Raw genomic sequence first — 82,213 nt, 5'->3', positions numbered from 1 at the left:
TTGGTGTTTTTCTTTTTGTTTTCTGGGGGGGGGGGGGGGGGGGGGTGGGGGGGGGGGCCGGGGGGGGGGGGGGGGGGGGGGGGCGGCCCCCCCCCCCCCCCACGGCAATTCGTCGTCAGGACTGGCTGACTCGCGCGCTCAGCTCCGCCCGCAGCGACCGGCGGCTGATCTTGCCGACGCCGGTCTCGGGGAAGCTGTCGACCACCTCGAGCAGATCGGGGATCTTCCAGGTCGCCACGCCGCGTTCCCTGACGAACTTGCGGATCTGTCCGAGCGCGGGCGGGGTGGTCGGATCGGCGGCGAGCACGAACACGCAGCTGCGTTCGCCGAGATGCTCGTCCGGCACCGCGACCACGATCGCGTCCCGAATCAACGGATGGTCCAACAGATGTGCCTCGATCTCCTCGGCCGAGATCTTCTCGCCGCCGCGGTTGACGCGATCACCGAGCCTGCCCTTGACCACCAGGTTGCCGTCCGGGCGCAGCGCGACGACGTCGCCGGTGCGATACCACCCGTCCTCGGTGAACGATGACGCGTTCGCCTCGGGATTGCGGTAGTAGCCGCGAATCGTATACGGCCCCTTGGTGATCAGCAGGCCGTCGACACCGGGCGGCACCGGATCGCCGTTCTCGTCGACCACCGCGATCCGGTCGTGCGGTGACATCGGGCGGCCCTGGGTGGCCAGGATCACGTCGTCGGGATCGTCGAGCCTGGTGTAGCAGACCAGACCCTCGGCCATGCCGAAGACCTGCTGGAGTTGCACCCCGAGCGCGGGTCCGATGCGCCTGGCCAGCTCGTCCGGGCAGCGGGCGCCGCCGACGAGCAGCACCCGCAGGCTCGAAAGGTCGTACGCCTTGCTGTTTTCCGCGCGTTCGACCCAGAGCCTGGCCAGCGGCGGCACCAACCCGGTGATGGTGACCTTGAACTGCTGGATGGCGGTGAAGGCGGTGGTCGGTGATGGATCGATGGCCAGCGCCACCGTGCCGCCCGCCCACAGCGCGCCGAGAATGCCGGGCGAGCTCATCGGGAAGTTGTGTGCCACTGGCAAAGCCGCGAGATAGACGCTGCTGCTGTCCAGCCCGCAGAGCTCGGCGCTGCGGCGCACGCTGTACAGGTAGTCGTCGTGGGTGCGCGGGATGAGCTTCGGCGTCCCGGTGCTGCCGCCGGACAGCTGCAGGAACGCGACATCGGCGGCGGCGACCGCAGGCAGTTCCTTCGGCACCCGCCGCAGTGCGTCGAGTGCATGCGTGCCGCCGGGCAGTCCCGGCTTCCCCCGGTCCGGCACGATGATCAAGTGCCGCAGGTCCGGTGCGTGATCGCGGAGGATCGCGGCGAGGGTGGCGTGGTTGAACGTCTGGTGGTGATGGCAGGTCACCATGGCGACCGCGCCGCTCGCCTTGGCGATCGGGATCAGCTCGGACTGCCGATGCGCAGGCAGGCAGAAGACCGGAAGCGCGCCTGCGTAGAAGAGGCCGAAGATCACCTCGACGAACTCGGCGATATTGGGCAGTTGCACCAAAACCCGGTCACCAGGGCCGATTCCGAGGTCGATGAACCCGGCGGCGAGTGAGCGCGCGCGGGCGTCGAGCTCGGCGTAGGTCCAGCGGTGCCGGTCGTCCAGCACTGCGATGGCATCCGGCGAGATCGTCGCGCGGGCGGTCAGCATGTCGCCGAAGGTCTCGCCGGACCAGTACCCGAGCGCGCGGTATTCCGTGGCTTCGGTTGCAGGCCAAGGGGTTAGGTCTGATTGAGACGGCACTGTCGAGCTCCTCTGCTTGGCATGAGAGTTTTACTTTCGCGCAGAATTAAGGTTAGGCTAAGCATATGCTTAGTTACCCTGAAGGGGGAGGGGCCGTCATCGTGACGGGCGCCGCAGGGGGCATCGGCCGGGCGGCCGCAGAGATCTTCGCGGCCAGGTCGACAGCTCCGGTGGTGCTGTGGGATCACGATCCGGCGGTGCACCGCACCGCCGCCGACATCCGGGCGACCGCGGCAGGATGCACAACGCACGCGGACGTGGTCGACGTCACCGATGCCGACTCGGTGGATCGTGCGTTCGCCGCGGTGACCGAGCGGTTCGGTCGCATCGAGGCCGTCGTGCATGCGGCGGGTGTGCTGGAAACCGGCGAGGTATCGGAATTGACCGGGGCCCAATGGGATCGGTGCCTCGCGGTGAACGCGACGGGAACGATGCACGTGACCCGCAGGGCCGCCGCGGTGCTCGCCGCGGCAGGCGGCGGATCGATCGTGGTCGTCACCTCCAATGCGGCAACAACGCCGCGGGTCGGCATGGCCGCCTACGGCGCGTCCAAAGCGGCGGCAACGGCATTCGCCATGGCGCTCGGACTCGAAGTGGCCGCGGCGGGCGTCCGGGTGAACGTGGTGTCGCCCGGCTCCACCGACACTCCCATGCTGCGCGGCATGTTCGCCGAGGGCGGGGTCGAACTCCCCGAGGCCGCTCGTGATCGGGTTCTTGCCGGTGATCTCGGCAGCTTCCGCCTCGGCATTCCGCTGCGCCGAGTCGGGCAGCCCGAGGACGTCGCCGAATCCATCTACTTCCTGACATCCGACCGTGCGCGGCACATCACCATGCACAACCTGCGCGTCGACGGGGGCGCCACTTTCGATGCCTGACTCGACCGCCGTTTCGTCTGCCAGAACAGGAGATCACCGTTGGCCATCCCGCCGATAGCCCCGTATTCGCTACCGACGCGCTCGGACATCGCGTCGAATCAGGTGGCGTGGTCACTGGATCCGTCGCGCGCCGCGCTGCTCATTCACGACATGCAGCGATACTTCATCGACACCTACGAGTCCGATCGCGACCCGATCCTGACCGCGACCGCGAACATCCAGCGCCTGCGTAAGCAGTGCGCGGACGCGGGCATCCCGGTGATCTACACCATGCAGCCCGGTGACCAGCACCCCTCTCGGCGCGGCATTCTCGCCGATTTCTGGGGCAGCGGACTCGCCAACGGACCCGCCACCGAGGTCATCGCCCAGCTGACGCCCGGCCCCGGCGACATCCAGGTCACCAAGTGGCGCTACTCCGCGTTCCAGCGGACCGACCTGCGCGAGCTGCTGAACCACTACAACCGTGATCAGCTCGTCATCACCGGCGTGTACGCCCACATGGGCTGCATGCTCAGTGCCGCGGACGCGTTCATGAACGACATCAAGCCGTTCGTCGTGCTGGACGCGACCGCGGATTTCGGCCGCGACGAGCACGTGATGGCGATGAACTATGTTGCCCGCCGCTGTGGCGCGGTGACCACGACCGACGCGCTCGAAAACGCGCTGCAGCACTCGAATGCGGCCTGAGATGACCGAGGTCGCGTCCGAGGAGATCGTCGACATCGCCGGGATCGGTTTCGGGCCGTCGAATCTGGCCTTGGCCATCGCGCTGGAGGAGCACAATCAGAGCCTCCCGCCCGCGCAGCGGCTGACCGCACGGTTCGTCGAGGCCAAGGAGCGCTTCGCCTGGCATCCCGGGATGCTGCTGCCCGGCGCGACGATGCAGATCTCGTTCCTCAAAGATCTTGTTACGCAGCGCAATGCGCGCAGCCGGTACAGCTTCCTGAACTATCTGCAGGAACACGAGCGGCTGACCGACTTCATCAACCTGCAGACCTTCCGCCCGACCCGCCTCGAGTTCCAGGACTATCTGCGGTGGGCGGCGCGGACGGTGTCCGCCGCGGTCGACTACGGCACCACGGCCGTCGAAGTGACCGCGGCCGGTGAGTGTTTCGAGATCCGGCTCGACGGCCGCGCCGGCGGAGTCTTACGAGCGCGGAATATCGTGGTGGCCGTGGGTCTTTCGGCTCGGCTGCCGGAGGGTGTGACGGCGTCGGCGCGGATTTTCCACAGCCACCGGCTGTTGCCGCAGCTCGAGGCACTTCCACCCTTGCGGCACAACAGGTTTGTGGTGATCGGGGCAGGGCAGAGCGCCGCGGAGGTGGTCGGGCACTTGCACCAGGGTTATCAAGATGCCTGTGTCCATGCGGTTTTCGGCAAGTACGGGCTCAGTCCGGCGACCGACAGTCCGTACGCGAACCGGATCTTCGACCCCGCCGCGGTCGACGACTTCTACGCCGCGTCGCCGGAGTTGCGGCGGCAGTTGATGAGTTACCACCGCGGCACCAACTATTCGGCGGTGGAACCGGGGCTGATCGATCAGCTGTACGCGCACGAGTACGCCGAGCGGGTTGCGGGCAACCGGCGCCTGTTCATGCACGGCGCCTCGATCGTCGCCATGGTTGCGGAGTCGAACGGCGAGGTGCGCGTCGATGTGACGCACGGGCCGACCGGCCTCACCGAGACACTGCTCTGTGATGCTGTGGTGTGCGCCACCGGATTTCGGCCCGGCGATATCCGTGCCGTGCTCGGCGGGCTCGCCGCCTCGGTGGCCTTCGAGGCCGAAGGCGCACAGGTGACACGGGACTACCGGCTGGTGCCGACGGCGCCGTTGCCGGGTGATATCTATCTGCAGGGCGGTGTCGAGCACACTCACGGGTTGTCGTCGTCGCTGCTGTCCAACATTGCCGTGCGTACCGGGGAAATCGTGCGGTCGGTCGCCCGTTCGGCGGCCGCCGCCCGCGTCGATCGCTCCGGTGATCGGGCAGGGAGGTAGCGCCGCGCCCGAAGCACGCGCCGCCGACTGGCGCCACTGCCGACACCTCGTTGCCGAGCCGGGCATCCGAGGCGATGACGCACGTCACAGTCGGTTCGACCGGCGAAAACGACGGTGTTGAAAGTTTAGGACTGCCTACCCTAAGCTCGCCGCGTCCCGACCACACCAAAAAAGGATTTACAGAATGTCGATGAGGAACCTAGCCGCGACAGCCATCACGCTGATCGCCGCGCTCGGTGTTGCCGCGGGCACCGCGGGCGCTGACCCGGCCGCCGACCCGGCCGCCGTCAACTTCACCGCTGAGGCCGTCGACGCGACGTCGGTCATCAAGACCGATTCGGGCTCGATGGTCGTCGAGGACGGCGTCTTCAAGATCAAGGCCGTCAATGGCGCCACCATCGCGGGCAGTGAGCTGAAGTTCCGGGTCGATGACTTCGAATTTCCGATCGCCGCGAACATCGCGGGCCGCACGGCGACGCTGACCCCGCAGCTCGACATGGACCACGCGGTGTACAAGCCGGTGGCACTGCCCTTCGAGGACAGCGCACCGTGGAAGACCCCGTACGACCGTGAGCAGGCCGCCTGGTCCCGGATGACCGGCACCATCAGCCTCGGCGCAGCCATGGGCACGCTGATCGGCGGTCTCGGTGGCGCGGCCGTCGGTTGTGTCTTCGGCGGTCTCGCCTTCGCCGTCATCGTCGCGGGCACCATCGCGGGGATGTTCGGTCCGTTCATCCCGGCCGCCGCGGTCGGCTGCCTCATCGGCGTCGCCGCCGTCGGTGCCCTCGGCACGGTCGCCGGCCAGATCCTGATCACGGCTCCGGTCGCGATCGGCGCGGCGATCCAGTACTTCACCACGATCAACCAGCCGTTCAACCCGCCGGCGGCCCCGGCCAAGTAAAACCGGTGTGCCGCTGCATGTTCAGTAGGTAGCACCCAGAAACTGCCTCGAGGCAGGCATACGGTTCGGCGGGGTCTCGCGTTCGGAGGCACGACCCCGCCGAATCGTCTTTTTAGTCGATAGTGGTGAGGCCCTTGTCGATTCAGCTGTTCGGTGGGGTGGTCGTGCAGGTGGGGCGCTGAGTAGTGGTCGGGTCGAGCGTATTGAGCACGAGCTGAGCGACCACCCTGTCGTACGGCAGCAGCAAGTGGTCGGTCAGGTCGTTGGGGCAGTACTCCTGGATGAGATGGTTGGTGACCTTCGGCGCCTGCAGGAAGCCGCTCGAGTACGGGACGATGTAGTCGTCGTGGCGGGTGATGATGTTGGTGTAGTTGACGCCGGGCACGGCGGCGCTGCCCTCGTTGAGCTTGCGCAGGAAATCCGAGCCTGCCTGAATCTGCCCGCAGGAGGCGCACACCGGCTCGACGACGGACCGCGGTGGCGGGGTCAGACCCAAGCGGCCGACGAACGCGGTGAACAAGGACGCGAACGCGGGTGAGGTGGTGCCGTTCCAGCCGGGGCCGATCGAGACGAGCCTGGCGACCTTGTCCGCGCCGCCGAGAACCTTGGTGTAGTAGGCCGAGACCAAGCTGCCTTGCGAGTGCGCGACGAGGTCGACCTCTTGCGCGCCGGTCGTGGTCCGCACCCGGTCGACGAACTCCCGCAGTTGCTGGGCGCTCTGCTCGATCGGGGTCAACCCGCCGAGTTCGCCGAGGGGGCCGGGCATGTCGGGGAGGGTGCCGTAGGTGGGCGCGAACACGCAGTAGCCGTTGTTCGCCAGCAGCGGGGCCATGGCCCCCCAGTCCAGCCGCACCGTCTCCGGCCCACCGTGCACGAGCACCACCGGATTGGGATGCTGCGGCGATGGCGCACACGACCAGTCGTTGGCGCCGGGCGGCGGCGAGCCGGGGTGATCGTTCTCGAAGGCCACCGCATCGCTGAACATGTAGGAGACTGGAAGCGGAGTCCGCGATCCGCCCGGATCGCCCGCCGCGGCAGGCGATGTCAGCACTCCGACGATGATCGCGGCAACGGTTACGCAGACCCTGGGGGTTAGGCGCATATGGACCCCTTTCTGGTCCAGAGTCCAGACCACGGACGTTGCCGGACCATGGCCGCAGAAAAACAGACCGGTTGCTATCTTGTTGATTTCGCGTCGGCCGAGCATCAGGTGGTTTCGTGTGTATCAGCACGTACGCTGTCGCGGCTTCGAGTTAACAAGGGCTACACGATGTTCGAGGTGGGACGAAGGGTGCGCCAGTGAGTGAACGGGAAGAGCAACTCGCCAGGCTGGCCCGCGGCTGGGACGAGGCGGTCACCGGATACGAGTCCTACTACGTGCCCCGGTTCGCGCCATGGGTGCGCGACGGGGTCGACGCGGTGATCGCAACGGCGCTGCCAGAAGGGCCGGTGCTCGTCCCGTGCTGCGGCACCTTCCCTGAGCTGGACGCGCTGGTCGCGCAGTTCCCCGACCGGGAGATCGTCGGCATCGACCTGTCCGCGGGCATGGTCCGGCGGGCCAGGGAACGCGCGGCGGACCACCCGAGGGTGCGTGTCGTCGAAGGTGATGCCTCCACCCTCGATCCCCGCTGGACGGGCCGGTGCGCCGCGGTGGTGTCGATCTTCGGCCTGCAGCAGCTGCCCGAGCCGGATGTGGCGTTGCGCTCGTGGACGGCGGCACTGCGGCCGGGCGGCAGGCTGTCCGTTGTCTTCTGGCCGAGCAACACCGAATCCGACGGCCCGTTCGCGCTGCTGTCCGAGGTGCTGCGCGCGCGGATACCGGCGGGCGACCGGTCATGGGAGCATCGGCTGGTCGACGCGATGACGGCCGCGGGCGCCGCCACCGCACGAGACGAACTGCGCACCCACCCGATGACCCACCCCGACGCCGCCACCTGTTTCCACGCGCACACCAGCTCGGGTCCGTTGCGCGCACTGGCCGACGCACGCGGATCCCTCTTCATCGATCAGCTGCGCAATGACTTCCTCCGCCGTGCCCCTGCGGGGCCGTGGACTCACCATCCGCGCGCCCGCCACCTCGTCGCCGACGCCGTGGACGGGGTCCGGCCGGAAACGCTATAGGGCAGAACGGGTTCGGAAGCCACGGCGCAGCAGCGTGCCGCCGACCACTCAGTTCGCGGCGAGCGGCCCGTTCGTGCCGAAGGCGATGTCAGCGAACCGCGCACCGATGCGGTGGTGCGCGGCGGTGTCCGGGTGCAGCTCGTCGGGCAGCGGCAGCTCGGCGTAGTCCGGTTCTCCGTACAGCGTGCGGCCGTCCAGGTAGTGCAGGTTCGCGTCCTCGGCCGCACGCTGTTCGACGATGCGGGCGAGCTCGTCGCGAATGACGTTGAGCGTCAGCTTTCCGGCCGCGCGCTCGGCCGGGTCGCCGGTGGCGCGGAATCGCACCCGGGTGCCGTCGAATTCGAGGGCGCCGGGACCGGGGGTGTCCTCGTGGATCGGGCAGAGCACGGGGGAGACGATCAGCAGCGGCGTGCTCGGGTGACCGTCGCGGATGGTGTCGAGGTAGCCGTGCACCGCAGGGGTGAAGGCGCGCAACCGCAGCACGTCGGTGTTGGTCAGGTTGATGCCGATCTTCAGGCTGATCCGATCCGCGGGGGTGTCGCGGATGGTGCGGGCGACGAACGGGTCGAGCAGGCTGTTGCCGCGCAGGCTCAGGTTGATCAGTTCGACGCCGCCGCGGGCCGCGGCGACGGCGGGCCAGCTCGCAGTCGGGCGATCGGCGTTGGAGCCGTGGCTGATCGAGCTGCCGTGGTGCAGCCAGACCAGGCGTCCCCGGTCCGACGCCTGCTCGACGGCCGCGTCGGTGCGCAAGGCGACCAACTCGGTGATCTCCGTGTGCGGCAACCAGATCTCGACATCCTTCGGTGCGGCGGACAGGCCGGCGAACCGGATGGTGCCGACCGAGCCCGGCTCGGTGACCGTCGACTGGGTGGCCATGTCGACGAGGTGACGGATGCCGCCCGGCACGTGGCCGTGGCCACTCGGCTGTCCGTCCACGAGCAGTTCGTACACGCCTGCCGCAGGCTCGGGGGCGCCGCAGTAGCCGGTCCGCGTCGGCAAGGCGTCCAGCTCGATGACGGTCGCCGCGGTCCGGAACGCCAGTCGCACGCCGGTGGGCTGTGCCTCGACCATCCTCAGATAGTCGTCGGGGAACTGCTGGCGGGCCCAGGTGGGCAGCCGGTGCGGCAGGACGCCGGTGGCGGTGTGTTCTACATCGATGGCGCCACGCAGGAGCGCGGAAGTAATAGGGGTGGTGATCAATTCGGTCATGTCAGGTCCTTCCATGGTGGCGCGCAAGCGGACTCACGGCGCGTGGTTCATGGCGTCAGTCGATAGGTGCGGCAGGCGGTTCCGGCGAACATCGCGGCGAGTTCGGTGTCCGAACCGCCGGTGGCGAGCCGCTTGAACGCGTTCCACAGCGTCAGGTAGCCGGTGCCGATCTTGTCGACGGGGAAGTTGCTTTCGAACAGGCAGCGGTCGGGGCCGAAGGCGTCGATGCAGGTCTCGAACCATGGACGCCACAGTGCGGCAAGCTGTTCCGAGGTCGGTGGTGCGGCGGCGGTCCGGTAGTCGAAGGCGGCGGCGCTGGCGACGATGCCGCCGAGTTTGCACACGACGTTCGGTCGTCGCGCTACCTCCCTGATGCCGCGGGCCCAGGTGTCGAAGTGCTCGGCCCGATTGTCGGCGTACGGTCCGAAGCCGAGCGGCGCACCGCAGTGATTGAGCACCAGCCGGAGTTCGGGGAGCGCGTCGGCCAGCCCGGCGGCGTCGGCGAGCTGCGGGAACAGCAGCCACAGGTCGAGTGTCATGTCCCGCTCGACGAGCAGGCGTGCGCAGTCGAGGACCACCGGCTCGGCGAGCAGGTGCGGCCGCGCGCCGGGATGGCTGAGCTGGATCTTGTCGCTCGCATCCCAGCTGGCTGAGTAGCGCAGGCCGCGGAACCGGCCTCGGCCCGCGGCGAGGTGATGCTCGATGACGTTGTCGACGATGTCCGCGCCCAGTGCGAAGTCGGCACGCCCGATGATCCCGGCCGCCACCTTGGTCGGGCTGCCTGCGGCGTCGCTGGCGGTGGCCAAGGCGGCGATGGTTTCGGTTTCGCCGACCGGCCGCAGTTCGGTCGGACCGGTGGTGCGGTAGGCCGACATGCACTCGGCGTGCACCGTGGCGACCACGCGGTGGCCGCTGCCGGTGTCGGCCGCGAACTCCTCGCGGAGATAGCGGAACCCGGGCTGGTACCAGAGGTGATGGTGCGCGTCGACGATCGGCAGCGTCGGCAGCAGGATCTCTTCGTGCTGCTGGCGCGCGAGCCAGGCCGCGTCCGGCGGATAGATCCGGCCGAACTCGGTCGGGCGGGTGGTCTGGGAAACCCGCGTGGTCATGGTGGAGGGCTCCCCTTCATCCGTGTTCGCTCGCTGTTTTTACGAGTGCATACGCTAAACTACCTAGAGTTACTAGGCAAATAGATTAGAGATGTCGGCAAATGAGGAGAAGGTATGGCACGGGCACGGATGAGCGGCGAGAGCTTGATCGAGGCCGCGGCTGAGCTGGCCGACGAGGTCGGTTTCGACAACGTGACCGTCTCCGCGCTGGCCCGCCGTCTCGGCGTCAAGGACGCGAGCCTCTACTCCCGCCTCGACAACGCGCGCGATCTGCGGGCGAAGGTCGCGGTGCTCGCACTGGCCGAACTGGCCGACAACGTCGCCGACGCGCTGGCGGGCCGCGCAGGCAAGGACGCGCTGGTGGCCTTCGCGAACGCCTACCGCGACTACGCGAAGCACCATCCGGGGCGCTACGCCGCGACGCAGTTCCCCCTCGACCCGGAGACGGCGGCCGCCAGCGCTGCCCGCTGCCACGCGGAGATGACCAGGGCGATCCTGCGCGGGTACGACCTGGCCGAGCCCGACCAGACCGATGCGATCCGCCTGCTGCACGGCACCTTTCACGGGTACGTCAGCCTGGAGCGGACCGGCCGCTACGACAGTCATCCCCGCAGTGTGGAGGATTCCTGGCGGCGCGCGTTGGATGCGCTCGACTCGGTGCTCAGGAACTGGCCGCCGGCCTGATCCCTGTGGGTCTGGTCAGCAACCGTGATCAGACAGACCCTGATCTACCTGCGGCGCAGCAGGACTCCGCGGAGGAAGGCCGCCTGGCCCGCATGCTGGATGTCGTCGTCGACGACGCTGATCAGTCGGACGCCAAGGGTGACAGGGGGATTCCAGCGGGTGTCGACGATGCGGGGGAGGTCGGCGTCGGTGAGGCCCGCGACGTAGCCGAGTGTCTGCGCGTGCACTGCGTCGTAGTAGCCGAGCAGCAGCTCCGCCGACACCGCGTCGAGGTGGGCGATGTCGGCCGGTTCGTCGCCGTAGCCGGTGGCCGCGTCGTCGAACGGCAAGTCGAAACGCGCGGCCCAGCCTGCCGAGGTCCAGACCTGTTCGAGGCCTGCGACATCCGCGATGTGGTCGTCCTGCACCCTGGTGAGGTGCCAGGCCAGCCAGGCGATGGAGTTCGCGCCAGGATCGAGGCGGGCGGACAGCTCGTCGCGGGTGAGTCCGGCGACCGCCGCGTGCACGTTGTCCTTGATGCGGCCGAAGGCGTCGGCGAGCAGGTCGGCACTAGTCATGGTGGAGTCCAATCGTGCAGGGGCGGCGGTTATTCCACCTCGGGTGACGCGATCCACAGTAATGGGGGTGTGGCTATCAATGGGCAACGCCTGGCGGCCCCGGGTCCTGGGGAAATGCACAATGATCCTGGTCTGTCGGCCAATTCGAGGTGTGCCCGCGATTGCTCGATGCGGTGAATTTCGACGGAGCCCGCCGTGATCGGCGCGTTAACAACGGGAGTCGTACGGCGTAGCAATGGACCGTTTGGGCCGTCGCTATTACTCTGACCGAGCGACACCGTCGGTCACGACAAAACTCGGGAGTGTGCCAGACTCGGATATCACCGGTATTCACAGGAAAACTCTGACGGAAACAGACAATTCGACGCCTGCCACGCGATCAGCGGCCGGGCGGATCGATAGGTGCCGAGGCCGAGGTTGGCATAGTGCCACACCGAAAGTGCCTGGCCTGAGGCTTGTTCGGCTCGACAGACAGTCCGGGATGGGGGAGCTGGCCATCCTGGACCCCGCGCCATGCGGACCAATGCAATTCATATAAACATGCAGATGTCGACGGCGCTGTCGAACCGGCTCGGCCATTTCTAATTACGAGTTAAGTTCCGCTTAACGGCCGCGCGTTTGAAATGTAGACACCATAGAATTCCCGCGATGCAGTGGAGGTAGGACACCAGTGGGCAGAAGACTTTTCCGGCAGGCGAGCAGTGGCAGGAAATTCCCGTCGCTGCGCGCCGCGTTGGGCGTGCTGACGATGGGCGCGGTCATGGTCTCCGCGGGCACGGTGACCGCGAGCGCACAGCCGGTCTGGCCGAATCCGGACCCAGACCCGTTCTACGCGGCGCCCGCCGACATCGGCAGCAAATCCAACGGTGATGTGCTCGGCGTCCGTCCGATGCCGGGCCTGTGGTTCTTCCCCGGCGCCAAGGTCACCCTGGTCAAGTTCCGCTCGACCAACTCGGCGGGCAAGCCGATCGCCGCGACCACCACGGTGCTGACGCCGCTGCTGCACCGCGCCGACGCGCCGCTGCTGAGCTTCCAGCACATCATCAACGGGCTCGGCACCCAGTGCGCGATCTCGCACGGCCTCTACGCCAACGACCCGAACTTCATCGTTCCCTTCGCGCCTGCGTTGAACGTTGCGCTGCAGCGTGGTTGGAGCGTCGCGCTGCCCGATCACCTCGGCCCCAACAGCGCCTACGGCGCGGCGAAGCTGGGCGGCAAGATCACCCTCGACGGCATCCGTGCCGCACAGCGACTGCCGGAACTCAGCCTCGGCAAGAGCCCGGTGGCGCTGTCCGGCTACTCCGGTGGCGGCATGGCGACCGCATGGGCGGCCGCCCTCGCGCCGAAGTACGCGCCGGAACTGAACATCGTCGGTTCCGCCCAGGGTGGTGTCCCGATGAACCTGACCACGATGGGTTGGGCCATCGGCCACAACAAGCACCCGGCGTTCGGTCTCGGCATGGCAGCCGTGGTCGGCCTGGAGCGTGAATACCCCGATCGGTTGCCGATGAGCAGCGCGTTGAACGATCGTGGCATCGCCGCGGTCAACGCCATCGCCAACTCCTGCACCAATGACCTGCTCGCGAAGGGCGTCGGCCACGACCTCGACGAGTACGCGAAAGACTTTGTGCTCGCCAACGACCCGAAGGCATGGGCGGTCGCGGACGAGAACAGCGTCGAGCTCTACGACGGTGTTCCGGAGACGCCGATCTTCGAATGGCATTCGCCGCAGGACAACGTCATCCCGCTCGACGCGATCATCAAGACGAACCGTCGGTACTGCAACGCCGGGGTGAAGGTGCAGGCGGAGCTGTACCCGACGCCCGACCACCTGACCGCCGCCGAGCTCGGCATTCCGTCGATGCTCAACTGGCTCGACGGACGGTTCCGCGGGGTGCCCGCGCCCAGCAACTGCTGACAACCGCTCGGCTCTGATTCCGGCGCGGCCGGTCGACGCTCTCGTTGCGTCGGCCGGCCGCGTTGCGTTGCGCGGTCGAACAGTCCAGTCGCGCAAGCGGATCCGACTATCGAGTGGCGAGTGCGATGACTTCCGCAGCATCGACCAACAGGGCGTCGGGAGCCTGCTTACCGGTTTTCGCGAGATAGGAGTCGACCAGCCGGTTGCCGACGGCGTAGCCCGCGCCGGTCGGCAGGCCGACCGGGGTGCCGCCGAACTTGGTGGCGATCGCGTCACCGAGCACGTACGAGGCGAAATTCTCCATTCCCCGGATATCAAGGCCGGCAACGACTTTGTCGTACACCGCATCGTCGTGCAGCGACGACGTGCCGATCCTGGCGTAACCGAGATCGCCGTGCAGATGCCGGGCGAACGCGTCCGCGAGCCCCTCGCTGACGACGTGCTCGCCGACCGTCACCGTCGCCGGATCCCACCGCACGTTGCTGTAGCGCAGGTTGTGGTTCAGCTCGTGCGCGGCCGTCGCCTCCAGCCGTTCCAGGTTCTCCGCGCTCGGCCAGAACGCGAACCACAGATATCCCGACATGCCGCCACTCGCGGTCATGCCGAGCGCCACATCCATGAAATGCGCATCGGAGTTGTCCCCCAACACGATCAGCGCCGTGATGTCGGGAACCACGATGCCCGGCGTCGCCGCCAACTGCACCGCGAGCGCGCTGTTCAGCGCCCCCTCGATCCGCTCCCAAGCTCCTGCTTCGTGCAGCGTCGCCAGCCCGGCCAGCGCGCCATCGACTTCCCGATCGACCCGGAACCCACTGCTCATGTGATGCACCTGCACCAAATCCTGCGCACCAGGCATGTACTTGTACATGTCCGCCATCGGCTCGAGCATCGCCTGCAGTAGCGCCGGGCGATCAGCGAGCGGCGCCGTCAGGATGGCGCGCATGGAGCTATAGCTGTCCAACACCGTGATCGTCACGCCCGAAACGCTAAACCCTGACGCACCGTCGAGGTCAACCCATTTAGCGCGGGTCACCCAAGATCGACGGGCGCCTGCGGCGAGGAGTGCGGCGGTGACCGGGATTCTTCTCGCTCGGCATCGAAAAGTCACCGCTCAGCGATGCGGTCCGTTCTCTAGAAATAGGCGAGACAGGATGTTACTGTAAACGTGTGTCACATTAACCTCGAACTGGATATGAGGTAGACGTCATGGCAACTCAGTCGGCAACGGCGCCGTCGAGCACCGCGAAACAGGGCACCTACGCGGCCATCTTGACGACGCTGTCGGAAGGGTCGGTGAACAAGCACTTCGACCCGTTTATCGACATTGATTGGGAGTCGCCCGAGTGGGCGATCATCCCGAACGATCCGCGATGGATCCTGCCCGCCTCCGCCGATCCGCTCGGCGCGCATCCGTGGTACCTGGCGCTGTCCGAGGACCGCAAGATCGAGATCGGGATGTGGCGGCAGGCCAACATCGCGAAGGTGGGGCTGCAGTTCGAGCAGCTGCTCATCGGTGGGGTGATGAACTACCTGTTCGCCAAGGTGCCCAACGGATCTCGCGAATTCCGCTACCTCAACCACGAGGTCGCCGAAGAGATCAACCACACCCAGATGTTCCAGGAGATGGTGAACCGCATCGGCGCGGACGTGCCGGGGATGGGCCAGGTGATGCGGCTGCTCGGCTCGCTGGTGCCGCTGCTCGGCCGCTACTTCCCGACGACCTTCTTCGTCGCCGTCCTCGCGGGCGAGGAGCCGATCGACCACGTGCAGAAGTCGATGATCCGAAGCGGTGAGACCGTGCACCCGATCATGCGTGACGTGATGCGTATCCACATCGCCGAGGAAGCACGCCACATCTCCTTCGCGCACGAATACCTGCGCCACCGGGTCCCCGAACTGGGCTTCGTCCAGCGCAGCACGCTGTCGCTGGCCTATCCCATCATCATGTTCATCGCCTGCGACCTGATCGTGAAGCCGCCGCGCTCCCTGTTCAGCGAGTTCGACATTCCGCGTCACATCCGCCGAGAGTTGTTCTGGCGCAGCCCGGAAGCCCGCGCTCGTCGCCGCGACTACTTCGGCGAGGCCCGCATGCTCGCCACCGACATCGGCCTGATGAACCCCGTCGCCAAACTCCTCTGGCGCACCCTCCGCATCGACGGCAACCTCGCCCGCTACCGCGGCGAACCCATCCGCACCGCCGCCTGACCCACCCCACACCCTGAGCACGGCCGCACCCCTCGGCGGCCGTGCTCAGTTGTCTGCACTCCACACCATGTCCCGCCGAATCGTGCGGGTGTTTCGGCCTGGGCCGAATGTTGGTGCGTCAGTCGACTCCTCGTTCATAGGCTGGCTGAGTAGCAACGATGAGGAGTGCGGACATGATGAAAGATGTCGCGGCGCCAGGCCAAGGGGGCCTTGCGGTGGCGGTGGCCTGGATGGCCGATCGGGTCGGGGCGGAATGGACGGCGGGGCTGAAGCGGTTGGCATCGACATGGTCCCGGCGCGGTGAACCGGAGCTGATGGACGCGCGGGTTCGGCCGGATGCCAAGGATTTGTTGGTTCAGGTGGATCCGCTCGTCGCGGTTCGGTGGCGCGGTTCGTGGTGAGCACGCGTACGTTGGGACGGTATCGGTGCGGATGATGCGGGGCGATAGATGAAGCGAATCATTATGACGCCAGAGGATTTGCTGCGCATCCGGATCGGTGCGCCGCTCGGTGCCCTCGGCGAGACGATGCTGGCCAGCCGGGTCGTGCAGCGCAATAACGTGGCCGGGTTTTCTGGTTGGCGTAGTCAGGTGCGCGCGTCGATCCCCGCCGACTTCGGTGTGCTCGCGGACATTCTGCCCGTCGACGACGGGTTCCTCGATCTGATCACGCCCACCCGTGGTGCGCGTTCGATGTCCGCGGGAATCGAGGCGCTGCACCTGGCCTCCCGAGTCGAGTTGCGCAACGAGGTGGAGAGCGTCGTCCGGCACCGGGCGGAGTTCGGGCACAAGCCGCTGCCCGGCTGGATCGAGCAATTGTCCGGTCGTGACGGCACAGCGCGGCAGCATGTCGCGGCCGCCGTAGAGTCGTTCCATTCGGTGGCCTTCGGCGGCCGGTGGGCACACATTCAGGCGTATCTCGAAGCGGCGGCGGACCGGATGGCTCGCACCATGGCCACCGAAGGGGTGGAGCAAATGCTCGCCGGGCTGCACCCGCATGTGCGGTGGCGAGCGCCGGTCCTCGAAGTGCATCGGCATATCGAATGCTGCAACGAAAACCCCGAGGGCAGTGGGCTGATCATCATCCCGTCGCTGTTCGCGTGGCCCGAGCCGATCACGCTGCACTCGACCGTCGACGACGAAATGCCACTGACCCTGATCGTTCCCGTGTTGCGTGATATCGGCGATTTCGCGGCGGTCTGGGGTCCGCGCCCGACCAACGAGGCGTTGACCGCACTGCTCGGCCGGACAAGGGCGGCCGCTCTGCAGGTGATCGCGGAAGGGTGCAGCACGACCGAACTCGCACGGCGACTGGGTGTTTCACCAGCGACGGCCAGCGAGCACGCGTCGATCCTGCGCGAGGCCGGACTCGTCGACAGCTGGCGGCACCGCAATGCGATGCGGCACGAGGTGACGATGCTCGGCTCCGCATTGCTCGACGGTGATCTCGGCAGCAGCGCGCGGATCGCGTGAGTCTCGTCCGACAAGTGCGTTCGGGTGGGGCTCCAACCTCCTCCACGGCGGCCTCGGCACATGCGCGGATCGCCTGCTGCGTCGTCCGAAAACCGCGTGAGTTCTGGGTGGCGATGATCTAGCGTTCGGACAATGGATCGAGTTGTCGGGGCCGGTGACCGGAAGGCCCTTGCGGCTGCTGCCATCACCGTGGTGCTGTGGGCGTCCGCCTTCGTGTTCATTCGCGCTGCGGGAGAAGACTTTTCGCCGGGAGCGCTGGCGTTCGGTCGACTGCTGACCGCGTCGGTCGCGTTGGTGGCGATCCTGATCGTCACCGGGGAGGGGATGCCTGCGCGTGGTGCGTGGCGCGGCATTCTCATTTCGGGCGTGCTCTGGTTCGGGGTGTACATGGTGGCGTTGAACTGGGGTGAGCGCTACCTGGACGCGGGCACCGCGGCGATGGTGATCAACATCGGGCCGGTGCTGATCGCACTGCTCGGCGGACTCGTGCTCGGCGAAGGGTTTCCGGCGCGACTGATGGCGGGCATTGCCGTGTCCTTCGGCGGCGCGATCGTGGTCGGGCTGTCGAACTCCGGTGGCGGCAGCGCGGCGATCCTGGGTGTCGTGCTCTGTCTCACCGCCGCCGCGGCGTGGGCGGTCGCGGTGGTTGCCCAAAAGCCAACGCTCGCCCACGCTTCGGCGCTGCAGGTAACCACCGGCGGTTGCGTAGTCGGCACCATCGCGTGCGTCCCGTTTGCAGGCCAACTGGTCAGCGAAGCCGCCTCGGCTCCGCTCTCTTCGACGCTGAGCGTCCTCTACCTGGGCGTATTCCCCACCGCCCTGGCGTTCACCACCTGGGCCTACGCCCTAGCCCGCACCACCGCAGGCAAAATGGGCGTCACGACGTACGTGGTCCCCGCCCTCGTAGTCCTGATGTCCTGGATCGCCCTCCGCGAGGTCCCCACTCCGCTGGCTGTCGTCGGCGGCCTGCTGTGCCTGGCAGGCGTGGCCATCACCCGCTCCCGCCCCACCAAACCCGAAGACGCCCCACCTGAGGACGCCCCACCTCCACGCATCCCCAACCGCACCTGAATCGCCGTCCGTACGGCCGGTTCCCGGCGTTGTCGCGTCCGCGCCTGCGATCTGCGGCGAGTCAGCGATGAATTCCACGGCCCGCCGTCGTCTGATCGGGTAGGAAGGTCACTCGAAACCTGCGAAAGAGTTAACTATGTCTGTATCAGTGCTGGATATGTCGATGTCGCTCGACGGGTATATCGCGGATTCCGATGACTTCCTCGGGGGCGAGGACGGTGAGCGATTGCACCGGTGGGCGGAGGAGACCGACGCCGCCGGGCCGCACGCCCAGTTCCAGGAGGAGTGGAACGCCGCGGGTGCGGTGTTGTCGGGCCGACGGACCGCGGAGCTGATGGACCACTGGGGTGGCGATCACAACGGCCAACCGATCTTCGTACCAAGCCATCGCCCGCCTGCACCCGCCGCTCGCTGGGGTTATCCGCTGGTGACCTATGTGCAAGACGGCATCGAAAGCGCGATGGCACAGGCGAAAGCTGCTGCTGGGGAGCGAAATGTGCAGATACGCGGCGGCGCGTACACGGTGCGCGAGGCGTTGGCAGCCGGGGTGCTGGACGAACTGCAGATCCACGTGATTCCGGTGTTGCTCGGTCGCGGCCGTCGCTTGTTCGACGTATTGCCATCAGAGATCGAACTCGACATCGTCGAGGTGATCAACACGCCCGCGGCAACCCACATTCGCTACCGCGTCCGACGCTGAATCCAACCCACGCCCCGAGTGGCACATGGCTGCGGCAAAGTGCGAGAAGAGCTCTCCATGGTGTGCCACTCGTGGGCAGCGAGGCTGGGGAGATGGGTCGCCTACCATGGGCGCTGATGAGGAGGACAGTGGTTCGGGTGGGTATGCGGCGGAGTTGGGTGCGCGGGATGCTGAAGCTGGGAGCCATTGCGGTGGGCGGCCTCGTGGTGATCGTGGTGGGGGCGAATGTCCGGCTGTGGATGGTGTCGAACGGGCACCGGTTCGAGGTCGCTGCTGCGCCGACGGTCCCGGTGGTGATCGTGCCCGGCGCGAAGGTGGGGCCGGATGGTTGGCCGATGGCGTACCTGCGCGGGCGGCTCGACGTGGCGATCGAGCTGCTGCGGGCCGGGAAGGCACGCGAGATCCTGGTCTCCGGTGATGCGGCGGGCACGTCGGGTGATGAAATCGCCTCGATGACAAAGTATCTCGCGGATCATGGCGTCGACCCCGCGCTGGTTCGCACCGACGGCGCCGGGCTGTCAACCCGTGCGACCTGCGAGCGGGCCAAGGAACTGTTCGGCATCGAACGCGCGATCATCGTCACCCAGCACCGGCACGTGCCGCGCGCCGTCGCGCTGTGCCGCGCCGCGGGCATCGATGCCGACGGAGTCACCGCCTACTGCGAATGCCGCTGGACAACACTGGTACGCAACAACATTCGCGAATGGCTGGCCGCCCCCAAGGCCATCGTCGCACTACTCCGCGACTAACTCGCGATCGGAGTTGGTCAGCTGATCACGGGGCACTGGTGGCGGCATCGCCCGAGAGACCGCTGCCACCAGTGCCCCCTCGGCACGCAACCACCGTGTCGCACACGCAATGCGACACCCAGGCCCGCAGGCATGGGTGTCGCATTGCGTGGTCGAGTTAGCGCTTCCTCAGTTGTCGGGCGGGAAGTCGCCGTTCGCCTGGACCTTCGTTCCGGTCAGGGTGAAGGAGACGGTGTTCGGCCCGCCGGACGGGCAGCACAGCGCATCTTCGGGCTTCACCCAGCGATACTGCACTCGCACAGTGTCTTTGGCGATCTTCGCGAGCATCGTGGTGTAGCCGTAGGGCTTCGAGGTCGCGGTGCCGAGGTACTTGCCGTCGGCGAAGAACAGGACGTGGTAGGCCGGGTGGCTACCCTTCCAGTCCACCAGCATCCAGGACAAGACGCCGTCGCAGCCCGAGTCGATCGGATCGGTGCTCGCCGTCTCGATGACCCAGGGGTAGCCCTCCCTGTTCGGCGCGAGGCGGGCGAGCGCGGAAGTGGCGAGCTCGGAGTTCAAGTCGAAGCACACGCCGTGGCCGCTCCCGTAGGGCCCCTTGCTCGGCGCCGGACCGGGAGCAGGCGCGGGACCGGGAGCAGGCGCTGGTTCGTTCTTGGTGACCGGAGCGCTCGCGGGCGGCGGTCCGGACTGGTCCGGATTGGGTTGTGCCTGTGGCGGATCAGTGGGCTGGTCGGTGGCGTTGCCCGGCACAGGAGCGGCCGAAGGGATCGACGTCCTGGTCGCCTGTGACGTGCTGGTGGTGCTCGAACCGCACCCGCTGGCGCCGATGACGACGCTCGCGGCCAGCGCGGCGAACGCCCATGGCTTGATGTTCATAGAACCCCCGATATCGATGTGGGTGGTTACCGGCTCCGAACGACCATGTCCTCCCACACGGTCCGCGAAGCCGGCGCGGACAACTGGAGATCGGACGAATTATTTGGCGTGTTACACAATCCCGCCCAACCGATGGTGCGCCGAAATGGCTGCCCCTAGCGCCAGGGGCAGCCGTATGCACGGGAAACACCATAGGCCTCGCCACATGGACGGCAGCGCTGCCCGGCTCCTCGAACCCACCTCGAACAGGATTCATCGGCTCTCTGTCCGGGTGTCGGGTTGATTCGATGTGCTCGGCTGACAAAAATGCTGATCGCCGAGCATGACCGGCGACCAGAGTTCGTCTAGCGAGATCGTGTAGCGAGGGATGGACGTCCATGCGGTTGGTCTGTGCGTATCGAAGGGGCCCGGCGCGGCGGCGACGGTTCCCGGTGCTGCTGTCCACGATGCTGGTCGCCGCCTCGGTGGTCGCGGTCCTGGCCTACGAGCACGATGCCGAGGGCGCGGGCGGCACGCCCGCCGAGCCGGCCATGCCGGTCCCGGGATCGCCGATGCCGGATCCGCCAGGCTTCGACGCCGCCTTCCGAACGCGCATCGCGCAGGCCGACGCGTACGCGAGCAGCCGACCCGGGTTCACCGGAATAGTGGTGCGGGACCGCAGGACGGGCGCGGTGTGGCGCAACGCCCATGCGGCGGTGCCGATTTCGGCCTGCTCGACGCCGAAACTGGCGATGGCGGTCGATCTGCTGCTGCGCGACGACACCGGCGTGCTCACCTTGACCGCCGAGGACCGCGACCTGATGCACCGGATGCTGCATTCCAGCGACAACGACGCCGCAACCACGCTGTGGGAGCGGTACGGCGGCGAACGATCCTACGCGCCGCGGTTCCGCTCGTTCGGGATGGCGAACATGTACTTCTCCGCAGGTCATCCGGACGCGTGGGGCTGGATGATGGTGACGGCCACCGATCTCGAACAGCTGATGAACTTCGCGTTGGAGAAGCTGCCCGCACGGCATCGGCAGTATCTGGTCTCGGAGATGCGTTCGGTCGACGGGGACGCCTCGCTCGACCACGACCAGCGTTGGGGAGTGTGGGGCGCGGGCCCGGAGGCGTTGCCCGGCAACAAGAACGGCTGGGCCGACGACAACGACGACGGATCGTGGCTGATGAACTCCGTCGGCTTCGTCGGCCCGCGCGAGCAGTACACGGTCGCCATCATGAACAACACCCAGGTGATCGACGACGGCTACCAGGTCGGCAAGAAGACCGTCACCAGGATCAGCGAAATCCTGTTCAAGGGTTTCTTCGCATGAGCTCCGCCGATCACCTCGCTGCTGCGGATGTCACGGCCGGTACGGCGGTGCGACGCCCCAACCCCAGTGCGGCATAGGCGCTTCCAGCGGCGGCTTGGCGTCGGGTTGGGAGTTGGCGTGCGCCAGCCGGGTGCCCCATTCGATGTAGGAGGCGAAGGCGGCGCGGAATTCGGGATCGTCGGGCAGGCCGACCTCGTCGGCGGCGTCCATGAGCAGATTGACCCACCGGCGGCGCTGCGGCTCGGTGATCGCCTTGCCGAGATGCTGGCGCACCATGTGTGCGTAGCCGCCGCGCTCGGTGCTGTAGGCGGCAGGCCCGCCGAAGACCTCGGCCAGCCACATCGCGACGTACTTCGGGTGTCCCGGGTCCATGCCACGGAACAGGGGGCCGACGACGTCGTCTTTGCGCACCTCCCGATAGAACGCTTCAGTGAGTGCCTCGAAAGCCTCAGTGCCACCGGCCCATTCGTACAGCGTGGGGGTGGCGTCGGCGCCGACAGTTGCCTCCGTCATTTCAAACTCCGATCCAAACGGCATGGCAGTATTCGATCTTGTGCCAGCATAATCACGCCCGCCGGGTGGGTCGCGTCGATTTCCGGAGGGCCCCGCTCGATGCTGCGCTGAGGGGGCTCAATTCCAGGAGTAGTAACTCAGTTCCACTGTGATTGGCTGCGTGCCCGCAGCTCGGATCCGGTGTTCGCCATGACCTCGAGCTCGTCGAGGAACTTCTCCACGGCGTCGGACTTGACCTGCGGCGAGTTGACCTGCTCGCGCACGTTCTCGGCGGTGTGGCTCAGCACCGAGGCGGAGAAGTCGGCCTTGAGGTCTCGGATCAGTTGCCTGCGCATCAGCTCGATCTGGTCGCGGCCTTGCTTGCGTACCCGATCGACCTCGGCGTTGGCGGCCTCACGCATCTGCACGACGATGTTCTCGGCGTCTGCCTTGGCATCGTCGAGCAGTTGCGCGAGTTCGGTTTTCGCGTCGGCCAGCCCGTTCTCGTACACCTCTTTGGCCTTGGCCAGCCGCTCCGCGGCCTGGTTGTTGTCCTCCATCTGCTTCTGGATGTCGCCTTGGGCCTTGGCCATCCCTCGTTTGAGGAACGGCCGACCGTATTTGACGAAGAGCCAGATGATGACCGCAAAGGCGAAGAGCTGGCTGAAGAACACCTCCGGCTCGAACTTGATCTGGTAGATGCCCTCGGCAAGGATCTCGGTGCTAGCAATCATGACGATGCCCGTCCTGTCTGATGGCCAGGGCTGGTGCCTGCCCGCCGATCATCGATGCCGACCACGCGGTTGGACAGCGACTGCGCGATCGGTTCGACGGTTTCGCGCAGCTCGGCGGCGACCTGGTCGGCCTGTGCCCGCAGCTGCGCCTCGGCTTCCGCGACGATGGCGTCGGCCTCGCGCTGTGCCTCTCCGCGCATTTGCTCGAGAATCTCGCGTCCCTCGGCCCGTGCCTGGTTCCGGATGGCAGCGGCCTCGGCCCGCGTCTTCTCGATCGCTGCCCGATGCTTGGCTTCGGCTTCGGCGAAAAGTTGTCGTGCCTCTTTGGTGTTCGACAACGTTTCGGCGGCCCGCTCTTCGCGTTCCGCCAAAACCTTGCGAATCGGCGGAACAACGAAGAACCAGATGACACCGAGCACGATCAGGAAGAGCAACAGCTCGACGAGGAAGGTGCCGTTGGGGATGAGAAAGTTCCCCTCGGCCACCACATCTGTTCTCGCTGACATGCCCGGATTACTTGCCGGGAGTCGCGAATACGAACAGCGCCATGAACGCTAGATTGATGAAGTACGCCGCCTCGACCAGACCGACGGTCAGGAAGAAGCTGGTGCGCAACCGCGGCTCCAACTCCGGCTGGCGAGCGGTGGCATTGATCAATGCGGCACCCGCGAGGCCGTCACCGATGCCAGCGCCGATTGCGCCGCCTGCCATGATGATGCCGCCGCCGATCAGTGCGCCTTGAACGATAGCGGCGGTTGTTGGGTCAGCCATTTTCACTTCCTGTTCTTGTAAGTGGTGTGTTCCCGACCGGCAGCGCCGCTCAGTGGTTTTCGTGCTCCAGCGACATCGACTGGCTGAAGTACAGGACGGTCAGCAGCGAGAAGATGAATGCCTGAATGAGGCCGACGAACAAGTCGAACATCTTCCAGATGGCATTCGGGCCCCAGCTGACCCAGAAGGGGAACAGCGTGATCACGGAGAGCATCACGCCGCCTGCGAACATGTTTCCGAACAATCGCAGCGACAGCGACAGCGGTTTGGCGACTTCCTCGATGACGTTGATCAACACCATCGGACCCCACCCGGTGTGGCCCTTCAGCAGCTGCTTCACGTGTCCGAATGGTCCGCGGCGGTAGATGCCAGCAGCCTGATAAGCGATGAACACGAACAATGCGAGCGCATAGGTGAAGTTGACGTCCGACGCGGGCGGGAAGATCAATTCACCCTCGCCGAGCTGAACCGGCAATACCGACAGCCAGTTCGACAGCAGGATGAAGACGAAGAGGGTGACGCCCAGCGGGAGTGCGAAGGGCGCGACCTTCATGCCGATCGCGCTTTCCACCTGGTCGCGCATCTGCTTCGTCACGAACTCGAAGAACAGCTGGACGCCGTTCGGTACCCCGGAGGTGAGCTTGATCCGCAGGTAGAAGGCCAACGCGAGGACGATCAGCGCGGCAACGACCGTGGAGACGATCGTGTCGACGTTGAAGTCCATGCCGAAGACGTGGGCGACCGCGTGGTGGCCGACCTTGATCTTCGGTTCCTCGGTGGCTGGGGCTTCTTGTGCGAGCAAGGTCAACTGGGCAAACGAAATGGCAGAGATCGTCATGGCGTTTGGCGAAGCCCTTTCAATTCAGGCACAACAGTATTGAAGACCAAGGCAACTTGAAAAAGGGCCAAGCCGAAGAAGATCCCGACCCCGTTGGGTCGTGCCAGGAACGCGATCAGGATCGCGAACGCGGTAATGCAGGCCAGCCGCGCCAGCGACGAACCGACCAGGCGCTGCTTGCTCGGCGTTTCCGTGTCGGCGATTTTGGTGATGGCCCACAACGTGATCTGCGCATTGAGCCAGCCGACCACGAGTCCGGCAAAGATGAACGTGCCGAGCAAGAGTCGATCGATCATGCCGGTTACCGCCAACGCCAGCACACCCAGAGCGATCGCCGCAATAGCTGCGCGACGTATCTGGAGTCTGTTCACGTCCACACCGACACCACCCTCGCCTATTGTCCCCACCTCGTAGTGGGGTGCGTGATTGATCGATAGCATACACACCTGGACCACCTTGCGTAGCAAGGTTTTTGATCTTCGTTCACTTGATCTTGATAGGGTTACTGGACATCATCTAGTTACCAAAACTTCCGGTTCTCGGCTGACATCCAGAGCATGTTCGGCGCTATTTCCCGCGACGAGTTGGCCTTTCAACAAATGGTCTGACGTGGGCGAAGTCCGTGCGCATGGAAACAACTCGCCCGCGCTCGATGAAGCTGCCGACGGGAGCACTAGGGTAGCGCCTCGCGGCCGGAACGCAAGGGCAACACAGCGGCATTCAACGATGACTTCGGAGATGACATGTCAGCCCCAGTTCCGACTTGTCATTAATGTCCGATTTGTCCTAATTATTGTGGCTGAGTATTTGCTCGTCCGATTGGGATCCTGCCCTATCGCCCTCGGCGTGGATATGTGAGCCCTCCCAGAACTCGCCCAACGCCCATGCCAGGGCGCATAGCTTTGCGCTTCTTGGGCATTCGCGCTTACAGAGAATCCGAGTTACAGAGAGAGCGTGTCGCGATGACCCCTGTATTCGCACGCGGATCGGAAGGCGGCGGCGCCGCGTTGGATCAAGTCGTCGGGTTGACCGGCTCGGCGCTGCTGGTCGCCGCGGTGTTGTTCTGGGTGGCCTACCTGCACCGCACCCGCCGCATCACCTGGCTGAAGACCGCGGCCGACCGGCTCGGGCAGTTCGGCAATCGACCAGGCTGGGTCGCCCTGCCGCTGACGCTGTTCATCACCACGATCCTGACCGCGCTGCTCGGCTTCATCTGGGACGTGAGCCTGCACATCGGCAACGGCCGTGACCAAGGCCCGCTGGCGAACCCGGCACACTACTTCATCCTGATCGGCCTGTTCTTCCTGTTCATCGCGGGCATGCTTGCCGTCGTCCTGCCGCTGGACGAGAAGCCGGGCCCGGCCGCCATCCGCATCACCCGCACCTGGTACGCCCCGGTCGGCGGGGTGCTGATGGCCGCGGTCGGGCTGTACGCCCTCATCGGCTTCCCGCTCGACGACCTCTGGCACCGGATGTTCGGCCAGGACGTCACCCTGTGGGGCCCAACGCATCTGATGCTGATCGGCGGCGCGGGGCTTTCGCTGGTCGCGGTGCTGCTGCTCGAATTCGAGGGCCGCCTCGACCGGCCGGATCCGGACCGCACCGACGGCCCGTGGCTGTGGTTCGGGCGGGTCTGCGCATTTGGTGGTCTGCTGATCGGATTGTCGGTGTACGGCGTCGAATTCGACTTCGGTGTCCCGCAGTTCCGCCTGGTCTTCCAGCCGATGCTGATCACCGCGGCCGCCACGATCGCGTTGATCGCCGCCCGCTATACGCTCGGGCGCGGCAGTGCACTGGTGGCCGTCGTGTTCGCGTTCGTGGTCCGTGGCGTGGTCGCGGTGCTGGTCGGCCCGGTGCTCGGGGCGCCGCACAATGTCTTTCCGCTGTACCTCGGCGCCGCGGTGGTCGTGGAGCTGATGGCGGTGCTGCCCATGATCAGCAAGCCTGTCTGGTGGGGTGCGCTCACCGGGCTGGTTGCCGCGACCCTCGGTCTGTGGCTCGAATCGCTCTGGGTCGGACGGATGTTCGTCGACCCGTGGCCGACGAGCATGTGGCCGGAACTACTCGCCATGGCGGTGCCGATCGGCGTGGCGGGCGGCGTGCTCGGCGCGCTGTTCGGCATGGTCCTGCGTGGCGAACAGCTGCCAGGGGCCGCGCTGCGGCGGGGCGCCGTCATCGTCGCCGTGCTGATCGCGGCCGCGGCCACCGCGAACGGCCTGCGGATCCACGTCCCCGAGCACGCCTCGGCGACGGTCCGACTCGAGGACGCCGCACCCGCGCCCGCCGGCCGGATGGTGACCGCCGATGTCACCGTGACACCCGCCGGCCTGGTGAGCGACGACCCCGAATGGCTACAGATTCTCGCCTGGCAGGGCGGTATCGGCTCCGAGGGCCTCGCCGGGCTGGTCGGTGACAGCCCCGACAGTCCGGGGCGCGGTCTGGTGGTCGACCACCTGAGCCGGGTGGCGGACGGCCACTACGTGAGCACGAAACCGGTTCCGGCGTACGGCAACTGGAAGACCGTGCTCCGGGTGCACGACGGCCGTTTCCTCGCCGGCCTGCCGATATACATGCCCGACGACCGCGGTATCGATGCCGCCGGGGTGCCTGCGCTGGACGAGTTCACCCGCCCGTTCGTCTCCGAAGTCACTGTGTTGCAACGGGAACGCTCGTTCGACCACCCGGTGTGGCTGCAGGCCGCCGCCGCGACGGTCGTGCTGATCTGCTCACTGCTCGTCATCGGCGCACTGTCTTGGGGCGCGGCGCGGATCAACCTGGCCTATCGCAGCGATGCCCGCGCGGAACGGGCGCAGGCGGCCCGCCGGTGAGGTATGAACAGGGCGTGGACGTGCTCGCCAGTCACTCCGCATTGCTGGCGATCCCGGCGTTCGTGCCCGCGCTCGCGGTGGTCGGCGTCGTCCTCGCGATCGCGATCCGCGATCGCCGCGCCGAGCGCAGGGAGGCCGAGCAGGCCGCCGATCCCGAATCGCAGGACCGTAAGGAGATGTGATGATCCGCGCAGGTCGATTCAGCGTGTTGGTGGCGAGCATCGCCGCATCGGCGACCCTGGCCGGGTGTGCCCCCGCGACGACGGATCCGCCTGCGGGCCCGGCGGATCCGTCCTACCCGGCGCTGTCCGCCGACGCCTCGCCCGATGTGGTGGTCGCGGTGCGGATTGCCGGTGGCGTGGTTACGCCGACGAACAGCAGCGCAGAGGCGGAGGTCGGGCAGCCGATCGTCCTGCGCGTCGACAGTGACGCCGCCGACGAGCTGCACGTGCACGCCGATCCGGCCAGAACCTTCCCGGTCGAACCCGAGAACGGGCAGGAGTTCCGCTTCGTCGTCAGCACGCCGGGACGCGTCGATGTCGAACTGCATCATGCCGGGAAAACGGTGGTGACGGTGCTGATCCGCCCGTGATCATGCCGCTGGCGCACGGACTCAACGGCGCTGCCGATCTGCCGATCCCGTTGACCTACGCCCTGATCGGCGCCGCGTGGGCGTTGACGTTCTCGTTCGCGATCCTGCTCGTGGCGTGGCGGCGGCCACGACTGGCGCGGGAAACCCCCGGGTTGGCGCTGCCGTCGATTGTTCGCCGGGTGATCGATGCGCGCGCGGTCCGGTTCGTGCTCGCGGTGGTCGGGGTCGCCGCCGCCACGCTGGTTGGGCTGGTTGCGGTGCTCGGTTCGCCGTCGCCGCAGGACAATCCGGTGCCAGGGGTGCTCTATATCTACCTGTGGGTCGGCGTGCCGCTCGCGTCGCTGCTGCTCGGCCCGGTCTGGCGGGTGCTCTCGCCGGTACGGGCGCCGCATCGATGCGTCTGCGCCCTCGTGGGCCGCAGGGCCGACGCCGGTCTTCGCGCCTACCCGGAGTCGTGGGGGTATCGGCCCGCGGTGCTCGGGTTGTTCGCCTTCGTATGGCTGGAACTGGCGTCCCCGAATCCGGGTTCCGTTGCCGCCGTTGGCTGCTGGCTGCTCGGATATGTCGTGATCACCCTGCTCGGACTGGTGCTCTTCGGCACCGCATGGGCGGAGCACGCCGATCCGTTCGAGGTGTACAGCAGTCTGCTGGCGCGGCTCAGCCCGTTCGGCCGTCGGCAACCGTCGGGAGAGCTGGTGCTGCGCGCGCCACTGCGTCACCTGGCCGGGACGCCGGTGCGGGCAGGGTCGGTCGCGCTCGCGGCGACCTTGCTCGGCTCGACCGCCTTCGACAGCCTCTCGGCCATGCCCGGCTGGCGCAACCTGGTCGATTCCCTCAGCGGCGGTTCGAGTTTCGGCGCAACGCTGGTCCGCACCGGTGGTCTGCTCGCGGTCATCGTGCTCGTCGGCACGGTGTTCACTGTCGCGGCCCGCGCGACCGGCGGTCTCGCCCGATCCGAACGTGCCAGGCTCCCAGGGTTGTTGGCGCACAGCATCACGCCGATCATCGCCGGATACGTCGTCGCTCACTACCTGACGTTCCTGGTCGAGAAGGGCCAGGCGACCGCGTTGCTGTTCGCGGACCCCTTCCAGCGTGGTTGGGACATCGGCGGTCTCGCGCATCGCGAGGTCGGCTATGTGCTCTCCGGTCACCCGACCCTGCTCGCCACCACGAAGGTGCTCGCGGTTCTCACCGGCCATGTCCTCGGCGTCACCGCTGCACACGACCGCTGCCTGCGACTGCTCCCGCCCGGACACCGCGCCACCGGTCAGCTCGCACTCATGCTGGTCATGGTCGGGTACACCTTCACCGGCCTGTACCTGTTGTTCGGCGGGTAGTTACGCAGGAACGTACGGTTCCCCGTCGGCCTTGGGCGGCCGCACCTGCCCCACCGCCCCCGCCACCGCGATCACGGTCAGCAGGTACGGCGTCATCTGCAGCACCTCGGTCGGAATCGGCGTCGCCAGCACCTGCAGCTGACCCTGCAGTGCCTTGGTGAAGCCGAAAAACAGTGCGGCACAGGCCGCGCCGAGCGGATGCCAGCGGCCCATGATCACCGCGGCCAGCGCGATGAACCCGTTGCCCGCCGTCATCTCCTTGGTGAAGCCGCCGGTGGAGCCGATGGTGAAGTAGGCGCCACCGAGCCCGGCCACCGCACCGGCGATCAACACGGCCTGATAGCGCACCCGCAGCACCTTGATGCCGACGGTGGCTGCGGCGCGGGGATGTTCGCCGATCGCCCGCACCCGCAATCCCCAGCGCGTCCGATACAGCACGAAGCCGATCAGCGCGACCGCGACGACCATCGCGTACACCAGCGCGGTCTGATCGAACACGGTCGGACCGATCACCGGAATCGACGAAAGCACCGGAATCGCGATGGGCTGCAACGTGCCAGGATTGTTGAACCGGGCAGGCCCGTTCGACAGGCCTGCGAGCTGGTCGAACAGGAAGCCGGTGATGCCGGTCGCGAACACGACGAGCACGACCCCGAGCACGATCTGGTTGACCAGATAGCGGATCGAGAACACCGCGAGCAGCCAGGCGACGAACACCCCCGCGACGACCGCGGCCACCGCCCCGACGACGAAGCTTCCGCTCACCGTCGCGAGGATGGCGGCCGCGAACGCGCCTGCCAGCAATTGCCCCTCGATGGCGATATTGATGACACCAGCCCGCTCACACAGCACACCGGCCAGCGCGCCGAGGATCAGCGGTGTCGACAGCGCCAGCGTGCCCTGAATCTGGTTGGTGAGCGGGAAGATCTTGCCCGAGGCCGCCCAGCAGACGAAGGTCACCACGAACGCGAAGCCGAACACGGTGAACAGCAGCCAGGCCCACCGCCCGGACAGTCCGCGCCACAGCTGCGCGACCGCGATCGCCACCGCGATCGCCGAAAGCAGCAGTGCGGCAGGCTTGGCAGGCACGTAGATATCGGAGGGGCCGGTGGCCTCCGGTGCGGCCAGGCGGAAATCGACGGTGCCCGACTTGGTGTAGATCGCCAGGAACACCGCGCCGATCGCGAGGACGAGCAGCAGGATCCCGAGACGGAGCCGCCTGCTGCGCTTCTCCGGTGATTCGAGGTCGCGGGCGGCGACCGAGGACGGTGTCGCCATTCAGTTCCACCCTTTCGCGAGCACAGCGTCCGCGCGTTCGGCTTTGATCCGGAACACGGTGCGCACCACGGCAGGCGCCGCGACCAGCACGACGATGACCGCCTGCAGCACGGTCACCAGGGTGAGCGGCGTTCCGGTCGCGGCCTGCATCTCGTTGCCGCCCGCGTTCAACGCGCCGAAGAGCAGCGCCGCGTACACGGTGCCGATCGGGCTGCCGCGACCGAGCAGCGCGACGGTGATGCCGTCGAAGCCGAACGAGCCTGCGATGCCGTTGGTCAACGGCAGCGCGGTGCCGAGAACCTGTTGGGCGCCCGCCAATCCGGCGAGTCCGCCTGCGAGGAGCATCGCCAGCGCGTACGCCTTGCCGACGCTCATGCCCGCGGTGCGGGCCGCGTCGTGGTTGGCGCCGACCGCACGCAGCTGGAAGCCGAGCGTCGAGCGGGACAGCAACCACCACACGAGCACGGCCGCGCCGACCGCGACAAGCAGCCCGAGATGCAGGCGGGTGTCGCCGAAGCGGGGGAGCTGTGCGGTCTCGTCGACCACCGGGCTGATCGGCTCGTTGCGGCCGGGGCGCTGCAGCGTCGAGGTGGTGAGCAGCCAGGTGAGCGCGTACAACGCGATGTAGTTGCCCATGATGGTGGTGATGACCTCGTGGGCGCCGGTGCGCGCCTTCAACAATCCGGCGATCCCGCCCCACACCGCGCCGCCCGCGACGCCTGCCAGCAGGGCGACCAGCACGTGCAGCACCGGTGGCAGATGCACCGCGAAGCCGACCCAGCCTGCGAACAGCGCTCCGGCGATGAGCTGGCCTTGCGCGCCGATGTTGAACAGGCCGGTCCGGAACGCGAGGGTGACGGCAAGCCCGGTGCAGATCAGTGGCGTTGCGGCGACCAGGGTTTCGGCGATCTGCTGGGTGCCGCCGAACGCGCCGAGGAAGAGTGCCTTGTACGCGTCGCCGACGGCGGTGCCAGCCGTCGATACCGTATCCATCGGCCGCGCGAAGAAATAGCCCAGCGCCGCAGTGACATTCGGGTCGCTCACGATGATGAGCACCGCGCCGACCACCAGCGCGAGCAGCACCGCGAGCGCGCTGACCGTCACCTCGCGCACCCAAGCCCGATCGAGCCAACGCGCCGCCCGGCCACCGCCCTTCGCAGGCTCGCTCCGCGATGCGTCAGTCATCGATCCCTCTCCGGGGTAGCGCCCGCCATCATCAGGCCGAGTTGGTCGCGTGGCGTGTCCGGACCGACGATCCCGACGATCCGGCCTCGGTACATGACGATGATGCGGTCCGACAGCGCGTAGATCTCGTCGAGCTCGGTGGAGACGATCAGCACCGCGGTCCCCTGATCACGTTCGCGGACAATGCGTTTGTGCACGAACTCGATCGACCCGACGTCGAGCCCTCTGGTCGGCTGCCCGGCGATCAGCACCTCGAGCGGCCGGGACAGCTGCCTGGCGAGCACCACCTTCTGCTGATTGCCGCCGGACAGCGTGCGCACCGGATCGGTGATCGAGCGGGTGCGGATGTCGAACTCCTCGATCCGCTGTTCGGCATTGCGTTTCACCGCGGCTGGGGACAGCACGCCGTGCCTGGAGAACTCCGGGCGATCGATCAGATCCAGGACCAGGTTCTCGGCGACGCTGAAGGTATCGATGACGCCGTCGTGCGAACGATCTTCGGGCACATACCCGATGCCGGCGTGCAGGTGCTGGCGCGGTGTCCGCCCGACCACCTCCCAGCCGCCGACCGTGATGGTGCCTGCCACCGGGGTGCGCAAGCCGAGCAGCGCGTTGACCAGTTCCGACTGTCCGTTGCCGACCACGCCTGCGATGCCGACGATTTCGCCGCCGTCGACCCGGAACGACACGCTGTCCACGACCACCGTGCCCGCCGCGTCGACCACGGTGAGATCGGAGACGACGAGGGTGGGTCCGGTCGGCTGCGCCGGCGTCTTGGCGACGACGAGCTCGACCGATCGACCGACCATCAGCTCGGCGAGCTCGGCCTCCGGGGTGGTCGGCGCGACGGTGCCGACCACCTTGCCGCGCCGGATGACGGTGATCCGATCGGCGATCCTGGTGACTTCCTTGAGTTTGTGGGTGATGAAGATGATCGACGTGCCGTTCGCGGCGATCGCGCGCAGCACCTCGATCAGCTCATCGATCTCCTGCGGGGTGAGCACGGCGGTCGGCTCGTCCATGATCAGCACTTCGACGTTGTTGGCCAGCGCCTTCAGGATCTCCACCCGCTGCTGTTCACCGACCGAGAGGTCGGCGACCAGCGCGTCCGGCTGCACCGGAAACCCGTACCGCTCGGACAGTTCGCGCACCCGCTTGCGCGCGGCGCCGCGATCGAGCACGGCGAAACCCTTGGTCGGTTCCCGGCCGAGGATGATGTTCTCTGCCACCGTGAACACCGGAACCAGCATGAAATGCTGATGCACCATGCCGATCCCCGCGTTGATCGCGTCGCTGGGTGACAAGCAGGTGACCGCCTTGTCGTCCAGCAGGATCTCACCGTCGTCCGGCTGCAGCAGGCCGTAGAGCATGTTCATCAACGTGCTCTTGCCCGCACCGTTTTCGCCGAGCAGGCAATGGATCTCGCCGGGTTCGACGACGAGGTCGATGTGATCGTTGGCCAGTAAGGTGCCGAATCGCTTGGTGAGACCGCGTAATTCGAGCCGCATATCGCTCCCGTGGTTGACGGCCGCGGCTACTTGGCTGCGGGCTGGGCCTTCGATGCCAGCGTGATCTTTCCGCTCGCGATATCGGCGGTCAACGCGGTGATCTCGGCCTTCAGCTCGGCCGGGATGGCGGCGTCGAACTCGTGGTACGGCGCAAGCCCGACGCCGTCGTTCGCCAGCGTGCCCACATAGGCCTCGTTGCTGAACTGCTTGTGGAAGGCATCGGTCACCGCCTTCTGCACCGCGACGTCCATCGCCTTCTCGACGCTGGTGAGCAGCGACGAGCAGTACTCCGCCGCGCTGACACAGCCGTCGGTGTCGACCCAGATCGCGGTGACCTTGCCGCCGGAGGAGCGTGCCGCCTCCAGCGCGCCGAGCCCGGCCGGACCGGCCACCGGAAGCACGATGTCGGCGCCCTGGCTGATCAGATCGTTGGCCTTGGTCTTGCCGATGTTCTTGTCCTGGAAGTCATTGGTGATCACGCCCTGCTGGGTGGCTTCGTCCCAGCCGAGCAGCTGCACCTGCTTGTTCTTGGCCTTGTTGTAGTAGGCGATGCCCTCGGCGAAGCCGTCCATGAAGATCGCGACGGTGGGGATGTTGATCCCGCCGAAGGTGCCGACCTTGCCCGTCTTCGACTGTGCCGCGGCCAGATAGCCTGCCAGGAACGCGGGTTGGGCGGCGTTGAAGGTCAGGCCCTGCAGGTTCTCGAGCGGCGGGTTCTTCGCGGTGTCGGTGTAGGCGTAGTCGACGATCGCGAAGTTGATGTCCGGGTTGGCTTTCGCGGCGGCGTAGGTCGCGTCGCCCTGCTTGAACCCGATGGTGACGATGATGTTGCACTTCTGCCGGACCATCGTGTTGATGTTGGTCGGATAGTCGTTGTCGGACTTGGATTCCAGCTGCGCCTTCGAGATGCCCAGCGCCGCGACCGCATCGGTGATGCCCTTGAACGAGGTCTGGTTGAACGACTTGTCGTCGAACTTGCCGGAGTCCGACACCATGCAGGCCTTGAAGTCCTTGGCGCCGGGTTCGCCGTTCTTGCCCTGCTCGGACGGCGGACTGCCGCACGCGCCGACGGCAAGCACGAGAACTCCTGCTGCGGTGAGGGTGCGCAGCGACCTGCCCATTTTTGCCTCCTGAAACGCGATATCCCGCAACCCGACTCACCGACCTGCCGAGAGACTGCGGCGGTGGGAGGAGTTTAGGACGCGGGCGCGATCTTGGCGCGGTTTCCGGGCGAAACGGGCATCCGATGCCGGTCCGTCGGTCGGCTATCCGACCTCGGGGCGCAGCACGAGGACGGTGATCTCGCTCGGCGCGAAGACGCGCAGTTGCGGACCCCAGAACCCGGTGCCACGGCTGGTGTAGAGCTTGGTGTGCGCGCCGTGTGCGCTCAGTCCGGCGACCACCGGCTGGTCGAGGCGGACCAGGTAGTGGAACGGCCAGATCTGGCCGCCGTGCGTGTGGCCGGAGATCTGCAGTGCCACACCGGCGGCCGCCGCGCCGGTGATCTGCTTGGGCTGATGGGCCAGCAGCACCACCGGGGCCTGCGGGTCGGCGCCTGCCAGCGCGGTGGGCAGGTCGGGGCCGTGGCCGGGCAGGCCGACACCGGTCGGATCGTCGATGCCCGCGATCACCAGCCGGTCGCCGCCGCGGGTCAGCGTCTCGTGCTGGTTGTGCAGCGGCTGCCAGCCGATCGAGGCCATGTGGTCGATCCAGCCCTGCGCGTCGCCGAAGTACTCGTGGTTGCCGGTGATGTAGAACCGGCCGAGCGGCGCTTCGACCTTGCCGAGCGGGTCGACCTGCGGGTGCCGTTTCGCCACCGAGCCGTCCGCGAGATCGCCCGCGTGACAGGCGATATCGGGCCGTTGCGCGTTGACGACCGCCACCACCCGCTCCGACCAGCGCAGCCGGTTCAGCGCGGCGAAATGGGTGTCGGTGACGACCACCAGGCGCAGGCCGTCGAAGGCGGCGCCGAGGCCGCGGATCGGCACCTCCACTGTGCGTACTCGTGGCACCCGCCGCGCCTCGACCACACCCCAGACCACCAGGACCGACGCGATCGCCAGCACCCCGACGGCCACGATGCGCGAGCGTGCCGGATCGTCCACGCCGCCGACAGCGAGACCGAGCGAGGCAATGGTGCCGAGCACCGACCAACTGAAGAAGACCCACAGCACGCCGAGGAGCGTGTCGCCGACGATGGCCGCGGCATCGGACTGTGCTGGCCCGTGCCCGAGGAACATCGACGCGGGCAACGCCACGAATCCGGCCAGGAACAGCGCGGTCCCGAGCCAGAACAGTGGCCCGGTCCCCGTCGTGGGCGCGCCGACCAGCGTCCACCACGGCAGCGCGAACAGGATCGCGGGAATCGCCAGGAACAGGGCGGAACGGACAACGTATTTCAAAGGACCATCCTCGTAGGCGCGGGAGTTGCGGCGCACGGTCCCTCCGCCCGGCGCGGGCTCCTTCGACGGTACTCGCGCCGCCGCGACCACTCGTGGAGGTACCCGCCTGATCCGCCGAGTCGGGCCGGATCGAGCCGTGCTCGTTGAGGTGGTCGATCGCTTTCGGTGGGCTGAGCGCTGGCGCGTTCGGTCCCGGGAGGCGCGAAATGCCCTAGGGTGCTACCTTCGGTAACAGTTACTGTGCAGCAATTGGCACGTGTTCCATTGGCGTTGTGCACAACCGTCTGGAGGCAAGGTGCCGCCGTCGGTGTCGACATGAGGCGGTGGCTCCATGACGGATATGCGATCGACGTTTCAGTCCTGGTGGCGTGACCGGGTCGACTACGGCTGGTTGATCCAGACCTTCGAATCCCGCTCGGCGCTCGTGCCGATGAAGATCATGGTCGGCTCCGGCGGGATTGTGATGGTGTCCATCGTGCTGCTTGCGCTGGTGTCGAACTCGGGACAGTCCGGGACGCTCGGCGTGACACAGGCGATCGCCACGGCGGCGCTGGCGGCGGTGTGGGGGTTGCGCTGGTGGATCGGCCCGTGGCCGGGCGAGCGCGAATCGCTGGTGTGGATTGCCGTGGTGGACGTCGCCGTCCTCGCCAACAACATCATGGTGACCGATCGACTGCTCGGCGCGCTCGGGATCGTGCTGCTGGTGAGCACCGGCGGGTACGTGGCTATCTTCCACGGTCCGCGGATACTCGCGCTGCACGTCGGCTTCTCGGTCTTCTCGATCGTGCTGGTCGCCGCCCTGATGGTGATCGGGTGGCCGGGACACAACCCGCACGCGACCGGCGATATCGCGCTCGGCGCCGGGGTGGTGATGGCCAACATCGTCGTGGCCGGTGTCGTGCTGCCTGCCGTGCAGTTCTCGCACTGGCTGATGCGCCTGGACTCGCTGTCGGATCCGCTGACCATGCTGCTGAATCGGCGCGGCCTCGAATCGCACCTGTCCCACTATTCGAGCGCGGACGCCGAGGGCGAACTCTTCGTCGTGCTCGTCGACCTGGACCAGTTCAAAACCGTCAACGACACCATCGGCCATTCGGTCGGCGACGACGTGCTGGTGCGGACGGCCGATTGCCTGCGGGCCACCGCCCCCGCGAGCACGGTCATCGCCCGTACCGGCGGCGACGAGTTCGTGGTCTTCGGCTGCCTGCGCGGCGAGAAGGTCGGCGTGGTGGCCGAGCAGCTGCGTGCCGCCGTCGAGTCGATCCCCGATATGCCCGCCGTCATCACCGCCAGTGTCGGCGCCGCGGTCTTCGATCCGGCGCGCGATCTCGCGCCGGACGCCGGATCGACCTTCTGTCATGTGTTCCGGCGCGCGGACCGGGCGATGTATCGGGCCAAGCAACTGGGTGGCAACGCCGTCGTCGTCGCGTGGGCAACCATGCGTGACGAATCGGTGGCCGCCAACCGTTGCGCCACCGTCGTTCGCGAAGTCGGGTTCCCGCGCTATCCCGCAACGCAAGGTGTCACAAACACCGAGGTGCGGTGATCAGCGCCCGAATCGGCGCGGTCGAACGCCGGTCACGGGCGGGTCAGGCGGGCGCCCCACTGGGCGGTCACACTGCCGCCCGGGGTCAACCGGATCAGGTGGTCGCCGGATCGGAAAGCGTTGGGCGGACAGGTCATCGGTTCGGCGGCCAGGCCGGTTCTGCGGTGCTCGGGCGCGAGGGTGTCGCCGGTGAAGAGCTGGAGAACCGGGTAGGAGTCGTCGAGCCAGAGTTCGGCCGTCGCTTCGTCGGCGCCGCGCAGCCGGACCCAGGCGCGGCCGTCGGTGTCTCGGGACAGGTCGGTGAAGGGGTGATCGATGGTCAGTTCGCCGAGTCGACGCGGGGTGCCGAAGTCGAAGGCGGACCCGGCAACCGGTTCGGTGCCGATCGGGAGTTGACGGTCGGGGTCGGTCACGATCAGGGTGGCAGCGTCGAACTGGAGCGTCGCCGCATCGATCGGGCCGTCGCCGGGGGACAGGTAGGGATGGTGGCCGCAGCCGTACGGCGCGGCGGTGTCGCCGAGGTTGGTGGCGGTCGTGGTGACGGTCAGTCCCGCGTCGGACAGCGCATAGCGGATGGCGATATCGAGATAGAAGGGGAAGCCCTTGCGCGGGTGCAGCGTGGTGCGCATCGTGACCTCGTCCTGCCGCAGGTCGGTCGCGCGCCACGGCCGCCAGCGCAGCAGGCCGTGGATGGCGGTGTGCTGCGCCGGTTCGGTGACCGGCAGCTGGTGCTCGACCCCGTCGAAGCGATAGGTGCCGTCCGCCAGGCGGTTCGGCCACGGGATCAGCGCGGCGCCGCGGCCGCCGTCCGACATCGCGCCGACGGCGTAGGGCTCCAGCACATCTCGCTCACCGACCCGGAACTCGCGGATCCCGCCGCCGACCTCGACGACCACGGCACGCAATGCCCCGTGCGCGATCGAGAACTGCTGTCCGGACGGCGGGAGAGACATATGTGCGCCTTTCTGCGGGGAATGCCGCCCAAGTACATCGCATGGGTCGAGCGGCGGCATCAGGGGATGCGCGCCACCGCGCCGAGCATGGCGACCGCCTCGGCCCTCGGATGCGCCCGCCACTCGCCGGGCCGCCACGCGGTCACCGAGCCGATGCCCGGCGAGACGAGGTCGAAGCCGTCGAAGAAGCGCGCGAATTCCGCGGTGCTGCGCAGCCGGAACGGCACGCCGCTGCGCTTGTTCGCCGCGTTGGTCTCGGCGAGCTCGTCCGCGGACATGTAGTCGCTGGTGGCGTGGGTCATCACCAGGTAGCTGCCGGAGGGGAGCGCGTCGCACAGGGTGCGCACCAACTCGTAGGGCTCGTCCTCGTCGACGAGGAAGTGCAGGACGGCGACGAGCATCAATGCCACCGGTTTGCCGAGATCGAGCACCCTGGCCAGTTCCGGGTTGGCGAGGATGCGGCCCGGGTCGCGAATGTCCGCGTCGAGATACGCCGTCGCGCCCTCGGGCGAGCTGTTCAACAGCTCGTTGGCGTGCGCGAGCACGATCGGGTCGTTGTCCACGTAGACAATGCGCGACTCGGGCGCGATGCTTTGTGCGATCTCGTGCACATTGCCCGCGGTGGGCAGGCCCGCGCCGATATCGAGGAACTGCCGCACGCCCTCATCGGCCAGGTAGGCCACCGCGCGGCGCAGGAAATTGCGGTTTTCCAGCGCGGCGAGCCGGATGGTCGGAAATGCCTCGGCCACCACCTCGGCCGATTCCCGATCGGCCGGGAAGTTGTCCTTGCCGCCGAGCCAGTAATCGTACCGGCGCGCCGGGTGCGGTTTCGACACATCGATCCGCGCGACTGGATCCGAGTCCACAACGCCCTCAATTCATTTCGACTATTGTCATCATGTCAGTCCGAGTTGTGAACCGGTAACGATGGTCCCGTTGCAGCGGCAGGAAGGCCTCCCATGCAATTGCAGTACAGCCCATACGATTTCGATGTTCACAACGATCCGTACCCGTATTACGCGCGGCTGCGAGCGGAGGCGCCGGTCTTCCGTAACGATACCGACGACTTCTGGGCACTGTCGCGTCATGCCGATATCCACGCCGCGTTGAGCGACGCCGACCGGTTCTCGAGCGCGAACGGCGCCATCCGGATGGAGCCCGCATTCTGGGGGCCACAGGCCGAGCAGATGTTCTCTTTCGTGGCGATGGACGCGCCGCGGCACACTAGGATGCGCAAGCTGGTGGTGCGCGCGTTCACCCAGCGCCGAGTGCAGGCGCTGGAACCGCGGCTACGGGAGATCGCGAGAGGGTTGCTCGCGCCGTTGCTCGAGCGCGGCAGCTTCGACCTGATGACCGAATTCGCGGGTCCGTACCCGACCGAGGTGATCGCCGAGTTGGTCGGCGTCCCCGCGGCCGACCGCGACATGCTGCGCAAACTCGGCATGGAAATCATGTACAACGACGAGCAGTCCACCGACCTGCGGCCCGAGGCGATCCAGGCGATCGGCGCGATGATCGGGTACTACACCGAACTGACCATCGCGCGCAGCAAGGACCGCACCGACGACCTGCTGTCCGGCCTGCTCGACGCGGCGGACGGGGACGACCGGCTCACGCCGGAGGAAATCGTCAGCGTGCTGATCCTGTTGGTCGGCGCGGGCATCGAGACCACCATGCTGACCCTCGGCAACCTGTGGCACACCGCGTGGCGGCATCCCGATCAGCGCCGCAAGGCGTTCGACGGGCAGATCGACGCGTGGATCGCCGAGGGCATGCGCTACGAACCGTCGACGCAGAGCATGCTGCGCACGGCCACCGAGGAATTCGCGTTGCACGGCGTGACGGTGCCTGCGGGCGCGCGGATGCTGCTGCTCGTCGGCTCCGCGAACCGCGACCCCGAAGTCTTCGCCGACCCCGACACCTTCGACCTGAGCCGGGACACCCGCCGCTCCCTCAGCTTCGGCCACGGTCCGCACCACTGCCTCGGCATCAACCTCGGGCAGCTGGAGTTACGCGTCGCGTTGCAGGAGATCGTCGCGCAGGTCGCCGACTACGAGATCGATCCCGCCGGCGTGCGCCGCCTGCACTCGTCCAACAACCGGGGCTTCCTCGCGCTGCCCACGACGGTGACGGCCCGCTGAGCGGACCGAACACACACGCCTTCAGCCCTCCTCCCGATACAAAGGTCGACAAGGGAGGGCACTATGACTCGTTATTGGCCCATGACTCGGGACACTTGCGCCATCGGCTCGCCGTTCGGCCCGCGCGAGGGCGGATTCCATACGGGGCAGGACTTTCCGGCGCCGGACGGCACGCCGATCTACGCCTGCGCCGGCGGCACCGTGCTCTACCTCGGTGCCGCCGCGGGCTACGGACAGTGGATTGTCATCGATCATCCGAGCGCCGACGGCGGCGGCGTCAGCGAATACGGGCACATGTGGGACGCGGGCGCGACCGGACTGTCGGTCGGTGACCGGGTCGAGGCCGGGCAGCTGATCGCCTACGTCGGCAACAACGGCGGCTCCACCGGCCCGCACCTGCATCTCAGCGTCATGCCGCACGGCTACGACCCGGGCAACAAGATCGACCCGCTGTTCTGGCTGCGCGGCGCCGCCTATCCCGGCGACTTCCTGTGGGCGCTCGGCGAGGGCGAACAGCGCGAACTGCTGGACCGCACCAGGGAGATCTGGACGCAACTGCAGGGACCGAACGGCCTCGGCTGGCCGCAGCTCGGCCGGAACGCGCAGGGGCGCAACCGTTCCTTCGTCGATGCCCTTGCCGAGATACAGCACTCGGAACACCTGGGTTGACCGTGCTGCCCACGGCGGGCATGGTTGGCCGATGGGCAGTGAAGAGGTCCGCGCCGGGGTGTCGTTGACCAATCTCGACAAGCCACTGTTCGACGGCGCCGAGGCGACCAAGCGCGATCTGGTCGACTATCTCGAGGCTGTCGGCGAGCGGATGGTGCGGCAGCTGCGGGATCGTCCGCTCTCGGTGGTGCGGGTGCGGCCTGGGCAGGAACCGTTCATGCAGAAGAACCTGCCCAAGTACACCCCGGACTGGCTGCACCGGGTGACTGTGTGGGCCGAGAGTTCGCGCCGCGAAGTGACGTACGCGCTGTGCGACGACGTGCGCACGCTGCTCTGGTTCGGCAATCAACGCGCCATCGAATACCACACGACGCTGCTGCTCGCCGACCACAGCACGGGGCCGACGCATCTCGTCCTGGATCTCGATCCGCCTGCCGAGCAGCCGTTCCGGCAGGCGGTGCTCGCCGCGCAGCTGATCCGCACGGCACTGCACAACGACGGGCTCGACGGTGCGGTGAAAACCAGTGGGGCCAAAGGGGTGCACGTCTTCGTGCCGCTGCGCCCCGGCGCCGCGATCGAGGACGTGGCGGCCGCGACCCGCGCGATCGCCGCCAGGGCCGAGCGCATCGACCCCGACCTCGCCACCACCGCGTTCATCCGAGATGACCGCGCGGGCAAGGTCTTTCTCGATTCCACCAGGGCGGGCGGCGGGACCGTCGTCGCGACCTACAGTCCGCGGATTCGCCCCGGCACCCCGGTGTCGTTCCCGGTGGCATGGTCCGATCTCGACTCTGTCGGTCCCCGCGATTTCACCGTGCGCACCGCGGCAGCCCTGCTCGGTGACCGTGACCCGTGGGCTGACGAGATGCCCGACCCGTACGTGCTGCCCGCCGACCTCGTCGCGGAGGGACACACCATTCCCATTGCCCGCGTGCAGGCGATGCACGAGGGCAAACGCCGGGCTCGTGCGCGTCGGGCGAGCGCCGAATCCGAGTAGCGGGCTTCAGATCGTCAGCGGGAGCATCGGGATCGAGTCCTCGTCGAAGTCGACCGGCGGGGCAGGCATGAGCTGCATGTCGCGCTCCTCGGTCCACGCGTAGTGGCGCAGGGTGTTGAACTGGGCGACGAAGTGATCGCGCCAGGTCGGCGCGCCGAAGTTCATCGCGGTGTTGACCTGCAGCCAGCCGGAGGTGCTGAAGTTGACCGAGCCCTCCCAGCACTGCGGGCCGCTCGGGGTGTCAACGACCAGGCCCTTGGTGTGACAGATGTATTTGCGGCCGCTGGTGCTGGTGCCGATGGTGACCTCGACGCCTGCGTCGACGAGCCGGGTCACCACGGGCTTCTGGGTCTTGCCCGAGGATTGGGTGTGATCGAGGTAGAGGTGCAGCGGCACGCCGCGCCGGTGCGCGGCGATCAACGTGTCGGCGGCATCGGTCAGCGTGAAACCGTAGGCGATGAGCCAGGTTTCGCCGGGTCCGGCGACCAGCTCCAGGAATCGGCGCTCGGCTTCCGCGTGGTCGTCCGGCATCAGGTAGCACGTCATCGGACCATCGATCACGAAGGGCATGCCTGCACCGTACCGGCGCGAGCTGCGACAACGAGGCAGGCCGCGCGGCTACTCGCGGACCGCGGCGCGGACGAATCCGTCGGCATCGTCGAGCAGCCTGCGCGCCTCGACCGCATCCACCCCGGCCAGCTGCATGACGATCGCGGTCTTCGCGTTCCCCTCGGCGGCCGCCAGCAGCGTTGCCGCGGTGGCGGGGTCGACACCGGTGGCGTCGGCGATGATGCGGCAGGCGCGGTCGACCAGTTTGGCGTTGGTCGGCTTCATGTCCACCATGCGGTTGCCGTACACCTTGCCCGACCGCACCATGGTCGCGGTCGAGAGCATGTTGCAGACCATCTTCTGCGCCGTGCCCGCCTTCAGGCGGGTCGAGCCGGTCACTACCTCTGGGCCCGTTTCGATTTCGATGCCGACATCGGCGTGCGTGCTCAGCTCGGCGTGCCGATTGCAGGAGACTCCGATGGTGGTGGCGCCGACGGAGCGTCCGTGTCGCAGTGCGCCGATGGCGTAGGGCGTCCGTCCGCTCGCGGCCAAGGCGACGACGACATCGGTGGCGTTGCAGCCGATGGCGTGCAGGTCTTTTGCCGCAAGCGCCGGGTCGTCCTCGGCCCCCTCGACTGCATGGGCGAACGCATCATCGCCGCCCGCGATCAGGCCGATCACCTCGCCGGGGTCGGTGCCGAAGGTCGGCGGGCATTCCACCGCGTCGAGCACCCCGAGCCGGCCGCTGGTGCCCGCGCCGACATAGATCAGCCGACCGCCGCGCTGCCTGGCGGCCACGATCAGCTCCACCGCGCGGGCGATCTCCGGAACCGCCTGCGCCACCGCCGAAGCCACGCCCGCATCCGCGGCGTTCATGGCGCGCAAGATCTCCTCGACCGGCATGGCGTCCAGCGCGGCGGTCCGTGGGTCGGCTTCCTCGGTGCCGAGTGCCCCGATCTCCGTCATGCTCGCCTCCTGTGTCCCTGCGTGCTACGTAGGCCGAACAAGCGATCCGCTCACAGCGCCCGGCGTACCGGGCGGGAGATCCTGCGATCCGCCACCGCGTCATAGGTGCGGCGCAGCGCGGCCGCCGCGGAGGGCCTGCGCTGCAGGACTCCGACATAGAGTGCGTCGACGATGAGCAGCTGGCTCATCCGGCTCGCCATCGCCGCGGAGCGGAAGCCGTCTTCGCGTCCGGCCACCAGCACCGTGTGCGTCGCGGCCCGCGCCAACCTGGACTGCGCGCCCGCCGTCACGGCGACCGTGGTCGCCCGCCTGCCTGCCGCGTGCTCGACGGCGTCGACGACACCGGCGGTCTCGCCGGAATGCGAGAAGGCGATGACCACGTCCCCGGCCTCGAGCAGGCTGCCGCGGACGATCGCGTCGTCCTCGGAAGTGCAGGCGCCGCACCACATTCCGATGCGCGTCAGCTTCTGCGCCATGTCCATCGCGACCAGTCCGGAGGCGCCGATCCCGATGAGCTCGACGCGGCGCGCGTGCGCGAGCGCCTCCACGACCGCGGCCATGGTCGACGGGTCGGCGAGGTCAGCGGTCGCCACCATGCCCTCGGTTTCGAACGCGGTGAGCTTGTACAACACCTTGGCCAGCGGGTCGTCGGCGTTGATATCGGTCGCGAACACGGGGGACCCGTCGTGTTTGCTGGTGGCGGCCAGCGCCAGCCGCAGTTGCGGATAACCTTCGTAGCCAAGCGCTTTGGCCAGCCGGACGACCGCGGACGTGCTGGTCGATGCGCGCTCGGCGAGCTCGTTCACGGTCAACTGGGCCGCGCCGGTCGGGTCGTCGCGGATTACGTGCGCCACGCGCAGCCCCGTCGGGGTGAGCCGCGGGATCGCGGCGAGCAGGCGCGTGCGAACGTCGTCAACCTCGGTCATGGTGCACCACCCTGAGTTGTCGTAGTGGTGCGCTCGGCACGGGCGGAAGCTCGAGCCGGGACGCACCAGGTGTGATCGAACCGAGCACCGTCGCCCGTGTCGCGCCGGTGCACGCGAGGTGACTGCCCGGAATCCCGTGCGCCGTCAGGAAGCCGAGCACGGCGAACGCCGCGGCCTCCTTGGCGGCCGAGGGCAAGCCGAGCTGGTCGGAGGTGCGCACCGGCACTGGACCGCAGTGATCGCGCAGCATCCCCAGCAGGGTGGGATTGCGGGTACCGCCGCCGGACGCGATGACTTCGGTGGGTTCGAAGGGCGCGAGCGCGTCGGCGATGGTTCGGGCGGTCAGGGCGGTCACAGTTGTGACGATATCGCCGGTCGGCGTGGGTGTGTTCTTGAACATGGGCTCGAGGTATTCCCAGTTGAACAGCTCTTTGCCGGTCGTTTTCGGCGGCACGGCTCGGTAGTACGGTTCGGCGAGCAGGGTTTTCAGCAGCGCTTCGTCGATCTTTCCGCGGGCCGCGCGCCTGCCGTCCCTGTCGAAATGCTCCGCGCCGTTGGTGACGAAGGCGACGGTCGCATCGATCAGGGCATTGCCTGGGCCGGTGTCGAAGGCGACCGGGGCGGGACCGGTGATGGTCGCGTTGGCGATGCCGCCGATGTTGAGGGCGACCGGGCGTCCGGGGCGACCGGCCAGCCACAGCAGGTCGAACAGCGCAACCAGGGGCGCGCCCTGCCCGCCCGCCGCGATGTCGCGTGCGCGGAAGTCGCTGACGACCGGCAACCCGGTCAGCTCCGCGATCCAGGCGGGCTGGCCGAGTTGCAGTGTGCCGTACGCCTTTCCGTCGGCCACCCAGTGGAACACGGTCTGGCCGTGCGAGGCGACGAGATCCGCTGTGCCGCTGAAGAACTCGCGCACCGCCGCCTGAGCCGCCGCGGCGAACTCCTGTCCGATCGCGGTGTCGAGCTTGCACACCGCGGCCATGTCGACCGTGCCCGGCGGCATGGCGGCGATGAGCTCGGCGCGCAGCCGGTCCGGGTACGGACGGCTCAGCAGCCCGAGGATGTCGACATGCAGTGTCGTGTCCCGCAGGGCAATGTCCGCTGCGACCGCATCGATCGCGTCGTGCGACGTCCCCGACATCAACCCGACGACGCGCATCAGTGTCTCGTCACTGGGCTACCGCCCCGACCGGCTCGGGCGGGGTCGGTTCCGGCGCCGGATGGAACCGGCTGGTGACTCCGCCGACCACGAGGGTGACGAGCACTCCGATCGGCACGAGCCACTGTGCGGCGATGCCCTTTTTGACCACATTGCCCGCGACGGTGACGTCGATCTTGACCACGCGCACCACGACCGTCATCACGAGCACCGTCACCACGAACGCGACGATCGCGTCGAACTGGTTCGCGCGCTTGACAAGTCGCCCGAGCAGGAACGCGCCGAGCAGCGCGCCGTAGGTGTATCCGGCGATGGTGAGCGCGGTCAGGTAGACATTCCCGGTGGTGGCACTGAATCCCATGGCGCACAACGCCATCAGCACCGCCCACACCAGTGTCATATAACGCGCAAGCTTCAGCAGTGCGGCGTCCGAGATGTCGCGGCGCGAGAAGCTCCGAATGATGTCCGCGACAGTCGAATTCGACATCGAGTTGAGCGCCGAGGACAGCGAGCCCATCGCGGCGCCGAGGATGCCTGCCACCAGCAGCCCGGAAATCACCACCGGCAACCCGTGCAGGATGAAGTTCGGGTACAGATTGTCGGTGGTGGACAGGCCGAGCTCCTTCGGGCTCTTGCCGCCGTTGTAGGACCACAGCAGCGCGCCGACCAGCGAGAAGGCGGCGAACTGGATGGCGACGAAGATGCCGGAGCCGATCATCGCCTTCTGGCTGTCCCGCAGCGACCTGGTCGCCAGGATGCGTTGCACGATCAGCTGATCGGAGCCGTGCGAGGCCATCGCGAAGATCGCGCCGCCGATGATCGCGGTCGGCAGCGCGAAGGTGTTGGTGAGAATATGTGCCAGGCCGAAGTCGGTGTCGAAGATCCGGAACTTGCCGTTCGCCAAGGCATCCGACCAGCCTGCGGCGCCGACGTGGCCGGTGAGGACGCAGATCGCGATGATCGCGCCGGACAGATACAGGCCCATCTGGATGGCATCGGTCCAGATCACCGCCTTGATGCCGCCGAGATAGGTGTACACGACGGTCACCAGCGTGAGCGCGATGATGATGACGTCGTAGCCGAGACTGATGCCGAACTCGCTGAGCAGCAACTTGATCGGGATGGCGGAGGCGAACAGCCGCACGCCCTCGGCGAGCAGCCGGGTGAAAACAAATGTCACCGACGCAACGCCCTGCAGGTAGCGGCCGAACCGCAGGTCGAGGTACTGATAGGCGCTGACGAACCCGCCGCGCTTGTAGAGCGGGATCAGCGCGGTGGCAACCAGGGTGCGGCCGATGATGTAGCCGATGGCCAGCTCCACATTGCCGAAGGCCTGGTCGGAGTACGCGCCGCCGGGGATCGAGATGACGGTGAGCACGCTGGTCTCGGTCGCCACCACCGAGAAACACACGGTCCACCACGGCATTCGGCCTTCGCCGACGAAGTAGTCGCTGCTCGATTTCTGTTTGCCGGACAGCCGTAAGCCGATCCAGGCGATGACGATCAGGTAGACGACGATGACGGCGACATTGAGTGCGTTCATCGCAGCTCCTCGGTGACGCGACTGACTTCAGATGCAAGTTAGTGTCAGACACGTCACAGGTGCTGTCAATGATTGTCAGAGAATTCGTACCACCATTGCCTCCAGCACCGTGCCGGTGTCGACGGCGAGCAGTGCCGCGCCGTCGATCGGCTCGCCGAGCGGAGCGCGGGGATCGGTGCGCTGCGCGATCGCTCGGCGGAGCGGATCCAGCAGTGGTGCACCGAGATTGGTGAGCCCGCCGGTGATCGCGAATGGTGCGGGCTCCGGGATGCCTGATCGATCGATGGTGGCAAGGACCGTGCGCGCGAGTGCGTGCCCGGCCGCGGTCATGATGGCGGCCGCCGTGTCGTCGGTGGTGGCGGCCGCCGCGACGAGCGGTGCGAACTGGGCCGCTAGAAGTGCCGGATTCTCGTGCTGGCCAAGATGTTTCGGCAGATCGTCGAGCACGATACCGTAGTGCGCACTCGCCTCGGCGGCCAAGGCGGTGGGTGCTGCGCGGCCGTCGTGGCAGCGCAAAGCGGCGCGCAGCCCTTCGACACCGATCCATGCGCCGCCGCCTTCGTCCCCGAGGAGCGGGCCCCAGCCGTCGGTCCTGGTGAAGTGCCCCGCCGCGTCGACCGCGGTGGCCACCGCTCCTGTTCCGGCGGCGAGGACGACGCCCGGTGCTCCGCCGAGCGCGCCCGCGTGCGCGGTCACCGCATCGGAGGTGACGGCAATGCCGTGTGCGCCGGGGAGATCGGTGAGTCGCCTGGCGAGTTGCGCGGCGGCATCCGGCGCGGCCGCGGCGCCTGCCGCGCCGATGGACAGTGTGAATGTCGTAGTCGGCGTGGTTATCTGAGCGACGACGTCGCGAATCGCGCGTTCCGCCGCTGCGACACCGCCCGCGTTGGCCAAGCCGGGCGCGCCGGGTGCCGCGGCGGACCGCGTCTGCTGTCCGTCGAGCCGTAGGGAACCGCGGCAGCCGGTTTTGCCGAGGTCGATCGCGAGTACCTGATCGGTCATGCCGATCATCTTGGTAGCTGCCGCGATTCCCGGTCAGGCGAGCCCGAGTGTGGTGGGCGGCCTGTGCACCGAGGAGTCCGTCGACGCCTCTGGTGTGTGTCGGCGAATTACGGTGTGGCGTAACCGATCAGGGCGCCGATGCCCGCGCCGATCGGGACGGTGACCAGCGCGCCGACCCCGCCGAGGAAGAAGCCGATCACCGCGCCGATGCCTGCGCCGATGAGCGCGCCGATGCCCGCGTTGTACTGCTTGCGCGCGATCGTGTCTTCCTGCTCGCCGACGAGTTGTGCCAGGTGCGAGCTGGTTTCCGGGGCGCCGATCGGGGTCAGCCGTAGCGTACGTCCCGCGTCGCCGACCAGGGGTTGTAGCCCGAAGGTCCTGCCCTCGGCGGTGAAGGTCGTCGGTAGTGTCAGCACGACGTTACCTGCGGCGTCGCTCAGGGTGACGGCCGCGCCGTCCATCCGTAGTGCGAACAGGCCCGCGTCGACGGTGGTGATCACCCCGGTACCGTCGGTTGCCGTGGTGTATCCGATGCCATGATCGACGCCATAGGCGCTGACCAGCGACGATGGCTGTTGTGCTGGTTGGGCGTTGACGATGCCCGCGGTGATTCCGGTGGCGCCTACGGCCAGAAGGGCAGTGGCAAATCCTTTGACTTTCATCGTGTTTCCCCACATGTTCTGTCGGCCACGACAGCCGATATTCCGCGTGAAGCCGGATCAGGCCACTTCCATTCTCACCCCGTGACCTGCGCAAAGTGATCGATTCCGCGAACTCCGCGCAACCGGCATTGCGGTCGACCCGCGGCGCGACCGGCCGGAGAAGTCGATCTCATGACAGCGCTCGCCGGAATCGTTACTGTCCGAGGACATTCAACGATGGATCGTGTCGACATGTGCTGGTGACCTCACGCGTGTCGCGGGTTCCTCCTTCTCGACCTCGGGAGAACGCAGTGAGATTCACAAGAGCTGGTGCGTTGACGGCAGCGGTGCTACTAGCGGCGACGCTCGGGCTTTCGGCCTGTTCGTCGGACGACGCGGCGACCGCGGACGTGGTCACGACGAACATCACCGAACCGCAGAACCCGTTGTGGCCAGCCAATATCAACGACAACAACGGCAGCAGGATCCTCGACCGGTTGTTCGCGGGGCTGAAGTACTACGACGCCGACGGTGTCGCCCATGACGACATGGCCGAGAAGATCGAGACGACCGACCGCAAGAACTACCGGATCACTATCAAGCCGAACTGGACGTTCACCGACGGCACCCCGGTGACCGCGAAATCGTATGTCGACGCGTGGAACTACGCGGCGCTGAGCACCAACGCGCAGCTGCAGAGCTATGTGTTCGCCGCGATCGTCGGGTATGACGCGGTGTCAACGGAGAAGCCGACCGCGCAGACGATGTCGGGTCTGAAGGTGGTCGACGACCGTACCTTCACCGTCGAGCTGAAGGCGCCGTCCATCGATTTCGAGCTCGGCCTCGCCTACACGCCGTTCTATCCGCTGCCGGAGGTGGCGTTCAAGGACATCAAGGCGTTCGGGGAGAACCCGATCGGCAACGGCCCGTACAAGTTCGCCCGCACCGGCGCCTGGGAGCACAACGTCAAGGTCGACCTGGTGCCGAACCCGGACTACAAGGGCGGACGGCCCGCAAAGAACAAGGGCCTGCGGTTCGTGATGTACCAGTCCTTCGACACCGCCTACCAGGACCTGTTGGCCGGCAATCTGGACGCGCTCGACACCATTGCGGACAGCGCGCTGAAGTCGTACGAGAAGGATCTCGGCGATCGGGCGATGACCAAGCCGACCGCGCAGAACCAGCACGTCAGCAGCCAGACCAACATCCCGCACTTCGGCGGGGACGAAGGCGTGCTTCGCCGCAAGGCGTTGTCGATGGCGATCAACCGAGAACAGATCTGCCAGAACATCTTCCACGGCACTCGCGTTCCGTCCAAGGACTTCACCGCGATCACGTTGCCCGGCTTCAAAGCCGATCTGCCCGGTGCCGAGGTGCTGAAGTACAACCCGGAGCAGGCGAAGAAGCTGTGGGCCCAGGCCGACGCGATCTCGCCGTGGTCGGGCACCTACGAGATCGCCTACAACTCCGACGGCGGCCACCAGGCCTGGATCGAGGCGGTGGCCAACAGCATCAAGAACGTCTTGGGCATCGAGGCCATCGGTTCGGCCTACCCGACGTTCAAGGACATCAGGACCGCGATCACCAACAAGACGATCGGCAAGGCGTTCCGCTACGGCTGGCAGGGTGACTACCCGACGATGCTGCAATTCCTGACGGCGGAGTACTACAGCTTCGCGGGCACCAACAACACCGGCTACAACAAGCCGGAGTTCGACAAGCTGCTCGACGACGCGCTGGCCGCGCCGTCGCTGGAGGAGTCCTACAAGATCGTCGCGCAGGCCCAGGCGATGCTCTTCCGGGACATGCCGGACATCCCCGTGCTGGACTTCGTGGCAGCGGCAGGCCGGTCGGAGAAGGTGAAGAACGTCGAACTCACCTGGAACGGACAGTTCGACTACGAGAACATCGAGAAGTAGCCCGATTGCCCACCGCGCCGCCGACATTCGCCGGCGCGGTGGGTACAAGTGCGCCTGCCGCCGCAGCGTGCGCTGCGGTCCGGGTAGGCTGACCCGTCGATCGGGCACGCAGCAGCTGAGGGCGGTGGCGGAATGAGCGAACAGGTATCCGAATCCATGACGGAGACAACAACGGTCGCTGTCGAGGTGCCTGCGGCGCCGGAACAGCTGACAATGCTGCGCGCACTCGCCGAGACGGTGCTGCTGATCGCGGACTTCGGGCTCGACGAGGTGACCGACATCCGGCTCGCCCTCGACGAGATCGCGACCGTGCTGATGGGCGAAGCCGTGCCTGGCTCGACCATCTCCTGCGCGTTCACCTACCGCGACGGCGTGCTGAACGCGCAGATCCGCGCGGTGAGCGACACCGAGGACGAGGTCGGCGCCAGCGGGTTCGGCTGGCACATCGTGCAGACCCTGACCGATTCGGTGACCGCGACCAAGGCGCCGTTCGACGCCGGGGTCGCCGGCTACCCGACCGTCGTCGAGTTCGTCTGGGCCCGGGGTGGCCTCGATGAACAATGACCAGTCGAAGGCGGGCACCGAGGCGCGCCGACGCGGCGGTGACAGCTACGACAACATCGAGCCGATGTTCCACGAGCTGGCCGCGCTCGACGCCGACGACCCGCGGCGCGCGGTGGTGCGCGACGAACTGATCAGCCGGTGTCTGCCGCTGGCCGAACACATCGCCCGCAAGTTCACCGGGCGCGGCGAGAACTTCGACGATCTGCTGCAGATCGCCAGGGTCGGCATGGTCGCCGCCGTCGACCGGTTCGATGTCTCGCACGGCTCGCCGTTCCTCGCGTTCGCGGTCCCGACCATCATGGGCGAGGTGCGCAGGCACTTCAGGGACTACACCTGGTCGGTGCGAGTTCCTCGGCGGCTCAAGGAGATTCAGCAGACCATCGCCCCGGCGATCGAGACACTTGCCCAGCGGCTCGGCCGGATGCCCAAGGCGCGCGAGATCGCCGAGGAACTCGGCGCCGATCTGGTCGAGGTCACCCAGGCGTTGATCGCGCGCAACGCCTACCAGACCTCCTCGATCGAAGCGGGCCTCGACAGCGACGACGACAGCGCGCCGCGCTCACCGCTGGACACCCTCGGCGCCGAGGCGCCGGAGTATCAGACGGTCGAGGACTACCTCGCGGTGCGACCGCTCATCGAGGCGCTGCCGGAACGCGAACGACAGGTGCTGGTCATGCGGTTCTTCGAGGCCAAGACCCAGGATCAGATCGCCGCGCAGCTCGGCGTCTCGCAGATGCAGGTGTCGCGCATCTTGGCCAAGACCCTCAATACGTTGCGGGAACAGGCGATGCGCGACTGACCGGTGCGGGGCGCGGTCGTCCTCGGCGAATCGGGCTACGGTGGCTTGGATAGTCGACCGACTACGGTGGCTTGGATAGTCGACCGACTGCGGTGGCTTGGACAGCCGACCGACGAACGGGGTAAGTCTTGAGCAGCGACAACGCGACGCGGCTAGCGGTGCTGATCGACGCCGACAACGCCCAGCCCGGCATCGCCGACGGGTTGCTCGCGGAGGTGGCCAAGTACGGGACGGCGCATGTGAAGCGGGCCTACGGTGACTGGACGAGCACGAACCTGAAGGGCTGGAAGGATCAGCTGCTCGCGCAGTCGATTCAGCCGATCCAGCAGTTCGGCTACACCACCGGCAAGAACGCCACCGACTCGGCGATGATCATCGATGCGATGGATCTGCTGTACACCGGCAACCTGGACGGCTTCGTGATCGTGTCCAGCGACAGCGATTTCACGCGATTGGCCAGCCGACTGCGCGAATCCGGGCGCACCGTCTACGGATTCGGCCAGCACAAGACCCCGAAGCCGTTCGTCGCCGCCTGCGACAAGTTCATCTATACCGAAAACCTCACCGGCACAACGGAAGAATCGCCGACCACGACGCGGCGCACGACGGCCAACCAGCTGAAGGGCGACGCCAAGCTGACGAACCTGTTGCGCAACGCCGTCGACGCCGCGTCCGACGATTCCGGCTGGGCCACCCTGTCCAGCGTTGGGTCCATCATCAACAAGCAGCGCCCCGACTTCGATCCGCGCACCTACGGCTTCAGCAAGCTCGGTGAACTGTTCAGCGCCACCACCCTTTTCGATCTGGACACGCGCAGTCCTGGTGAGGGGAAGCAAGCCATCACGTATGTGCGCGACATCCGTACCCGTCCGGCGGCGAAGTGAACCGTGGCTCAGCCGTAGTGCGCGGCGCCTACTTCGGTGCGATGATCTCGAGCTCACGCAGATCGGGACGGGTCGCCGGATCGGCCGCGGTGACGTCGAGGCGGAGGTAGCGGGCGGTCGTCGAGGTCGTGGGCGCACCGGTTGCCGGGTCGAGGGTGAGCGTCGTCCAGGTGTGGTTGTCCGGTGAGCTCGCGATCGTGCTCGGCACAGGGCTCGACCAGTGCGGAAGTATCCGGCCGAGAACGGTTTCGGCGCCGAGGTCGACGGTGAGCGAGCCGTGCGCCGCGTCGGGCGCCCAGCCGGTGGCGGTGCTGCCGTCGACCGCCGCCTCGGCGTAACGGCCCGGTTCCGCCGAGCTCGCGGTGACCGGCTTGCAGCGGGCGAGGTTGTCGGTGGCCGCCAGGTCGGGGCGTCGGGTCTGGATGGTGAGCGGCCTGTCTCGGCTGAGTTCCTTGGTGCCCGCAGGCGTGCGCACGTGCATCGCCGCACCGTCTTTCAGGATGATCCGTGTCTCCTTCGGGCCGATGTCGGCGTCGAAAATGCGTCCCTGCCACTGCATGCCACGCAGGCGCAGCCCCGAGCCGAGCTCCGGCGGCAGCATCGGATCGACGCGGACCTCGTCGGCGCGCAGCCGCAGCCCGAGCAGTCCGTTGGTGAAGGTCTGCAGGAATCCGCCTGCCGCGGTCGTGAAGGTGAAGGCCGGTGCACCGGCCAACGGATCCCGGACACCCGCCTTGTCGCCGCGTGCCTCCGCGAACTGACCGAACGGCGCGCGCTCGAAGGGACGAACGGCCCGGTCGAGATAGGTGTTGGTCGCACAGCCTGGCAGGCCGAGTGCCGCGGCGGCGATGGCATGCACCGAGTCGGTCATCGCGGGACCGTCCGGATCGGTGCGCTCGGCGTAGTAGGCCAGGGTGTTGGCCGAAACCTCCTGCGACATAGGCCATTCCAAGGGGTAGAGCAGCAGCACCGTATCCGCCTGCTTGATCGGTGTTCCCGGATACCCGTCGTACTGGGCGAACACCTGCCTGGCGGAGTCGAACGGTATCCGCAGGTGGTCGGCGATCGTGGTCCACGCGGGCGGGACCGGTTCGCCGAGGATCTGGGCGGCGTTCGCGGCGTTGCGCAGTGCGAGCGCGGCGACCGCGTTGGTGTACGCCCCGTCCTTGACGCCGTTGCTGTATTCGTCCGGACCCGCGACGTTGTCGATCGAGTAACTGCCATCGGCGTTCGGAGTCACCCGGGAGGTCCAGAATTCGGCGAGGTCTCGCATGATCGGCCAACTGCGGGTGCGCAGATAGTCGGTGTCGCCGGTGCCGAGGTAGTACTGCCAGGCCGCAAGGGAGATATCGCCCTGCAGATGGATCTGGATCAGGCAGTGCGGTGGATCCCAGCTGTGGCATTCCTCGAGGGCGCCACGGCTTTCGCTGGTCCACGGGTAGAAGGCGCCGCGCAAGCCGAGCTGTTGCGCGTTCGCCTGCGCGGCGGGCAGCGTCTTGTATCGGTACTCCACCACGGATTTCGCGAGCTGCGGCGACAGCTGGAGCAGCACGGGGAACATGAAGATCTCCGCGTCCCAGAAGATCGCGCCCGCGTAGTTGTCGCTGCTGAGCCCTACCGGTGACATGCTGTTGTCCTGGCGGGAATTCGTGGCCGAGTACAGCGAATAGAGCGCCCCGCGCGCCCACGACTGCAGCTTCGGCGAGCCGGGGATCTCGATATCGCCCTGCCACAACGACCGCCACGCCTGTGCCGAGTCCGCGAGCAGGTCGGGCCAGCCCTTGCCGGCTGCGCGTTCGGCGGCCTTCACCGCGGCGGTCGCTGGGTCCGGTGCGGTCAGCGTCGTGTCGACGCCGACGAATTTGGTTACCTCGTAGGACTTTCCGGCCTGCACCGCGAGCTCGGCCCGCTGGCTGACGGTGTGCTCGGGTGTGGCGGTGGGCTGTGCCTGCCTGCTCAACACCGAGGCGACCGCGCCATCGACACCGGTGCCGTCGGTGCGAAAACCGACGCGGATGCTGTTGTCCACTGCCGCGCTGTCGGTGCGCGTCATCCGGCGGGCACCGGCGCCGTCGAGCAGATCGGTCACCGTCAGCGCGCCGGACCACCGGGGGACGACGGTGAGATGGACTGCGCCGACATGCTGTTCGGCCCGATCCGCGATGACGTCGTACACCAGATCGGTGACCTTGCCGTCGCGGCTGGTCCAGGTGAGCGCGGTGCGCACCAGTCCGCAGCGCAGAAACCGCGTCTGACGGAAGTCGGTGATCCGATCAGCGGGAGTGCCGACGCCATAGGTGTCGTCGCCGACGCCGACGGTGAGCGTCGACCAGTTCGGGATCGCGGCCGCCACCTCACGATCGTCGGCGACGCCGGGGGTATGTCCGTACAGACCCGCGACGAACGCGCCGTCATAGCGAGGGGTGTACAGCGGCCAGCCGGTCGGCTCGCCGGTCTCGGCGTAGCCCATCCCGCGCGGCGGCACCCGCAGCCCGAGATAGCCGTTGCCGACGAAGGGATGCGCGTCGAACGCGGCGTCCACGTCGGTATGCGACGACACCCAGCCGGGCGCGGACAAGTCGTCGTCACCGGGGCAGACCGGCGCCGCCGCGTCGCGGCCGGCCTGCCGGACCGCGAACAGCACGCCGAAGGCCACCACCGCCAGCGCGACGACGAAGGCGATGCCCACCAGGACCTTGGTGCGAGAAGCCAAACCGTACCTCCATGTGCCGCATGGACGATCGTGTCGTGCTCGGATATCGGACCCGAGTCGAGGCAAGCACGACCCGGGGATGGCCGACCAGCAGTCATCCTATGATCGAGCGCGGAGCCCGAGGCGTCGCCTGCCCCCACGCGTGGCGACCGGGGTCATGTTGCCGACGACGAGGAGCCGATTCCTGATGCCAGCCATGCCCGCCGACCCGACCGCGCTGCACCCGATGCCTGAGCAGACCAGGGTGGTGTTGCTGCGACCCTTGATCACCTCGCCGCTGATCGAGGTCGGCGAGTTCTCCTATTACGACGACCCCGCCGAGCCGACCGCGTTCGAGACCACGAACGTGCTGTACCACTACGGGCCGGAGAAGCTGATCATCGGGAAGTTCTGCGCGCTCGGCGAGGGCGTGCGGTTCATCATGAACGGCGCCAACCATCGCATGGACGGTCCGTCGACCTTCCCCTTCCCGATCATGGGCGGTTCCTGGTCCGACCACTTCGATCTGCTCACCGGCCTGCCTGGCCGCGGAGACACCGTGATCGGCAACGACGTGTGGTTCGGTTACCGCACCACGGTGATGCCCGGTGTGCGGATCGGCCACGGTGCGATCGTCGCGTCGGGTTCCGTTGTCGTCGACGATGTTCCCGATTACGGCATCGTCGGTGGCAATCCGGCGAAGCTGATCCGCCGTCGCTACCCCGACGAGGACATCAGCAAACTGCTCGAGCTGGCCTGGTGGGACTGGCCGATCGAGCATCTCACCGCGCACCTGCGCACGCTCATGTCCGGCAGCGTCGACGAGTTGGCGGCCGTTGCGCCGTAACCGAATTCGTCGTCGCGGCGGTTACGGGGTCGCGGTGCGGGCGTTCGGGTCGAAACCGCCGGGGATTTCGTAGATCACGCCGGTGAAGGTGGCGCCGAAGAGGCGGCCTGCGGAGAAGCCCGCCGTGCCTCGGCCGTAGCTCAGCACGCTGGTCAGCGGGTTGCCCGCGCCGAGAACGCAGTACTGGTTCGGCGCGTCGATGCGGATGACCTGGCCTGCCGTGTTGAACGGAACCACCGGCCGGTCCAGGGAATCCAGCGTCAGCCCGTCCGGTGCGTCGAGTGCGTCGCCGCCGCCGAGATCGAGCAGCGACTGGGGCGCACCGGGATTGGCGGTGGGGATCCGGCTCACCCCCGGGTTGACGAATGTCCGTCCGACATAGAGGTATTCGTCGTTCCTGTCGAGCACCGCGCCGTTCGCGCTCGGGAACGACGTCCAATCGGCCTGGACAACGCGATTCGGGTAGACGCGGCCGATCAGGTTGCCGAAGTCGTTGGTGGCGTAGACGGTTCCGTCCTGCGCGACGTCCAAGCCGTTGGCGGCGCTGAGCCCCGCGGCGAACGGCGTCATCGCACCGGTGTCCGGATCGAGCTCGACGATCCCGGCGTGCCGCTGGCTGTCGCCGGAGAAGACCCTGGCGTCCGCGCCGAAGCCGACGAGCAGGGTGCCTGCCGGTGTCCAGGCGAGCGCGCCGGCGCCACCGCTCGGCACGGTCGCGATGGGCACCGGGATCGCCCCGGGTGCGTCGATCCGATACACCCGCCCGCTCTGCAGCTCCGTCGTATAGGCCCGGCCCCGGGCGTCGACGGTCAACCCTTCCAGTGCTCCTGGCAACGTCGCGGCCACGATCGTCGGCTGGCCTGCGCCCGCGCACACCGGCGCGGCCTGCGCCGTCGGCGCGGTCACCGCCGACAAAGCGGCGAACGTCAGCGCCGCCACGGTGAGCGCCGTCTTCTCCATAGTGTTCATTGCCCACCTCGGCTGTGTCCGATGAGGCGAGTCGCGGCGGTCGCGCGCGAATCGCGGGGAAACCCCGTGCAGTATGCGCCCGTCCACGCCGGATGCCTGCCATCTCGATGGTGGTGGCGTGGCTCCAGAGGATCAGCGCCACACCGTGATTGCGCACGGCGCCGCAGGGGTTACGCTTCGGAGCGGTCCACCGGGGTGGCGGACCCGAGGTGCTGGTCGCCTCCGGCGTGAAGGGACTGGTGCGCTATGAACGACGAGAACGAGATGCCGCCGTTCGCGGAGATCATCAACGGGGCACTGGAATTCACCATCCCGGTCGCGCACAAAATGGGGGTGTCCGCGGTCGAGGTGCGGCCCGGCTTCGCGGCGACCACGGTGCCGATCGAGGGCAACGGCAACCACTTCGGAGTGATGTATGCCGGGGTGCTGTTCACCGTCGCGGAGATTCTCGGCGGGGCGATCTCGATCGCCTCCTTCGACAACTCGGCGTACTACCCGCTGGTGAAGGACCTGCACGTGTTCTTCCGCAAGCCCGCCAAGACCGATGTGCGCGCCGAAGCGAGCCTGCCCGCGGCGGAGATCGCCAGGATCGCCGACGAGGCCGCCGCCAACGGAAAGTCCGACTTCACCCTGCGGGCCGTGGTCACCGACGCCGATGGTGTGGTTGTCGCGGAGACTGAGGGGCTCTACCAGCTGCGTGCCCACGGCAAGTAGGGCCGTTTTCGGGCCGCAACGGCCCGCTGCGGGCCGGATTCTCCGGTGCGGAGTGCGCACCATGAAACTGTCATTTCGGGCACCCGGGCGTGTCCGGTACGTGTCATGTATTCACGTGCGATCGACGGCACAATTTCGTAGTGATCTCGGCCACATAACGAAGCAATAACTTAGTGTTTAAGTACCGCTTTCTCGCTGCGTAGTGCAGCTAAACGGCCTTCTCTCGAGTAATGGTTGAGGCAATTCGTCCTTGATTGGCGCGTGATTGGTGGCGATTTCTCAGCTACCGTCCTCATTCAGCTCGGATCCATGCCGGGCCAGAACTCGAATCGTTGAATGCCGGTCACCCTGTCCCGCGGTTCGAGGCTCCCAGACCTTCCTGGGGACAGGAACGCGACGCCGCGTGCGTCACGTTGGTGGGCGCAGGCAGAAAACCGGACATCCCATGATGCGTACTCGTATGTTCAGCACCCGTGTTCTCGGCTTCACCGCTGCGCTTGGCGCCCTCGTCGCGATCCCGTTCAGCCTGGCCACCGCCACCGCGTCCGCGCACAACTGGGACGCCGTCGCGCAGTGCGAGAGCGGTGGCAACTGGGGGATCGAGACCGGCAACGGCTTCTCCGGCGGGCTGCAGTTCACCCAGAGCACCTGGGAGGCCAACGGCGGCGTCGGCAGCCCGAGCAACGCGAGCCGGGCCGAGCAGATCCGCGTCGCGGAGAGCGTGCTCGCCACCCAGGGCCCCGGCGCATGGCCGGTGTGCGGCGCCTACCTCTGACCTGCGCGAGTGCCCGGCGGCTGCCGCTGCCACGCCGCAGTCGCCGGGCAATTTCAGGGCGATTTGATTCGTCCTAATAAATGGGACTTGCTCTTGTCTTGTCGACTTCGATGTGCTTTCGCTTTCTTATTGCCGCATCAATGTCTTTCGAGCGAGCATTCAGATATTTCGTCCCATCATTCATAACTAGAACACGTTTCGGTCTCGTGTCGTGAAATGCCTGCGGGCGGTGGTGTCGCTCACTAGCCTGTTGCCACCCCGGCTACTCGTACTCGCCTCGCCATTAGAGCCAGACGAGATGCCGTGGCTAGAAAGGCATCTCGATCATGAGCTCGACGACCACGGCGGCACCGCCGACCATTCTCACCGGGTTGTGGCAGCGCAAGCTTCCGCACTATCCCGATACTCCCGCCCGCTCCTGGTACCTGGCCGTCGTGGTCATCACCTCGATCGCGCTCTATTACCAGCTGTTCGTCACCGGCGCGGTGGGCAACGAACTGATCGCCTACTTCGGGCTGTCGTTCGCCTACTTCGTCTGGATCTTCATCATCGGCGCCGCGTTCGGCGCCGCCGCCTCGGTGCTCGCCGGGGTGCTCGACCGGTGGGGCCGGGCCAATATCGTCGCCTACGGCGTGGTGATCGTCTCGCTGCTCACCCTGGTCGCGGTGCCCGCGACCACGACGAAAGAGCAGTATCTCGTCGTCTACTGTCTGGTGAGCATCGTCGAGGGCGCGGTGCTGGTGGCGACGCCCGCGCTGATCAGGGACTTCTCCCCGCAGCTCGGCCGCGCGTCCGCAATGGGCTTCTGGACCCTCGGCCCGGTCATCGGCGCACTGGTCACCACCGCGATCTCCACCAGGACGCTCGACGCGCACCCCGACTGGCAGTACCACTACCGGCTGTGCGGGGTGATCTGCCTGGTGATCTCGGTGATCGCGGTGGTCGGACTGCGCGAGCTGAGCCCGCAGCTCCGCGACCAGATCATGGTGTCGCTGCGCGACCGGGCACTGATCGAGGCGCGCGCCCGCGGCCTCGACGTGCAGCAGCTGGAACAGGGGCAGTGGCGACAGATGCTGCGGCTCAACATCGTCGGATCGGCGTTGGCGATCAGCCTGTTCCTGGCCTTCTTCTACACGATCGTGTCGTTCCTCCCGGTCTATATGGCGACGAACTTCGGCTTCAGTCCGGCCAAGGCCAACGCGCTCGGCAACTGGTACTGGACGGCCAACGCGATCGCGCTCGTCCTGGCCGGCATCGCCTCGGACTATCTGAAGGTGCGCAAACCGTTCATGGTCGTCGGCGCGGTGATCAGCATCGTCGGGATGTACCTGTTCATCGGCTACACCGACGAGCCCACGACCGGGTACTACACCTTCGCGTGGGTGTTCGCCGTCATCGCCGTCGGCACCGGCATCGCCTACTCCACCTGGATGGCCAGCTTCACCGAGACCGTCGAGGAGCGGAATCCGGCGGCGACCGCGGTGGGTCTCGCGGTGTGGGGCGGCACCCTGCGCAGCGTTGTCACCGTGGTGTTGTTCGGGTTGCTCGTCGTGGTGAACGCGGCGGGTCCGCTCGTCAACCATGGTCAGCGGCTGCAGGAAATCCAGGCGGCCTACGGGCCGCAGCTCGCGACGATCCAGCAGGTCGGACCGGAAACCCTTGCGGCACTTGGCAAGAACCCGAACGACCAGGCCGCCCAGTTGACGGCGCTCACCAAGCTGACCGGTGCGACGCCCGCCGAGATCCAGGCAACCGTCGGGCTCAGCACCCGCTACCCCGAGGAACTCGCCACGCTGCAGGCCATCGAGCCGGCCACCCAGGCGGCGCTCGCGGCGGATCCGCGCGATGCGATGGCCGGGCTCGCGGCCGTCGGTCAGGTCGCGAAGAAGTTCGGGACGCCGCCGGACCAGGCAATCGCGCGGCTCACCGCGGTGCAGCAGATACCGCCCGCCGAGCTCGCCGTCGCCGCCACCGTCGGCCCGAAGCTGGAGAAGGCCGGAGCCCAACTACAAGCGGTAGGCACCATTCCCGCGGCGGACCAGGAATACCTGGCCGCGCACGGGAAAGAGGTGCAGCAAGCCAAGGCCGATTCCCCGAAGCAGTGGGAACGGTGGTGGTGGATCTGCCTGCTCGCCCAGGTCGCCTTCCTGCCGTTCATCTTCCTGATGGCTGGGCACTGGAGCCCGAAGAAGGCCGCCGCCGAGGCCGAAGCGCACGATCGGCAGGTGCAGCAGGAACTCGCGGCGTTGACCCCACAGCCCGCCGAGCGGTAAGCGGGCTATTCGACGCCGAGGGCGACCTCGGTCGACTTGATCAGCACCTTTACCGGGACGCCGTCGGCGAGTTCGAGATCGTCGGCGGCGGCGCGGGTGATCGACGAGGTGACCTCGTCGCCGCCGGCCAGGCGGACCCGGACGACGGCCATGGCCTCGCCGCGGGTCACCGAAACGACAGTGCCGTCCAGTTGGTTGCGGGTGCTCAGTCGCATGTCGGCGAGCATACGCAAGCCTGATGCCTGCGCAGGGATTTGCGGGCGGTGTCTAACGGGGGATAGCCGACGGCAGCGGATGATCCGGTTCGAGGGCAGGCAAGCCGTCCAGGCTGCTCGCGTTGTCGCCGACGATGCGTTTGGCGAAATCGTCGTCGGTGCGTCTGGCATGCAAGGAGTCGAGAACCGGGCGCTCGTCGACGAGCTCCAGGTAGGGGACCGAGTAGCCGCAGGAATCGGCGATCCGGTCGATGTCGACGATGATGGCCGCGCGGATGCCGGGATGCTGCAGGCCGAAATGCGGTCGGAGGTCGTCGAATTCGGCGGAGTCCGGCCGAGCCACCCGGCCGGTGCCGAAGAGACGCAAGATCTTCGAGGTGCGGGTGAACGAGCAGAACATGATCGTGATGCGCCCGTTCTCGCGCAGGTGGGCGATGGTTTCCGCGCCGCTGCCGTACAGATCGAGGTAGGCGACGGTGTGGTCGTCCAGAATGGCGAAGGTGTCGCGATAGCCCTTGGGGGACAGGTTGACCCGGCCGCCGTCGGAGGGTGCGGTGGCTACGAAGAACATCGATTGCTCGCCGATGAACTTGCGCAGTGCGTCGTCGAGGTGCGAGAAGACCTTCGCCATCGGGGCCCCTTCCCTGGTCGTCCATGCGGGGACGTCAGTTCGAGGGTAACGCCGCTGCCGGACCGCACTGTGCGGCTGAGGCCCAGATCACTTGCCGGTCCAGGCGCTAGGCCCGCCAGAGTTGTTCGCCCGCGCGGGAGATGACGATGTTCGGGATCACCGCGTTGCGTGAAAGGCGGGTGATCGCCAGCACCATCTCGGCGATGTCGCCTGGGGTGAGCATCGCGGACTGGTCGAGGACGTCGCGTTTCCATGCGGTCATGTCGGTGTCGACGTAGCCCGGCGAGATGGCGGTCGCGGTGACACCGTTGGCCGACTCCTCCAGGGAGACGGTTTCGCAGAGCGAGATCAATGCCGCCTTGGTTGCGCCGTAGGCGGCCAGGCCCGCTTCGCCGATGACGCCGGTGATGGATGCCAGCGCAACGATTTTCGCGCCACGCCGCGGGTCGTCCGCCGCGCTCTTGCGCAGCAGCGGGAGGGCGGCCTGGATCAGCGTGATGGGGGCGCGGAAGTTGACGTCGAGCATCCGCTCGTAGGTCTTCGGGGGCATATCGGCGACGGTGCCCGCCGTGCCGGTGCCCGCGCTCAGCACGAGGGCATGCAGACCGGCGAAGCGCTCGGCATGGGCGTGGACGAGGGCGCGGACCTGATCGGGATCGTTCATCTGGGCGACAACGGGATACACCTCGGCGCCCGTCTGCTCGCGCAGCCTGGCCGCGGTGTCGGTCAGCGCGTCCTGGTTCCGCGCGGCGATGGTCAGGTGGTAGCCCTCCTCGGCCAAGCGGCGGGCGACCTCGGCGCCGATGCCGCGGGAGCCGCCGGTGACGAGGGCGCTGCGCACGCTCATGCGAGGCTTTCCGATCCGGCGTCGAGGAGCAGCGGCACGGCGGCGCCGATCTGGGCGAAGCCGTCGCCCACCGTTTTGCCCGCAAGGAAGCGCTGGTGGATGCCCTCGGCGATGACCGCGAGTTTGAAATAGCCGAGTGCGCGGTAGAACGGGAGTTGGTCCAGCGGGTAACCCGTTGCGGTGGCGTAACGTTCGGCGACCTCGTCGACGGAGAGGAAGCCCGGGTTCGCGCTCGGTGCGTGCCGGACGCCGAGCACCGGCTCGCAGCGGGCATCCCAATAGACCTGGAGTAGGCCGAGATCGGCGAGCGGGTCGCCGAGAGTCGCCATCTCCCAGTCCACGACGGCGGCGATGCTGCCGAAGTCGGTGCGGGCCACGATCGTGTTGTCCAGTCGATAGTCGCCGTGCACGATGGTCTCGCCTGCCTGCTCCGGTATGGACCTGCCCAAGGCGTCGGTCAGCCGGTCGAGGGAATCGAGTTCGCGAGTGGCGACCCGGTCCCATTGGCCGCGCCAGCGTTTCACCTGTCGGGCCAGATAGCCTGCGGGACGGCCGAACTCGGCGAGACCGACGGCGGCGTAATCCACCGCGTGCAGTGCGGCCAGCGTGTCGACCAGGGCTTCGGAGCAGGCTCTGGCCTGCTCGACGGTGAGGGCGGCGGTCTGGTCGCCGTCCTGCAGCACATGGCCGTCCACGAAGGAAACGACCGCGAACGGCACGCCGATCACCTCGGTGTCCTCGCACAAGGCGATCGCCTGTGCGACAGGGACATTCGTGCCCTGCAAGGCGGCGACGATGCGATATTCGCGGGCCATGTCGTGCGCGGTCGGCGTGAGCGGGCCCAGCGGCGGGCGGCGCAGCACCCAGTCGTGCACGCCGTCACCGATCCGGTAGGTGAGGTTGGACTTGCCGCCCTTGAGCAGGGCCGCGGTAAGCGGACCCGTGGTGCCGGGCACTTCGGCGTCGAAATACCGTTGCAGCGCGGGGAGATCGAGCCCGGCCAGTGCCGCGGTCATCGGATCGCCCCTACCGTGTTTTGCTTCGGGGTGCGGATCATCCGAGGCGCTCGATGATGGTGGCGTTCGCCAATCCGCCTGCCTCGCACATGGTTTGCAGGCCGTAGCGGGCGCCGGTCTGTTCGAGGTGGTTGACCATGGTGGCCAGGATACGAGTGCCCGACGCGCCGAGTGGATGGCCGAGGGCGATCGCGCCGCCGCGCGGGTTCAGTTTGGCCGGGTCTGCGCCGATTTCGTGCTGCCAGACGAGTGGGACCGGGGCGAACGCCTCGTTCACCTCGTAGGCGTCGATGTCATCGATGCTCAACCCCGCCCGTTCCAGGACTTTGCGGGTGGCCGGAATGACCGCGGTGAGCATGAGCAGCGGATCGTCACCGACCACCGAGAATGCGTGGAACCGCGCCCGCGGCCGCAGGCCGAGCTTGGTCGCCGCCTCCTCGCTCATGATCAGCGCGGCCGAGGCGCCGTCGGTCAGCGGCGACGAATTGCCCGGCGTGATCGACCATTCGATCTCCGGGAACCGGCGGCTGAACTGCTCATCGACGAACGCGGGCCGCAAACCCGCCAGGCCTTCGGCGGTCGTGCTCGGCCGGATGGTCTCGTCCGCGGTCAGCGTGCCCGCGGCCACCAGCTCCTTGTCGAACCCGCCTGCCGCCGCGGTCTCGGCGGCAAGTCGATGCGACCGTGCCGCGAACTCGTCGAGTGCCGCCCGATCGAACTTCCATCGCGCACTGATCACCTCCGCCGCAATCCCTTGCTGCACAAGACCATCCGGATACCGATGGGCCAACGGCCCCTGATTCGGATCCTTGCCCTGCGCATTGGAGAACATCGGCGCCCGGCTCATCGACTCCACCCCGCAGGCGATCGCGATGTCGTACGCACCCGACAGCACGCCTTGCGCCGCGAAATGCGCCGCCTGCTGACTGGACCCGCACTGCCGATCCACCGTCGTCGCAGGCACCGACTCCGGAAACCCCGCCGCCAGCGCCGCCGTCCGACTGATGTTGAACGCCTGCTCCCCACTCTGCGTCACACACCCGCCGACCACATCGTCCACCAACGCCGGATCAAGCCCATTCCGCGCCACCAACTCGCTCAACACCCCGGCAAGCAACGTCGCCGGATGCACCCCCGACAACCCACCCCCAACCTTGCCCTTCCCGGATGGTGTACGAACAACATCGACGATGACGGCGGACCGCATAGCCCTCTCCGATCAGCTAAGTTAGTAGAGATTCTCTACTAAGTTAACACGGATTCGCTACCGTAGGCAGCGGTCCTGGCTCTACCTCCAGGTCGAATTCCCACTCGAAGATCGCTTCGAGGCTATCGGCGACGAGAGCGGCTTCGAACCATTCGTACAGTTGCTGTGGGTCGGATTCTCGGACTTCCTCACGCACGTCGTCCGGCACCGTGAAGCCCCGTTTGGCGAGGGTCCGAAGGAGCAATTCTGCGAGGGTTTCCCTTGCTCCGCGCACAAAATGCCAGACGTAGCTTTCGGCATAGAACTTTGGGCAGGCTGGATTGATGACGCTGTCGACGGCCTCGTCGTAGAAGGCCATCGAGTCGCCGTCATCGAGCAGCCTGTTCGCCCAGTCCTGGTGAAGGCCCATGGTCGCGGGCTCAGTGGTCGAAGACAGATTCGATGGTGTCGGCCGACATCGCTCTGTCGGCCCATGTCTCGAGCTGTTTGGTGTTCGAACAGGATTGGATGCGTGCGCGCAGGTTGTCTGTAACGACGAAGCCTCGTGCGTTGAGGATGCGAATGAGCATCTTGGCCTCGCCTGTGACCTCTCCTTCGGCACGCCCTTCGGCTCGACCCTTGTCGATGAAACCGTCGATGAATTCGTCTCGGTAGGCAGGGCTGGCCATGAGCTCCTCCAGGGCTTTCTTGACCGCATGCGAGGCGGCTTGCTGGACAAATCGAGTGTAGGTGGTGCGGGTCTCGGGATCGAGGGTGGCGAGTTGGTCGAGGACCATGCGACGGGTGGCGTCTTCGTGCAGGTCGAGGGCTCGGGTGACGGCGGCCAGGACGGTGAGTTCGGGGGCGATGGCGGCGAAAGCGGGGTTGGTGGGGTCGGGGGTGTTGTGCGGGCCTATGACGATCGGGGCGAGATCGAAGCCGGGGTGGCCGGTGTGGATGGTGCGGCGGCAGGCGCGGGCGGTGGCACGGCTGGAGGCGATGACGACGAGGACGGCATCGCAATCGTGTTGGGATTGGGCGACGGAGACGTAGGCGGGCCAGGCTCGGCGCTTGCTGGGTTTGGGTGGGTCTGATTGGGATTCGGTGATGACTGCGAGTTTGCCGCCGTCCGTGCCGTGCAGCAGGGTCACGGCGTCGGCGCGGAATTCAGGTGGTTCGCAGGTGCTGAGGTTGCTGTCGGTGACGGTGGCGGTCGCGTCGACTGGTAGCTCGATGTCGGTGTCGGCTAGCAGCGCGGCAACCAATTCGGGTTTGTGGCGCAGCAATTCGAGGGGAACTTCGTGACGGATCTTCGGCATGGCGGCGAGAGTGTCAGCAGGCACCGACAGATTTTGTGTATCGCACCATAGTTGGGCACAGTGTGTCGCTACGTGGCGGGAGTGCGGATTACGCGGGGTAGGTGTGGGTTTCAGTGGCTTTCACCGCGGCCCACAGTTCGGTGCCTGGCTGGAGTCCGAGGTCGGCGACGGTGGCGGGGGTGACGTCGGCTAGGACAGGTGGGGTGCCGTCTAGTCGGAGGCGGATGGTGTGGGCGTGTTGTTCGATGTCGGCGATGGTGACGGGCCAGGTGTTGCGTGGGCTGCCGGTGGGGCGGTGGGGGTGCAGGCTGACGGCGGTGGGGGCGAAGGCGATGTGCACGGGGCCCGTTGCGGGTTCGGCGGCGGTGAGGGTGCCGCCTGTGTCCAGGTCGATGGTGGTGCCGGTGGCGGTGCCGCGATAGAGGTTGAGGCCGACCAGGTTTGCCACGTAGTCGGAGCGCGGGCGGCGGGCGACCTCGCTCGGGGGACCCTCCTGGGTGATGCGGCCGTGCTCGAGGATGACGAGGCGGTCGGCGAGCACCATCGCGTCGAGTGGGTCGTGGGTGACCAGCACGGTGTGGCCGGGGTAGTCGGCGAGATGGTGCGCGAGGTCGGAGCGCACCCGCACTCGGGTGCTCGCATCGAGCGCGGCGAGCGGCTCGTCCAACAGCAGCAGGGCGGGGTCGGTGGCCAGGGCGCGCGCCAGGGCGACGCGCTGGGCTTGACCGCCGGACAGCGCCTGCGGTTTGGCGTGCAGGTGATCCGCGAGACCGACCCGTTCGAGCCACTCGGCGGCGACGGCACGGGCCGCGCCGCGGCGACGGCCGCGAGCGCGCAGCCCGAACGCGACGTTCTCCACCGCGCTCAGGTGACCGAACAGCAGGTAGTCCTGGAAGACTACGCCGACCTCGCGCCGTTCGGCGGGGACGAACACCTTCGGCGGTGCGTCCCAGGTCTTTTCGCCGATCCGCAGGGCGCCGCCGGTGAGCGGGGTCAGCCCGGCCAGCGTCCGCAGCGCGGTGGTCTTGCCTGCCCCGTTCGGCCCGAGCAGGGCGACGACTTCGCCAGGCGCAACCGACAATTCGATGCTCAACTCGAAATGCCCGCGGCTGACCCGAAGTTCGGCCTCCAGCGTCACACCGCCCCCCGAATCCACCGCTCACGCAACGCGACCAACACCACAACCGACACCGTCAGCAGCACCAGACTGAGCACGATCGCATCGTCGGGATCGGATTCCAGCGCCAGGTACACCGCCAACGGCATGGTGGTCGTCTTTCCGGGAAAGTTGCCTGCGAACGTGATGGTGGCGCCGAATTCGCCGAGCGCCCGCGCCCAGCAGAGCACCCCGCCCGCCACCACACCGGGCAGCACCGAGGGCAGTGTCACCCGCCGGAACGTCAACCAGCGCGACGCACCGAGCGTCGCCGCCGCCTCCTCGAACCGTGGATCCGCCGCCCGCAGCGCCCCTTCCACCGAGATCACCAGAAACGGCAGCGCCACAAACGCTTCCGCGACAACCACGCCTGCGGTCGTGAACGGCAAGGACACCCCGAACCATTCGTACAGATACTGCCCGATCAGCCCGCGTCGGCCGAGCACGAGCAGCAGCGCAACACCACCGACCACGGGCGGCAGCACCAACGGCACGGTCACCAAAGCCCGCAACACCCCGCGCCCTGGCAGTTCCCCGCGCGCGAGCAACCACGCCAGCGGCACCCCGAAGATCAGGCAGAGCACCGTCGCGAGGCTCGCACACACCAGCGAAAGCCGAAGCGCCTGACCGACTTCGGCGTTGATCAGCCGATCGGGCAGCCCGCGCCACGGCGCCCGCAGCAGCAGGCCGACGAGCGGGACGAGCAGAAACGCCAACGCGCACAGCGCAGGCAGCATGAGGACGAGCGGTCGCCGCCCGCGTGCTGCCCGCCGCCGCGGTGTCACGGAGCGTCGAATCCCGCCTTGGTGAACACCGCCCGTGCCTGTGCCGACTTCACGAAATCGACGAATGCCGCGGCCGCGGCCGCGTTCGGCGCGTGCGCCAGTGGCGCGACCGGATAGTCGTTGATCGCCTTGCCTGCCTCGGCGAAGTCGATGCCCTCGACCTGGTTGCCCGCGGTAAGCACGTCGGTCCGGTACACCAGCGCGGCGTCGACCTCGCCGAGTTTGACCTTGGTCAGCACCGCTTTCACGTCGGCCTCCCTGGTGTCGGGCTGTGGGGTGACGCCCGCGGCCTCGAACACCGTCTTGGCGGCGGCGCCACATGGCACCTGCTCGGCGCACAACGCGATCTTCGGTTCGGCCTTGCCGAAGTCGGCGAGTCCGGTGATGTGGCCGGGATTGCCTTTGGGCACCGCGATTTCCAGCCGGTTGCGCACGAAAGTGACCGGCGTGCCGGTCACCTCACCTTTGTCCTTGACCTGCTGCATGTTCTTCGGCGCCGCCGAGGCGAAGACGTCGGCGGGGGCGCCCTGGTTGATCTGTTCGGCGAGTGCGGAACTCGCGCCGAAGCTGTAGATCACCTTGACGCCGGGGTGCGCGGCTTCGAACTGCTTGCCGAGCTCGGTGAACGTCTCGGTCAACGAGGCCGCGGCGAAAACCGTCACGGTGCCGCCGATCTGGTCCGTGCCGGTCGGCGCCGTCTTGTCGTCGGCGCCGCAGCCGACCAGAGCAAGCGCGGCGGCGCCGGCCACGGCGACGGCACACAGCGAACGAATCATTGTCGGCCTCATCAACTTTCCGGAATTTCTACGACGACGTGTGTCGATTTGACCGAGGCGACGGCGACGCTGCCCACTTCGAGCCCGAGCTCGTCGACCGATTCCCTGCTGAGCAGCGACACCAGCCGGAACGGTCCGGCTTGCAGCTCGACCTGCGCCATCACGGTGTCTTTGACGACCCGCGTGACGATGCCGCGCATCCGATTGCGCGCGGAGGCGGCGATGGTGACGCCGGTCTCCGGGGCTTCCGCGGTGGCCTGGAGGAATTCGGCCAGCTCGCGGCCGCGCACGCCTTTGCGCCCGTTGCCGAGTTGGACCGCGGTCAACCGACCCTGGTCGATCCACCGCCGCACGGTGTCGTCGCTGACGCCCGCCAGCGCCGCCACCTCACTGATCCGCAAATCCGACACGATGGGCAGTTTATTGCCGTGTCTGCGGAAAGCAAGTGGGCGTTTTATCCGAGATCGCGGTGTCAGGACGGTCCGGGTTCGGTGGATCGCACGACCGTTTCCTCCGTTATGCGACCACTGTGTTCGGTGTGGCGCAGACGGCCGGTGAACTGCCTCACAACGGCGGCGACCGCGCTGACCAGCACTACATTGGAAGGCGTTTGCAGTCCCACTCTGATGGAGGAATTTCGGTGCCGCTGCTCGATCTGGGTTCGTCCGCTTTGAATCTCGCGAATGTCGTCACGTCTATTGCCGCCAACATCACCTACCTGTTGCAGGCCTGGCACGTCATCTAAGTGCCGTCCTGACCCGGCGGCCCCGCGATGTGCGCGGCGGCCGCCGGGTACAGGCGATGGATAGTGAGCGCCGCCGCGAGCATCCTGGAGTCGTGCGGTTCGGTCGGATCGATGCCGGTGAGCTCGGCGACCCGGCGCAGGCGATAGCTGAACGTATTCGGGTGGACGTGAATTTCTGCGGCCGCCGCCTTCCGATCGGAACCGTGCCGTAGCTGTGCGTCCAACGCGACCATCAGGTGGGGACTGCCCAGGATCGGCGTTATCCGTTCGGCCAGCCGATCCCGCGCGGGTCCCGGTCTGGTCAGCTGATATTCGAGCAGCAGATCGTCCAGGCGATAGACGCCCGTCGGGCGGCCGAGCAGGCGCGCGAGTTCAGCGAGGTCGGTGGCGTCCCGCGCCGTCTGCGGCACGGCTTCGCGTGCCGCCGAACGGTATTCGGCAACGAACACCGGAACCCCGAACTGCTCGGCGAGCTCGGCGGCCAGCTGCGCGGAGCGCTGCGCGTCGACCTCGGTCTCCAGCACGGTCGGCAGCAACGCGATCCCGGTCGCGCCGTCGAAGGTGGCCAGCGCCGTCGTGCCTGCGAGGCCGTCGAGTGCGCGCTGCAGGATCCGGATTCGCCGCCTGCTGATCAGCGTGCCCGCGGTACCGGGGTGCTCTTCGTGCCGAATGTGGATGGCCAGCACGGTGTATCGCTCGGCCAGCGCGGTGTCGGCGCGGGCGGCGAGCTCTTCGGCGGGCAGCCCGCCGAGCAATGCGGCGCACAGCGCGCGCCGTGCTTCCCGCTCGGCGTTGAAGATCGATTGCTCGACCTCGGTGTAGGTCTCGACCACCGTGACGTTGATATGCGTCAGCAGGTCGAGCAGTCGGCTGCCGACCACGATCAACTCGTCCAGCTCGGCGGGGGTGGCCAGCTCGGTCGCCTCCCGCAGCACCGCGCGCGCGGAGCCGTGGATGGCTTCGATCAACAGCGGCAACGGAATTCGGTCCTCGGCGTGCCGTTGTGCCACCGGAACGACGAACACCGCGACCTCGGCCCTGGTCAGCACCCGCTGCTCGCCGATGGCGTGCAGCACGGCGCGCCCGCACGCGTAGATGGCGGGCAGCACTTCCGCGGTGAAGTGCCCCTCGGGCAGATCGGCGGCGGGCGGGGTGGCGCCGAGTCCTTCGGCGAGCATGCGCTCGGCGGTCTGCGGCCAGCGGGCGAGCAGCCGGGTGACCAGCGACGCGTCGCGGGCAGGCGGGGTGAGCGCGAGGGACATGAGCCGATTGTTTCCACCGACAGGTTTTGTAGCAAGAATTCCGCAGTACCGGCCGGAACTTTGTCTCGGGCACCAACTTTGCCCGTCGATTCTGTGCTCCGACGCGCAGTGACACCGGCGGGCTGACGGCCATAGATTCGACTGAGCGACGCCGAGACGGCCCTCGTCGGTGGGTCCGCGGGGGAGGCGTGACCACGCCGTTGGAGAGGAACGAACCCGATGAGTGCCGATCCCGCCCTAAGCACGCATGCGTCAGAAGTCGAGCAGTATGGCACCTTTCCGCTGCTGCCCGAGGCGGATCCGTTCTACCTCGCGCCGCTCGGGCTCGACCGGCTGCCACCCGGTGCGATCGTGCGCACCAGACGGATCGAGCTGGCACTGTTCGGTGTTGTCGCACAGCGGATCTCGGCGTGGCAGCTGCTGTACCGAACCTGCGATCTCGACCGAGTCCCCGAGGTCGCGGTCACCACGGTGCTGCTGCCGTGGGGCGCCGATCCGACCGTGCCGCGCCCGCTGGTCTCGTTCCAGTGCGCGATCGATGCGGTCGCCTCGAAATGCCTGCCCTCCTATGCACTTCGACGCGGTGCCAGGGCGGCCGGGTCGATTCCTCAGTTGGAGTTGCCGCTCATCGCCAGCGCGCTGGCGCGCGGCTGGGCGGTATCGGTCCCCGATCATGGCGGCACCTTCGGTCGGTTCGGTGCCGCCCGCGAACCCGGCTACCGTGCGTTGGATGGGATCAGGGCCGCGCTGACCTTCGCGCCGCTCGGTCTGGCCGCCACCACACCCGTTGCGCTGTGGGGTTATTCGGGCGGTGGGCTGGCCACCGCATGGGCTGCCGAGCTGGCCGCCGAGTATGCGCAGGAACTCGCGATCGTCGGCGCCGTCGCCGCCTCGCCGGTCGGTGACCCGGCCGCGGCCTTCGTGCGACTCAACGGTTCGGTGTTCGCTGGTTTCGCCGCGGTTTTCACCGCGGGACTGCGCCGCGCCTATCCCCGCCTGGATCACCTGCTGCGCACCGAGCTGGACGCCCGCTATCTCGGCTGGTTGCAGGCCACCGAGGTGACCGCCACCTTCCCGCTGCTGTATCGGTTCGCCCGCCGCGATATCGACAAGCATTGCCGCGGTGGCCTTTCGGCGCTCATGGACGCGCCCGAACTCCAGCGCGTCCTCGCGGACATCCGGCCGGGTGGCCGCGCCCCTGCCATGCCCATGCTGATCCTGCAGGGGGTGTACGACGAGGTCATCGCCGTCGCCGATGTGGACGCGCAGGTGGCAAGGTACGCCGCCGCAGGCACGCATGTCCGGTACTTGCGCGACCGCCTCAGTACCCACCTGCTCCTGCAGTTCTTGGCCCTTCCGGTGATGGTCGACTGGCTCGCGGACCGTTTCGCGCAGCGCGAACTCGCCCCTGCGGGCACCGAGACCGTCTGGTCGCTGGCGTGCTCGCGACGGGCCGCGCCAGGCCATCTCGACTTCGCCGGACTGCTCGTCCGCATGCTGTTCGCCCGTCCGATCCGCGCGCTGCGGCACTCGGCGCCTTGGCCCGCCGGCGTGCGGCGGCTACCGATTCGGCTGGTCCGCAACCTGCTGGCGTGACGATATCGGTCTTCGGGTACGGAAGCGGCGGCACAAACGTCCGGTCCGGTCGGTACGTACCGCTCCAGACGGTAACTTGTTCGCTTCGATTCGGTAATTCCGTTGTCTCAGAGCGGAATCCGGTTGTTGGGGTGATCGGTAGTTGTTAGGGTGTCGCCAAGCCGAGGGAGGCGATGCTTGGTGTTCGTGGGGCGCACCGATCTACTCGATCTGATCGATACCTTGATCGAGGTTCCGGTGGCGGCCGCGTCCGAGACGCCGAAGCCGGTGCTGGTGGTGGAAGGCTGCGGTGGTTCCGGCCGGACCGCCGTGCTGAACCACGTCCTGGACAAATGGCAGGGGCACACGCCATCGGTGCTGGTCCGCCCGCTGGAACGGCCCTTCGATCTCAACAATCCGGTGCGCACCGTGCTCGCCGCGATCATCCTCGGCCTCAGCGTCGACATCCCCGGCTACGCCGTCGCGTTTCCGCGGACCCTGATCGCCCAGATCGTCATCGCGGAGGATTTCGACAGCCTCCCGCCGAATCAGCAACTCGACAGACTGCATCGGCTGCTCAACCAATACGAACGCCGCGCGGCGCTCATCGGCTTCGTCCGGAACATGATCAACTTCGCCGGTTCGCTTGCCGCCAACATCAAGGTGCCCGGCGCCGACGTGATCGCGCCCGCGGTGGCCAACACGGTCTCCGACGCGATGGTCGGCCGCTTGATGGGCGGGCGGCTGCTCGGCCGATTCACCTGGGGTCCGAAGATCGCCTGGTTCGGGCATCAGGACCTCGGTCTGCGCGGGGTCGATGCCGAGCGGGCGTTGATCGGGCTGAGCAGCAACGCGCGCAGCATCGATCCGCGGACCCGCCGCAGCGTCGACGATGTGCTGATCGGCGCGCTGCTCGCGGACCTGCGGCTCAGCGTCGCCAAGGTCAGGCGCCGGACGTCCAATGTGCTCGTGCTCATCGACGACGGCGACGCACCCGCGGCCGCGTCCTTCACCAGCGCCCTGCTGCGGGTGCGGCAGAGCATCGCTGCCACCGGCGCCAGGCTGTCCGACCCGCTCACCGTGATCACCGCGAGTTCCGGTGCGCTGAGCGATGATCAGGCGGGTCAGCTGCCCGCGCCCGCGGTGTGGTCGGCGCCGTTCGCGCAGGCATCGAGCACGGCGTCCTGGGCGCGGGTGCGGCTGCCCGAGTTGAGCGAGAGCGACGTCCGGCTGATGGCCAAGGACGTCGACCCGTTCCAGTCCGAAAGCATCGGCGAGTCGGTCTATCGGCTCACCCGTGGCCATGCGGCGGCGACCGAGTACCTGCTGCGCCGGATCAAGCTGGACCGGGAGCTGCTCGGTGATCTCGACGGCCTGCTGCGCAGTGCGGGGCCGGAGGCGGGCATCACCGCCGAGCAGTATCTGCTGCGGATCTTCGTGCGTGGGCTGAGCGTGAACAAGCTGGTTCGTCAGGAACTGGTGAACGGGCTCGTCACGGTGTCGGCGGCCCGGCGCAAAGCCGAGGCGCTCGCCCTCGTTGCCCTGCTGCCTGCTGCCGTCGGACACGATTCGGCGCTGTTCAAGTCGCGCACGTTGTGGGCGCCTGCGCCGCAGGGCGGCGTGGAGCAGCTGCCCGCGCTGGTCAGGCTGCTCGGCTTGCGCGCGCTCGCCGCGCGCGCGGACCAGGCGCCGAGCTGGGAGCGGGTATTCCGGCAGTTGTCCGACGGCGTCGGCGCCGGTGACGCCGCGAGCAGGCTGCACCACGCGCGCCTGCTGCACGGTCGCGACGCGGTGGTCGCCGAGCTCGCGGAGCACTTGGCGGAGCAGTCGTCCGCCGAGTGGTTGACGCTCTTCGACGCCATCGTCGAGACGGCCGACCCGGCCAGGCGCGACGCCGATCTGATCGACAGCGACGACCGGGCGCGCACCCCGCGCGAGCACATCGCGGTCCTGCTCGCCCTGGTGCCCGCGTTCGAGTCCGATATCCGGGTCACCGCGGCGGAACAGAAGTCGACGCTCTGTTCGCGGATCGCGCACAGCTACGAGCTGCTTGCCGATCACGCCCGCGACCGGACGCCGTTCCTGCTGCGTGCCAACAGGTATCGCAGGCTCGCGGACCAATTCCAGTGACCCGTTTCGGCGAAGGAGATCAATCGTGGCATCGCGCTATCGGCTATGGGTGATCCCGCGGCTGGACCGGCCGTTCCCGCGCCGGTGGACCGATTGGGTGCGGTTGGCCGTCGTGGTCGTGCTGGTGGTGCTCGCCGGTGCCGGGTTCGCCTCGGGGGAGACGCTGCACCGCGCATTCACCTGTAACGAGAGCTGGTTGCCCGACACCGCGGCGTGGCAGGCAGGCGATCGCTGCGTCGGATTATCTGAGGGCCCATACGCTTTCGACCTCGACGCGTTCAGTCAGGTGTTCGGCGTGATCGACGCGCAGAACCGCGCGGCCGCCGACGAATGCCCTGGCAGCCCCGCGACCGTCGGTGTGCTGCTGACCATGACCGATCAGCTGGCGGGCAGCAGGGCCGTGCACGAGCTCGAGGGGATGGCGGTAGGCCAGCGCAGGGCGAACAGCACCGGATGCCTGCATCCGATGCAGCTCGTGATCGGGCAGATCGGTGACTACCAGCGCAACGGCGACCCGCTCGGTGTTGCCCGCGCGATGGCGGCGCGGGCGGACGTGGTCGCCGTCGCAGGCATCGGCCTCAGCCACCAGAGCACCGCCGAGGTCGCCGAAGTGCTTGCCGCGGCGGGGATTCCGATGGTGTCCGACGTGGTCACCGCCGAGGGATTCGACCAGGACGGTTCGAAGACGGACACCCCCGACTTCACGGGCTGCGACAAGGGCAACTCCTACGCGGACGGCATCGCCAGCGACTACATCTATCGCGTCGGATTCCGGGTCGCCGTCCAGGTGCAGGCGATCGGCGCCGTGGTCACCGGCAGGCCGGACTTCATCATGGTTCCGGTCGGCGGATCGGACCCGTACACCTGCACCACGCTGCCGTTTCTGCAACGCCAGTACGGCGGAAACCTGATCGAGGTCAAGTTCGACACCTCGGAACCGAGCACCGTGCCGCAGACCGCGAAGCGGGTGTGCTCCACCGTGAAGGACGTGACGATCGCCTACATCGCCCGCGGCCGCGATCTGGGCAGGCTGCTCTACAGCCTCGACGAGGCCTACGCGAACGGCCAGTGCGCGGCGACCTCGGTCACCGTGGTCAGCACCTCCGACGGCAACCGGCTGCGCACCGTCGAATCGGATCCGGCGCTGGAGGACCTGCGGACCAAGGCGCTGTCCTCGAAGACCTTCGTGGACGGCCGGGTGCGGCTGCTGTTCACGTTGGTCGCCGGCGCGGACGGACCGCATGCGAGCAACCCCAACTGGACCGTGTTCGAGCAGGCGTACCGGGACGCGGGCTTCGACATCGCCCATGTCGGCGACGGGTGGGCGGTCAACGCCTACGACGCGGTGACCACCATCGACACCGCGCTGCGCAGCCTGCCCGCCACCAGTCCGGTGCGGCGCAGCCAGGTGAACGCGACCATCAGCGGCTTCTCCGCGCCCGACGCGGCGGTGCCCGGCGCGGGCGGTCCCATCATCTTCGACAACAGCGGCAACCGCACCGGTCAGACACCGCAGGTCGTCCGGCTGTGCCCGGTTACCACCTCGGTGGATCGCCCGCCGTACGTGCCGACCGTCGAGGCGCGGCCTGGCGAGTCCATTCCCCAGTGTGTGCGCTGAACTTTGTGTGTCCCATCACAAATGCCGCCGATTTGCTCTAGCGTGAGCACGGTTGGTGCCGAGAGGGGCTGTGGATGCGTAGCGGGATGTTGAGTCTGGCGCAGTTGCGTGAGCGGGTGGCGTCGGGGGAGATCGACACGGTGTTGGTCGCGATGACCGACATGCAGGGCCGGTTGCAGGGAAAGCGTTGCGCGGCACGCTATTTCCTGGACGAGGTGGTCGAGCACGCGACCGAGGCGTGCAATTATCTGCTCGCCGTCGACGTGGACATGACCACGGTCGACGGCTATGCGATGTCGTCGTGGGACACCGGCTACGGCGATTTCGTGCTCCGCCCCGACCTGGACACGTTGCGTGCGGTCCCGTGGTGGCCCGGCACCGCGCTGGTGCTGTGCGATGTCGAGCAGGTGGAGCCGGCAGGCAAGCCCGTCGCGATGTCGCCGCGGCAGGTGCTGCGGGCCCAGCTGGCGCGGCTGGCCGAGCACGGGCTGCGCGCGTTCGTCGGCACCGAGCTCGAATTCCTGGTGTTCGACGACAGTTACGAGGCGGCCTGGTCCTCGGGCTATCGCGACCTGCGCCCCGCCAACCAGTACAACGTCGACTACTCGATGCTCGGCACCGCGCGCATCGAGCCGCTGTTGCGCCGGATCCGTACCGAAATGGACGGCGCGGGTATGTATGTCGAGTCGGCCAAGGGGGAGTGCAACCCCGGCCAGCACGAGATCGCGTTCCGCTATGACGATGCGCTCACCACCTGCGATAACCACAGCATCTACAAGACCGGGGCCAAGGAGATCGCCGCGCAAGAAGGGCGCAGCCTCACCTTCATGGCGAAATATAATGAGCGCGAAGGTAATTCGTGCCACATCCACATCAGCCTGCGCGGCGACGACGGCGCGGCGGTGCTCGCCGGCGACGAGGCGAACGGCTGGTCGCCGCTCATGGGCCATTTCGTCGCGGGCCAGCTCGACTGCCTGCGCGAGTTCACCTATCTGTTCGCGCCGAACATCAACTCCTACAAGCGATTCGTGCCGGGCAGCTTCGCGCCGACCGCCATCGCCTGGGGCAGGGACAACCGGACCTGTGCGCTGCGGGTGGTCGGGCACGGCGATTCGCTGCGGCTGGAGAACCGGGTGCCCGGCGGCGACGTGAATCCCTACCTGGCGGTCGCTGCCGCCATCGCGGCCGGATTGCACGGCATCGAGCAGCGGCTCCCGTTGGAGCCGGAGTTCCAAGGCAACGCCTATCGATCGGAGCGGCCACGGGTGCCGCACACACTGCGCGAGGCCGCGCAGCTCTTCGGGGACAGCAAGATCGCGCGGAATGCGTTCGGTGATGATGTAGTGGAGCATTACCGCAACGCGGCGCAGGTCGAGCTGGTGGCCTTCGACGCCGCCGTCACCGATTGGGAGCGAGTTCGTGGATTCGAAAGACTCTGAGGTCCTACCGGACGCTGGGGTTTCTCATCCGCTGATCGGCCTGCCGACCTACGCCGAATCCGCACGCTTCGGCTCGTGGCAGGTCGACAGCGCGGTGCTGCACTTCAGTTATGTCCAGATGGTGGTCGAAGCGGGCGGCATCCCCGTGCTGCTGCCCCCGGTCGGGGTGGCCAGGCCCGAGTTGGTGGCGCGCCTGGACGGGCTGCTGCTGACCGGCGGCGCCGACGTGGCGCCGGATCGCTACGGCGCACCGGCGCACCCGCTCACCTACACCAGGCCCGATCGCGACGATTCGGAATTCCGGCTGTTCGAGCTGGCCCGAGCGGTGGACCTGCCGATCCTGGCGGTGTGCCGTGGCCTGCAGGTGGTGAACGTCGCCATGGGCGGCACGCTGATCCAGCACCTGCCCGAGGTGGTCGGGCACGCCGAACATTCGGGCACCGACGGCGGCTTCACCACCGTCCAGGTGACGACCGTGCCCGGCAGCCGGGTCGCCGCGATCGTCGGGCCGGATGTGCAGGCCAACTGTCATCATCATCAGGCGATCGACCGGCTGGCGGACGGTCTGATTGCCACCGCGCACGCGGCGGACGGCACCATCGAGGCCGCGGAAGCCCCCGATGGCCCGTTTCTCGTTGGCGTGCAATGGCATCCGGAGGTCGACGCGCTCGACCGGCGATTGACCCGCGCACTGGTCGCGGCGGCCGAAGACTATCGAAGGGAGCGTATGTCGTGACGACAACGCAGGTGGTGAACCCGGCGACCGAGGAGGTCGTGACCACGGTCGAGCTCACCGGCGCCGCCGAGACCGATGCCGCGATCGACCGCGCGCAGCGGGCGGCGGCGGCCTGGCGCGAGGTGGCGCCGGGCGATCGGGCCAGGTTGCTGCGCCGGTTCGCCGAGGCCGTCGACGCGGATCTGGAGCGGTTGGCGCAGCTGGAGGTCGCCAACTCCGGTCACACCATCGGCAACGCCCGCTGGGAGGCAGGCAACGTCCGTGATGTGCTGCACTATGCCGCAGGGATCCCGGAACGGCTACTCGGCCAGCAGATTCCGGTCGCGGGCGGTGTCGACATCACCTTCCACGAACCGCTCGGCGTGGTCGGGGTGATCGTGCCGTGGAATTTCCCGATGCCGATCGCGGCGTGGGGTTTCGGGCCCGCGCTTGCCGCCGGAAACACGGTGGTGCTCAAGCCTGCCGAGCTCACGCCGCTGACCGCGATCCGGCTCGGCGAGCTCGCGCGCGAGGCGGGGCTGCCCGAGGGCGTCTTCCAGGTGCTGCCCGGCAAGGGGTCGGTGGTCGGGCAGCGGTTCGTGACCCATCCCGCGGTGCGCAAGGTGGTGTTCACCGGCTCCACCGAGGTCGGCACGCAAATCATGGCAGGCTGCGCGCAGCAGGTGAAGCGGGTGACGCTGGAACTCGGCGGCAAGAGCGCCAACATCGTGTTCGCCGACGCGGATCTGGAGCGCGCCGCAGCCACCGCGCCGTACGGCGTGTTCGACAATGCGGGTCAGGACTGCTGCGCGCGTTCACGAATTCTGGTGCAGCGCAGTGTCTTCGATCGATTCCTCGAACTGCTGGAGCCTGCGGTGCGCGGGGTGCGGGTCGGCGATCCTGCGCTGGAGTCCACCGAAATGGGCCCGCTGATCTCCGCCGCGCACCGCGAGCGAGTCGCCGCCTTCGTCGAGCCGTCGACCAAGGTCGCGTTCACCGGCGAGCGCCCCGACGGGCCCGGATTCTGGTATGCGCCAACGGTAGTGCTGCCCGGCTCGCCGACCGACCGGGTGCTCACCGAGGAGGTGTTCGGGCCGGTGGTCGCGGTGCTCCCGTTCGAGGACGAGGCCGACGCCATCCGGATCGCCAACGACACCGAGTACGGGCTGTCCGGCTCGATCTGGACCTCCGACGTCGGCCGGGCGCTGCGGGTGTCCCGCGCGGTGGAGGCGGGCAACCTGTCGGTGAATTCGCATTCCTCCGTGCGGTATTGGACCCCGTTCGGCGGCTTCAAACACTCCGGGCTCGGCCGCGAACTCGGCCCCGACGCGGCGCTCGCGTTCACCGAGACCAAGAACGTCTTCATCGCAACGCAATGAACCAACACCGAACAGGAGATGCTTTGCAGCGCTTACAGGATCGAGTCGCCGTCGTCACCGGCGGCGGGAGCGGCATCGGGCTCGCCACGGTCCGCCGCTTCGCCGCCGAGGGCGCGAAGGTGGTCGTCGCCGATATCGACGCCACCAGCGGTGAGGCGGCCGCCGCCGAGGTCGGCGGTCGGTACGTCAAGGTCGACGTCACCGACGAAGCACAGGTCGAAGCGCTGTTCCAGACCGCGGTGGACGTCTACGGCGGACTCGACATCGCGTTCAACAACGCGGGAATCTCACCGCCGGAGGATGATTCGATCCTTACCACCGGCATCGACGCCTGGCGGCGGGTCCAGGAGGTCAACCTGACCTCGGTCTACCTGTGCAGCAAGTACGCCATCCAGCACATGCTGGAACGCGGCAAGGGGTCGGTCATCAACACCGCGTCCTTCGTTGCGGTGATGGGCGCGGCGACCTCGCAGATCTCCTACACCGCGTCGAAGGGCGGTGTGCTCGCCATGAGCCGCGAACTCGGAGTCCAGTTCGCTCGCAACGGAATTCGGGTCAACGCACTGTGCCCCGGCCCGGTGAACACGCCCCTGCTGCAGGAGCTGTTCGCCAAGGACCCGGAGCGCGCCGCGCGGCGCCTGGTGCACATCCCCACCGGCCGCTTCGCCGAACCCGAGGAAATCGCCGCCGCCGTGGCGTTTCTCGCCAGCGACGACGCGTCGTTCATCACGGCAAGCCAGTTCCTGGTGGACGGCGGCATCTCCGGTGCGTACGTGACGCCGCTGTAACCGCGGCTGATGCGGCGTCGTCGCCGGGCATCGGCCCGGCGACGACGCTGAACAGCTCCCGGTTCCGCGCTACCGCACCGGCCGAGTGATTCGGCAGTGGCGCAGAGCGGAGACGCGGGGCGATGCTGTGAACACATCGATCGGATCGACCGACTGCTCACTCGCGGGGTTACACCACAGTGTGCCCAGCGACCATGCATGTGCCGGAACAGCTACGCGGCTGGCGCCGGGGCTGCGGGCGCAGGGGCTGCCGGGGCGGGGGCTGCCGGCGCAGGAGCCGCCGGGGCCGGGGCCGCCGCATCCGGGGAGCCATTCAACATGTTCCCCAGAATTCCCAGCTGTTCGTTCAGGCCTTTGAGCCCTTCCACCGCTCCTGGGTTACCCGCTGGTGCGGTAGCGCCGGGCGCAGTGGGAGCCGCACCGGTTCCGGCGGGCGCTGCTTGCGTCGCGTCGGGTGCTGTCGCGGTTCCGCCAGGTGCTGTCGCGGTTCCGCCGGGTGCGGCCGGAGCAGCCGGTGCGGCGGGTGCTGGTGCGGCCGGAGCCGCGGGTGCCGGAGCAGCGGGCGCCGGAGCGGCCGGTGCCGGTGCGGCCCCTGGTTGAGCCGCTGCGTATCCGCAGGCAGCCGGTGGTTGCGCTGCTGCGAAACCGGTAAGTAGAAGTGACGCGGTTAGCCCTGCGGCGACCGCAGTTCCCTTCAGGTAATTCATGTGGGTAACCCCTTCTCTCGTCGAAGTGGTACATCCGTACATGATGATCAAACGTTCAACACGTTAGTGGCTCACATCTCAGCGGGCAGGAGAATCCGACGTAACTCGCCGAAAACTCCGGTCATCGGCGTCACCCGCCAGTCAAAATGAGGCAACGCCGTCGCCGAGCGGCCGCTCGGCGACGGCGTTGAAACACCTACGACTTACCAGAGCCAGGCAGGCCGGGCATGCCGCCGCCGCCCAGGCCTGGCAGACCGCCGCCCAGGCCCGGCACGCCGCCACCCTTCTGGTCGTCGCCCTTCTGGGTGCAGTCGCACTTGGGTGCGTCGCCCGCCTTGCCGTCGGTGCCGCTCTTTGTGTCACCGTCGGTCCCGCTCTTTGTGCCACCGTCGGTGCCGCCCTTCGTGCCACCGTCGGCGCCGCCCGACTCTCCGGGTCCGGCAACCACGGTGCGGCCGTCGGTCACGAGATCAGTGTGGAACGCGTCGGCTCCTGCGACGCCGGCGAATAGCAGCGACGCGGCCATTCCTGCGATGGCCACGGTTCCCTTCATGTGTTTCATGTGTAGCCCCTTCTCTAGTGAAGTGGTACATGCGTACATGCTGATCAATCGTTCAACACGTTAGTGGCTCACATCACATTGAGCAAAATGGTCCGGTCTACTTTCTGATTTTTTCTGAATGTTCGCTGGAGAAATTCAACGTCCGTGGCAGCCTTCGAAATCGACGCTCGACCTTGCGCTCAATAGCGGAATCGAGTGGATATGGCTGCGGCTCATGGCCGAGAAGATATGCGAAATGTCCTATTCGATAATTCGATCCCCGGTGGCGGGGGGGGGGGGGGGGGGGGGGGGGGGGGGGGGGGGGGGGGGGGGGGGGGGGGGGGGGGGGGGGGGGGGCAAGGCCACAGCGGC

At 67.5% G+C, this 82,213-nt stretch carries 81 protein-coding genes; 39 read left to right on the top strand and 42 right to left on the bottom strand.

Annotation, left to right across the window (positions count from 1 at the left end; translation table 11 throughout):
- Window positions 1–115: 115 nt before the first annotated feature.
- Window positions 116–1,666: a (2,3-dihydroxybenzoyl)adenylate synthase gene (locus ACGFNJ_RS06320; protein ID WP_393445877.1), complete on the bottom strand. Its 1,551-nt coding sequence runs from the start codon at window positions 1,664–1,666 to the stop codon at window positions 116–118.
- Window positions 1,667–1,824: 158 nt separating this feature from the next.
- On the opposite strand from ACGFNJ_RS06320, the gene ACGFNJ_RS06315 reads away from it, so the two are divergent.
- The 4 genes from ACGFNJ_RS06315 (at window position 1,825) to ACGFNJ_RS06300 (ending at window position 5,531) form a co-directional block, all read left to right on the top strand.
- The gene (locus tag ACGFNJ_RS06315; protein ID WP_393444056.1) at window positions 1,825–2,634 is read left to right on the top strand and encodes an SDR family oxidoreductase; all 810 of its coding nucleotides are present in this window, start codon (window positions 1,825–1,827) and stop codon (window positions 2,632–2,634) included.
- A 39-nt stretch (window positions 2,635–2,673) separates the two neighbouring features.
- Window positions 2,674–3,321, top strand: coding sequence for an isochorismatase family protein (locus ACGFNJ_RS06310; RefSeq protein WP_393444054.1), 648 nt, complete (start codon window positions 2,674–2,676; stop codon window positions 3,319–3,321).
- Between the two features lies 1 nt (window position 3,322).
- Entirely contained in the window at window positions 3,323–4,630 is a 1,308-nt protein-coding gene (locus ACGFNJ_RS06305) for a lysine N(6)-hydroxylase/L-ornithine N(5)-oxygenase family protein (RefSeq protein WP_393444052.1), read from the top strand.
- A gap of 184 nt (window positions 4,631–4,814) precedes the next feature.
- The gene (locus tag ACGFNJ_RS06300) at window positions 4,815–5,531 is read left to right on the top strand and encodes a hypothetical protein (protein ID WP_393444050.1); all 717 of its coding nucleotides are present in this window, start codon (window positions 4,815–4,817) and stop codon (window positions 5,529–5,531) included.
- A 142-nt stretch (window positions 5,532–5,673) separates the two neighbouring features.
- Here ACGFNJ_RS06300 and ACGFNJ_RS06295 read toward each other — a convergent pair whose 3' ends face one another.
- The gene (locus ACGFNJ_RS06295) at window positions 5,674–6,633 is read right to left on the bottom strand and encodes an esterase/lipase family protein (RefSeq protein ID WP_393444048.1); all 960 of its coding nucleotides are present in this window, start codon (window positions 6,631–6,633) and stop codon (window positions 5,674–5,676) included.
- A gap of 197 nt (window positions 6,634–6,830) precedes the next feature.
- On the opposite strand from ACGFNJ_RS06295, the gene ACGFNJ_RS06290 reads away from it, so the two are divergent.
- Window positions 6,831–7,652 (top strand): class I SAM-dependent methyltransferase, encoded by an 822-nt coding sequence (locus ACGFNJ_RS06290; protein ID WP_393444046.1) that lies wholly within the window; start codon window positions 6,831–6,833, stop codon window positions 7,650–7,652.
- A 48-nt stretch (window positions 7,653–7,700) separates the two neighbouring features.
- Here the strand turns inward: ACGFNJ_RS06290 and ACGFNJ_RS06285 are convergent, their stop codons facing one another.
- Together ACGFNJ_RS06285 and ACGFNJ_RS06280 are read right to left on the bottom strand one after the other, a co-directional pair.
- Window positions 7,701–8,861: a GDSL-type esterase/lipase family protein gene (locus tag ACGFNJ_RS06285; protein ID WP_393444044.1), complete on the bottom strand. Its 1,161-nt coding sequence runs from the start codon at window positions 8,859–8,861 to the stop codon at window positions 7,701–7,703.
- Between the two features lie 47 nt (window positions 8,862–8,908).
- A complete protein-coding gene (locus tag ACGFNJ_RS06280; protein ID WP_393444042.1) occupies window positions 8,909–9,970 on the bottom strand; it encodes an amidohydrolase family protein in 1,062 nt (353 codons plus the stop codon).
- 114 nt (window positions 9,971–10,084) lie between these two features.
- Here ACGFNJ_RS06280 and ACGFNJ_RS06275 point away from each other — a divergent pair, with 114 nt between their 5' ends.
- Window positions 10,085–10,654, top strand: coding sequence for a TetR/AcrR family transcriptional regulator (locus ACGFNJ_RS06275; protein WP_393444040.1), 570 nt, complete (start codon window positions 10,085–10,087; stop codon window positions 10,652–10,654).
- A 44-nt stretch (window positions 10,655–10,698) separates the two neighbouring features.
- Here the strand turns inward: ACGFNJ_RS06275 and ACGFNJ_RS06270 are convergent, their stop codons facing one another.
- Complete coding sequence (locus ACGFNJ_RS06270; protein ID WP_393444038.1) at window positions 10,699–11,211, bottom strand: DUF664 domain-containing protein; 513 nt, start codon at window positions 11,209–11,211, stop codon at window positions 10,699–10,701.
- Window positions 11,212–11,959: 748 nt separating this feature from the next.
- Here ACGFNJ_RS06270 and ACGFNJ_RS06265 point away from each other — a divergent pair.
- A complete protein-coding gene (locus tag ACGFNJ_RS06265; protein WP_393445875.1) occupies window positions 11,960–13,129 on the top strand; it encodes a lipase family protein in 1,170 nt (389 codons plus the stop codon).
- Between the two features lie 106 nt (window positions 13,130–13,235).
- On the opposite strand, the gene ACGFNJ_RS06260 is transcribed toward ACGFNJ_RS06265, so the two are convergent.
- Window positions 13,236–14,105 carry a DUF2268 domain-containing protein gene (locus ACGFNJ_RS06260; protein WP_393444035.1) on the bottom strand — a complete coding sequence of 290 codons (870 nt, stop codon included), beginning with the start codon at window positions 14,103–14,105 and terminating at the stop codon, window positions 13,236–13,238.
- A 230-nt stretch (window positions 14,106–14,335) separates the two neighbouring features.
- On the opposite strand from ACGFNJ_RS06260, the gene ACGFNJ_RS06255 reads away from it, so the two are divergent.
- The 6 genes from ACGFNJ_RS06255 to ACGFNJ_RS06230 all read left to right on the top strand — a co-directional run bounded on the left by ACGFNJ_RS06255 (window position 14,336) and on the right by ACGFNJ_RS06230 (window position 19,326).
- Entirely contained in the window at window positions 14,336–15,334 is a 999-nt protein-coding gene (locus tag ACGFNJ_RS06255; protein WP_393444033.1) for a diiron oxygenase, read from the top strand.
- 173 nt (window positions 15,335–15,507) lie between these two features.
- Window positions 15,508–15,735 (top strand): hypothetical protein, encoded by a 228-nt coding sequence (locus ACGFNJ_RS06250; RefSeq protein ID WP_393444031.1) that lies wholly within the window; start codon window positions 15,508–15,510, stop codon window positions 15,733–15,735.
- Between the two features lie 48 nt (window positions 15,736–15,783).
- Window positions 15,784–16,806, top strand: coding sequence for an ArsR/SmtB family transcription factor (locus ACGFNJ_RS06245; protein ID WP_393444029.1), 1,023 nt, complete (start codon window positions 15,784–15,786; stop codon window positions 16,804–16,806).
- A gap of 132 nt (window positions 16,807–16,938) precedes the next feature.
- The gene (locus ACGFNJ_RS06240) at window positions 16,939–17,877 is read left to right on the top strand and encodes a DMT family transporter (RefSeq protein ID WP_393444027.1); all 939 of its coding nucleotides are present in this window, start codon (window positions 16,939–16,941) and stop codon (window positions 17,875–17,877) included.
- Window positions 17,878–18,013: 136 nt separating this feature from the next.
- On the top strand, window positions 18,014–18,577 hold the full coding sequence (locus ACGFNJ_RS06235; protein WP_393444025.1) for a dihydrofolate reductase family protein: 564 nt from the start codon (window positions 18,014–18,016) through the stop codon (window positions 18,575–18,577).
- Window positions 18,578–18,744: 167 nt separating this feature from the next.
- A complete protein-coding gene (locus ACGFNJ_RS06230; RefSeq protein ID WP_393444023.1) occupies window positions 18,745–19,326 on the top strand; it encodes a vancomycin high temperature exclusion protein in 582 nt (193 codons plus the stop codon).
- 168 nt (window positions 19,327–19,494) lie between these two features.
- Here the strand turns inward: ACGFNJ_RS06230 and ACGFNJ_RS06225 are convergent, their stop codons facing one another.
- The gene (locus tag ACGFNJ_RS06225; protein ID WP_393444021.1) at window positions 19,495–20,202 is read right to left on the bottom strand and encodes an LppP/LprE family lipoprotein; all 708 of its coding nucleotides are present in this window, start codon (window positions 20,200–20,202) and stop codon (window positions 19,495–19,497) included.
- 377 nt (window positions 20,203–20,579) lie between these two features.
- On the opposite strand from ACGFNJ_RS06225, the gene ACGFNJ_RS06220 reads away from it, so the two are divergent.
- Window positions 20,580–21,518, top strand: coding sequence for a tat pathway signal sequence (locus ACGFNJ_RS06220; RefSeq protein WP_393444019.1), 939 nt, complete (start codon window positions 20,580–20,582; stop codon window positions 21,516–21,518).
- A 30-nt stretch (window positions 21,519–21,548) separates the two neighbouring features.
- Here the strand turns inward: ACGFNJ_RS06220 and ACGFNJ_RS06215 are convergent, their stop codons facing one another.
- From ACGFNJ_RS06215 to ACGFNJ_RS06190, 6 genes are all read right to left on the bottom strand, one after another.
- Window positions 21,549–22,031, bottom strand: coding sequence for a group II truncated hemoglobin (locus ACGFNJ_RS06215; protein WP_393444017.1), 483 nt, complete (start codon window positions 22,029–22,031; stop codon window positions 21,549–21,551).
- A 137-nt stretch (window positions 22,032–22,168) separates the two neighbouring features.
- Window positions 22,169–22,744, bottom strand: coding sequence for a hypothetical protein (locus tag ACGFNJ_RS06210; protein WP_393444015.1), 576 nt, complete (start codon window positions 22,742–22,744; stop codon window positions 22,169–22,171).
- Window positions 22,741–23,250, bottom strand: a complete 510-nt coding sequence (locus ACGFNJ_RS06205) for a F0F1 ATP synthase subunit B (protein ID WP_393444013.1) — start codon at window positions 23,248–23,250, stop codon at window positions 22,741–22,743. Before ACGFNJ_RS06205 ends, ACGFNJ_RS06210 begins: the two co-directional genes overlap by 4 nt.
- Window positions 23,251–23,257: 7 nt before the next feature.
- On the bottom strand, window positions 23,258–23,515 hold the full coding sequence (locus ACGFNJ_RS06200; protein ID WP_069161494.1) for a F0F1 ATP synthase subunit C: 258 nt from the start codon (window positions 23,513–23,515) through the stop codon (window positions 23,258–23,260).
- A 49-nt stretch (window positions 23,516–23,564) separates the two neighbouring features.
- Window positions 23,565–24,353 (bottom strand): F0F1 ATP synthase subunit A, encoded by a 789-nt coding sequence (atpB, locus tag ACGFNJ_RS06195; protein WP_393444011.1) that lies wholly within the window; start codon window positions 24,351–24,353, stop codon window positions 23,565–23,567.
- Entirely contained in the window at window positions 24,350–24,730 is a 381-nt protein-coding gene (locus ACGFNJ_RS06190) for a hypothetical protein (RefSeq protein ID WP_393444009.1), read from the bottom strand. The genes atpB and ACGFNJ_RS06190 overlap by 4 nt, the downstream gene beginning before the upstream one ends.
- A gap of 585 nt (window positions 24,731–25,315) precedes the next feature.
- Here ACGFNJ_RS06190 and ACGFNJ_RS06185 point away from each other — a divergent pair.
- The 4 genes from ACGFNJ_RS06185 to ACGFNJ_RS06170 are packed head-to-tail and all read left to right on the top strand — an operon-like array spanning window position 25,316 to window position 29,110.
- Complete coding sequence (locus ACGFNJ_RS06185; RefSeq protein WP_393444007.1) at window positions 25,316–27,181, top strand: hypothetical protein; 1,866 nt, start codon at window positions 25,316–25,318, stop codon at window positions 27,179–27,181.
- Window positions 27,178–27,363 carry a hypothetical protein gene (locus ACGFNJ_RS06180; RefSeq protein WP_393444005.1) on the top strand — a complete coding sequence of 62 codons (186 nt, stop codon included), beginning with the start codon at window positions 27,178–27,180 and terminating at the stop codon, window positions 27,361–27,363. The genes ACGFNJ_RS06185 and ACGFNJ_RS06180 overlap by 4 nt, the downstream gene beginning before the upstream one ends.
- Window positions 27,363–27,773, top strand: coding sequence for a hypothetical protein (locus ACGFNJ_RS06175; protein WP_393444002.1), 411 nt, complete (start codon window positions 27,363–27,365; stop codon window positions 27,771–27,773). Before ACGFNJ_RS06180 ends, ACGFNJ_RS06175 begins: the two co-directional genes overlap by 1 nt.
- A gap of 2 nt (window positions 27,774–27,775) precedes the next feature.
- Entirely contained in the window at window positions 27,776–29,110 is a 1,335-nt protein-coding gene (locus ACGFNJ_RS06170; RefSeq protein ID WP_393445873.1) for a hypothetical protein, read from the top strand.
- On the opposite strand, the gene ACGFNJ_RS06165 is transcribed toward ACGFNJ_RS06170, so the two are convergent.
- The 5 genes from ACGFNJ_RS06165 to ACGFNJ_RS06145 all read right to left on the bottom strand — a co-directional run bounded on the left by ACGFNJ_RS06165 (window position 29,111) and on the right by ACGFNJ_RS06145 (window position 35,519).
- Window positions 29,111–30,388, bottom strand: a complete 1,278-nt coding sequence (locus ACGFNJ_RS06165) for an ABC transporter permease (RefSeq protein WP_393443999.1) — start codon at window positions 30,386–30,388, stop codon at window positions 29,111–29,113.
- Window positions 30,389–31,573 carry an ABC transporter permease gene (locus tag ACGFNJ_RS06160; protein ID WP_393443997.1) on the bottom strand — a complete coding sequence of 395 codons (1,185 nt, stop codon included), beginning with the start codon at window positions 31,571–31,573 and terminating at the stop codon, window positions 30,389–30,391.
- Complete coding sequence (locus ACGFNJ_RS06155) at window positions 31,570–33,081, bottom strand: ABC transporter ATP-binding protein (protein ID WP_393443995.1); 1,512 nt, start codon at window positions 33,079–33,081, stop codon at window positions 31,570–31,572. The genes ACGFNJ_RS06160 and ACGFNJ_RS06155 overlap by 4 nt, the downstream gene beginning before the upstream one ends.
- Before the next feature lie 26 nt (window positions 33,082–33,107).
- Entirely contained in the window at window positions 33,108–34,202 is a 1,095-nt protein-coding gene (locus ACGFNJ_RS06150) for a BMP family protein (protein WP_393443993.1), read from the bottom strand.
- Between the two features lie 144 nt (window positions 34,203–34,346).
- Window positions 34,347–35,519 carry a metallophosphoesterase gene (locus ACGFNJ_RS06145; RefSeq protein ID WP_393443991.1) on the bottom strand — a complete coding sequence of 391 codons (1,173 nt, stop codon included), beginning with the start codon at window positions 35,517–35,519 and terminating at the stop codon, window positions 34,347–34,349.
- 295 nt (window positions 35,520–35,814) lie between these two features.
- On the opposite strand from ACGFNJ_RS06145, the gene ACGFNJ_RS06140 reads away from it, so the two are divergent.
- The gene (locus ACGFNJ_RS06140; RefSeq protein ID WP_393443989.1) at window positions 35,815–37,029 is read left to right on the top strand and encodes a GGDEF domain-containing protein; all 1,215 of its coding nucleotides are present in this window, start codon (window positions 35,815–35,817) and stop codon (window positions 37,027–37,029) included.
- Window positions 37,030–37,061: 32 nt separating this feature from the next.
- Here the strand turns inward: ACGFNJ_RS06140 and ACGFNJ_RS06135 are convergent, their stop codons facing one another.
- Together ACGFNJ_RS06135 and ACGFNJ_RS06130 are read right to left on the bottom strand one after the other, a co-directional pair.
- On the bottom strand, window positions 37,062–37,982 hold the full coding sequence (locus ACGFNJ_RS06135; RefSeq protein WP_393443987.1) for an aldose 1-epimerase family protein: 921 nt from the start codon (window positions 37,980–37,982) through the stop codon (window positions 37,062–37,064).
- A gap of 59 nt (window positions 37,983–38,041) precedes the next feature.
- Window positions 38,042–38,848 (bottom strand): SAM-dependent methyltransferase, encoded by an 807-nt coding sequence (locus tag ACGFNJ_RS06130; protein WP_393443985.1) that lies wholly within the window; start codon window positions 38,846–38,848, stop codon window positions 38,042–38,044.
- A 93-nt stretch (window positions 38,849–38,941) separates the two neighbouring features.
- Here ACGFNJ_RS06130 and ACGFNJ_RS06125 point away from each other — a divergent pair, with 93 nt between their 5' ends.
- The 3 genes from ACGFNJ_RS06125 to ligD all read left to right on the top strand — a co-directional run bounded on the left by ACGFNJ_RS06125 (window position 38,942) and on the right by ligD (window position 41,789).
- Complete coding sequence (locus ACGFNJ_RS06125) at window positions 38,942–40,123, top strand: cytochrome P450 (protein ID WP_393443983.1); 1,182 nt, start codon at window positions 38,942–38,944, stop codon at window positions 40,121–40,123.
- Between the two features lie 81 nt (window positions 40,124–40,204).
- The gene (locus tag ACGFNJ_RS06120; protein WP_393443981.1) at window positions 40,205–40,792 is read left to right on the top strand and encodes a M23 family metallopeptidase; all 588 of its coding nucleotides are present in this window, start codon (window positions 40,205–40,207) and stop codon (window positions 40,790–40,792) included.
- A gap of 31 nt (window positions 40,793–40,823) precedes the next feature.
- Window positions 40,824–41,789 (top strand): non-homologous end-joining DNA ligase, encoded by a 966-nt coding sequence (ligD, locus tag ACGFNJ_RS06115; RefSeq protein ID WP_393443979.1) that lies wholly within the window; start codon window positions 40,824–40,826, stop codon window positions 41,787–41,789.
- Between the two features lie 6 nt (window positions 41,790–41,795).
- On the opposite strand, the gene ACGFNJ_RS06110 is transcribed toward ligD, so the two are convergent.
- The 7 genes from ACGFNJ_RS06110 to ACGFNJ_RS06080 form a co-directional block, all read right to left on the bottom strand.
- Complete coding sequence (locus tag ACGFNJ_RS06110; RefSeq protein ID WP_393443977.1) at window positions 41,796–42,359, bottom strand: phospholipase D-like domain-containing protein; 564 nt, start codon at window positions 42,357–42,359, stop codon at window positions 41,796–41,798.
- Between the two features lie 48 nt (window positions 42,360–42,407).
- The gene (gene murQ / locus ACGFNJ_RS06105; protein ID WP_393443975.1) at window positions 42,408–43,304 is read right to left on the bottom strand and encodes an N-acetylmuramic acid 6-phosphate etherase; all 897 of its coding nucleotides are present in this window, start codon (window positions 43,302–43,304) and stop codon (window positions 42,408–42,410) included.
- 50 nt (window positions 43,305–43,354) lie between these two features.
- A complete protein-coding gene (locus ACGFNJ_RS06100; RefSeq protein ID WP_393443973.1) occupies window positions 43,355–44,230 on the bottom strand; it encodes a MurR/RpiR family transcriptional regulator in 876 nt (291 codons plus the stop codon).
- Window positions 44,217–45,389, bottom strand: coding sequence for an anhydro-N-acetylmuramic acid kinase (locus ACGFNJ_RS06095; RefSeq protein WP_393443970.1), 1,173 nt, complete (start codon window positions 45,387–45,389; stop codon window positions 44,217–44,219). Before ACGFNJ_RS06095 ends, ACGFNJ_RS06100 begins: the two co-directional genes overlap by 14 nt.
- A 10-nt stretch (window positions 45,390–45,399) precedes the next feature.
- Window positions 45,400–46,932, bottom strand: a complete 1,533-nt coding sequence (locus tag ACGFNJ_RS06090; RefSeq protein ID WP_393443968.1) for a sodium:solute symporter — start codon at window positions 46,930–46,932, stop codon at window positions 45,400–45,402.
- 75 nt (window positions 46,933–47,007) lie between these two features.
- Window positions 47,008–47,934, bottom strand: a complete 927-nt coding sequence (locus ACGFNJ_RS06085; RefSeq protein ID WP_393443966.1) for a BadF/BadG/BcrA/BcrD ATPase family protein — start codon at window positions 47,932–47,934, stop codon at window positions 47,008–47,010.
- Window positions 47,935–48,041: 107 nt separating this feature from the next.
- The gene (locus ACGFNJ_RS06080; RefSeq protein ID WP_393443964.1) at window positions 48,042–48,596 is read right to left on the bottom strand and encodes a hypothetical protein; all 555 of its coding nucleotides are present in this window, start codon (window positions 48,594–48,596) and stop codon (window positions 48,042–48,044) included.
- Between the two features lie 290 nt (window positions 48,597–48,886).
- On the opposite strand from ACGFNJ_RS06080, the gene ACGFNJ_RS06075 reads away from it, so the two are divergent.
- The 4 genes from ACGFNJ_RS06075 (at window position 48,887) to ACGFNJ_RS06060 (ending at window position 52,741) form a co-directional block, all read left to right on the top strand.
- Window positions 48,887–50,494, top strand: coding sequence for an ABC transporter substrate-binding protein (locus tag ACGFNJ_RS06075; protein WP_393443962.1), 1,608 nt, complete (start codon window positions 48,887–48,889; stop codon window positions 50,492–50,494).
- Window positions 50,495–50,626: 132 nt separating this feature from the next.
- Window positions 50,627–51,058, top strand: coding sequence for an ATP-binding protein (locus ACGFNJ_RS06070; RefSeq protein ID WP_393443960.1), 432 nt, complete (start codon window positions 50,627–50,629; stop codon window positions 51,056–51,058).
- A complete protein-coding gene (locus tag ACGFNJ_RS06065; protein WP_393443957.1) occupies window positions 51,048–51,857 on the top strand; it encodes an RNA polymerase sigma factor SigF in 810 nt (269 codons plus the stop codon). Before ACGFNJ_RS06070 ends, ACGFNJ_RS06065 begins: the two co-directional genes overlap by 11 nt.
- Window positions 51,858–51,985: 128 nt before the next feature.
- Window positions 51,986–52,741, top strand: a complete 756-nt coding sequence (locus tag ACGFNJ_RS06060; RefSeq protein WP_393443954.1) for an NYN domain-containing protein — start codon at window positions 51,986–51,988, stop codon at window positions 52,739–52,741.
- 28 nt (window positions 52,742–52,769) lie between these two features.
- Here ACGFNJ_RS06060 and ACGFNJ_RS06055 read toward each other — a convergent pair whose 3' ends face one another.
- Window positions 52,770–55,454, bottom strand: a complete 2,685-nt coding sequence (locus tag ACGFNJ_RS06055) for a discoidin domain-containing protein (RefSeq protein ID WP_393443952.1) — start codon at window positions 55,452–55,454, stop codon at window positions 52,770–52,772.
- 187 nt (window positions 55,455–55,641) lie between these two features.
- Here ACGFNJ_RS06055 and ACGFNJ_RS06050 point away from each other — a divergent pair, with 187 nt between their 5' ends.
- Window positions 55,642–56,280, top strand: coding sequence for a CatB-related O-acetyltransferase (locus tag ACGFNJ_RS06050; protein ID WP_393443949.1), 639 nt, complete (start codon window positions 55,642–55,644; stop codon window positions 56,278–56,280).
- 21 nt (window positions 56,281–56,301) lie between these two features.
- Here the strand turns inward: ACGFNJ_RS06050 and ACGFNJ_RS06045 are convergent, their stop codons facing one another.
- Window positions 56,302–57,249: an SMP-30/gluconolactonase/LRE family protein gene (locus tag ACGFNJ_RS06045; RefSeq protein WP_393443947.1), complete on the bottom strand. Its 948-nt coding sequence runs from the start codon at window positions 57,247–57,249 to the stop codon at window positions 56,302–56,304.
- Between the two features lie 246 nt (window positions 57,250–57,495).
- Here ACGFNJ_RS06045 and ACGFNJ_RS06040 point away from each other — a divergent pair, with 246 nt between their 5' ends.
- The 3 genes from ACGFNJ_RS06040 (at window position 57,496) to ACGFNJ_RS06030 (ending at window position 61,011) form a co-directional block, all read left to right on the top strand.
- A complete protein-coding gene (locus tag ACGFNJ_RS06040; protein ID WP_084654438.1) occupies window positions 57,496–57,963 on the top strand; it encodes a PaaI family thioesterase in 468 nt (155 codons plus the stop codon).
- A gap of 445 nt (window positions 57,964–58,408) precedes the next feature.
- Window positions 58,409–58,738, top strand: coding sequence for a transglycosylase family protein (locus ACGFNJ_RS06035; protein WP_393443944.1), 330 nt, complete (start codon window positions 58,409–58,411; stop codon window positions 58,736–58,738).
- Window positions 58,739–59,064: 326 nt separating this feature from the next.
- A complete protein-coding gene (locus tag ACGFNJ_RS06030; RefSeq protein ID WP_393443942.1) occupies window positions 59,065–61,011 on the top strand; it encodes an MFS transporter in 1,947 nt (648 codons plus the stop codon).
- Between the two features lie 5 nt (window positions 61,012–61,016).
- Here ACGFNJ_RS06030 and ACGFNJ_RS06025 read toward each other — a convergent pair whose 3' ends face one another.
- The 11 genes from ACGFNJ_RS06025 to ACGFNJ_RS05975 all read right to left on the bottom strand — a co-directional run bounded on the left by ACGFNJ_RS06025 (window position 61,017) and on the right by ACGFNJ_RS05975 (window position 69,352).
- On the bottom strand, window positions 61,017–61,226 hold the full coding sequence (locus ACGFNJ_RS06025; RefSeq protein WP_069161591.1) for a molybdopterin-binding protein: 210 nt from the start codon (window positions 61,224–61,226) through the stop codon (window positions 61,017–61,019).
- 52 nt (window positions 61,227–61,278) lie between these two features.
- The gene (locus ACGFNJ_RS06020; RefSeq protein WP_393443939.1) at window positions 61,279–61,857 is read right to left on the bottom strand and encodes a pyridoxamine 5'-phosphate oxidase family protein; all 579 of its coding nucleotides are present in this window, start codon (window positions 61,855–61,857) and stop codon (window positions 61,279–61,281) included.
- A gap of 106 nt (window positions 61,858–61,963) precedes the next feature.
- Window positions 61,964–62,704 carry an SDR family NAD(P)-dependent oxidoreductase gene (locus tag ACGFNJ_RS06015; RefSeq protein ID WP_393443936.1) on the bottom strand — a complete coding sequence of 247 codons (741 nt, stop codon included), beginning with the start codon at window positions 62,702–62,704 and terminating at the stop codon, window positions 61,964–61,966.
- Entirely contained in the window at window positions 62,701–63,720 is a 1,020-nt protein-coding gene (locus ACGFNJ_RS06010) for a phosphotransferase family protein (protein WP_393443933.1), read from the bottom strand. Before ACGFNJ_RS06010 ends, ACGFNJ_RS06015 begins: the two co-directional genes overlap by 4 nt.
- Before the next feature lie 37 nt (window positions 63,721–63,757).
- Window positions 63,758–64,927, bottom strand: coding sequence for a thiolase family protein (locus ACGFNJ_RS06005; RefSeq protein WP_393443931.1), 1,170 nt, complete (start codon window positions 64,925–64,927; stop codon window positions 63,758–63,760).
- Window positions 64,928–64,970: 43 nt separating this feature from the next.
- The gene (locus tag ACGFNJ_RS06000) at window positions 64,971–65,285 is read right to left on the bottom strand and encodes a hypothetical protein (RefSeq protein WP_393443928.1); all 315 of its coding nucleotides are present in this window, start codon (window positions 65,283–65,285) and stop codon (window positions 64,971–64,973) included.
- Between the two features lie 61 nt (window positions 65,286–65,346).
- Window positions 65,347–66,249: a hypothetical protein gene (locus ACGFNJ_RS05995; RefSeq protein WP_393443925.1), complete on the bottom strand. Its 903-nt coding sequence runs from the start codon at window positions 66,247–66,249 to the stop codon at window positions 65,347–65,349.
- A 64-nt stretch (window positions 66,250–66,313) separates the two neighbouring features.
- Entirely contained in the window at window positions 66,314–67,363 is a 1,050-nt protein-coding gene (locus ACGFNJ_RS05990) for an ABC transporter ATP-binding protein (protein WP_393443923.1), read from the bottom strand.
- Complete coding sequence (gene modB, locus ACGFNJ_RS05985; protein WP_393443920.1) at window positions 67,360–68,118, bottom strand: molybdate ABC transporter permease subunit; 759 nt, start codon at window positions 68,116–68,118, stop codon at window positions 67,360–67,362. The genes ACGFNJ_RS05990 and modB overlap by 4 nt, the downstream gene beginning before the upstream one ends.
- 44 nt (window positions 68,119–68,162) lie before the next feature.
- Window positions 68,163–68,942 (bottom strand): molybdate ABC transporter substrate-binding protein, encoded by a 780-nt coding sequence (gene modA / locus ACGFNJ_RS05980; protein ID WP_393443918.1) that lies wholly within the window; start codon window positions 68,940–68,942, stop codon window positions 68,163–68,165.
- A gap of 11 nt (window positions 68,943–68,953) precedes the next feature.
- Window positions 68,954–69,352 carry a molybdopterin-binding protein gene (locus ACGFNJ_RS05975; protein ID WP_393443916.1) on the bottom strand — a complete coding sequence of 133 codons (399 nt, stop codon included), beginning with the start codon at window positions 69,350–69,352 and terminating at the stop codon, window positions 68,954–68,956.
- Window positions 69,353–69,387: 35 nt separating this feature from the next.
- Here ACGFNJ_RS05975 and ACGFNJ_RS05970 point away from each other — a divergent pair, with 35 nt between their 5' ends.
- Window positions 69,388–69,687: a hypothetical protein gene (locus ACGFNJ_RS05970; RefSeq protein ID WP_393443914.1), complete on the top strand. Its 300-nt coding sequence runs from the start codon at window positions 69,388–69,390 to the stop codon at window positions 69,685–69,687.
- Here the strand turns inward: ACGFNJ_RS05970 and ACGFNJ_RS05965 are convergent.
- On the bottom strand, window positions 69,684–70,949 hold the full coding sequence (locus ACGFNJ_RS05965) for a PucR family transcriptional regulator (protein WP_393443912.1): 1,266 nt from the start codon (window positions 70,947–70,949) through the stop codon (window positions 69,684–69,686). The two genes, ACGFNJ_RS05970 and ACGFNJ_RS05965, sit on opposite strands and share 4 nt — an antisense overlap.
- A 219-nt stretch (window positions 70,950–71,168) precedes the next feature.
- On the opposite strand from ACGFNJ_RS05965, the gene ACGFNJ_RS05960 reads away from it, so the two are divergent.
- From ACGFNJ_RS05960 to ACGFNJ_RS05925, 8 genes are all read left to right on the top strand, one after another.
- Window positions 71,169–72,545, top strand: a complete 1,377-nt coding sequence (locus ACGFNJ_RS05960; protein WP_393443910.1) for a lipase family protein — start codon at window positions 71,169–71,171, stop codon at window positions 72,543–72,545.
- A 177-nt stretch (window positions 72,546–72,722) separates the two neighbouring features.
- On the top strand, window positions 72,723–74,654 hold the full coding sequence (locus ACGFNJ_RS05955) for a hypothetical protein (RefSeq protein WP_393443908.1): 1,932 nt from the start codon (window positions 72,723–72,725) through the stop codon (window positions 74,652–74,654).
- A 25-nt stretch (window positions 74,655–74,679) separates the two neighbouring features.
- Window positions 74,680–76,272 carry an ABC transporter substrate-binding protein gene (locus ACGFNJ_RS05950; protein ID WP_393443906.1) on the top strand — a complete coding sequence of 531 codons (1,593 nt, stop codon included), beginning with the start codon at window positions 74,680–74,682 and terminating at the stop codon, window positions 76,270–76,272.
- Window positions 76,273–76,346: 74 nt separating this feature from the next.
- Window positions 76,347–77,711 carry a glutamine synthetase family protein gene (locus ACGFNJ_RS05945; protein WP_393443904.1) on the top strand — a complete coding sequence of 455 codons (1,365 nt, stop codon included), beginning with the start codon at window positions 76,347–76,349 and terminating at the stop codon, window positions 77,709–77,711.
- The gene (locus ACGFNJ_RS05940; RefSeq protein ID WP_393443902.1) at window positions 77,692–78,447 is read left to right on the top strand and encodes a gamma-glutamyl-gamma-aminobutyrate hydrolase family protein; all 756 of its coding nucleotides are present in this window, start codon (window positions 77,692–77,694) and stop codon (window positions 78,445–78,447) included. Before ACGFNJ_RS05945 ends, ACGFNJ_RS05940 begins: the two co-directional genes overlap by 20 nt.
- A complete protein-coding gene (locus ACGFNJ_RS05935; protein ID WP_393443899.1) occupies window positions 78,444–79,805 on the top strand; it encodes an aldehyde dehydrogenase family protein in 1,362 nt (453 codons plus the stop codon). The genes ACGFNJ_RS05940 and ACGFNJ_RS05935 overlap by 4 nt, the downstream gene beginning before the upstream one ends.
- Window positions 79,802–80,593 (top strand): 3-oxoacyl-ACP reductase, encoded by a 792-nt coding sequence (locus tag ACGFNJ_RS05930; RefSeq protein WP_393443897.1) that lies wholly within the window; start codon window positions 79,802–79,804, stop codon window positions 80,591–80,593. Before ACGFNJ_RS05935 ends, ACGFNJ_RS05930 begins: the two co-directional genes overlap by 4 nt.
- 454 nt (window positions 80,594–81,047) lie before the next feature.
- Window positions 81,048–81,245 (top strand): hypothetical protein, encoded by a 198-nt coding sequence (locus ACGFNJ_RS05925; protein WP_393443895.1) that lies wholly within the window; start codon window positions 81,048–81,050, stop codon window positions 81,243–81,245.
- A gap of 251 nt (window positions 81,246–81,496) precedes the next feature.
- Here the strand turns inward: ACGFNJ_RS05925 and ACGFNJ_RS05920 are convergent, their stop codons facing one another.
- Window positions 81,497–81,862 (bottom strand): hypothetical protein, encoded by a 366-nt coding sequence (locus ACGFNJ_RS05920; RefSeq protein ID WP_393443893.1) that lies wholly within the window; start codon window positions 81,860–81,862, stop codon window positions 81,497–81,499.
- Window positions 81,863–82,213 lie beyond the last annotated feature (351 nt).

It is taken from the genome of Nocardia sp. NPDC049149, assembly GCF_043197455.1.
Taxonomy (GTDB): Bacteria; Actinomycetota; Actinomycetes; order Mycobacteriales; family Mycobacteriaceae; genus Nocardia.
Note: the sequence above shows the minus strand (reverse complement) of the source record. Positions and strands in the feature narration are given on the sequence as shown.

What these genes read in the sequence shown, in the direction of transcription:
- ACGFNJ_RS06320 (WP_393445877.1), bottom strand. Translation starts at nt 1,666, where the DNA reads ATGCTGACCGCCCGCGCGACGATCTCGCCGGATGCCATCGCAGTGCTG.
- ACGFNJ_RS06315 (WP_393444056.1), top strand. Translation starts at nt 1,825, where the DNA reads ATGCTTAGTTACCCTGAAGGGGGAGGGGCCGTCATCGTGACGGGCGCC.
- ACGFNJ_RS06305 (WP_393444052.1), top strand. Translation starts at nt 3,323, where the DNA reads ATGACCGAGGTCGCGTCCGAGGAGATCGTCGACATCGCCGGGATCGGT.
- ACGFNJ_RS06300 (WP_393444050.1), top strand. Translation starts at nt 4,815, where the DNA reads ATGTCGATGAGGAACCTAGCCGCGACAGCCATCACGCTGATCGCCGCG.
- ACGFNJ_RS06295 (WP_393444048.1), bottom strand. Translation starts at nt 6,633, where the DNA reads ATGCGCCTAACCCCCAGGGTCTGCGTAACCGTTGCCGCGATCATCGTC.
- ACGFNJ_RS06285 (WP_393444044.1), bottom strand. Translation starts at nt 8,861, where the DNA reads ATGACCGAATTGATCACCACCCCTATTACTTCCGCGCTCCTGCGTGGC.
- ACGFNJ_RS06280 (WP_393444042.1), bottom strand. Translation starts at nt 9,970, where the DNA reads ATGACCACGCGGGTTTCCCAGACCACCCGCCCGACCGAGTTCGGCCGG.
- ACGFNJ_RS06275 (WP_393444040.1), top strand. Translation starts at nt 10,085, where the DNA reads ATGGCACGGGCACGGATGAGCGGCGAGAGCTTGATCGAGGCCGCGGCT.
- ACGFNJ_RS06270 (WP_393444038.1), bottom strand. Translation starts at nt 11,211, where the DNA reads ATGACTAGTGCCGACCTGCTCGCCGACGCCTTCGGCCGCATCAAGGAC.
- ACGFNJ_RS06265 (WP_393445875.1), top strand. Translation starts at nt 11,960, where the DNA reads ATGGGCGCGGTCATGGTCTCCGCGGGCACGGTGACCGCGAGCGCACAG.
- ACGFNJ_RS06255 (WP_393444033.1), top strand. Translation starts at nt 14,336, where the DNA reads ATGGCAACTCAGTCGGCAACGGCGCCGTCGAGCACCGCGAAACAGGGC.
- ACGFNJ_RS06250 (WP_393444031.1), top strand. Translation starts at nt 15,508, where the DNA reads ATGATGAAAGATGTCGCGGCGCCAGGCCAAGGGGGCCTTGCGGTGGCG.
- ACGFNJ_RS06245 (WP_393444029.1), top strand. Translation starts at nt 15,784, where the DNA reads ATGAAGCGAATCATTATGACGCCAGAGGATTTGCTGCGCATCCGGATC.
- ACGFNJ_RS06240 (WP_393444027.1), top strand. Translation starts at nt 16,939, where the DNA reads ATGGATCGAGTTGTCGGGGCCGGTGACCGGAAGGCCCTTGCGGCTGCT.
- ACGFNJ_RS06235 (WP_393444025.1), top strand. Translation starts at nt 18,014, where the DNA reads ATGTCTGTATCAGTGCTGGATATGTCGATGTCGCTCGACGGGTATATC.
- ACGFNJ_RS06230 (WP_393444023.1), top strand. Translation starts at nt 18,745, where the DNA reads ATGCTGAAGCTGGGAGCCATTGCGGTGGGCGGCCTCGTGGTGATCGTG.
- ACGFNJ_RS06225 (WP_393444021.1), bottom strand. Translation starts at nt 20,202, where the DNA reads ATGAACATCAAGCCATGGGCGTTCGCCGCGCTGGCCGCGAGCGTCGTC.
- ACGFNJ_RS06220 (WP_393444019.1), top strand. Translation starts at nt 20,580, where the DNA reads ATGCGGTTGGTCTGTGCGTATCGAAGGGGCCCGGCGCGGCGGCGACGG.
- ACGFNJ_RS06215 (WP_393444017.1), bottom strand. Translation starts at nt 22,031, where the DNA reads ATGACGGAGGCAACTGTCGGCGCCGACGCCACCCCCACGCTGTACGAA.
- ACGFNJ_RS06210 (WP_393444015.1), bottom strand. Translation starts at nt 22,744, where the DNA reads ATGATTGCTAGCACCGAGATCCTTGCCGAGGGCATCTACCAGATCAAG.
- ACGFNJ_RS06205 (WP_393444013.1), bottom strand. Translation starts at nt 23,250, where the DNA reads ATGTCAGCGAGAACAGATGTGGTGGCCGAGGGGAACTTTCTCATCCCC.
- ACGFNJ_RS06200 (WP_069161494.1), bottom strand. Translation starts at nt 23,515, where the DNA reads ATGGCTGACCCAACAACCGCCGCTATCGTTCAAGGCGCACTGATCGGC.
- atpB (WP_393444011.1), bottom strand. Translation starts at nt 24,353, where the DNA reads ATGACGATCTCTGCCATTTCGTTTGCCCAGTTGACCTTGCTCGCACAA.
- ACGFNJ_RS06185 (WP_393444007.1), top strand. Translation starts at nt 25,316, where the DNA reads ATGACCCCTGTATTCGCACGCGGATCGGAAGGCGGCGGCGCCGCGTTG.
- ACGFNJ_RS06175 (WP_393444002.1), top strand. Translation starts at nt 27,363, where the DNA reads ATGATCCGCGCAGGTCGATTCAGCGTGTTGGTGGCGAGCATCGCCGCA.
- ACGFNJ_RS06170 (WP_393445873.1), top strand. Translation starts at nt 27,776, where the DNA reads ATGCCGCTGGCGCACGGACTCAACGGCGCTGCCGATCTGCCGATCCCG.
- ACGFNJ_RS06165 (WP_393443999.1), bottom strand. Translation starts at nt 30,388, where the DNA reads ATGGCGACACCGTCCTCGGTCGCCGCCCGCGACCTCGAATCACCGGAG.
- ACGFNJ_RS06160 (WP_393443997.1), bottom strand. Translation starts at nt 31,573, where the DNA reads ATGACTGACGCATCGCGGAGCGAGCCTGCGAAGGGCGGTGGCCGGGCG.
- ACGFNJ_RS06155 (WP_393443995.1), bottom strand. Translation starts at nt 33,081, where the DNA reads ATGCGGCTCGAATTACGCGGTCTCACCAAGCGATTCGGCACCTTACTG.
- ACGFNJ_RS06150 (WP_393443993.1), bottom strand. Translation starts at nt 34,202, where the DNA reads ATGGGCAGGTCGCTGCGCACCCTCACCGCAGCAGGAGTTCTCGTGCTT.
- ACGFNJ_RS06140 (WP_393443989.1), top strand. Translation starts at nt 35,815, where the DNA reads ATGACGGATATGCGATCGACGTTTCAGTCCTGGTGGCGTGACCGGGTC.
- ACGFNJ_RS06135 (WP_393443987.1), bottom strand. Translation starts at nt 37,982, where the DNA reads ATGTCTCTCCCGCCGTCCGGACAGCAGTTCTCGATCGCGCACGGGGCA.
- ACGFNJ_RS06125 (WP_393443983.1), top strand. Translation starts at nt 38,942, where the DNA reads ATGCAATTGCAGTACAGCCCATACGATTTCGATGTTCACAACGATCCG.
- ACGFNJ_RS06120 (WP_393443981.1), top strand. Translation starts at nt 40,205, where the DNA reads ATGACTCGGGACACTTGCGCCATCGGCTCGCCGTTCGGCCCGCGCGAG.
- ligD (WP_393443979.1), top strand. Translation starts at nt 40,824, where the DNA reads ATGGGCAGTGAAGAGGTCCGCGCCGGGGTGTCGTTGACCAATCTCGAC.
- ACGFNJ_RS06110 (WP_393443977.1), bottom strand. Translation starts at nt 42,359, where the DNA reads ATGCCCTTCGTGATCGATGGTCCGATGACGTGCTACCTGATGCCGGAC.
- murQ (WP_393443975.1), bottom strand. Translation starts at nt 43,304, where the DNA reads ATGACGGAGATCGGGGCACTCGGCACCGAGGAAGCCGACCCACGGACC.
- ACGFNJ_RS06100 (WP_393443973.1), bottom strand. Translation starts at nt 44,230, where the DNA reads ATGACCGAGGTTGACGACGTTCGCACGCGCCTGCTCGCCGCGATCCCG.
- ACGFNJ_RS06095 (WP_393443970.1), bottom strand. Translation starts at nt 45,389, where the DNA reads ATGCGCGTCGTCGGGTTGATGTCGGGGACGTCGCACGACGCGATCGAT.
- ACGFNJ_RS06090 (WP_393443968.1), bottom strand. Translation starts at nt 46,932, where the DNA reads ATGAACGCACTCAATGTCGCCGTCATCGTCGTCTACCTGATCGTCATC.
- ACGFNJ_RS06085 (WP_393443966.1), bottom strand. Translation starts at nt 47,934, where the DNA reads ATGACCGATCAGGTACTCGCGATCGACCTCGGCAAAACCGGCTGCCGC.
- ACGFNJ_RS06080 (WP_393443964.1), bottom strand. Translation starts at nt 48,596, where the DNA reads ATGAAAGTCAAAGGATTTGCCACTGCCCTTCTGGCCGTAGGCGCCACC.
- ACGFNJ_RS06070 (WP_393443960.1), top strand. Translation starts at nt 50,627, where the DNA reads ATGAGCGAACAGGTATCCGAATCCATGACGGAGACAACAACGGTCGCT.
- ACGFNJ_RS06065 (WP_393443957.1), top strand. Translation starts at nt 51,048, where the DNA reads ATGAACAATGACCAGTCGAAGGCGGGCACCGAGGCGCGCCGACGCGGC.
- ACGFNJ_RS06050 (WP_393443949.1), top strand. Translation starts at nt 55,642, where the DNA reads ATGCCAGCCATGCCCGCCGACCCGACCGCGCTGCACCCGATGCCTGAG.
- ACGFNJ_RS06045 (WP_393443947.1), bottom strand. Translation starts at nt 57,249, where the DNA reads ATGAACACTATGGAGAAGACGGCGCTCACCGTGGCGGCGCTGACGTTC.
- ACGFNJ_RS06040 (WP_084654438.1), top strand. Translation starts at nt 57,496, where the DNA reads ATGAACGACGAGAACGAGATGCCGCCGTTCGCGGAGATCATCAACGGG.
- ACGFNJ_RS06035 (WP_393443944.1), top strand. Translation starts at nt 58,409, where the DNA reads ATGATGCGTACTCGTATGTTCAGCACCCGTGTTCTCGGCTTCACCGCT.
- ACGFNJ_RS06030 (WP_393443942.1), top strand. Translation starts at nt 59,065, where the DNA reads ATGAGCTCGACGACCACGGCGGCACCGCCGACCATTCTCACCGGGTTG.
- ACGFNJ_RS06025 (WP_069161591.1), bottom strand. Translation starts at nt 61,226, where the DNA reads ATGCGACTGAGCACCCGCAACCAACTGGACGGCACTGTCGTTTCGGTG.
- ACGFNJ_RS06020 (WP_393443939.1), bottom strand. Translation starts at nt 61,857, where the DNA reads ATGGCGAAGGTCTTCTCGCACCTCGACGACGCACTGCGCAAGTTCATC.
- ACGFNJ_RS06015 (WP_393443936.1), bottom strand. Translation starts at nt 62,704, where the DNA reads ATGAGCGTGCGCAGCGCCCTCGTCACCGGCGGCTCCCGCGGCATCGGC.
- ACGFNJ_RS06010 (WP_393443933.1), bottom strand. Translation starts at nt 63,720, where the DNA reads ATGACCGCGGCACTGGCCGGGCTCGATCTCCCCGCGCTGCAACGGTAT.
- ACGFNJ_RS06005 (WP_393443931.1), bottom strand. Translation starts at nt 64,927, where the DNA reads ATGCGGTCCGCCGTCATCGTCGATGTTGTTCGTACACCATCCGGGAAG.
- ACGFNJ_RS06000 (WP_393443928.1), bottom strand. Translation starts at nt 65,285, where the DNA reads ATGGCCTTCTACGACGAGGCCGTCGACAGCGTCATCAATCCAGCCTGC.
- modB (WP_393443920.1), bottom strand. Translation starts at nt 68,118, where the DNA reads ATGCTGCCTGCGCTGTGCGCGTTGGCGTTTCTGCTCGTCCCGCTCGTC.
- modA (WP_393443918.1), bottom strand. Translation starts at nt 68,942, where the DNA reads ATGATTCGTTCGCTGTGTGCCGTCGCCGTGGCCGGCGCCGCCGCGCTT.
- ACGFNJ_RS05965 (WP_393443912.1), bottom strand. Translation starts at nt 70,949, where the DNA reads ATGTCCCTCGCGCTCACCCCGCCTGCCCGCGACGCGTCGCTGGTCACC.
- ACGFNJ_RS05960 (WP_393443910.1), top strand. Translation starts at nt 71,169, where the DNA reads ATGAGTGCCGATCCCGCCCTAAGCACGCATGCGTCAGAAGTCGAGCAG.
- ACGFNJ_RS05945 (WP_393443904.1), top strand. Translation starts at nt 76,347, where the DNA reads ATGCGTAGCGGGATGTTGAGTCTGGCGCAGTTGCGTGAGCGGGTGGCG.
- ACGFNJ_RS05930 (WP_393443897.1), top strand. Translation starts at nt 79,802, where the DNA reads ATGAACCAACACCGAACAGGAGATGCTTTGCAGCGCTTACAGGATCGA.
- ACGFNJ_RS05920 (WP_393443893.1), bottom strand. Translation starts at nt 81,862, where the DNA reads ATGAAACACATGAAGGGAACCGTGGCCATCGCAGGAATGGCCGCGTCG.